Genomic DNA, 115343 nt, shown 5'->3' with positions numbered 1-115343 from the left:
AGGACCGCAGCCGGCTCGCCGAGGCCACCCTGCTCGTGCACGAGATCAACCTCGGGGCCACCGCGATCGGCACCGGCCTCAACGCCCCCGCAGGCTACGCCGAGGCCGCCCGCCGCCACCTCGCCGCCATCACCGGTCTGCCGCTGGTGACCGCCGCCAACCTCGTCGAGGCCACCCAGGACTGCGGTGCGTTCGTCCACCTTTCGGGCGTCCTCAAGCGCATCGCCGTCAAGCTCTCCAAGAGCTGCAACGACCTGCGGCTGCTCTCCTCCGGCCCGCGCGCCGGGCTCGCGGAGATCAACCTGCCGCCGGTCCAGGCGGGTTCCAGCATCATGCCCGGCAAGGTCAATCCGGTGATCCCCGAGGTCGTCAACCAGGTCGCCTTCGAGGTCATCGGCAACGACGTCACCATCACCATGGCCGCCGAGGCGGGCCAGCTCCAGCTCAACGCCTTCGAACCGGTCATCCTGCATTCCCTCTCGGAGAGCATCACCCACCTGGGCGCCGCCTGCCGCACCCTGGCCGAGCGGTGCGTGTCCGGCATCACCGCCAACACCGAGACGCTGCGCGCAAGCGTGGAGAACTCCATCGGCCTCGTCACCGCGCTCAACCCGCACATCGGCTACACGGCCGCCACCGACATCGCCAAGGAAGCGCTCGCCACCGGCCGCGGGGTCGCCGAACTCGTCCTGGAAAAGGGGCTGCTCGAGGCCGACCGGCTCACCGCCCTGCTCCGCCCGGCCGAGGTCGCCAGGACCACTGCCTGACAGCGGTGACGGACCGGGCCTCCGCGCAGCGGACGACCTCACAACTCAGCTGACCCGCCAAGGTGGTGACCCCCCAAGGTGGTGACCCCACCCACGGTGGTGACCCCCAAGGTGGTGATCCACCAAGGTGCCGCGAGCGGCAAGCTCTGCGATCACGAGCGAAGAGACAGAATCCGGCGGCGGGCTGGTCACTTGCCGTACCGGAAACTCGTCTCTTTCCGTATTGGAAACCAGCCGCTACTCTTTCCGTCATGGAAACCAACGGGGTACAGCTGACGCCGGAGCAGGCCCGTTCTGCCCTGGCCGACACCGAGCACGTCCGGGCCTCCGCCGCTGCGCTGTCGGCCACGCCGTGGCCGAACTGGTTCTTCATCACGCTGACGCTCTACCTTGCCGCGCTCCCGATCACCTACGGAGGCGTCATGGCCGACTCGGAATGGCTGCTGCCGCACCCGGCCTGGATGGGCATCATGCTGGCGATCACCGCGGTGTTCATGGCGCTCTTCGCCGTCGCGGCCAAGACGTGGCGTCACAAGACCGGGGTGGCACTGCGGCTGGACGTGCTGCCGAAGCGGGCGACTGTGCCGCTCCAGGTCGGCCTGCCCGTGCTGCTGGTGGGTGCAGCGTTCGCCTTCCGCGTCACGGGATGGCCGGTGTGGCTGATCGCGGCCTCGCTGATCAGCGCCGCCGTGTCCGTCGGCTTCCACCTTGCCTTCGTCCGCCTGCACCGGAAGACCGCGTGAGCGCCGAGAACCACGACCTGATGGAGGGCTTCGACGCCACCGTCCACGCCCCGAACCGGCTGCGCATCTGCGCCCTGCTGGACACCGCGGGCGAGGCGGAGTTCGGCTTGGTCCAAAAGCAACTCGACCTCTCCGCCTCCGTGCTGAGCAAGCACGTCACCGTGCTGATGGACGCCGGTTACGTCGAGCAGCGCAAGGCCGTCCGCGACACCCGGCAGCGCGTATGGCTCCGCCTGACCCGCCGAGGCCGGGATGCCTATCAGCGGCACCTTGCGGCACTGCGGACGATAGTGGGGCCCTCACATCCGGCTCTCTGAGCACGATCGGAGCCGGACGGAGAGCGCCGCGCGGGGTGCCTGGGGGCCTGGGTACCACCGCCGACATTCGCTGAACCGCCCGCTCTTCGCGTGCGGATTCCGTCCACACGACCGATGAGTTCCGCCTCCCCACGTCGTCAGCATGTTGGGAACGTCCCGCTTCCGCGCCTGCGGGAGGCCCGGGATGAGATGACAAGGAGCGTGCACACGTGGACCAGGAGAACTTGACCGCCACCCTGACGGTCGCCGTGCCCGCCGCGAAGGTGTTCGCGGTGCTGGCGGACCCGACGACCCATTCTGCGATCGATGGCACCGGCTGGGTTCAGCAAGCTGTCGAGCGGGCTCCGCTGACCGAAGTGGGGCAGATTTTCCGGATGGACATGTATCACGCCGCCCATCCCAACGGTGACTACCAGGTGGCCAACAAGGTCCAGGTGCTCGACCCGCCGCGCGCCATCGGCTGGCTGACAGGGCAGGAGAAGGAGGACGGTCACCTGGAGTTCGGCGGCTGGAGCTGGCGTTACGACCTTGCGCCGCTCGGTCCGTCCAAGACCGAGGTCACGCTCACCTACGACTGGTCACCAGTCCCGCAGTCCATCCGGGAGTACATCGAGTTCCCGCCGTTCGGCCCCGAGCATCTCACCAACTCGCTGCAGCACCTGGCCGAACTTGTCTCCGGTGGGTGATGTGATGCCGGCGACCAAGATGACCATCAGCGCCGGGGACCCCGGATGCGGGACGAAAGCTATGACTACACCCTGCTGTAACCGCACTACGGCTTCATGTTCGACCTGGCCACGATTCCCCGTCCGCCCGATGGCTGCGAGGCGTACGACCACGGAGTGACCCTGATCGGCGCAGACACCCGTACGGGCCTGGAGTTCATTCTGTCGTGGGCCTGCAACGGTGGCGCGAGGACCCGGTTTCGGAGCCCCCGGCGTGGCGCGATGCAGATGTGTGGCTCCCCCAAAACCAGTGGCGCATCGACGCGCGTACGAAAGACCGGCGACTTTTTGACCGCATGGCCGCCGAACTCCGCATACCCCCGGACCTGGATCGGACCTTTCCCGGTTCGTGGTGGGAAGGCACCACCGTCATACAGGACACCGAATACGGCATCGTGTTTGACATACCGGAAGGGTGGCGGCACGAAACCGGCGCGGACGGCATCGGCGTCCTCGCCCCGGCTGACGCGTACGCCGATCGAAAGCCGGTGGTCGCGAACCGCCCACTGCTCGAACCAGAGCTGATCGCCGCCGCATGCTGGCTCGATTCCGGATACCCGGCGACCGCGTCGCTCGCGTTCAAAGACACTTCCGTCAACGGACCGAGCTGCGACTTCGCCGACCTCAAACCATTGTGGGCTCACCGCCTCGGCCTGAGGTTGGAAGAGGCTCACGGTCCACCTCGATGCCATCTATGACTCGGCCAGGTCCCGCACCCTGCTCGCCGATCGGGGGTTGCGCGGCCGGATCGCATACAAGGGGACCAATGCACCGGCCCAGGCCACCCACAAGCTGTCGGTCAGCGCTTTCCATAGTTCTCCGGTCCGCAGGAGCGGACCGCTCGGGTTGTCGCGGCATAGACATACGGAAAGAGCCAGGTTTCCGAGAGGAGATCGGTGCGCAGAGTTCGGACGGTGATCACATAGCGCCCGGAGTTGCGGATGTAGGCACGTTCGAAGTATCCGTCGTCGTAGTCGCCGCGGCGGGGGCTGCCGTCGCTGCGGGTCTGCGCTGACCAGAACGTCAGCTTCTTCCAGTACAAGTCGTCCTTGAGGAGAAAGTTGTAGGTCATGTCGGCCGTCGTGCTGTCCGGCATCGGAAAGATGGTGACGGAGACAAGAATGGGCGGGTTCGGGCTGCGCTGCTCCAGGTAGACCCCGGCCATCACCTGCGGGCAGTCGCAGGAGGTGAGCACGGAGACCACGTTCCTGGGCCCGACCTCCTCAGTCGGCCGGGGACCCGCCGCCACCCGGAGGTACTCGGTGTCGAGGTCGTTGACGAACTTCTCGGGCAGCAGGGCGTCCACGGTGAACGGGATCGGATCGGTCGCCCTGCTGTTCCATGATGCCTCGTCGATCTTGTCGCCTCCCTCTGCTCCGGTGGTGGTCGCGTCGTCCGCGGGCCCGAGAACCCGGTCGACCTCGGCGCGCTGGTCCCGTATGAGGTCCCTGACGCGCGGGGTCCAGGGCCGCGCGGATGTGGTGACATGGCCGATGAGATCTCGCAGCGTGCTCAGGCCGGGCCGCTCGGCCGGGTCCTTGGCCAGGCACGCTTCGGCGACCCGGCGTATGCGGTCCGGCAGCGCTGACAGGTCGGGCTCGGAGTGCAGAACGTTGTGGAGCACCTGCTGCAACGACGTTCCCGCAAACGGACTCTCTCCGGTACAGGCCATGACCACCACGGAACCGAGCGAGAAGATGTCGCTCGCCGGTGTGATCGCGGCTCCTTCGACCTGTTCGGGAGACATGTAGGGCGGCGAGCCGACCACCCACCCGGTCCGCGTCAGCCTGGTGCTGCCCGGGGCGTCGTCGGTGGCCAGCGCGATACCGAAATCGACCACCCGGACGCCCTCGTCGTTGACCAGCACGCCGCCCCCGTCGGTGGGCGGGACGCCCGTCGTGGTGGGTTCGTCGGTGAGGAGGATGTTGTCCGGCTTGAGGTCCCGGTGCACCAGTCCGGCCCCGTGGATCTCGTCGAGCGCGGCGGTCAGACCGGCGGCCAGCCGCAGCGCGGCCTCCTCCGGAAGCGTCTCAGCGGCGACATCGACGGTGGCGGCATTGGCGGTGATGCCGTCAACGGCTTTACCGGTCACACCGGCATTGATCACCTGCTGCAACGACGGGCCGGAGATGAAGGCCGAGGCCAGCCATGGTGTGGGCGCGTCGAGGTCCGCGTCGAGCACGGGTGCGGTGTGGACGCCGCGCACCCTGCGCGCCGCGGCCACCTCCCGTCTGAACCGCCCTTGGTGGCGCCCGTCGTCGGCGAGAGCTGCGCGGATCAGTTTGACGGCCACGAGTCGGCCGTCCGACGCAGCCCCCAGAAAGACCCGGCCCATACCGCCATGGCCCAGTACGGCCAGTAATCGATACGGCCCGATCTCCCGTGGGTCGGCCTCCGCCAAGGACTGCAACACCACCACCTCCCAGCACAGATGATGCCGCCCGACAGCGGGGAACGGTAGGCCGGTCCGGTGGCATCCCGCGCTCCCGCGAAAGGGAGGGATTCGGCTCCTGGTGCTCCTGGCAGGAGAGTTGGCGTGTCCCGGTCTGCCACTGCGGCCGAGATCCGCTCGGGGCGTGCAACTGCTGGGGGGCGACTGCTCCCTGAACAAGAGGCAGGCCATCGCACAAGTCTCCCGGGGCTGCACAGCAAAATGTGCTGGTTGAAGCGCGCCTCAACCAGCACATTCCTGGCACCCGTGGGGTACCAGTCGGTGTCCGAGGGTGGTTTTGGGAGAGGGGTGCCCCAGAGGTTGGTGCGGTGTTGCCTGCCACCTTGCCGGCTGTGTCCTTCCGGCAGTGCGCAGTAGTTTCACAGCCGCCGTTCGCCGACCGTTTCCTGGTGGTGCGCAGAGCACGACGATGCCGCCTTCGCCGAGACGCCCGGGTCGCTCTCCTCCCCGTGCAGAGCACCGTCCTCGACCAGGGCTGGGGCTCGCGCAGCTGTTGTCGGGGGTTTCTGACCAAGCCGCCGCTGCGTCCCGCCCCTGCCTGGCCGTGCTGATGACCGCCAGCAGGCCGGACCTGCCCCGCACGCGCTGGGACCACACCATGCTCCTCGCCATCTCGGTGACGTGGCGGGGAGCAACCCGCACACGCTGGGACCACCGGATGGCTTCGTGGACTTCTGGGAACGGCGTTTCTCGACGGTTCCGGAGGCAGCCTGTGAACAACCGGCTCGCGAATGTCGAAGAGGAATGACGACACTGTCGCGGCTGCGACGGCGGGACGGTCAGCCGCCTGTCAGGGCGGCTGACCGTCGAGTAGGTAGCCGTCACACGTCAGCCGACTGACCTCAGGTGCTCTGGTCCCGTGAGTCGCCTGGTCAGGCGGATTGCGCCAGTCAACGCGATGGGGGGTCACAGCAGCGTCGGTGCGTGGAATTCGCCGAGACCGGAGGCCAGGTCCCGGTCCAGCCAGTAGCGGCGTGGTTCAGTGAGCATGACGTCGACGCTGACGGCGAGGATGCCAGGGATCTTGGCCAGTTCGTTGTCGATGAAGAGCGCCAGGGCGGAGCGGTCGGCGACCAGGCCGGTGGCGAGGACGGACATGTCGCTGGCGACGTGGGCCGCGAGGCGGGTGTAGGGGAGTTGGTCGATGCGACGCATCACGTCGGGGGTTTCGCCTGGGGCCACTCGCAGGCGGGGCATGAAGGGGGTCTGGAAGCCGAGCCATTCCGACACGATCTCCAGGCGCGGTTTGACCCATCCCTCGTCGAGTACCCGGCGGACGAGACGGTGCGCGGTGGAGGTGGCCAGGCCCGCGGCCCGGGCGATGTTTGCGGTGGATGCCCGGCTGTCCCGGATGAGCTGGGCGACGACGGTGCGTTCGGCCTCGCTGAGTGGTTTGGCGGGGGGGGAGTCGCGGTCGCGGTCGCGGTGGCTTCGGGGAGGGCGCCGGCGAGCTTCAGCAGGTCGTCCGGTGGCCTCTCCTCTTCCGGCGTCTTGATCCTGTAGGCGCCGGGAGGCCCGGACCAACACTGCGATGTGCGGTCCGTGGCGATACTGCCGGGTTGACGGAGGCACCGTAGTACTCAGACAGGGCAGCTGTAAGTCTTGATCGCTGATGCGTAGTGACTGAGCGCCACGGTTGGCCATTCAGTGCTCAGTGGCAACGGTGCGCTGTGACGGGCCAGCACCGCGTCGGCTGGATGTCGGCCGTTCGGCGGGGCTGTCGGTGATCCGTAGGCGATGTGTCGGGGGCCGCTGGAACCGTGCGCGTCGAGCTGCCCAGCAGGGCAGCCGCAGCCGCCTTCAACGGCAAGGGAGCCACGCCGCCATGTCGTCCACGTCCTCCATCCTGCCCTGGGATGTTCAACGGCTGCCGCGTGCCGATGGCAGCGTCTTCCTGGTCACCGGCGGCAACGCCGGCATCGGGTACTTCGTCGCGGAGCAGTTGTCCGCAACCGGAGCCACTGTCGTACTGGGCAGCCGGAGTCCCGCGAAGGCCGAAGTCGCCACGGCCTCGATCCGCTCGCGTGTCCCTGGGGCGCGGGTGCGGGCCGTACGGCTGGACCTCGCCGACCTCTCGTCGCTCAGAACAGCGGTGGAATCACTGGATGTGGAATGCCTCGACGCGGTGGTCCACAACGCCGGCGTTGCGCTCGACGACCCGCCGCGTCGGGAGACCGGGGACGGTCACGAGTTCATGTTCGGCACGAACCACCTCGGGCACTTCGCGCTGACCCACTGGCTGTTGCCGCTGTTGTCGGCCGCACCGGCGGCCCGCATCGTGACCATGGGCAGTTTCGCGGCGAAGTCCGAGCGGCTCGATCTCGACGACCTGCAGTCCCGGAAGGACTACCGGCCCAAGCGCACCTACGGACGCTCCAAGCTGGCGCAGATGTACTTCGGTCTCGAACTCGACCGCCACCTGCGCGCCGTCGACAGCACGGTGGCAAGCGTGGTGGTCCATCCCGGCGGCGCGCTGGACTCCCTGACCCCGTCACGCCCGCCGGTCCATGTGCGGACCGCTGGTGCGCGGCTCTGCGGGGCACCAGCCGCCCTCTTCGTCCAGGGCAAGCACGCCGGCGCATGGCCCGCGGTCCGAGCGGTGCTCGACCCGACCGTGCGCGGAGGGCAGCTGTGGGGACCGCGCGTCTTCAGCCTGCGCGGCAAGCCCCAGCGTGAACCGGCGTGGAACCACCTCGCCGACACCTCCGTAGCGGCGCGGCTGTGGGACGCCAGCAGTGACCTGACCGGCGTCGACCTCGGCACCATCCCCGGATAACCCCCAGGCGCGCGCCGGCCGACAAGCGTCCTCAGGTTGGCCAACTGGGGGCGCTCGGTCATATGCGTTCGTGCGGGTCGGCGGGGCCGGTACGGCAACGGCCACCATGATCATGAACGTTTGTGAGGACGATCAAGGACCAGGTGGCCGTGGAGGCCACGGTAGCCGAGCAGGTGTGGGCGGCAGTTGTTCGGGGCGGTGATGGCCGAGGTGGCCTGCTGTTTCCCGCGTCGTGACTGGCGGCTGCCGGCACGGCAGATGACGCAGGCGATGCTGATGGAGCTGGAACGGCGCAACTGCTGGACGCTCGCCGAGGCGCCTGGACGTCCGGGCCCACACCGGCTTCAGCACTTCCTCTCCCGTGGATCGTGGGATCACGAAGCGGCCCGCGACCGACTGGCTCGCTGGGCTGCCAGTGAACTCGCCGAGGAACGGGCGGTGTTGGCCATCGACGAGACGGGAGACGAGAAGTCCTCCACCGACTGTGTGGGCGCAGCCCGCCAGTACTCCGGGGCCCTGGGCGGGGCTGTGCCAGGTCGCTGTCCACCTCACCTACGCATCGGCGCGCGGCCACGCGCTGATCGACCGGGAGTTGTACCTGCCCGCCGCCTGGGCCGGGCCGAGGACGAGGAACGCCGCCTGCTCACACACGTGCCGGACGAGATCATCTTTGCCACCAAGCCGTAGCTCGCCGCTGCCATGCTGCACCGTGCCCACGAACAAGGCATACGCGCCCGCTGGTTCACCGGCGACGAGGTCTACAGCGGCCTCGGAACTGCGACCCACCGCCCGTGCTCTGGGCTTCGACTACGCCCGGGCCGTCAAGGCCGACCACACCGCCACCACCTCCGTCGGCCGTTTCACCGCTACCCGGCTTGCCGCCAGGGTTCCGGCAAAGTCCTGGATGCGCATGCGCACCGGGCACGGGCTGAAGGGTGACCGGCACTACGTCTGGGCCCTGATCGAGGTCCGCCCCGACGACACCCCCACCGGCAGCGACAACAGGGACAGCCTTCCTGGTTGTGCGCCGCCACCGCTACACCCGCGAACTCCCCTTCTACCGCTGCTACTCCACCACCCTCAGAAACAGGACGGCGACGGACCTCCACCCGGCCGACCACGCCCACACGGTGACGCCCCTTAGCGATCCGCCACCCATAACCTGAGGAATCCCCCATGCTCAACGCCCTGTGGAACCCGATCGTCGCCGGGAAGATCTCCCTGCCGCACCGGCTTGCGATGGCCCCCATGACACGGGACCGGTCCACCCCGGAAGGCATACCCACCGAGCTGAACGCCGAGTACTACGCCCAACGCGCCTCGCACGCCCTCATCATCACCGAGGGCACCCAGCCCAACGCCGACGGACAGGACTACCTGCTCACCCCCGGCATCTACACCGAGGAGCACATCGCCGGGTGGCGCAAGGTCACCGACGCCGTGCACGGCGTCGACGGACGCATCGTCATCCAGCTCATGCACGCCGGACGGATGTCCCACCCCGACAACACCCCCCACCACCGGCAGCCGGTCGCCCCCTCCCCGATCCAGCCGGCGGGCACCATGTTCACCCCGTCCGGCCCTCAGGAGATGCCGGTACCCCGCGAGCTGGCCACCGAGGAGCCGGACCCTGGAGGCCATCGCGTGGAAGTACCGCACCTGCTCGCCCTGGCGGGATCTGCCAGAGGAACTCGGGCCCTTTCAGACCGCGCACAAACGCTTGACCAGGTGGGCCATGGACGGAACTTGGGAACGGATCCTCGCGACTGTCCTCGCAGTGGCGGATGCCGACGACGACGTTGGCTGGACAGTCTCGGTGGACTCCACCGTCTGCCGGGCCCACCAGCATTCGGCCGGAGCCGGGAAAAGGGGGCGCCCAGCCGGGCCGAGCCAGAGGATCACGCGCTCGGACGCTCCCGCGGTGGGTTGAGCACGAAGGTCCACTTGGCCGGCGACAACCGGGCACGGCCGCTATCCATCCACGTCACTGCGGGCCAGGCCGGTGACGCACCGGCCTTCGAGGCAGTCATGGCCGGAATCCGGACCCCGCGAAGCGGACTCGGCAGGCCAAGAACCCGCCCTGCGGTCGTCCTAGCGGATCGCGCATACTCTTCCCGCTCGATCCGTGGCCACCTTCGCCGGCGCGGTATCCGTGCCGTTATCCCGCAGCCCGCCGATCCGATCGGCCACCGTCTACGGCGAGGCCGCACCGGGGGCCGCCCGCCCGGCTTCGACGCCGAGACATACAAACAGCGCAATGCCGTCGAGCGGTGCATCGCGCGGCTCAAGCAAGGGCGCGGCCTCGCCATGCGGACGGAGAAACTTGCTGTCGCCTACCAGGCCGCCCTGCACCTGGCCGCCATCCTCATCTGGACCCGCAGATGACAGGACACCGACGGGAGCCGGTCTACTGGAGGTCTGTGCTCGGTTGGCGACGCCAGTCCCAGCCGGGGTAATGGTCCACCAGGGTGAGGAACTCGCTCGCCTGCAGGATCTCGTGGTGGTTGGTGTCGACAAGACCGTCCACACCAGGCAGGACGTAGCGGAGGAAGGCCCGGGCCGCGTCCATGGACTGGCACGACACATAGACCGCGTACGGTTCGCCGATCCGGGTCCTCACATCCTCGCGCTCCTCCGGCTCGTAGTCCGCCAGGATCCCGCCCGAGAGGTCGATGTAGTACGAGTACCCGTGCTGGTGCAGCCTTTCGTCGCCCGTCACGGGATCCGGTACGAGCCCAAGGGAACGGATTCGCCCTTCAAGCGACGGGCGACGTTCCTCGGGGACAAGGATGATCACAGATGGCCACGACACGCGTCTACCTCCTCGCGCGACCGTAGTCGAGCGGTCCCCTCGGGTCGCCAGATTTTCCACTCGGCGGGGAGGGTTCTTCGTCAAGGAGACAGGCCCTAGCCGATCCGAACCCGAGGGCCACGCACTCGGTCGCTCCCGTGGTGGTCTGAGCACGAAGGTCCATCTTGCCAGTGACAGCCGGGCACGGCCGCTATCCATCCATGTCACTGCGGGCCAGGCCGGTGACGCACCGGCCTTCGAGGCGGTCATGGCCGGTATCCGGATCCCGAGAACCCGACTCGGAAGACCAAGAACCCGCCCCGGCGTTGTCCTTGCCGATCGCGCCTGCTCTTCCCGTGCGATCCGTGGGCACCTCCGTCGACGTGGCATCCGTGCGGTCATCCCGCCGCCCGCCGACCAGATCGGCCATCGCCTGCGGCGAGGCCGCACCGGGAGCCGCCCGCCCCGCTTCGACGCCGAGACATACAAGGAGCGCAATGCCATCGAGCGGTGCATCGCGCGGCTCAAGCAAGGCGCGGCCTCGCCATGCGGACGGGCAAGCTCGCAATCGCCTACCAGGCCGACTCCACCTTGCAGCCATCCTCATCTGGAGCCGGCGCTGGTCAAGAGCCCAAGAGGCTCGTCAGGCAGGCCCATGGACGATGAGGAGATTCGCACTCTCCGTCAAAGACGCCGGCCAGGACGTTGCCCTGGTGTCGGTGCCCGCCAAAAGGACGGCGACCGCGCAGGTCGCCGTCCCTGGTTACTCAAGAGCCGACTGTTCGCCGGAGATCCGCGATCGAGACGAGCGAAGGCCCAGTTGCTGCTCAGCCGGCGTCGCGTTTGCGGTAGCGGACATGGGTGGCCAGCGGTGAGTGGAGCACCTCGACGGGCTCGAAATCGAAGCTCTCGACGCCCTCGAATAGGCGCTCGCCGCTGCCGAGTAGGACGGGGGCGATGTCGAGGGTGAGTTCATCGATCACGCCGGCGTTGAGTGCCTGTCGAACTGTCGAAGCGCCACCGGCGATGTCCACACCCTTGCCGTCGGCGGCTTCGAGCGCCTGCGCGTAAGCGGCGTCGAAGCCTTCGGTGACGAAGTGGAAGGTGGTCCCTGCCTCCATCTTGATCGGTTCGTGGGCGTAGCGAGTGAGCACGAAGACCGGGGCATGGTAGGGGGGCTCGGAGCCCCACCATCCGTCCCATGGCTCGTTCCACTCACCGCGGATCGGCCCGAACATGTTGCGGCCCATGATGTAGGCGCCACGCGGGCGCATCAGCCAGCTGTTGGCCGTCTTGTCGGCTTCGGTCGCGCGCGGGTCGCCGATATGCCAGCTGTGCAGCTCTTTGCCGCGCTTGCCCAGCGGATTGTCTCGGCTCTGGTCGGGTCCGGCGACGAAGCCGTCGAGCGAGATCGACATGTGGCAGGTGGTGTCGGACATCAGCTTCTCTCCGGAAGTAGCAGTTGCGGGTTGTCGTGAGGTCATCGGACCGCCCGACACACCTACAGACTGACCGAGGCGACCGAACTCATCGCGACATCGCGAAAACGTTGAAGGTTTGGCTGCCACGCGAGCAGACGGACACTCGCCGTACCCCCTGCATGAGCCTGAACCGCCCGGCAAGGACCGCAAACACCGGCCAGAGTGGTGGAGGGCCGCCCCCAACGCCTTCGAGACCACCTTCGAGGGCCGACTCTCCGCCGCACCGCCCGGCTCAGCCACCTCGAGTCGAGGCCGGCCGCTCCTGGAGCCGACGGCTACTTTGCACCGTGGGTCAGAGACAGGAGACCGGGGCCGTCATCGCAGCAGGCTGGCCAGCCCCACCATGAGTCAGGGACCGGTCAGAGAGACAGGCCCCAGGTCGAGGGCTCACGACCGGAGGCGGGCGCCTGTTCCCAGCCTGGCGGTGACATCACGGGGTGTGAGGGGAGAGTGCTCCGCGGAGCACTCGACGACGACGCGGACCGGGGCGTCGCACTCGGTGTGGCGGACATCCAGTGCAGGACCCTCGGAGCCGAGGGTGTATGCCTCGCCCCACTGGCTCAGCGCCATCAGAACGGGCCATAGGTCCCAGCCCTTGCGGGTCAGGCGGTATTCGTTGCGGGAGCGGCTGCCCGGCTCCCGGTAGGGGACGGTCTTCAGGATGCCGGCCGAAGTCAGCTTGCGGAGGCGGTCGCTGAGGACGGCTTCCGACAGGCCGATGTGGCGGTGGAAGTCGTCGAAGCGGCGGACCCCGTTGACGGCGTCACGCAGGATCAGCATCGTCCATTTCTCCCCGATCACGTCGAGCGTGCGCTGGACAGGGCAGTTCTCCGTACTCGCCTCAAGCCACTCCATTCCGCCATCGTACGGAGCTGCCTTCGCCATTGACAGTCAGGTGAGCGAAAGCCTAGCTTCACTCGAAAAAGTCAGCTGACAGTCAGAGGGAAGGGCGCTGGACCGTGGGGCGAACGCGTACGTATCACTGGGACGATCCCGCGATCTCGGCGGAGGCCGCCGGGCGCATGGCCGGCATCGACTTCCTGCGCGAGGTGCAGGCGGGGCGGCTGCCGAGGGCGCCGATCAGCTACACCGTCGACTTCGCCCTGGACGAGGTGGAGCCCGGCAGGGCGACCTTCTCGCTGACACCGGGCGAGGAGCACTACAACCCGATCGGCAGCGTCCACGGCGGCATCTTCGCCACTCTGCTCGACTCGGCGGCGGGCTGCGCCGTCCAGTCCACTCTCCCGCGGGGCATGGCGTACACCTCGCTCGACCTGACCGTGAAGTTCCTGCGGCGGGTCACTGTGGATACGGGCCCGGTACGCGCCATCGGCACGGTCGTCAGCAAGGGGCACCAAACCGCTCTCGCCCAAGCGCAGTTGGTCGACGCGACGGACCGACTGCTCGCCCACGCCACCAGCAGTTGCATGCTCTTCCCGGTGCCCGCCCCGCAGGCGTGATTCCGCGGGCAGGGCCCTCGGTCCATGGGTGGCAGCCGGGACAACGAGGGGTGCATCGATATTCCGCTCGGCGGTGGCCCGCTGCCCCTTGGTGGCTCGTCAATTGTGAGTCTGGTGTGTGTCGCAGCCATGCCTGGGTGCCCGGGGGAGACGTTTCCCCCGGGCACCGGGTGCTCTGCTCAGGCGATGTGGGTGGGGTAGTCGGTGCAGTCGGCCTCGCCGCCGTGGAAGGTGGCGGGGTCGGGGGTGTTCAGGGGTGCCGCCCCCGCCGCGGACTGTTCCCATCTGCGTCGAACCTGTCCGGAGTCGCTTCGAACACTGGACTCATTCAATATTTGTTCACATTCAGGCCAGCGGCACCAGCCGGGTCCGGGCCTCCACCGCCACTACGGCGCGCAAATGCGCAGGTCAGCGCCATGTGTGCGACCAGCCATGTTTTCCGGCTCCTGCCGGACCAGCCGTGTTTTGCGGCTCCTGCCGAGGGCACGAACCTGCGGTCACACGACAGTGACGGGGAACTGCGGCATCCGCCAGTTACCCGTTAGGCACCCTCTCAAGGGCCGTGCTCTCCACCTGGAGAGGAGGTCCTGCACAAACGCCCCGTCCAACCTCACCTGGTCCTCCATCCAGCACCGATCCAGCACGGGAACGGCGACGGGGTCGGCCCGTAAGCGGGCCGACCCCGGCTGACCTGAATATTTGCCAGATCCGCGATCAACTGCCACGACAGGCACTACACATTGAAGCGGAACGTCGACGAAACCGCAGTCGCCTGCGAAAATACCGCCGCTGCGGAACAGTAACCAGCGCACAACCAGCAACCGTCGACGGTACCGCCCGAAGCCCGGCGGGCCGCCGATCACTTCAACTCGGTTACCTCGCAGGTTTCCTCCAGGGGCAGCGTGGTCTGCATGGTGTCGCGGCAGCGGTCCCAGGAGGCGGGGATGAGGTGGCCGTAGGCATCGACGGTGATTCTGATGGATGTGCGGCCGAGCCAGTGGGAGACCACGTGGAGGGAGATGCCGGCGGCCAGGGTGGTGGAGGCGAAGAAGTGGCGGAGGCTGTGCGGGGGAACTCGGCCGGTCGTGACATAACCGTCCCGTTCCGGTCGAACTTGTCAGCTGGTCAAGCTGGGCATGCCGGCCGGGCCCCACGGTGGCGGCCACAGAACGACAGGGTCGCTCAGTGGACCGAGCCAAAGCCGCCCCCGCCCGGGCTGAAGTAACTGCCGGAAGGCCCGTACCTGCGCTGGGAGATTCTGTCCCGGTCTTCTGGGCTCCGCGGTTGTTCCTCAATCGGCTCCCCCGTGAGTTCCTGCCAGGCGAGCGACGGGCTGCCTCGCCAGTGCTCCAGCCCGAAGCGGGTGAGGTACCCCCACGTGAGCCGGATGCACGGATCCCTGTCGCGCTCCTTGACGAACGCGGCGTGGACCTGACGCGGAGTGAGACCGCCTCGTACGTACGGCTTGTCGCCAAGCTCAGGGCTGAGCGACTGGAGCCGGACCTCAAAATACCGATGCTCCAGACCGGCCTCATGGATCAGGTAATCCCATACGGACCGGCCAAGGACGCCGGCCATGGCCACGGAGGACCGATCCCGGCATGGCCCGTGCTTCTTGCGCCCCTGAATTTCACGCCTGCGGCGTTCCCGCTCAGCCTTGATGTACCCAGTGAGATCGCCGGCCTGGTCACGGTAGCGGCGGCAGGCGGACCGCGGCCCGCACCGCACAACTGGCGGACCTCCAGGCAGCGCCCCCGGAACGCTCCGGCAGCGGATCGCCCGCGACATGTCACACGAGACCACCCCGACCCGGCCACTCAACGACCCTTCGCCGGTCTCGGCCTCGGTCACGTTCTCACTGGTCATCGGTTCATCCTCCGAAATCGGGAGTCACACCGGACGATTCACAGTTCCGAGGGGTCAGCGGGCGGTGGCGAAGTCCTGGGTCCAGTAGTGGCCGGGCTGGGCGTGGCCGACGCCGATCTCCTTGAAGTCGCAGTTCAGGATGTTGGCCCTGTGGCCGGAGCTGTTCATCCAGCCCTCCATGACGCTCTCGGGCGAGCTGTAGCCGTAGGCCACATTCTCGCCGTAGGTGCTCCAGGAGTACCCGGCCCGCTCGATGCGGTCGTCAGGGGAGGATCCGTCGGACCCGGTGTGCGACATGTTGCTGTGCTCCGCCATGTCCTCGCTGTGGGCCTGAGCGGCCTTGGTCAGCTTGGCGTCGGCCGTCACCGGCTTGCAGCCGGCCTTTTGGCGCTCCTCGTTGACCAACCCGACGATCTGGTCCTGGAGACCGGAGGACCCGGACGCCGTGCTGGCGGTGGTCGACGTGGGGGCAGCGGAGGACGGCGAGCTCGACTTGGTGGTTGCCTTGGCCGGAGCGGTACGAGTGGGGGCCGCCGAGGAGGCGGCGGCGGACTTGGTGGTACGCGGCGGGGCGGAGGCCCGTGCGGTGGGCTCAGACCGGTCGCCGCGGTGCTTCCCCCGCTGGTCGCCCTGGTCCGCGTCGGTGTGCCGACCGTAGTCGGTGGCCGTGGTCCGCTCGCCGTCACGCGCCTCGGAGCCCTTGCTGTCCTGCCCGTCCAGACAGGCCATGGCAACGGAAGGCACACTCACGGCAGCGACGGCCATGGCCGCGACGGCTATCTTCCCGTGGTGCGTCTTCTTGCTGCGGTGCTTGCTCATACACGACCTCGCTCGGTGATCGCAGGCACACCCTCCTGCCGGGACGCCTTGCGGGCCGTCATCCTCAGGGCCGCCGGAGGCTTGGGGCAACAGGGGTTCGAGCGCAGGGAGTTTCGCACTGACACACGTGGCTTGCGCTTCCCGGCACAGCGTGCTGGATTTGCCGTCACGCGTTCACCAGGGCACTGCCGCGCCGTCAGAACACCTGGCCGCGACGCGTGTGGACACCACGCCGCTCCGGACCGGACGGCACCGCAGGCCGGAGCACACATATCCACCAAAGTGCGAAAACTCTCTTGTGACGCCTGGGAGATATCGACCATCGCGCACCTTTTGAGCCATGGATCGATGTGACGGATCTCATGGCATGGCAGGGTGCCTCCGCCGTGGCACGCTCCCGGACGGATGGTGGACCGGATCGGCCCGCGCCGCGCACTCGTGGCGCCGTTGCTCATCTCCGGCGCAGCGCCCGCCCTGATCGGTGCAGCATCCGGGCCCGCCTTTCTGCTTTCGGCGATGGCGCTCGGCGGTGTGCCGCAGGCGTCGGCCGATCCGGCGGTCAACAGGGCGCTCACGTGGGCGGTGCCTCCGGCCCGCCGCTGGGCGCCGGAACGAAGCAGTCGGGCGTTCAGCACGGTGCGTTCGCCGCCGGTTTGCCGCTGTCCGCGTCGGCGGACGGGCTCGGGTGGCGCGCAGCAGCCCACCTTTCGTCACTGCGCCTGCCCGTGCCACCTCCGCCGCCCTGGGATTGAACAAGTCAATTTCCCGTCCGTCGTCTTGGTGACGGGGGGTTGAGAATGGCCGCGCAGGCGCTGTGGAGAGCAGCTTGACCACGGATCTGACCAGCGGGTAGGGCTGCTCCTGTAGAAAAAAGGGGGTGCTCTGCGGGATCAAGTACGAGCCAACGAGGATATGTTGAGTTCAGGCCATACCCTCAACAGGCTCTTGTGCACGCAGGAAGTGGGTGCTAGTCGATGCGCTCTTGGTCTGTGGAGTCCGTGCGTGGCTGGCTCATTTCCCGGGTCTCCGAGCTGGCCGGTCTCGACCCGGTGGTGGTTGACGGACACGAACGGTTCACCCGCTACGGGCTCGATTCACGGACCCTCACCGCTCTCGCCGATGAGCTGAGCCAAGTGGTGGGCCGCCCGGTCCCACCGCCCCTGGTCTGGCGCTACCCGAGCCCGTTCGCGCTGGCCGACCACCTCGCAGGTGGGGCAGTGGAGGCACCCAAGGCGCGGACTCCGATGCAGGGCACGGACGATGCCATCGCCATCGTCGGACTGGCCTGCCGCTTTCCGAAGGCCCCCGGGGCCGAGGAGTTCTGGCGGTTGCTGACGGGTGAGACGAACGACGCGGTCACCGACCTCCCGGCCGGCCGCTGGTCGGGCCGGGTGCGTGGTGGATTCCTCGACCGGGTGGACCTGTTCGACCCGGCGTTTTTCGGCATCTCCCCGCGTGAGGCAGTGCACGTGGACCCGCAGCAGCGGCTGACGTTGGAGCTGGCCTGGGAGGCTCTGGAGGACGCTGGGATCCCAGCGGACGGACTGGGCGGCAGCCGCACCGGCGTGTTCGTCGGCGGAATGTGGAACGAGTACGGCGCCGGCATCCGCGCCGATCCGGAACTGATCACCCAGCACACACTGTCCGGCGGCGACCCCAGCATGATCCCCGCCCGGGTGTCCTACACCTTCGGGCTGCGCGGACCGAGCCTTCAGGTGAACACCGCCTGCTCATCCTCGCTGGTCGCGGTGCACCTTGCCGCGCGCAGCCTGCAAGACGGCGAATGCGACCTGGCGCTGGCCTGCGGGGTGAGCCTGATGCTCGCCGCGGACACGATGAACGCGCTGACCCGGTTCGGTGCGCTCGCCTCCGATGGCAGGTCGAAGGCGTTCGACGCACGGGCGGATGGCTACGGGCGGGGCGAGGGCGCCGGCGTTGTCGTACTGAAGCCACTCGCCCGCGCGCTGGCCGACGGGGACCAGGTCTACTGCGTGATCAAGGGCAGTGCCGTGAACAACGACGGGTTCAGCAACGGGCTCACCGCGCCGAACGCACAGGCGCAGGAGGAAGTGCTGCACGACGCCTATGCCCGCGCGGGCGTGGCACCCGCCGACGTCCAGTACGTCGAGGCGCACGGCACCGGGACCCTGCTCGGGGACCCGATCGAAGCAGGTGCGCTCAGTGCGGTGCTGTGCGCGAGGCGCCCCGGGGAACGCCCGTTGGCCATCGGTTCGGTCAAGAGCACCATCGGGCACCTGGAGCCCGCGGCCGGGATCGCGGGACTGATCAAGACGGTTTTGGCGATGCGCCATCGGGTGCTGCCGCCGAGCGCGCAGTTCGAGGAACCGAACCCTCATATTCCGTTCCAGGACTGGCGCCTGCGCGTGCCCCGGGAACCAGAGGAGTGGACCGGTGCCGAGGACGGCCGCCTCCTCGCCGGGGTGAGCGCCTTCGGGTTCGGCGGAACCAACTGCCATGTAGTCCTCGAAGGTGAGGCCCAGTCGCCGATGCACCTGTTGCGGCTGTCGGCGGACACCGAGGACGACCTGCGCGACAAGGCACACAGCCTTGTCACTGCAGAGAAGTTGCCGTCTGTCGATCGGTTGTACACCGCTGAGCCGGCAACGCAGGGCCCGCACCGGCTCGCCCTCTCCTTCCGCGACCGCGACGACCTGACCACGGGTGCGGAGAGTTTCCTCAAGGGCCACGCCGTTCCCGGTGTGGCCTCCGGCCGGAGCGACGGCGAACAGCCGAAGGTCGCATTCCTGTTCGGTGGCCAAGGCTCCCAGTGGGGTGGCATGGCGATGCGGCTCTTGCAGGAGGAACCAACGTTCCGCGCGGCAATCGTCGACTGCGAGGTTGCGATGAGCCCGCACGTGGACTGGTCGCTGAGCCGTCTGCTGACCTCCGCGGACACCGACTGGATCGAGTCCACCGAGCACGCCCAGCCCGCGATCTTCGCCATGCAGGTCGCCCTCGTCGAGATGTGGCGCCACTGGGGCGTCGAGCCGGACGCCGTCGCAGGGATGAGCATGGGGGAAGTCGCAGCCGCGTACGTGGCCGGTGCCCTCCGTCTCGACGAAGCCGCGTTGATCATGTGCAGGCGCAGCCGGATTGCACACCGGCTGACGGGGCGCGGCGGAATGGCCGTCGTCGAGTTGTCGGCGGAGGACGCCTGCGAGCTGATCCGGGAACACGAGGGGATGGTGTGGCCGGCCGGCAGCGCGGGTCCCCGGTCCACCGTGCTCTCGGGCGACCGGGACACCCTGCGCATGATTCTCGACGCACTGGCGGCGCGGTCGGTGCGGTGCGGGCTGATCAGAGTCGGCTACGCCTCGCACTGCCCTTATGTGGACGAGTTGCTGCCCGACCTTCGTGAGGCGCTGGCCGGCCTGAGCCCCGGACCGGGCCGGATTCCGTTCTACTCCTCGGTCACCGGGAAGCGGGTGGACGGCGCAGAGCTGGACGCCGAGCACTGGTTGCGCACCGAACGCGAGCCATGGCAGCTCACCGGTGTGATACGCAGCCTGCTCGCCGACGGATACCGCGTCCTCGTCGATGCGGACCCGCACCCGGTCCTCGGTGAATCCATCGAGCAGCACGGCGCGGTGGCCTTGCCGTCACTGCGCAGGGGCGACCGTGGCCGGACCGCACTGATCGACTCGCTAGGGATCATGCACGCGCTCGGCGTACCCGTGCGGCCGCCTCAGGAGCGCGCCGGACTGCTGGTCCTCTCGGGGCGGACACGCGACGCGTTGCACGACGCAGCCTCGGCGATGGCGGACCACTTGTCGGCCGAGCGGGATGACGCGTTGCACGACATCTGCTACACCGCCGGGGCACGGCGCCCGCACCACGAACACCGGCTCGCGGTGGTCGCTTCCACACGGAAGGAGATGGCCGAGTCGCTGCGTGCCGCCGCGTCCGGCGCCGCCGCGTCGGCCGAGGTGCATCGGAAGGAGACGCCTCAAGCAGTGTTCCTGTTCCCGGGGCAGGGTTCGCAGTGGGCGGGCATGGGACGCACGCTTCTCAGGGACGAACCGGTGTTCCGCGGCGTCATCGAGGAGTGCGAGGAACTGCTACGTCCGCTGACCGGCTGGTCGCTGTCGGCCGAGCTGTGCGCTCCGCGGGCAACGAGCCGACTCGATCGGACCGAAATCGCTCAACCGGCGTTGTTCGCTGTCGAGACCGCGTTGGCCCGGCTGTGGCAGTCATGGGGGATCACACCGGCTGCCGTGATCGGCCACAGCGTCGGCGAGATCGCGGCGGCGCATATTGCGGGAGCGTTGCCCCTCACCGAGGCGTTGCGCCTGGTCCATCACCGGGGTCTGCTGATGGGGCGCGCCCCCGGCACAGGGGGAATGGCCGCGGTCGAGGCGCCGGCCGGCCGGGTGGAACCGATGCTGACCCGTTACGGCGGTCGGCTCGCGATCGCAGCGATCAACGACCCTGGTTCTGTGGTGCTCTCCGGGGACACCGGCGCGCTGGCCGAAATCCTGGAGCGGCTGCGGCATGACGGCGTCCACTGTCGTGAGCTGCGGGTCGACTACGCATTCCACAGCCGGCAGATGTTCCCCGCCGGTGACGAGTTGGAACGCACGCTCGGTGCCGTACGGACTGTCCGGGGCGAACTGCCGATCTACAGCACCGTCACCGGCGAACCGGTCGGCGGCGCGGTGCTGGACGCCGCGTACTGGGCGAGGAACACCAGGCAGTCCGTGCGCTTCGCCGATGCCGTCGATGGCGCGATATCGGCCGGCCATCAGATGTTCCTCGAGGTGGGGGCGCATCCGGTCCTCCTGGAGAATACGCGCCTGTGCCTGTCGGAGCGTGACGTGCGGGGCGACGTCATCGGGTCCTTGCGACGAGGTGAGGACGAACACGCCGCGCTGCGCCGGGCGGCCGGTGCGCTGCATGTGCGCGGTTGTCCGGTGGACTTCGAGCGGCTGCTCGGTCCGGGCCGGGTCGCGGCGCTCCCTCCCTACCCGTGGCAGCGGCAGCGCTACTGGCTGGCCGGGATGTCCACGTCGGCCGGGCACCCGCTGCTCGGGGCGGGCCTGTCCTCCTCCGTCGATCCGGACACCCACCTCTGGCAGCGCGAGCTGAACTCTGCGCGGCTGCCCTATCTGGCGGGTCTGCGGGTGCGGGGGAAGACGGTGCTGTCGGCCGCCGTGTTTGTCGAGATGGCCCTGGCGGCGGCAGCCCAGGCGTTCCCCGCACCGGACATCGAGCTGGCCGATCTCACCTTCGAGCAGCTGCTCGACGTGGACGAAGCCGACGCACCGACCGCACAGACGGTGCTCGCCGACCGACGGCTCCAGGTCTCCAGCCGCCGGGGTGACCGCTGGGTGCGGCACATGGTGGCCACGGTCCGGCCCGGCGCCGGGCCGGTGCGCTTGCTTGAGTCTCCGGCGCTGATCAGGCAACGCACGCCGACAGGCCGGGACGGTGCGGAGCACTGTCGCCGACTGGCCGCGGCCGGGCTAGAGGCCGGTGAAAGCCTCCGCGGGGTGCGGGAGATCTGGCTCGGCCAGGACGAGGTGCTGGCGCGCGTCGCACCGGTTGCGCAAGAGCAGCACCACGCAGCCGACTACCACCTGCATCCCGCGTTGCTCGACGCGTGTCTCCAGGCAGTGGTCGCGCTGTGCAACGAGACCGCGGGGCCCCACCTGGTGACCGGGCTCGGCCGGGTGCGCGTCCTGCGTTCCCCGCTCGGCGAGGTCTGGGCTCACGGCCGCCTGCGGGACGACGGCGGCGACCTGCATCTGCTCGACGACCAGGGCCGCGTCCAGGTCGAGATCGAAGACATACGGCTGCGGCCGTTGCCGGCCGGCCCCGACCAGGACCGACTGACCGCGGGCCTGTACACCGTGGCTTGGCAGCGGCAGGACCTCCATTCCCCGTCATCGCAGCCGCCCGGCTCCTGGGTGGTGCTGGCCGAGGACGGCGCCGGTGATGTGCTGGCCGGGAAGCTGCGCGGGCTGGGGAGCCAGTGCGTCGTCGTGACACCCCACCAGGCAGATCCCACGGACCCTCAGTCCTTGCGCACCGTCCTCGAAGGGACGGCCGCCACCGGCGTGGTGCACATGTGGGACCAGGGCACTGCGAGTCTGTCGGCGCTGGCGGACGCGCTCAGGAGTCTGGGCCGCCGGGACATACCCAGGCTCTGTCTGGTGACCCGTACCGCGCAGGCGGCCGGCAAGGAGCGGCACCCGGTCTCCGTCGAGCAGGCGCCGCTGTGGGGGCTCGGCCGTGCGATCGCGCTCGAGCATGCCGAACTCAGCTGCTGCAGGGTCGATCTCGGTCCCGAAGCCGACGAGGACGAGGACGAGGCAGCGGCGCTGGCGGCCGAATTGCGGCACGGCGACCGGGAGACCGATGTCGCGCTCCGCTCCGAAGGCAGATATGTGGCCCGCTTGGTGAACGCGGGTCTCATGGCCGACCGCGAGACCTCCCTGCGCGGGGATGGCACCTACCTCGTCGTCGCCGCAGACAACGCGCTGGCGGAGTCGCTGACCGAATGGCTGACCGAGCACGGCGCAGGCACGGTCCTGGTCTCCGACGGATCGGACGAGGACGTGGCAGCACTGTTCTCCGGTGCCCGGGGCAGCACGGCATCGCTACGCGGAATCATCTGCGCGGAACACCGTGCTGCGTGGGAGCTTCATCAGCGGACGCTCGGGCTTCCGCTCGAGATGTTCGTGCTGTACTCGTCGGCCGCATCCCTGCTCGGCTGCTCCGGCGAGGCCGCGAACAGCGCGTTCCTGGACGCCCTCGCGCAACATCGCCGCGCGCTGGGGCTGGCGGGGCTGAGCGTGAACTGGGCACCCACCGAGCTGACCGGCATGGGCGTCGAGGGGGTGACCGCCGAGGAGGGCCGACGAGCGTTGAGCCGTGGCCTGGGCTCGGGTCTCGGTCAACTGGCGGTCATGAGGCTGAACCTCCGGCAATGGTTCGAGTCATGGCCGAGCGCCACCGGCACACCGCTGCTGGACGGCCTGGAACAGACCGCAGAGGAATACGGCTCATTCCATGAGCGGTTGGCGGCGGCCGACCCGACGCAGCGGCGCGAACTCGTGGAAGAGCATCTGATCGAACAGTTGTCCCTGACACTGCGGCAGGAGCCCGCCGCCCTCGATCGGGAGACGGCCTTCCAGAGCATGGGGCTGGAATCACTGATGGCGGTGGAGCTGCGCAACCGTCTGGAGTCGACGCTCGGCATGCGGCTGTCCGTCGCCTTGCTGTTCACCTACTCCACCATCGCCGCGTTGGCGTCCCACGTCCAGGAAGCACTCGGCCTGACCGGGCCCGCGCCGGATTCCGGACGGGAGGACGAGTCGCCGGACCTGGACGACTGGACCGAACTGGAACAGGACATCGCCTGCATGTCCGATGCTGAGGCGGAATCGCTCCTCAAGGAGAGCATCCGGCTCGTGGATGAGGAGCCGAACAATGAGTGAGCAGTCGTCGTCAGCCGTCAAACAGGCCCTCCTCACCATCAGAAAGTTGCAGGCCAGGCTCGATGCCGAGCAGCGGGCGAGGAACGAGCCGATCGCCATCGTCGGAATGGGCTGCCGTCTTCCCGGTGGCGCCGCGGGCCCCGACGACTTCTGGCACGTCCTCGACGAAGGGGTGGATGCGGTCACCGAGGTCCCCCGGGACCGCTGGCAGGGCGGCACCGTCCCCTGGGGTGGATTCCTCTCCGGGGTGGACACGTTCGACGCCGCGTTCTTCGGAATCGCGCCGCGCGAGGCCAAGGCGATGGACCCGCAGCAGCGGTTGTTGCTCGAAGTCGCCTGGGAAGCGCTCGAACGCGCCGGACAGCCGCCGGACCAGCTCGTCGGCACCTCCACCGGCGTCTTCCTCGGAGTCGTGGTGAACGACTACGACAAGGTCAGCACCGGTGAGCGCGACATCTACACGGTGACAGGGAACGGCCACTCCTTCCCGGCCGGACGGCTGTCCTATGTGCTGGGCCTGGAGGGACCGAGCATGGTGGTGGACACCGCCTGTTCCTCCTCGCTGGTCGCCATCCACCTGGCGTGCCAGAGTCTCCGGGCCCGGGAGAGCGCGATGGCGCTGGCCGGCGGGGTGAGCCTGATGCTGGACCCTGACATGACCGACATGATGGCCCGGGCGCGAGCCCTTTCCCCGGACGGCCGCTGCAAGACCTTCGACGCACGGGCCAACGGATATGTGCGGGGCGAGGGCTGCGGGGTGCTGGTGCTCAAGCGGCTGTCCGACGCGCTGGCCGACCGTGATCAGGTGCTCGCGGTGATACGCGGTGGCGCGGTGAACTCCGACGGCCGCTCCTCAGGTCTGACAGCACCGAACGTCTCCGCTCAGAAGGCCCTGCTGCGGCAGGCTCTGCGAAACGCCGAAGCCGACGGCGCGGACATCGGGTACGTGGAGACTCACGGCACCGGTACGCCGCTCGGTGATCCGATCGAGGTCGACGCGCTGGCGGAGGTGTACGGCGCGCCGAGGTCGGACGGCTCCCGCTGTGTGCTCGGCGCGGTGAAGACCAACATCGGGCATCTCGAGGCCGCGGCCGGGGTTACCGCGGTCATCAAGACGGTGCTCGCCATGCAGCACGAGCGGATTCCGGGGAACCTGCATCTGCGCACGCTGAATCCGCGTATCGACCTGACGGCGACCGCCCTGACCCTGCCGGACGCGCCCGTCCCGTGGCCGCGGCAGGAGGACCGGCCGCGCATGGCGGGTGTCAGCTCGTTCGGTATCAGCGGCACCAACGCACATCTGGTCCTGGCCCAGGCGCCCCCGACCGCACCCGGTGACTCGGCCGTGGTCCCGGGCGGTCCCGCGCTCGTGCCCGTCTCGGCGCGTGACCCGGCAGCTCTGGACGAACTGGTCGACGCCTACCGGGTACTCCTGGACGAACGCCGGAAGGACCTGGACGACCTCGCCTACACCGCAGCCGTACGGCGCCCCCACCACGCCCATCGTGCGGCGTTCGTCGTGGACGGACAGGCCGCACCCCGTCTGATCACGGGGACCGCGGCGGCCCGGCCCAAGGTGGTGTTCGTCTTCCCGGGGCAGGGTTCGCAATGGCTCGGCATGGGACGGGAGCTGTACGAGCACGAGCCCGTCTTCCGCCAGACGGTCGATGCCTGCGACGAGGCGGTCCGAGCGGAGGCAGGCTGGTCGCTGACCGGCGAGCTGCATGCCGACCCGGCCACGACCCGGCTGGACCGCATCGATGTCGTGCAGCCCCTGCTGTTCGCGATACAGAGAGGGCTCGCCGCCCTGTGGCGGTCGAAAGGCGTGGAGCCGGACGCGGTGGTGGGCCACAGCATGGGTGAGGTGGCCGCAGCTCAGGTGTCCGGCGCTCTCACGCCGGCCGACGCGGCACGGATCATCTGCCGGCGCAGTCGGTTGCTGCGCCGGTTGAGCGGGCGAGGCGCGATGATGCTCGTGGAGCTGCCGCTGGAGCAGGCGCGGCGCGTGGTGTCCCCGTTCGCCGAGCGGGTCTCGGTCGCGGCTGCCAACAGCGCCCGGTCGACCGTCCTGTCCGGCGACCCCGAGACGCTGGAGAAGCTGCTGACGGAGCTGTCCGAGGCGGGTGTCTTCTGCCGCCGCATCAAGGTCGAGGTGGCCTCGCACAGCCCCCAGGTGGACGTGCTCACCGATGAGCTGCTGCGCGAACTCGACGGGCTCGCGCCGAGCGCCACCACCGTGCGGATGCACTCCACAGTGCTGGGCAGGTCCTGCGACGGTGCGGAGCTGGATTCCACGTACTGGGTGCGGAACCTCCGCGCGCCAGTGCTGTTCTCCCAGGCCGTCCGCGAACTCATGACGACCGGAAACACCTTGTTCGTCGAGATGAGCCCCCACCCGGTCCTCCTGCCGTCGATCGAGGAGGACGAGGGGACGGCATTTCCATCGTCGCGGCGGGAGCACGGCGAGCGATCGGTCTTCCTGCAATCACTGGCCGGACTGTACGTCCGCGGCTGCCCTGTGACATGGACGGCGCTGCATCCGGAAGGGGGCCGGTGTACGGAGTTGCCCGCCTATCCATGGCAGCGCGAGCGGTACTGGGTGGACGCCGCACCGGAAACACGGTCCACAGGCGGGCATCCTTTGCTGGGCGAGCCCGTCAGCCCCGCGTCGTCGCCGGGTACCCGGATCCGGGAACGCAAGCTGAACCTGCCCTTCCTGGCCGACCACAAGGTCGACGGTTCGGTGATTCTCCCGGCGACGGCCTATGTGGAGATGGCTCTGGGCTCATCGGACTCGCCTTCGGTGCTGGAAGACGTTTCGTTCAGCCATATGGCAGTGCTGGAACAGGACGGTTCGGGATGTGTACAGCTCGTCGAGGAAGCGGACCGCTTCGAGGTGTTCGCGCGTCCCGCCTCCGACCAGCCGTGGACGCGCTGCGCCCATGGTTCCGTACGTCTCCCGGCCCCCCCGACCGCGGCGCCCGCCGGCGAGCCGCCGCAGAAGATCCGGCAACGGTGCCCCACCCCGGTGACAGCAGCGGAACACTACGAGCGGTACGCGCGGCACAGCATGGACTACGGACCCGCCTTCCGTGGCGTGGCGGAGATGTGGACCGGGGACGGCGAGGGCCTCGGACGCGTCTCGCTTCCGGTATCCGCCGGCCCCTATGTGTGCCATCCCGCGCTGCTGGACGCGTGCTTCCAGGTGCTGGGCAGCCTGATGGGCACGCAGGGGCCACAAGTTCCGGTGGTGCCCGTGAGCATGCGCCGGCTGCGGATACATCACCGGCCGGGGGAACAGGTGTGGGTGCACGCACGCCTCGATTCCTCCGGGAGCGCAGACGCGGGATCCCTGCTGGTCCTCGATGATGAAGGAGAAGTCCTCATCGAGGTCGACGGGCTCACGGTACGGCGGCTGACCCCTGCGCCGCGCTATGCGGACTGGCTCTACGAACTGGAATGGCGCGCACTGGAACGGCCCGCGGTGACCGCTGCCGGCCGTACCTCCCCCGGCCCGTGGCTCGTGCTCGCCGACCGGTCGGGGGTGGGAGCCGCGCTCGCCGCCGAACTCGGACAACGCGGTGAGGAGTGCGTCGTCGTCGGGGCACAGGAAATCGACCATGCCGACGACGAAGCGTGGAGCCACCTGCTCGACCGGGCCCTCGGCGATGCGTCGACGTGTGCGGGAGTGGTGCACCTGTGGAGTCTGGACACCACCGCGGCCCAGCACACCACGGCGGAAACGCTGCTGGAGGACCAACAGCTCGCCGGTTTCAGCCCTCTGGCACTCGTGCGTGCCCTCGCACGCCGCCGATGGCGGGACCATCCCCGCCTGTGGCTGGTCACCGCAGGCGCACAGGAGGTCGACGGCGGACCGGTCGAGGTCTCCCAGGCACCCCTGTGGGGGCTGGCCAGAACCCTCGCCATGGAGCACCCCGAACTGAACTGCACCCGGGTGGACCTCGACCCTGAGTGGGAACGGGGGGAGGCGGCACGAGGACTTCTGCCCGAACTGACCGCCCCGGACGGCGAGGACGAGATCGCCCTGCGTTCCGGCGGGCGGCACGCGGCCCGACTCGTCCGCACCTCCATCGGCGCAGCACCGCCACAGGCCACTATGGGCGAGGGCACCTACCTGATCACCGGCGGCCTCGGTGGCCTGGGACTCGGCCTGGCCGAATGGCTGACAGAACGAGGCGCCCGGCATGTGGTGCTGATGGGCCGGCACGCCCCCGGGCCGGAAGCCGAGCGGGGCATCGACCGGATCAGGGCAACCGGCGCCGAAGTCGTCGTCGCCACCGCGGATGTGACCAGCCGCGACGAACTGGCAGGCGTGCTCGCCGACATCGACGCACGGATGCCGCCCCTGCGCGGCGTTGTGCACGCGGCGATGGTGCTCGACGACCGGAGCGTGCTCCAGATGAGCGCGGAGAAGTACGCCAGGGTCCTGGCGCCGAAGGTGCAGGGCGCCTGGAACCTGCACGCCCTCACCGAGGACCGTGATCTCGACTTCTTCCTACTGTACTCATCGGCGGCCGTGCTCCTGGGCTCGCCGGGCCAGGCCAACTACACCGCGGCCAACGCCTTCCTCGGCGCGCTCGCCCGGCACCGCCGGGCCCTCGGCGCCCCCGCGCTGTGTGTGGACTGGGGGCTGTTTTCCCGGGCGGGCGTCATGGCCACGAGGGACGCCGACAATCGGCGCCTGGGGCATCGGGGCGTAGGCATGCTCACCCCGGATGAGGGCACCGAGGTTCTCGGCCGGCTGCTGCCGGGCACGACCGGCCAGCTGGCAGCGGTGAAACTGAACCTGCGGCAGTGGTTGGAGTTCTATCCGGCAGCCGCGGGGGCATCGATCTTCGCCGAGCTGCGCGACGAGGAGTGTGTCACCTCACCGGAGAACTCCGCAGGCCCGGACTTCACCGACCGGCTGCGTGCTGCCAATCCGCAGCAGCGGCGTCGGCTGATCGAGGAGATGATCACCGCACAGCTCGGCCACATCCTGCACCTCGACTCCGGGCGGATCGATCCCTCCGCCCCGTTCACCGGCATGGGTGTGGACTCGTTGATGGCTCTCGAGTTGCGCAACCGTCTGGAGTCGGCACTCGGTGCGCGGCTGTCCGTCACGGTGCTGTTCGCCGCGCCGACCGTGGCCGCGCTGAGCGAGCAGCTGCTGGACAAGCTCGGCATGAGAGAGGCCGCCGCCCCAGGCGGAGGCGACGGCCTCGACGGGCTGGGCACCGACGAGCTGCTCGCGCTGATCGACGGCGCGATCGACCGTATCGAAGGAGGCGAGCGGCAGTGAGCGGCGGCGAGGACATCGAGACCAGGTACCGCTCGCGGCTGGTCAAGGCGGCAACCGCGTTGCGCGAGCTGGAGGAGCGGACCGAGCGGCTCCAGCGGGAGAGGACGGAGCCCATCGCGGTGATCGGCATGGGCTGCCGCTTCCCCGGAGGCGCGGACGATCCGGAAGCTCTGTGGCACCTGCTGTCCGAGGGGACGGACACGGTTTCCGAACGCCCCACCCAGTCCGCGGTGGACGCGGTGAGGTGGGGTGCGTTCCTCTCCGGTACGGACGCTTTCGACGCCGCGTTCTTCGGCATCTCACCACGGGAGGCAGAGCGGCTCGACCCTCAGCAACGGCTGCTCCTCGAGGTCGCATGGGACGCGCTGGAAGATGCCGGAGTGGTGCCGCGGCGGCTCTCGGGAACCGACACCGGCGTCTTCGTCGGCATGAGCACCAACGACTATTTGCTGCTCAGCGCGGAGGCGGGCGCACGGGACGGCCACACGGGTACCGGCACAACGCATTGCTTCGGTCCCGGTCGGCTGTCGTACACGCTGGGGCTGCGCGGACCGAGCATGGCAGTCGACACCGCGTGCTCCTCGTCGCTGGTGGCGGTTCATCTGGCGGTGCAGAGCCTGCGCAGTGGCGAAAGTTCACTGGCGCTGGCCGGCGGAGTGAACCTCATCCTCACCGACTCGACCACCAAGATGGTGGCCGATCTCCAGGCGCTGTCGCCCGATGGCCGGTGCCGCACCTTCGACGCGCGGGCCGATGGGTTCGTCCGCGGCGAAGGCTGCGGTGTCGTCGTGCTGAAGCGTTTGTCCGACGCCGTCGCCGACAACGACCGCGTGCTGGCGACCCTGCGCGGCAGCGCGGTGAACTCCGACGGCCGTTCGGCGGGACTGATCGCACCGAACCCCGCCGCACAACGGGCGGTGCTGCACAAGGCGCTGACCAACGCGGGGGTCCGCGCCGCGGACATCGGCTATGTGGAAACCCACGGCACCGGCACGGCGCTCGGGGATCCGATCGAGATCGAGGCCCTGACGGAGGTGCTCGCCGCACCCCGGCCGGACGGTTCCCGCTGTGTGCTCGGCGCGGTGAAGACCAACATCGGGCACCTTGAGGCCGCGGCCGGCATTGCCGGGCTGATCAAGGTTGTACTCGCGCTGCGGCACCAGGAGATTCCGGGCAACCTCCACTTCAGCACCCTCAACCCGCGGATCTCTTTGTCGGGCACCCCGTTCGAGATCCCCCGCGGCACGGTGCCCTGGACGGCCGGGGACACACCGCGTCTGGCCGGGGTCAGCTCGTTCGGGATGAGCGGCACCAACGCGCACGTCGTTGTCGCCGAGCCACCGCAGCCCGAACCTGCCGAATCCGCCGACGGTCCGGTGCTGCTGCCGCTGTCGGCACGGACGCCGAAGGCGCTGACCGAACTGGCCCGGGCGTATGCGGACTACCTGGAGCAAGCCGACGATCTGCGGGATGTCGCCTACACCTGCGGGGTCAGGCGCGAGCACCACGAACAACGGCTCGCCGTCGTCGGCGAATCCGCGCCGGAACTGGCGGAGGCGCTGCGCGCCGTCACCGTGGGGCCGAAGGCCACCGACCGTCCCACGGTGACCTACGTCTTCTCCGGACAAGGGGCCGGGTGGGCCGGGATGGCAACAGAGCTGTTGGCCACCGAACCCGTCTTCGCCGCCGCGCTCGAGGAGTGCGACGCGCTCATTGCCCGGCACGCGTCGTTCTCACTGCTCGAGGAGCTGACAGAGCATGCCGGGGCACGGCTGACCGAGATCGCCCAGCCCGTGCTGTTCGGCGTGCAGGTGGCGCTGGCGGCGTTGCTGTCCTCGTGGGGTGTGGAACCGGACGCCGTGATCGGACACAGCGTGGGCGAGGTCGCGGCGGCACATACCGCCGGCGCGCTGAGCCTTCCCGAGGCCGCCCGGCTGGTGGCCCTGCGCGGCCGGGCGATGGCGGGCGTCGGCGGAGCGGGGGCGATGACAGCGGTCGCGCTCGGCCCGGCGGAGGTATCGGCAGCGTTGTCCGGCATGGATACCGACGTTGTCGTCGCTGCCGTCAACGATGCCCGTTCCGTTGTGCTGTCGGGCGCTGTGGAGGAGTTGGTCCACGTGGTGCAACGTCTTCGCGCACAGGGGGCGCGCTGCCGTGAACTGGACGTCGACTACGCATTCCACTCACCGATGATGACGTCACCGGCCGAACGGCTCGCACAGGACCTGGGCACCGTCGAGGCGAGCACGACAAAGTGCCCCCTGTACAGCACGGTGCGCGGTGAACAGATTGCGGGCGGCGAACTGACCGGGCGGTACTGGGCGGCGAATGTGCGGCAGCCGGTCCGGTTCGCGGACGCGGTGCAGGCCGCGCACGCCGACGGGCACGGGGTTTTTCTCGAAGTGGCACCTCATCCGGTGCTCTCGGGTCATATCCGGGACGCCCTCGGCGCGGCAACGGTGATACCCACCCTGCGACGGGATCAGCCGGAGACCCGGGGGCTCCTCGGGGCATTGGGTGCCCTCTATACGAGCGGACATCCGGTCGACTTCGCCCGGCTGTACCCGGAGCGCCGCCGCGTGGTCTCCCTGCCTGCCTACCGGTGGCAGCGCGAACGCCACTGGCTGGATGTTCCACCAGCACAGCGAGGCGCCACGGTGCGTGACCGGCCGGACCCGCTGCTCGGCACCCGGCTGGATGTCGCGGGCACGCTGGCGGTGTTCGACGCCGAGTGGACCGCCGCCGCGGATGAAGGGAGCGTGAGCAGCGCGGTGCGGGCAGCCGCGGAAGCCGCACTGGACGTGGGCACGGTACGGGTCAGCGACCTCACCGTGCGGGGGAAGCTGTCAACACCATGCCACGTGCAACTGGTCGTGACCGCGTCGGACGATGCCGCAGCACTGGTCACCGTGTACGCCAGGGCCGACGAAGGGGACTGGAGGCCGCATGCCAGCGGACGGGTCGCGGCCGAGAGTCCTGGCTCATGGCCGGAGGAGCTGCTGGCCCTGCCCGAAGCCGGTCGAGAAGCCGTCGTCGTGGCAGCCGTGTGTACAGATGTGGCCACGGTGCTGGGACTTTCCTCGCCGCTGGAGGCCCGAGCCGACCAGCCGCTGATGGAAATCGGCCTGGACTCCCTGATGACCGTGCAACTGCGGCATGAGTTGTCGGCACGGACCGGCTGGGCACTGCCCGCGACCCTGGCGTTCGATCACCCGACTCCCCGGGCCATCGCCCGGTACCTGCTGGGACTGCTCGTAGCGGAGGAAACGGAGGACGGCACACCGTGAAGGTCTACGGAACGACGACCAGCGCCTGCACGCACAAGGTGCTGATGGTGCTGGCGGAGAAGGGCCATGAGGCGGAGTTGGCCGAGGTAAGCGTCCTCAAGGGTGAGGACAAATCACCGGAACACCGGGTCCGCCAGCCCTTCGGAGAGATCCCCGTGCTGGAGGACGACGGCTTCCTGCTGTACGAGTCCAGGGCCATCATCCGCTATCTCGACAAGCGGCTGCCGGGCCCGCGGCTGACCCCTCTCGACATCCGTCGGCATGGCCTGATGGAACAGTGGATCAGCATCGAGCAGTCCTACGTCAGCGGCCCCGTATGGACGCTGGTCAGAGGCGGCCCGGTCTATGACATCATCCGGCGCAGCCCGGGTGCCGAACTGATGCCGCCTCCGCCGGACGCCGCCGGGGTCAGCGCCGCCCGCGCCGAACTGGCCGCGGCCTTCGACGTCGTGGAGCACACGCTCGCCGGACAGGAGTACCTCGCGGGTCCCGAGTTCTCCCTCGCGGAGGTCACCTGGCTGCCCTACCTCCAGTATCTCTTCGCCTCCGGCGGGGGCGACCTGGTGACCGAGCGGCCGAACATGTCCAGCTGGTGGCAGCAGATCAGTAAGCGCCCGACGTGGGTGAAGGTGGGCAAGGTCCTGGAAGGGCCGGAATGAACAGGTTCGACATATGGGGCGAGCACATGAGCGTCGACCCGCTGCCGACGCTCGCGGCGATGCGGGCCGAGGCACCCGTGGTACGCCTGCTCAACCCTCATCAGGGCGCACCGGAATGGGTGGTGACCCGCTACGCCGATGTGGCGGAGCTGCTGCGCGACCCCCGCTTCAGCAAGGCCAAGGACAAGCTCTCCGACCACGCACGCTCCCGGTACTTCAAGGTGATCGAGCTGGAGCGGCTCGACAAGCACATGCTCTACGCGGACCCGCCCGATCACACCAGGCTGCGGTCTCTGATGACGAAGGCCTTCACACCGCGCCGCATCACGGAACTGCGCGCGTACATCGCCGACGCCGTCGGAAAGCTGCTGGCCGAGGCACAGCAGCAGGACTCGGTGGACCTGCTCGACGTCCTGGCCTTCCGGCTGCCACTCGCCGTACTCACCGAACTGATCGGGGTTCCGGCACAGGACCAGGAGCGCTTCCGGGAGTGGACGGGCATCTTGGTGGCCCCGGGCGGATTCGACGCGTTGCGACGCATGGCCACCGAGTTCGAGGAGTATCTGGAACAATTCCTCGCGCTGCGCCGCCGCAACCCGCGGGAGGACCTCACCAGCGCGCTGATCGCGGCCGAGGAGAGCGGCGATCGGCTCTCGTCGACCGAGCTGATGAGCATGGTCTTCGTGTTGATCGCGGCAGGCTTCGAGACCACCGGGAATCTGATCGGCAACGGCGTATGGGCACTTCTGCGCCACCCGGACCAGCTGAGGCGCTTGCGTGCCGACCCCGTGCTGATCGACTCCGCGGTCGAAGAAGTCCTGCGCTACTGCCCGCCGGTGAAGAACACCACCGGGGCGTTCCCGCTGACCGATGTCGAGTTCCGTGGCGTGATGATCCCGGCGGAGGAGATGGTCATCGGTTCGCTGCTCTCCGCGCATCACGATCCCGAGCAGTTCGTCGACGCACAGCGGTTCGACATCACCAGGACACCGAACCGGCATCTCGGATTCGGCCTCGGCACCCATTTCTGCCTCGGCGCCGCGCTGGCACGCCTGGAGGCCACGGTGGCAATCGATGCACTGCTGCGGAGTGCCCCCGAGCTGACGTTCGCTGTGGAGCCGGACGCTTTGCGCTGGAAGGACGGCGTGTTCGTCCACGGCCTGGAGACACTGCCGGTCACATGGGCGCCCTGAGCCGTCCGCCGCCGAAGAGCCCTATCGCGTTGGGCACCGGTGAAGAGTCGTCAAGAGAACACGAGCAGCAGACGAGGCAACGCGTGCGAGTACGTCAGGCAACACCGGACGACATAGACGAGATCATGGCCGTGGAACAGGACTGGGAGGAGTCCCAGCGAGCCGGCGTCGACCAGATGCTGAACCGGCTGCAGGCCTTCCCCGAGGGATTCTGGCTTTTCGAGCAGGACGGCGAGGTGGTGGGCACGCTGATGGGCTTCCCGATCTGGTACTCCCCCACCGAGGTGGCTGAACTGAGCAGCTGGGACACGGTGACCAACCGGGGCTGGTATCCGGAGATCGACCTCAGTTCGGCCAACGCGCTTTATCTGGCCTCCGGTTCCCTCAAGCGCATCGCGAGGGGCAGCACGGCCTACGCGACGATGATGGAGGTACCCGTCGATTTCGCACACGGTCTCGGCCTGCACTACGTCCTGGCCGGTGCCAAAATGCCCGGCTACGACGCCTACTGCCGCCGGTTCGGCGAAATCGAGGCACGTGACTACGCTTTCCTCGAACTCAACGGCTGCCTTGTCGACCCCTTCCTCGAGATGTACCGCGGCCACGACTACGTCGTGCCCGACCGCTCGCACATCGTCCCCGGCTACTACCCGGACGCGATGAGCAGGGACTACGGCGCGATCGTGGTGCGGCACGTGGCCTGACAGCCCCTCCGGGGTCCGGCGGTCCTCCCGGACCAGTCGCCTCCGGGATCGTTGTCCATCCCGCTGTCCTCCCGGCCGCGCACGCCGCCGGGACGGGCGGGCGCGCCCCACCGCGGAACACGGCCCTGAGGCCGACAACGGCCCCAGAACGCCATTTCGGGCGGGGCCCTGAACCCGCGGTCGGTGGGCGCCCATGACGGCGGATTCCGAGGACGGCTGTCCGCCCATACCTGACACCCGGTCAAGATCAGCCAGTGCCCCTCCAGCGACCGTCGACGGTACTGCCCGAAACCCAGCAGACCGCTCAACACTTGAGTTCATCTGGGCCTTCGAAGACGAAGGGCCGACCCCGCGAGGTGAGCACAGAAGACAGTCAGACCGGCCGCTCCACACGCAGTACGACGCGGGACCAGCGCTCGGTCTCCGGTTCTGCACTGCTCGGGGCAAGGAGTTCCGCCACGACCGCGACGCCGACGAAACCCGGAAACCACTGAGGTTTTCGTTGGTTCTGCGGGTGTGGTGGGCTCGCTGGTGGAAGGCTGTAGCGAGCTGAACCGGATTGTGTAGCGGCCCTGAAGCCAGGCATGATCGCCTCGGCAGATGGGAGAACACAGGTCCGATGCCTGCACCACGGAAGTATCCTGACAAGCTGCGCGAGCGAGCCGTCCGCGAAGTCCAGACCTCCGGCCGTCCGGTCGCCCACGTGCTCGGGACCTCGGCATCCACAAGGAGGCCCTGCGGGGCTGGGTCCGTCAGGCCGAGGCCGACCAGGGCGGTCGGCCCGGCCTGCTGACCACCGCCGAGCGAACCGAACTGACCCAACTTCGCATAGCCGAGTTGCGGCGGGCGAACGAGATCCTGAAAGCCGCCTCGGTGTTTTTCGCGAAGGAGCTCGACCAGCCCCCCACGAGGCCGACGCTGTGATCAACCACCTCCGCGACGACTTCGGGGTCGAGCCCGTATGCCGGGAACTGAACCTGTCGGTCTCGGCATACAACGCCCGCCGCAAGCGCCCGAAATCCGCCCGCCGACGGCGCGACGAACAACTCATCGAGCACATCCACCGCATCCATGCCGCCTCCGGCGAGACCTACGGAGCCCGGCGCATCCACCGCCAGCTGCGGCGGAAGGCATCGTTACGGCCCGCTGCACCATTGAGCGGCTGATGCGCGAGGACGGCGTATAAGGCGTCATCCGCGGCCAACGGCGCCGCACCACTGTCCCCGAGCCGTCCGCCCCCAGGCCGCCGGATCTGGTCAACCGGCACTTCACCGCCCACCGCCCAACCAGCTGTGGGTCGCCGACCTCACCTACATCCGCACCTGGTCGGGCTGGGTCTACGTGGCATTCGTCCTGGACGTCTACTCGCGGATGATCGTCGGATGGCAACTCGCCACCCATATGCGTACCGATTTCCCGCTGGACGCCCTGGAGATGGCGCTCTGGCGACAAGGGCTCAAGAAGGGCTCGAGCTTGATCCATCACATTGACCGCGGCTCGCCATACGTGTCCATCCGCTACGGCGAACGACTGCTGGAGGCCGGCGCCTTCGCCCGCGTTCAGAGCCAGCTGCACATCAGGGCTTCCACAGGCACGTGGCACGTAAAGCGCCGAACCCGGATTCCCTACCTCTTCCGGGGACGGATCCTCTGCGGCGTATGCAAGCGCCGCATGCAAGGGCAGTGGTCCCACGGAAGCGCCTACTACCGCTGCCGCTTACCGCATCCAGCACCCCCGCAACGTCTACCTGCGCGAATCCTGGCTGATCGGACCGCTCGACGAATGGATCGTGAAACTCTTCTCCCCTCACCACATCGAGGAGACCATCGACCTCATCGCCGCAGCAGCGGCCGGAAGAACTCCCCCTGCACATTGTCAGTTCATGACGGCGTATCACCCGACCGTGATCCATCACCGGGATCATTTGACGACAGAATCTAGAGTGGACGGGTCGACCAGGGAGGAACGTGTCCAATTTCCCGCCCCATCCCCTGTCTCTACCCGAGGAGTTCGTCCTGCTGTCCCACCTCCCTTCGGGCAAGGTGCACGGCTCCACCCGGGCGGCCATCGGCTGCGCGGCAGCCGAACTCGGCGAACTCACGCTGCGGCGCAAGATCCGCGTCCGGCCCTGGAAAACCACCGTGCTCGGCGTCAAAGCCGACGTGACGCACCGTGCCGGGATCGAACTGCTCGACACCACCGCCGTCGGCCTGCCGTGGGCGGATGAGGTACTGGCTGAGCTGAGCCGCTTCCCCGTTTCCAGGGAGGGGCGCATCAGCATCCAGCGATGGTTCCGGGGGCGCCATCAAGCGTTTCCGCTGCACACGGCGGCGCTCACGGAGCGCGGCGTACTCCGCCAACGGCCCCGTTTTCTCGCGGGGAAACGTAGCTCTCCCGACCATGCAGTGCGCGATGCACTGATCACGGAGCTCCGGGCGATCGGGTCCGGCCACCGCCATGTCGACGCGCACGGGCTGTTCCTGTGCGATCTGATCTGCGCCGTCGGGCTGCGCAAAACCCTGCGCATCCCTATGGGCCTGCGCTCGAAGCCGTACCGCAGTCGCGGCGCCGGATCGGCGGAATCCGTCCCCGAGGACCTGCGCCACGCCAGTACGGCACTCACCGCCCTGATTCCGACCAGCGACAGTCTGCTGGGCAAGCCACGCGTATGAGCGGCAGCCCGTGGTTCGGCAGGCCATGTCGAGGGCGGAGCGGTACCGCACGTCGTCCGGGGCCGCGCCGGAAGGCGGCGGTGTCTCCGTAGCCGCGTCGGCCACGGCGAGGGGGACATCGACGCCCCCAGGGCCGCCCCCGTCTCGTCGAGAATGCCAGGGCCAGTGGCCACTTCCCGGCATGGCCCACGTCCGGCGGGATGTCGCACTGCCCCGCGACGGACCGCCTTGGCGGGTCGGCCTGCGGCGAGGCCGGATCCCAGCTCCTGGGAAGGAACAAGCGCCGGCCGAACTGATCCATGCGCAGCCCGGTGAACGTCTCCACCCATACCCGCCCGGCCCTCAACACCCCGGCCATACAACGGAGATGCTTGGATCCTGTCCCAACATTGTCAGTTGGCAGTTGTGCTGAGCATGGGGAGTGGACTGTGGGGATGGATCGTTCCGGACGGCTTGTGGGAGTTGGCGAGGCCGTTGCTGCCGCCTGCGCGGGTGCGACCGCAGGGCGGCGGGGTCGCGAACATCGATGATGAGGCGGTGTTCGCCGCGATCATCTACGTTCTGGTCAGCGGCTGCGCCTGGCGGACACTGCCGCCATGCTTCGGCGCGTCGAAGTCGGCTGTTCATCGTCGGTTCCTGATCTGGTCCAGAGCCGGGGTATGGGGTCGGACACCTCCCGGCCGAAGGCTGGGGGAGCCGCTCGCTGCTTCACTGCGGATCAGGGGATGGCCCTTAGCGGGCTGACCGCACACTTTCACCGGCTTTGGGACACCGACGTACGCCCGCGAGGAGGCGCCGTCGGCGTGCCGGTGGACACGGACCGGTCACCTTGGCTGCCGTTGTCACGTGTGGACCGTGCCGGTGTTCACCGGCCGCTTGTCCTGTTTGCGTTGCACGGCCCGGAAGTCGTCGGCCAGGCCGTAGCTCTCGGCGGGCTTCGACGACTTCCCTTCCGGCCGTGCGGTGCGGCTCGCGTACGTGGAGGTGAGCAGCCAGGGCTTCTTCTTCGGCCCGAAGTCCTTCACGCTGGGCGCTCCCTGGACGACCTGGTAGGTGGCCACGGCGAGCCGGCCGGTGTCGCGGAATTGCTTGAGTTGGTTCCTCAGGTAGTGCCGATGGCTCGCGTACCAGGAGCTCATGGCGAGGAAGTCATGCCACTGGCGCTGCGGCCACGGATGCTCGATCGCCTGCCGGATCGCCTGCCACACCCTGGTGTCCGGGGCCATCTTGTAGCGCTCGGCGAATTCGCGGGGAATCGGGTCGCTCAGGTGCCGGCTCCACAGCTGCACCAGGGAGAACTCGGTGACGAGGAACTTCTGGCCGCCCCCGAGCCGGGGCAGCACGAAGTCGAGGTAATCCTTGGCGTCTTTCAAGCCCGCCACGTGGGGGTGGATGTCCACGCCCTCGATGCCGTCCGTCTTCCGGGTGAACTCCATCCATCGCTCCGCCCCGCGGCTGCGCCACTCAGGCTTCTCAAGGTGGTTGAGCGCGCCCATGTAAATGCGAGTGCGGCTGGTCTTACCGCTGTGCTTGGCACGGTAGGCGAGGACGTGTTCGGCGACCTTCTCGTAGAAGTCGCCCAGCGGGCCGTTCCAGTCCTGCTTGCGGCTCTCGATGAACGGCTCATTGCCGACGACGAGGATGTTCACCTTGCCCATGGCGGTGTCCAGCACCTTATCGACGTGGGCCAGTAGGTCGTTCATCTCGGAACTGTCAGGGGGAGGGAAAGGCTTGTCGTTGTGCGGCAGTTTGAGGCTCAAGATGGTGCCGTAGCCGCGCCGGGAGGCGTTCATCAGGGCGTCGATGGCACGATGCTCCTGTGAGCCGAGGTCCTTCTGGGCGTGGACGGCGACGAATCCGCGCAACCAACTGGCTTCCACACCTTCGAGTTCGGTAAAGCCGATACCGTTCGGCTCCTCGTTGAAGTTGCCACCGAGCGCCCCGTCTGGAGCCGACCCGCCCCCGGAACCGCCCGAGCCTCCCCCGGAGCCGCCTGAATTGCCCGAACCGCTCACACCGTCGCCGCCGTCCGCGCTGCTGCCTTTCTCCTTGCACCCGGCTGCCAAGAAGACCGCCCCCGAGGCCCCGATCAGCCACCGCCGCGACACTCCGAAACCGTCCTGATTCACGTGCTTTTCCTTCCCGTCGTGGTGTACGTACGGCATCCAGCGAGCAAAAACCGCGCGGGGAGCCGGAGCCGGTGGAGTCCATGCCAAGTGCCACGACCTGGCCGCCCGCGGCGGGCGAGCAGGCAGCGTCATGCCTCGCGGCCATCTGGACGACGAAGGCCTCGTCATCGGTGCTGAGCAGGCGGGGACGGCTCCCGCCTGCCTGAGCCACTTACTGGCCGTTCCCGGCCTGGCCGCCGCTCTGTGCTGCGACGAGAAACGTGTGCGCTGCACCATGCAGTCACGGTCTTACTGCTTGCCGGTTCCGACGGGGTCGACCGTGATCTGCTGGTCGGAGCCCTTGACCGGGAGGGTGATGCTGGCCCGCAGCTTCTTGGAGTGGGTCTCATTGGGCGGGGTGACGACGATGCTGCTGACGCGCACGCCGGTGCCGCCGGTGTTGTTCGGCGGGTAGTGGAGGGTGAAGCGGGTCGCCTCGCCGGACTTGAGGGTGACAGCCCGTGCGGGAAGATTGCTGCGCTGGGCGCTGAGGGGCTTGGAGGAGTACTTGGTCCTGAGGTCGACGCCGGGGAAGCCCTTGAGTGAGCAGGCGTCGCCACCGGTGTTCGTGAGGCTGACGATGAGGGTGCCGTCGGCCATGCCGTTGGAGGTGCCGAAGCCGAGGTCCGCCGTCTTGCAAGGGCCGGTGTTGATCTGCCCGTTGCCAGTGCCCGGGGCGGTCTCGGGAGCCTTCGAGTCATCGCCGGTGTTCGTGGCGTTCTTGTCGGATGCGCTGCCGCCGCCGGAGGTCCCGCCCGAGGACGAGGAGGAGGACCCGGAGGTGTTCGTGCTCGCGTTGGAGTCCTCGTTGCCCTGGCAGGCGGTGAGTGAGAGCCCCGCGGCGAGGGCCAGGGCGGCGAGGGTGAGCTTGTGAGCGCGCATTGTTTTTCCTTTGCGGTCGGTGCCGTCTGCCCGGCACGAGTGAGCGTTGCCGATCACTCCGATCCGCCCGGCCCATGAAATGTTCACGCCCGCCCGCCCGCCTTACATAGCTGTTACAAGCGCCCAAGGGGACACCGGCGTTGTCACCGCCGGGCGCGCACCGCCCGAACCCACCGGCGCACCCCCGCCCCCGCGCCGCCGTTCGACCCGGAGAATGGGGCCCGAGAGCCATGTGGAGCGCCGTGTCGGTGCGCGCTGCCGCCCGCCGGACCGCCGGCTTCCGCGACCCTCACCGTGGATCTCCACGGCCGCCGACCGCTGAAACAGATGCGTAACCGACCGGGCATTGAACACCGGCGTTCGGTGTGCTCGTCCCCGGCCGAACCCCGATCTTCCGAGGCAGCGCACACCGCTGTGGGCACGACGAGCGCACGCAGATAGGCGAAGGCCTTGAGGTCTCCTGCGTGTTTCAGGCCGCCGAGTCCGCGTATTCGGCCGGGTGTCGCGCCCAGCGAGCAGTGCCGCATGGGGGTGCGGCCGGGAGCCCCACCGTGCTGCACCCGGTGGCGACGGAGATCCTGACCGCCTTCGTGGACCGGACCACGCCCGGGGATGCCGCCAAGATCCTCGGCCACCTCATGCAGGACACCGTTCACGAAGCCGTTGAGGCTCTCACCTCAGGCCGGCGCCCTGGTGACTGAGGCCCCCCGGGGCGGCACGCGACGAGGAGATCAGCCAGCGCCGGCGTTCGTGGGCACCGGAACCTCCTTCTTTCGCGACACCACCCAGGGTGTCTACGACGAGCCAGTGGCGGCATTTCCATCACGGAGCAGAACGCGGCTGCCTACCGGGCCTTGCTGGATCCAAGGCGCGGACCACGGTGGTGCTGGAACAGCGGCGCCAGGTGGCAGCAGTGTCAGCTTCGTCCGCCAATACGCGGCGACCAGCAGCACTCCTTCCTCCAGCGGCAGGCTCCACGGTCGGCCCTCGCGCCCCGGATCTGCCCCCTCGCGCCGCAACCCGCGACGCCGACAAGTCGGAACGGCACCGGTAGTTGCGGTAGAGGGCTGTGGACGGCCGAGGATCACAACCTCACGATGAACCCTGCACCCAAGGCCGTGCAATGTGGCGGTCGCCCTCTGGGGCGGCCGAGGATCGCGGCTCCTGGTGCGTCCTGACGGCGCAGACGGATACGGTCCCCGGCGGCGGTCGCCCGTCGTAGCCGCAGGTTCGAGTCCTCGGGAGGAGCTTCCACCCCACCGTTCCAGCTCAGGCGCCGACCTGAGCCCCACTCCTGCGACGGCTTCACGACTGCCCGCGCCGGATTACCTTCCCCTCGGCGTCATGGACCTGTTCGCACGTCTCCCAGACGATCTGGTCAGCGCTCGCAGCATCGCGGAAGACGACCGGGGATGGCTCCTTGGCCTCCTTGCTGACCTCCGTGCCGAGTGGGCGCAGCTGCCTTCCGAGCTGCCGACGAGCGCCCTGGGATTCACGAGCAAGCGATGTACCGCCTCCCGTGTCTTCGCGGCCGGGGAAGGCCACGACCTTGGGGGCAGCCGCTGGGATGACCGCGTCGGACTTTCACCGTGAGCATCTCTCGCCTGGAGAGCCCAACTCGCGTGGACCGCGGCGAGGACACACCCCCCCAGGGCTGTCAGGGTCGGCGTGTGCCGAGCGCGAACCGCCGGGCACCGTGCTCAGCCGATGCGCACAGCGCCCGACGGGCAAGTGTCCGCTGCCTCCTCGACGGCCTCGTGCCGGGCCTCGCCGGGGTACTCCTGCAGCACCACGACGAGGCCTTCCTCCTCGTCCTGGTCGAATACATCGGGAGCGGCGAGGACGCACTGTCCCGCTCCGACACAGACTTCTCGGTCTCCGGTCACGTGCATGGAAGTCTCCGTTCTCACCAGGTGACCATCAGTTCGTCCACGCCCTGAATGGTGTCGCCGCGGCGGGGCCGCAGTTCTGTTGTCGGGGTACCGAGCCGCAGCGTGGGGAAGCGTTCGAAGAGCAGTGGGAGCGCGATCTGCAGCTCGAGCCGCGCGAGGTTCTGCCCGAGGCACTGGTGCACGCCGTAGCCGAACGTGTTGTGCTTGCGCGAGTCCCGGTGAATGTCGAACTCTTCCGGCTCGGGGAACATCGCGGGATCGAAGTTCGCCGGCCCGTTCGGGATCAGCACCCCTTCGCCCGCACGGATGTGCCGGCCGGCGATGTCGATGTCCGCCGTGGCCACCCTGACCCCTGTGGTGTCCGCGACGGAGGTGTAGCGCAGCAGTTCCTCGACGACGCCGGGCACGACACTGGGGTCGGCGCGGAACGCGGCGAGTTGATCGGGGTGTTCCAGCAGCATCAGGGTGCCCAGGGTGATCACGTTCGCGGTGGTCTCATGGCCCGCGACCAGAAGCAATATGGCGATACCCGTGAGGTGGTCCCGGGGCAGCTCGCCGCGGGCGAGTTCACCGTTGGCCAGCCTGCTGATCAGCCCGGGCCGCGGGTTCTTGATCGCGGCATCGACCAGCGAGTCCAGGTATTCCACCAGCTCTGTACGAGCGGCGACGACTTCCTCCTCGGCGGCACTGCGTATCATCCGCCTGCTGGCATCTTCGAAGAACTCGTGATCGGAGTACGGCACGCCGAGCACTTCGCAGATCACCAGGGACGGGATCGGCACCGCGTAGTTGGCGACCAGGTCTGCGGGCGGGCCGGCCGCGCGCAGCTGCTCGGCGGCACGTTCCGCGATCTCTTCGATTCTCGGGCGCAATTCATTCATCCGCTTGACGGTGAACTCGGGAATGGTCATGCGCCGGTAGTAGCCATGTTCCGGCGGGTCCATACCGATGAACGCGGGCGGCTGGCTGCGAACGGCCGCCCCGCGTGACGAGATCAGCGGGAAGTTCGGGTTGGTTCGCTTGGCCGAGAGCCGCGGGTCGCTGAGCAGCGCGCGGGCCTCTTCGTACCGCGTGACCACCCAGCCGAGCTTGCCGTCGTAGAGCTCGACGCGGTGCAGCGGCCCCTGCGCGGTCAGTTCGGTGTAGCCGTGCGGCGGGCGGTACGGGCAGGTACGGACCTGCGGGTAGGTAATCGTCTCTTCCATGTGACACCTCAAGCGTCGTGGACTATATAGAGAACGCACCGTTCTCTAACGAGAATAGACTTCTGGAACCGCCGAGCGCAACGTAATACCGTGAACAGCATGATGAGCAGCGCGACCGATCACCGCCGGGGGCCGCGCAGGCGTGGCGCCGAGTTGGAGGAGGCGATCCTTCGCGCGGCGCGTGAGGGCCTGATCGAACGTGGCTACGCGGCGCTGACCATGGACTGGATCGCCAGCAGGGCGCGCACCAGCAAGGCCGCGCTGTACCGCAGGTGGAGCAACCGTGCCGAGCTCGTGGTGTACGCACAAGGGCAGCTGGTCCGCTCGCTGGTGTCCACGCCGGACACCGGGTCCTTCGCCTCGGACACGCACGCACTGCTGCGTTCGCTCGCCGACCTGATGGATTCCGAGTACGGCGAGCTGCTTCGCGGAGTGCTCGCGGAGGTGACGAAGAACCCGGAACTTGCCGCCGAGACACGAAGACAGCTCCTCGAGACGGGGCCATACCTGGTCGACGAGATCTACCGGCGCGGGATCGAACGTGGTGAGGTGCGCCCCGAACTGCGGGGCACGCGTGTCATGACCGTCGCACAAGATCTACTGCGCAACGAGTTCGTGATCCGCGGGACGCCGATCACGGACACCGTGATCAAGGAGATCCTCGACACCATCTACCTGCCGCTGGTGCGGGTCCAGTAGTGCGGGGCTTGTCGCCCATACCACGTAGCACCGAGCCGGAGCGGATCAAAGCCATGCCGAGCGGCTCGTCCAACAGGATCAGCCCACCGTGGTCGCGACGGTGCTCGGCCGAGGCTGATCACCTGATTGCGACCTGACCGGGCATGGCAGACGAGTAGACCCTCACGAAATGCGCTCCGGGGCAACTGGCACTTCCCGTCCGGTCTGCGCGGTACGGGGTTTCCCCAGGACCGGACAGCAGCGATCGCCAGGACCCGACGGCAGTAACCGTCGCGGACACTGTGGTCACCGTGCGGGGGCCGCGCCGACCGGAGTGGTACTTGAGGAGGATGCCCACAGGTCCGCATCTGTGGGGACGGCAAACGGCTGGTGGCGGCCTACCGTGGGCGGTATGAGCGACCCGATGAAGACCGCGAGGGCGGCTGCGCCCACGGAGACCGCGCTTGGCTTCAGTGTTCTGTCGACTGTGCGTCAGGATCTGTTCGCAGGTGCCTTCGCACCACGCCCGCTGCCGCCACGCGCCGAGCCGCGTGCGGACGGACCGCTGCGCCGGCTGCCGGCCGGGATCCGCCGCCGGGTCCGGTGGGCGCCGCACACGGTCGTCGGCGTGGCTGCGGTGTTCGCTTTTCTCGTCGGGCTGGCCAAGGGCGTGCAGTTCCATTCGCTCTACGCGCTCGTGACGTTCACGCTGTGCTGTGTGACCACCGTGCCCATCGCGCTGATCCTCATCCGGCCCGTCGGCGCCTACTGGATTTCCTACGCCAGTGTGCTGCTGTCACTGGTGTATGACGACCAGTGGGCAGCGCTGGCCCTGTTGTGCCATCTGATGGTGATGGTGCTGGTGGTGCTGCGCACCCGGCCGCGTCTGGCCGTGGAAATGTGGGCGGTGACCTTCATAAGCGGTGCCCTGCTGCTGGCGCTGGCACCGGGCACGACGGGGAACGAGCTCCCGCAGTTCGCGGCGGGCTCGGCCGTGGTGCTGGTCGCCGCGGGAGCCGTGCGGGCCTGGCGGGAGGAACGGCGGACCGTCGTGGCGACACAGACGGTCAAGGAACAGGAGCGAGCCCAGCGCACCGTACTGGAGGAACGCGCCGTCATCGCCCGGGAGCTGCATGACGTGGTCGCGCACCACATGTCCGTCATCGCCATCCAGGCCGAGGCGGCACCGTACCGGGTCCGGAGCACGCCGCCCGAACTCGCCACCTCCTTCACCACGATCCGCGAGAACGCCGTGGCAGCTCTGGCCGAACTGCGCCGCATCCTCGGCGTAGTACGCTCCGGCGACTCCGACCCGTTCGCGGACGCCGCCCCCGAAGCACCCCAGCCGACCCTGGCCGACCTCGACACGCTGATCGAGAGCATGGGTGCGACCGGGCTGAAGGCACAGGCCGTCGTCACCGGCGCTGTCCGGCCCCTGCCGCAGGGCGTCGAACTGTCCGCCTACCGCCTCGTGCAGGAAGCACTCAGCAACGTGCTGCGGCACGCACCCGGCGCCTGCGCACGCGTCGAGATCGCCTACGTTCTCGGCGGGCTGGGGCTGCGTATTGTCAACGGCAGCCCCGACCGCCCCGCCACCCCCTCGCCCGGCGCCGGGCACGGCGTGCTCGGCATGCGCGAACGGGTCCAGGTGCTCGGAGGCGAGATGACGGCCGGACCGGACGGCGACGGCGGCTACGAAGTCGCCGCTTTCCTGCCCGTGGACATGCCCGCTTCGGCTGCCCCGGCCGTCGGTGGCGGCCCGGCGGACAAAGACGGCAAGGAGGCCACCGCGTGATCCGGGTACTGATCGTCGACGACCAGGCCATGGTCCGCGAGGGCTTTTCCGTCCTGCTCGGTGCCATGCCCGGAATCGAGGTGGTCGGCGAGGCCGAGGACGGGCACGAGGCGGTCGCGAAGGTCACCGAGCTGCGCCCCGACGTCGTCCTGATGGACGTACGCATGCCCCGGATGAACGGGCTGGAGGCCACCAGGGAGATCGTGGCCGCCGACTGCGGTGCGAAAGTGCTGATCCTGACCACCTACGACCTGGACGAGTACGTCTACCAGGCACTGCATGCAGGGGCCGGCGGCTTCCTGCTCAAGGACGCCCCGGCCGAGCGCCTGGCGGAGGGCGTCCGCGTCGTGGCCAGCGGCGAGGCCCTCCTGGCCCCCACTGTGACCAAGCGGCTGCTGGCCGAGTTCTCCAAGCTCGGCCGCGCGCACCCGCATCAGCACGAACGCGTTGCAGACCTCACCGAACGGGAGACCGAAGTCCTCGTGCTCGTCGCCCAGGGCCTGTCCAACAGCGAGATCGCCTCCCGTCTGGCGGTCGCCGAATCGACCACCAAGACCCATGTCGGACGAGTACTGGTCAAGCTCGGGCTACGAGACCGCACTCAAGCGGTGGTGTTCGCCTACGAAGAAGGACTGGTGACACCGGGCGGCTGAACCCCGCCCGCGACCGGCGCGGACGGCGGTCTCACAGACCGCATCCTCCCAATGATTCACATATGGCCGGCGTTCATGACCGGCTACTCCAGTCAGGAATCGTTGCCAGGCTGCGGCGGGCCGGCTCACCGCTGACGACTGGGCTGATCGCCCTCGAAAGCGCCCTCGAAAACCCGCCTGTCCGTGGCGAGCACCCGCCTCACCACCTCCGAGTGCCGCGCCGAGATGGCCGACCGCTTCGCCCTTTGGAACCAGCTCACTGGCCTGACCCGCGGCACGGGCAGACAGCCCCTCAGCACGCCTCACCTCACCGTCCTCGCCGACCTCGATGGGATACGGCTTCATCGAAGGCCAGTCGGCTTCTGGGAAATCGGAGTTCTCCGTCGTAGAGCGCCGGACGGATCTCGTCCAGGTGCTCCAGGCCGGCAGTCTGGAGACGCATTCACCCCCGGCGTGAACGCCGGGGCTTTCTGCAAGAGTCCCGGTAAGGCGTCGTTCCCCCAGCGTCAGACCCACCACCATGCCTCCCCGACCAGGATGCCTCCCCGACCAGGCGAGATCAGCAGAGCCGACGAGGCACTACCAGCTACGGGCTTCGTACCGCCCGTCGCTCAGCGAGTTCCGAAGTCCTTTCGGGAGTCCCAAAGTCTCTTCGGGTTGCTGTGAACTTTTCCGCCGGAGTGGTCATCGAACGCAGTGCCGGGCCAATTAGGAGCCGAATGAGAGCACTTGCCCGGATGCCCGCTGCGACTTGGCCGACGGGCAACCATCGCAGTCGTTCGCCCATGTGCGCCGCAATACAGGAGGATCTCAGTGCGTCAGAAAGCAAACACCGGCCGGGGGAGATCAGCCACCGCAGCGCTCACGGTCAACCGGATCGTGGGAACGACCGTGGTGGTGGCGGGTGTCGCCCTTGCCGGTGCGCTGTACGCGGGCGCCTCACCCGCCGACCACGACGCGGCCCCGGCCAAGGCCGCCGCGCCGACGGCGGACTTCGACGCCGATGGCCGGGCCGACGTGGTCGCGACGGCGCCCGAGGGGAGTGTCGGTAACAAGTCCGCGGCCGGCTACATCACCGTCGTCCACGGCTCCGACTCCGGCGCGGACACCGGGCACCGGCAGGTCATCAACCGGGACAGCGCGAACATTCCGGGCGACGCCACCGCGTCACAGCGGTGGGGAGACCGCACCGCGGCCCGGGACTTGGACGGGGACGGAGCGAGCGACCTCGTGGTGGGCTCCCCGGACAGCACCACCGGCCTGACCGTCGTGTGGGGGGCCAAGGGCAAGGGACTTACCGAGGGTGTGACGCTGCCCAAGGACAAGGCCGACTCGCACGCCTTCGGCGCGGGTGACTTCAACGGGGACGGCAACGCCGACCTGGTGACCGGCGCCGGGGGCGACGAGATGCGGATGCTGTACGGCCCGTTCACCCGCGAGGGCACTCCGGCCTCGACGGACGAGTTCACCTCGGGTGAGGACTTCGGCCCTGACCGCATCATCACCGGCGATGTCACCGGCGACGGCGTCGACGACGTCGTCACCACGCACTCCATGGAGGAGAGTTCCCACTCCTCCCGCTTCTGGAAGGGCACCAAGGACGGGCTGAGCACCAAGCCCGTCGAGATCGACGACGCGGTGGACGGCACCGTCGGCGATGTCGACAACGACGGTCACGGCGACCTGGTCATCCGTACCGTCCCCGACGGAAGCGTCGAGAACCTGCCCAACGACCACGGCACCGTCAAGGTCCTCTACGGCACCGAGAGCGGCCCCAGTACCAGCCGCACCACCACCCTGTCCCAGGACAGCGCCGATGTGCCCGGCACCAACGAGGACGGCGATGAACTCGGCGCCTCCCTCAGCGCGGGCGACGTCAACGGTGACGGCTACGCCGACATCGCCGCGGGCGTACCCGGTGAGGACGTCGGCACCGACGCGGCGGGCAAGGACACCGGTGCCATCATCCAGTTCTACGGAGCCGAGGGCGGCTTGGGCGGCACCGGTGCCAAGAACTACGACCAGAGCACCGCGGGAATCCCCGGGGCCACCGAGGGCGAAGACCGGTTCGGCAGCGCCGTCTCCCTCCAGGACGCCGACGGCGACGGGCACGACGACCTCGCCATCGGCGCACCCGGCGAGGACGGTACCGAAGAGGAGCCGGAAGCCGGCGCCGTATGGGCCCTGCCCGGCACGGGCGACGGCCTGTCCACCGAAGGCGTCGTCTCCTACGGCCCCACCACGCTCGGCGCACCCGCCTCGAACGCGGGTCTGGGGACGAGCTTCCCCCACTGAGTTCCGCGCCGCCACAGCGGCGCGGTCCGGGTCGCCCCGTCGCTCCCCCCGCAACGGGGCGACCCACCCTTCGAAACGCTGAAAGAGAGCGGCTGTCGCACAGTCATCACCTCGCACACGCACCACCCCGAAGGAGAAGCACATGCGCAGAAGGCTCACCAAGGCTGTTGTCATGCTGGTCGGCATCGCGGCCTTCGCCGGTCTCGGAGCGACCACGGCCCAGGCCGCCGACGACAGGCCCACAAAGATCAAGATGCACGACCGCGCGCACTGCGAAGCGTGGGGCAAGCTCTTCGTGAACGCAGGAAAGATCAAGGGCTACCGCTGCGTCGAGCAGATGAGCAACAACCAGATGTATCTGATCCCGATCTACTGACCTGACCGGCGCCGGTCTACTGACTTCACGGCGCCCGTCAACAGATCTGACGGCGGTTTGCCCCCGGTCTCACCCCCGCCTCGGGTCCTCGGATCCCGCGAAGCCCCGCGGACGCGTGGTGGATGGGTCCACGCGCCCGCGGGGCGGGCAGTTGCCGGCGGTGCTGGGCAGGCCGTCACATGGCCAGGAGGGCCGGATCAGCCCACGAGCTTCCACGCGTGGTCGTCGGCACGGTTGCAATCTGCGGTCCCCAGGTGTGCGTCGCCGTCGCGGGTGCCGACCTTCGAGCTCCTGATCTCCAGGCACTGCTTGTTACTGGCGTGGTTGCGGATCCAGTACTTCCCACCGCCCCGGGGCTCCAGCCACCACAGCTGGTTGTCCTTGGAGGTTCCGTTGCAGCCGGCCTCCCTGATCCGGGTCGCGGCGTGGGCGCCGCTGCCGGGCAGGTCCATGCACAGGCCGTCCTTGACGTTCCGTATCAAAAAGAGGTCGGTGTTGTGAGGACCCGCCTTCTCGCGTTTCACGTTGAAGCCCCAGACCTGGTTGTCCGCTTTGCCGCCGTGGCAGGAAGATTGCCCCACCGAGCCGCCGACCTTGCCCTTGCCCTTGCCGGGCAGGTCGGCGCACAGGCCGGTCATGGCGTTCTTGAGCGTCTTCTTTCCGCGCGAGGCGCCGGGGGCGGCTACCAGCTTCTTGTAGAGCTTGGTGAGGCGCTGCGGACTCGGCTTTCTGGCGCCGGACTTGTCGGATTCGGAATCGCCCTCTTTATCCTCCTCTGCGGAGTCTGCGTTCGCGTCCGGACCGCTCGCGGTTCCGCCCGTGCCCTTTTCTCCTTCTGACTCTTCTCCCTTCTTGTCCCCTGATTCCTTCTTATCCGTTGATTCCTTCTTGTCCCCAGCAGACCTATGGCCCCGATAGGAGCCTTCCTTGTCGTCGCCGTTCGGGATCGTCATACCCGCAGCCTCGGACTTGTCCTTCGGCTTCTCGTCGTCGTTCGCCCCGAAGGCCGCCAGCGGAAGGGCGATCAGGAGCACGCCCCCAATGGCCGCGGCAGCGAGCAGCGACTTGGTGGGGCGGCCCGACGGCGGATCTTCCTCTCCCGTGTCCGCGTCGGCTGACGCCCCCGGAGGGGCGCCGGCCGTTGCTGCCAGAAGACCGGCCCTCTCGCCCGCCTGCGCTCGCTGACCGGCCGTCGCACTCGGTTCGGAGGACGCGGAGGACAGCGATGTCGTCGCGCCGGAGGGCGATGGGGTTTCAGAGGTCCCTGGGGCCGCGGCGGGAGGAGGCCCGGATGTGCCGGCAGTTGCGGCGGAGCGGGCGGCTGCGCCCTCCGACGCCGTGACCGGACCACTCGATTCGTTCGGCTCCGACGGGCCCGGTTCCCCTGCTGGGCGGCGGCTCGAGTGGGGCAGCAGGGACTCGCCCGGCCGGCTCGGGGTCCCGGGCAGCGGGACGGCGCGGCGAATCGCCAGCCCTTGAGAGCTTGATGGTTCCTCGTTGGGCATGTGTCTCCCTTTCGCTTCTCGGAGCCTGGTCAGTCGGTCGGTCGGTCATCGGACGGCACCAGGAGCCGGGCCCGCGGCGTAACCGTCCTGCCCCAGCGGCCCCTTGCACAGGTCCGGCCAGGAAGAGGGCTCCGCCGTCGGTGGTCCTGGTGCGACCGGGTGAGCGCGCAGCGCCTCATCCAGCCGGTCGAGTGCGGCGCGGTCATGGTCGTTGAGCTCCGTATCCCGGGGTTCCGCCGCCGCGGGCGCTGAGCGTTCGTTGGCGGGTACTTCACGAAGGAGCACCAAGGGGGCGTCGCTGTCGCTCTTACGCACATCGAGTACGCGCAGCAGCGTGCTCGGAGCGAAGACGATCTCGTTGCGGCCCGCGGCAGCGGCGGACCCGCTCGCCAACTGCCGTACCCGACGGCCGGTGAACGACCAGATGACGTACTGCGCCCCATCCGGCCGCGGTACGCCGGTGGCTGGCGGCAGCGCGCCCACGGGGGCCGCATCCCGCAGGAGGGTACCGGGCGTCAGACCGTCATCCTCGTCGGTCCCCCGGAACGCGACGCCGCGGTACGAGGGCATCCGGCGCAGCGCGGAGCTCACGCACGCCGCGTAGGCCAGCAGCCCTCCGTCGCCCGCGCGTAGGCCGCGTGCGAGTTCGCTGTGGCTCAGCGGGCCCTCTGCGGTGTGCAGATACACGTGCAGTGCGATCAGGTCGACGCGCGCCGCCTCCTGCTCCGCGCCCCGCAGCGCAGGCATCCGGGTGAGGGCACGGGTGACGGCCGCACTGTGCCGCTCCCACACCGCGTCAGCCAGCGCCCGGAACGCTGTCTGCTGCGCTTCGGTACTGACGTGACCGGGCAGGAACGGGGCCGCTGGAAGCGGACCGGAAGAAGCCCGGGGCCGGGGCTGCGGCCTTGACGTGGCGGGTGCGGAGGTCGCGGATGCCGCGGGGGACACGGGGGCGGGGGACGCGGATGCCGCGGGGGCGGGGGACGCGGGAAACGGCGATGTGGGTTGCTGAGGCCGTGTCCTGGCCTCCGGCGTACGTGGCTCGTGCGGCGACGGGGTCTCTGCGGATGCCCTTGGAGGCGGAGCGGTTGACGAAGTCTGTTCGCGTTCCGCTCGGGGGGTGGGCGCTCGCAGCGGCCCAGGAGCGGGTGTGCGCTCCTCCTCTCCCCCGTCTCCGTCAGCGCCCCCGTATCCGTCTCTGCCGTCGTCTCCGACGGCGTCGAGTCGACCGGCCTCATCGTCCCGTCGTGTACTCGCCGCCGATCGCTCCTGGCGCCCGGAGGCCCCTGGACCCTCGTGGCCCTCTGTGCGTGCGGGCCGAGGGGGAGGTGGTACCGGGTCCGTCTCGGCGGTGCCGCCGTTCCCGGGCGCCCGTCCCCGGGCCTGTTCCGCGGCTCCGGCAGAGGGCGTCTCGGTAGCGGCGAGCGCTTCGGACGCTGTGGGTGTCGCGGTGGTGGGCCCGGTTGGTGCTACTGATGGGAGGTCTGTCTTGTGGGGCGTCAACTCCGAGGCTGCGTCCGATCTTGTCGGGCGTATCGGCGGGGACAGGAGCGGATCCGGTTCCCCGTCAGTGGCACGCGGTGGAGGGGCCGTGGAGGCAGGCGTCGCCGTTCCCGTGCCCTGCGGGGCGGGCCCCTTGCCGGCGCCGAAGCGGACGGCGCGCAGGCCGTGTTCGGCCGCCGTGCGGCGCAGCCCTCGTCCGCCGTCCGCGCAAGTACCGTGGACGAGGAGCCGGGACCTGGCCCGTACGCCGGGGTCGAGTTGTGCCAGCAGCCGGCCGAGTTCGGGGAACAGCGAGGCGTCGAGGGGCCGGCCGGGGTGGCCCAGTTCGATCGCCGGGCCTTCCGGGTCCACGGCGCGCGCCGCCGCAGACGGAAACCCGTCGTCGGTATCGGTGATCCACAGGCCCGCTCTGGTGACCGTGACCCGCCACTGATCGGAGAGCGCTACGGAACCGTTCTCCGCGCTGCCGCGGCCCGTGACCGGCAGGCTCCAACGCAGCAGCCGAGGGCTCGGCGCCGACGCGTCCTCCTCCGCCGGGACGCACGCCACGGCCTCCACGAACGGCCACCACCGGGGGGCGCCGTCGGCACCGACGACCACGGACCGCACTGTGCCGGTCCCGGCCCCGTCGTACGACAGCAGCGGCATCCCGGTGTGGACCGCCACCTCGGCATCGAGCGTGTCGGCAACCGACTGGCCGGTGCGCAGGATGTCGTGGGAGCCGGCCGGGACGAGCCGGACGTGGGCCCGCACCGCCTCGGGCAGGGCTTCGAGTACCTCGACGACATCTGCCGCGGTGACGCCCCCGCCCTCCGCACCACCAAGCAGCAGCGCGGGGTCCCGGGGGTCGGCCGGTACGGCGTAGCAGAGGTCGTCGACGCGGACCGGAGCCGCATCACGGGACCGGGCCAGCAGGCCCGCCGGGATCTGGTCGATGACGCAGCCCCCGGTGGTGTCGGACACCCGCTCGACAGCGGTCTGCCAGTCGGGAGCGGGCTGGCGGGAGCCGATCCGCACCGGCTCCGCTCCCGGAGTGAAGCGCCACCAGCCCCCGCGCCCCGTACCGGAGTCGGAGCGCCACTCGGGGACGAAGAGTCCGCCACCGGGTACCACGAGCGCGAGGCCGTCGGGAGCGATCACCTCGATCTCCCAGGCATCGGCGATCCGGCGGGCCGGCGCAGGGTCGTGCGGCCGGTCGTCCCCCGCGGCCGACATGACGAGGCGAACCGCGCCGACACCGTCCGCGCGCAGCGAGTCGAGCAATGCGCCGAGCCGCGGCCACAGGTCGCCGGCCGAGCTCGCCTCGGCTCCGGTGATCACGGTGACGGTCTGCTCGGCGGCGGCGGTGAGGACCTGGGCCAGGTCGTTGACGTCGGACATGTTCAACGTGTCGTCCGATGCTGAACGGAGCAGCACGACTCCGTCGTACTCCTCGACCATCAGCGCGTCTGCCGGCTCGGTGCCGGTGTGGCCACGGGTGGTGTCGTTGCCGGACCGGGTCCCGTCCCTCCCAGGCGCAGCGGCGGACCATGGCAGTACGGAACGGAGCCGGGCTCCGCGCCTGCCGAACCACCGCGATCGGTTGCTGTCGTCGGAAGGGCTCACGCCTCTCCTCCTCGCTCAGCGACCGACTGGCGAACTCTCGTCCCTTCCGGCCACTGCTCGGCTGAACTTGTGTGCCAACTCCTGGGGTTGCTCATGCGGTCGTCGCCCTATGGTGCAGAAGAATGCGGTGATGTCGGGGTATTACCGAATTACGATGCTGGCTCCGGATTTTCGCTGTCGTGAAGGAACCTTTTGCACATGTTCATGAGGCTGTTCATGAGGGTTCCCCGGATTTCGGTTTCCGGCGGGACGTGGCGGTCGCGGCTTTCTTGGCCTTGCTCCCGGGCTTGGGCTTGTGCTCGGTCTCGTCCTTGTTCTCGGCCTCGGACTCGTCCTTGTTCTCGGCCTCGGGCTCAGCCTTGTTCTCGGGCTCGGGCTCGGGCTCGGGCTCGGCCTCGGACTCGTCCTCGCCGCTCACCGTCCGGGGTCGAGGCGTCGCCCCCTCCTCGTCCTCTCCGGACGGTGACTCCCCCTCCGCCGAGGCTTCTTCGGCCGCTTCCATGACTTCTGCCAGACCCTCGGTGTTCATCACCATGCTGACCGGGGCCGAGCTGTTGATGCACAGGCTGTGCCCTTCGGGAACGCGTGCGATGAAGTCGCGGGCCTGCACCCGCTCGAATCCCAGGCGTCCGGCGAGGTGCAGGTAGCGCGGTGAGGTGAAGACCGGGATCACGGGGGTGCCGTCGGGTGCCGACGCGCGTACCGGGTCGCCGTCCGCCGTGACGAGTACGGCCAGTTCGGCCTTGGCAAGAGCGGTGGTGACGTCATCCGCGGGGCCGTAGCCGGTAGTTGCAAGCTGGATGGCGGCGTCCACGTCGTCGTCGGGTTCCGGCCAGCCCATCGCATCCGGCGAGGGACGGTAATCCTCGTTGTCCTGCCATTCGACGATCTCGCCGTCGTCATCGGAGCGCCACTGGCCCACCACAGCCCAGCTCGGCGGCGGCCCTTCACCCTGCCAGGCGGGGTCCGTCAGGTACAGCCAGTGGTTCGGCGCGAGGCGCGCCGCTTTGACGAAATCCTCGGGCGGGGCGAAGTCCAACGTGACCGAATCCTCGGCACCCGAGTCCACCGTTGCCGAATCCTCGGTGGCCGAATCTTCGGTGGCCGTGGTGCTCGTAGCCGTGGCGTCGGCGGCCTCGGCATCTGCGACGGGGGCTGCGTCGCTCGACTCACTCATCTTTTCCTCGCTCACTGAAACTTGCTGGGATGTACGGGGGTGGTGCTGGGACAGTCACTGACGTCCTGAACTGGTACCGACACACGGCTCCTGAAGTGAGATGCAGAGAACAGCCGAAAGGTTCGCGACTCGTCCGAACCGCCACTCTTTAACGTCGGCCCGGAGCCCTGTCCGTCATGACGCCGCCCCCTTCGCCATTCGGGCCATTCGGGCCGGCACTGTCGGCTTCCGCCGTGGCATGCCGTCGATAGTGAGGTACCGGTGTCTGGTGCTGGTGTCCGCCCCGCGGGACGAACGACTCGGAGCCGGACGTGCCTTCAAGTGCCGTCCGCGCACCGGCCCGGGCCCTCCCTGCGCCGGCACGACTGCGGGCACATCCGGCGTCTCGACGCTCACCGGGACGGGCGGCGGGTACCCGGCCCGCGAGAGCCCTCACGAGTCCGGGTCCGGATTCGGCGGTGGGGCGGCACCTGGGGCCGGCTCCGGGTCGGCACCCGGGCCGGGGACGCCGGGGACGGGATCAGCACCTGGGCCCGGGACGGGGTTCTCAGCCTCGGCGCTGCCGAGCTGGGCCGGTTCCGAAGCGGCGGCCGTCCCCTGCGCCGCTGTCTCACCCGGGATCGGGGCCGACCCGGGGCCCGGGACCGGACCAGGGCCAGGCCCTGGGCCTTCATCCGAGTCGGGGCCCGCATCCGGGTCGGAGCCTTCATCCGGGTCGGGGCCTTCATTCGGGTCCGAGTCCGAGTCGGAGCCCGAATCCGAATCCGAGTCCGAGTCGGAGTCCGAGTCCGGGTCCGGGTCCCGGTCGGAATCCGGTTCCGGGTCGGAGCCCGAATCCGAATCCGAGTCGGAGTCCGGGTCCGAGTCCGGGTCCCGGTCGGAATCCGGTTCCGGGTCGGAGCCCGAATCAGGGTCCGGGTCGGAGTCCGGGTCCGGGTCGGAGTCCGGGTCCGGGTCGGAACCCGGGCCGGAGTCCGGGCCCACCTCCGGATCCTCCGCCTCGTCGCCATCCGTGGCGTCGGTCCCGGGGGCGTGGGGGGCGGCGTCGGCGGTATCGGCGGCATCAGTGGCATCACCGGAGCCGAAGACCTCGGCGGGGGACGGTGCGTGGCTCGCGTCCGTAACGGGCACGACGGGCAGGGGTTGCGAAGCCGACCTCGGGAACGGGCGCGCACCGTAGGTGGGGGCGGACTCCTGGGCTGCGGCCGGGGCCGGATCCTTGGGTTTCGTCCGCCGCCATGTCGCGGGCCTGCTCCCGGGAGCCGGGGAATGCGTGAAGACGGGTCGCCCCCCGTCCCCGATCCCGGACAGATGCGGAAGGCTGACGGTCCACCATACGTGGCGGCCGAGCCGCTGGGCGATCGCGCGCGCCGCGCGCTCCATGACACGCTTCGCTTCGGCCTCTTCCAGGTGGTCCAGCCCTACGAGGTCCAGCACGACCGGGGTCCTCAACTTCTGGTCCAGCAACTCGCGGTCGTAGGCCGCCAGTTCGGCGAGCTCACCGAACGGCGCCCGCCACTTCACTCCGTTGATGGTCAGGTAGACGTAGTCCGGGTTCTGGGGATCCAGTTCGGGTCGCACCAGATACGCCGGCAGGCGGTCCTGCTCGTCTCGATTTCTGTAGTCCCATAGCGCTGGCCTGAGACCACGGGAGGTCCGGACCTGCGACAGGTCCACCAGGGGCACCTTGGGCCCGCTCGTGAAGTCGCGCCCGTCCGCCTGCTGAGACTTCTGGCCTATGGCGGTGCTCGACGACAGGGCTCCGACGGTCTCCAGGTGGTAGGCCGCCGCCGCGTCCGGGCCGGACATCTCGCGCCCCAGCGCGTAGGCCCGCGTGACCAGCGTCAGCATGTCGTCCCGCGCGGCGTCGTCCACCTCGGCCGACGGGTCCAGGTGCAGCACCCGCGCGGTGAGGGCGTCCGTCCCCAGCTCGGAACCGGCCACGAACTCGTGGGCTTTGACCCGTGCCCAGAACATCTGCGATATCTCAGCCTGCGTTACCTGCCCGGGGCCGGACAGCTTCAGGACGTCAACGGCTTCGCCTGTCACGTCCGCGCTCATCAGCCAACCGGCGGCCTCGTCAAGAGCCGTCGGCAGAGGGGCGAAGTCGCGCAGGGACGTTTCCGGGTCGGCGTCCGCCGCCGCCTTCAGCACCGCGCGGTATACCTCCTTGCCCGGCTCCTGGCCTGCATTGTGGGCTTCCGGCCGGGCCGCTACCACGCGCCGCAGCAGATCGAGCGTGAAGGAACCCGCCTCATCGAACTCGGAGTCGGCCAGCCACATGTCATCCAGCGCCGCGACGCCCTGCAGCAGTGTCAGGTGGTCGGGATCGTCCTCCACGTCGTACCCGAACGTTATCCGCAGTGCTCGCACCGCACGCAGCATCCGCAGCCGCTTGGCCCGCCGGGACAGGCCGTCGTCCACAGGCCAGCCCACCGACTCCGCCAGCCGGTCAAGTTCCGCGTCCAACGGCTCCGGACGGTATATCTGCCACGGCAGCCGCCGCCCTTGCGGATCTGTAAGGAGAACCCGCTGGTACCTGCCCTCGTACTTGCGCACGGACTGTTCGCGGTAAGAAATCCGGACGCTTCGCCGTGTCTCGTTCGCCAGGTGCTGCCCCATGCTGATCTTTGCGAGCAGGTCCGGGACAAAGGGCGGCGGGGCGGCATCCGTGTATCTCCTGAGGTCCGTCGCGCCCTTGCCCCGGGGGTACCCGAGCCAGCAGATCATCAGGTCGATCCAGTGCCGCTTCGGACGCCGGGCCAAGCTCGGCCGCCGCCTGAACCAGCGCGTGGCCGTTGGCTGGTCCATCTTCTTTTTGCTGAGGTCCTCCATCCACAGGTGGATACGGTCGGGCTCACCGTGGAAGTCGCCGTGGTACGCCTCGTCCTCCGGCCCCGGACCCGGCAGGTCGTACTCCTCGGAGTAGGTGCCCGTGGCCGGGTTGTAGTAGACGAACGTGGTGATCTGGTCGAGGTGCTGCTGGCCGTCCGCCTCGGCCTTTTGGGTTTCGCTGGGCAGCTGCGAGCCGCGTCCGATCCCTTCCCGGGTCTTCTCACTGACGATAGGTGAGGTCCGCACCCGCCGGTACCACTCCGGATCGTCCTCGTCGGAGTCCAGCACCAGACCGGGCGGGCTCGGAAGCCACGCCCCCCGCGGCTCGCTCTCACTGCGGATCGAGTCGATAGTGACCGGGCTCACTCCGTTGCTGCGGCCCCAGGCCACCCTCCCGCTGGGGGCCCAGACGGTCATACCGGTGCGTTCGGCGAGCAGCCGTGGCAGTTCGAGATAGCGGTCACCGGCGAAGGGGATCGCGAGCACGATCGGCATGTCCGGCGGGAGACCCAGCGACTTCACATGCCGCACCACCAGTTCGACGAACTCCTCGATGTCCAACTCCACTTCCGAGCCGTCCGGAAGCAGCGCCGTCACCACATCGTGGTTCCCGCGGGCCAGCACGACGTACGGCGAGGCATTCACCCCCCAGGGGGCCGCCACCGGCTTCTTGAACTTGTAGCCGCCGCCGCGCCTCTCCCGGCCGAGACGAATCCTGCTGGTGTCCAGCTCGGTGACCTTCTCCAGGCCCCAGTTCAGGCCGGGGACGGGCCTGCCACCCGCCGTCAGGAAGCGCTCCCGACCCCGCGCGATCAATCCCAGCCGCTCCATGTGCGCCGCCACCAGCGACGCCACGCTGGTCAACCGGCCTGCCCTGTCTTCCATCTCGGCCAGGTCGTACAACCCGTCGAGCATAGTGGCGTCCACAGGCTCGTCCGGTCCCAGCCGCAGCACCCTCCGAGCCAGCGCGTTCACGTCCAAGGGGCCGCCCCGCAGCCGCCGGTCCCGCTGGCGCAGCTCGTCGAGTGTCGTCACTGTCGCCGTGTCCCACGGTGCCCAGATCTCGACCACCGCGTGCCGCCGGAACTCGGACTCCGACATCCCGCTGGGCAGATCCCCCGGACGGACGGCGCTGCCGAGGCTGTCCTTGCTGACCCTGAAGTCCGCCTTCTGCAGCTGCTCGTTCGGCGGTACGCCACGTTGCAGCCTGGCGAGCGCGTCGGCCAGGGCGTCGTTGAACAGGTCGGCCACGGCGTCGGCGCGCTCCTCCCCTATCTCCCCCGCCATCCGCGCCCTGTCGCGCCGCCCCAGTCCGGATGGCCCGTTGCTGTACCCGGTGACCTTGATCCTCGGCAGCCGCAGCCCGGCCTGATGGTTGCGCAGCCCCGCTGCGGCAGCCCTGCGGGCCAGGATCACGATCCCGCGCCGCTCGTCCCGGGACAGCTCCGCGCCGCGCCCGAATCGGAAGTGGGAGGTCTCCGGCAACGGGCCGATCGTGCCCGGCAGCTCGGCTCCGGGTGCGACGGGCGATACGTGCACGGGCCGCGGGCCCGACGAACCGAGGCCCGGCATCGTCTGCCCCGCCCCCGAGCGCGTCGCCGGGATGCGGGAGCGCCTGGGCCTGCGCTTGGGCCTGTGCGTGGTGCTGTGCGCTGTACTGGGAGCAGTGCTGGCGGTGTCCGAGGCGTCCGACTCGGAGAAGACGGCCGACTCGGAGCTGTCCGACTCGGATTCCGTAGCGGAGAAGACGGCCGACACGGAACTGTCCGACTCGGATTCCGTAGCGGAGAAGACGGCCGACTCGGAGAGGTCCGGCCCGGCACCCGCGTCCGCACCCGCATCCGCGTCTGAGGGCACGCTCCCCTGTGCATCGACGGCCCGCTCACCGCTCCCCGTGGTACCCGACAAGTGGCCGGAAGAGGCAGGGGCGCTGATCGCGGCATCCAGTTCGGGTTCCGTCACCCTGCTCGTCGCAATCGCGGTTGGTGCCGGATCCGGACCGTCAGTGCCGTCGCTGAGACCGGTCGCCGACGTGGGCGAAAGGGACGTTACAAAGGGGGCCCCCGAGGCGGTCGGGGCGGGCCCGGGGTGCGGGTGCAGGGCCGGTACCGGCGCGGGGGCGGTTCCCTGCCCGGTCGTCGTGCTCGGGAGTGGGGCCTTGGGGGGGACGGGGGCCGGGACGGGTGAGGGGGCGTACTGCACCGAGACTGGGTCGCGGGGCTCGCTCTTCTGCCAGATCTTGGTCATGGGTGACATCGGGCCGGCGGAGGACGCCTTCAACATCAGCACGGAGCTACCGGGCCTGCCTCCGGTCTCCGACAGTCTGGTCGGCAGCCCGGTCGACCAGACCAAGCGGCCGAGCCGCTGGGCAATGTGGTCCGCCAGCTTGGGCAGATGACGGTCCAGTTCCGGAATGTCCAGGACCACGGAGGTGCCCAGGCCTTTGTCACGCAGGGCACGGTCGGCGGCCAGCAACTCCACGAACTCGTCCGCTGTCACCAGCTCGGTCCGCCCGTTGATCACGATCTGCAGACGCTGCTTGTCCGGAGCCAGCTTGGCGCGCACCAGGTAGGGCGACGGCCTGGGCTTGCGCCCGAAGACCGTGCCCACCCACGGCGCGTCCAGCGGCAGACCGTCAAGGGTTCCTGCTTTCGCCAGGTCCACGGTCGGCGGCGTCTCACCCGTGAAATCGCGGCCCTCACCGGTCTGCTCGCCGACGTACCGCGTCTTGATGGTGTTCCCGTCGGACAGGGCGCCACGGCGTTCGAGGGAGTAGGCGGCTGCCACCTCGTCATTGGTCGCGTCGCGCCCCTCGGCGAACGCCTGGGTGAGCACCCACCGCATCCGCTTGCGGTCCTCTTCGCCCAGGCGGATCGTCGCCCTCCGGTGCAGCACCTTCCTGGTGAGCGCGTCCACATCGGTGCCGGGCCGGCGCAGCCGGTCATACACCTTGACCCGCGCCCAGAACATCCGCGACTTCTGCTCGTCGTCAGCCACGCTGATCCCCAGCACTTCACGGGTCCGCTGGGCCACGTCCGTGCCGGCCAGCCATCCGACGGTCTCCCGCACCGCCGGCAGCGTCACGAACTCACCAAGCCGCGGCGGCTCACCCCGCGCGGCGCTCTTCTTCGCCCGCTCCGCCGCAGCCAGCACCGCACGATAGCCCGCCTGATCCACCCCCGACCGGCCCTCCGGATGCGCCTCGACCACCCGCCGGAACAACTCCAAAGTGAAGGGACCCACACCCGTGACATCAGGATCGGACCGCCACATCCCCTCCAGCGCCACCACCCCACGCAGCAGCTCCCTATAGTCCGCGACATCCTCCACATCCCGCCCGAACGTCAACCGCAGCGCACGCGTCAGCCGCCGCATCCGCTCCCGCACCTCCCGCGGCGAACCAGCGGCATACAACCCAGCCTCAACCGCCAGCCGCTCCAGATCCTTTTCGAGCCACTCCGGACGGCACAACTCCACCCGCCCACGCCGCCCCTGCTCATCCGTGAAAGAGACGTGAGACGTCGCGTTTACCTGTGCTGCATGATCGTGGTGCCAGACGCGCACCATCCATCGCGTCGCATTCGCGATGTGCTGTCCCGTCGAGACGTGCGCCAGCGGATCGACGACCCCGCCTCCACTCCCCTCCGGAGCGCCACCCTGACAGGACACGAGGTTGATCCAGCGGAATTGGAGGTACCCGAACACGCGCTGCAGCCACCGAACCCACCGTGTCGCCTCCGGTGGATCAAGAGCGCGGGTTGTGCCGTCCCGCATCCTGAGGTGCAGTTTGCCCGCAGAGCCGTGGAAATAGAGGTGGAGCGCCTCATCCTCCTCGAACTCGGGCGGGCGCGGCAGATCCTCAGCAGTCGAGAGACTGCCCGTCACTTCGTTGCAGTGCTCGAGCGTTCGTAGTTGGTCGAGGGTGCGGCCAAACGCCTCTCTGCCCGCCAACTCCTCCGGCGTGAACGACGACAGGCCGATCACCTTGCCCGTCTTCGAGCTGACAAGCGCCGCATCCTGCACTGCCGACGCCCAGTCCGGCTCCGGCTCATCCAGATCGTCCGGCACCACCACCCCCGGCGGGCTGGCAATCCAGTCGCCCTCCGGCCCGTCGTGAACCACCCCGATCTTATGGGAGCCGTTGGCATCGAAGACGACCTCGCCACTGTGCGCCAGCACGGTGTGCCCCGTACGCGCCGCAAGCCGCAACGGCAGCTTCAGAACATGGCCCCCCGCATAGGGGATGGCCAGGACGATCGGCACATCCTTCGCCAAGCCCTCCCGCTCCACATCCCGGGCGACCACCTCAACGAACTCATCGATGCCGAACTCCCGAGTGGAGCGGTCGTTCAGCCGCACCGTCACCCCGTCGTGATTCCCCTTCCCCGCCACGACGTACGGCAGCGGGCCACCCGCCGGCACCCCCGGAAATGACCCGGAGCCCACCTTCCGCAGACCACCGTCCACCCGCGAAAGAATGTCGAACCCGTCCCTGTTCAGCTCGGCGGTCTCCTCCTCCCCCCAGTTCAGACCCGGGATCCGGCGGCCCGAACTGGTGAAGTGACGAGCCCGGGCCGGATCAATCACACCCAGCCCTTCCAGCACACCCGGCCGGCGCAGATGGAACGCGGCCAAAGCCCCCACGCTCGCCGCCTGACCCGCCGGCGCCTGCCACACCAACGCGCACAACTCATCACGCACCGACCCGTCCACCACCGCGGACGGAGCCAGATGCAGAATGCGCCGCGCCATCTCCTCCAACCCCCGCGACTTCCCCCCGTACCGGCGCGCCTCCCGCCTATTCAGCTTCGACAGCCGCCTTTCTCCGTTCGTGACCCACGAAACGTCCACATGGACAGCCGTCTGCCGCCGGCGGTTCCACCCCGTCACTGTCGCCGGAGCCGGAACCCGATCACTGCCGCCACTCACCACACGGACGACGAAATCCGCCACGCTCAGCCGTTCCCCAACCGGCACATCCGCCTGCAGCCCGGCCAACGCCTCACCCAGCGCCTCGCTGAACACACCGCCCACCGCCTGCGCGCGCAGCCCGCCGAGCACTGCAGCCGGATGCTCTATACCTGGAAGCCCGTTGCTGTGCCCACTGATCTCAACGACCGGCATCGGCAGCCGCGCCCGCCGACTCCGCAGGCCGGCAGCCGCCACACGGCGGGCCAATGCCACGGTCGACTCCCTGTCCTTCACCGACAACTCCGCCGACCCCCGCGAGAACATCATGTGCGACACCGGCGGCAGCAGCGACGCGGAGCCGTCAACCGCCCCGTCCGGCATGCTCGCCGCGTTCGCCGTGTCCCCGCCCGGAGAAGCCGGCGCACCGAGCACCGGGCCCGTAGTCGGCGCATCGAGCCCGATCTCCGCCATCGCATCCGGCGCGGAGACCGGCGAAACGAACACCGAACCCGCACTCGGCGCCATATCGGGCTTGATTCCCGCGGTGTCCGGTTCGGTGCCCAGGACACCCGCCGTGGGAAGCGGCGCCTCCGCCGGAGCGGCTGACTGCTGCGTCAGCGAACCGTCAACTGCCGCTACTCGCCCCTCTGCCACCGGATCAACGGCCGATTCCGAGATCGAAGACTTGGCAGGTTCGGGAATCCGGGATCCGCCGGCCTCCGGAGTCTCCGGCCGGTCGTCGACGGACGTCATGGACGTGGCGTCCGACCACGTATCCGACGCTGTCTCGGACCCCGCGTCGGACGCTGTCTCCCCGTCCCACTGGTCCGGGTCGTCCGGTCCGTCAGGGCCGTCAGACCCGTCGTCAAGCCCGTCAGACCCGTCGTCAGGGCCGTCAGACCCGTCGTCAGGCCCGTCAGACCCGTCGTCAGGCCCGTCCGCGCCGGGGAACGGCGCGGCCTCCACGCTCCACCGCTCCCGCAACCCCAGACCCACCCGGAGCCTATCCGCCAGCCTTGCCGCCGACTCCGGGAGCAGCTCTCGGGCGGGCGCCACCCCTTGGGCCAGCAGATGGTCGGCGACCTGCCGCACCGCATCCCGGAATTCCGCACCGGCATACCGGGAATCGGCGAGCACATCGTGCAGCTCCACCGGCAGCACCAAAAAGACGGCGGCAGCCCACGCCCGGGCGACGTCCGTCTCCATGGCACCGTCGGGCGCCGCACCAACAAACTCCTCACGCGCCGAACCCCACAACCGCCGCGCAACACTGGCCGCCACCGCGTCCAACGCCTCCGGCCAGGCACCCGGCCGCAACATCTTCAGGCGGACCTGGTCCTTGCGCGACAGCGCGCCCAGCGACAACCGGCCATCGCCACGCGCCTTCAGTTCCAACAGCTGACCACCCGACAGCGTCAGACCCGCGGCACGCACCTCATCCCGCCCGACGCTCTCCCTCCCCGTCGGCTCCGGCAACCCGGCAGGCAGATCCGCTTCTGTCACCTCTCCCGCGACCCACCGGCGTTCGGCCGCATCACGGGGAACGACCGGGTCGGCCCCCGCATCACCGGGCGCACGCAACGCCACCAGGTCCTCAACCGCAAAGCCCAGCCCTCGCAACCGCGCTTCGGCCTCCTCCAGCCGGGCCCGCGCCTGCCCCACCCCCGCCCAAGCCTCCGCCACCACCCCCTCATCACCACTGACCCGCTCCATCACCTCCGCCCCCGCAGCAGCCTCCCGCAGCGCAGCCAACGCACGTGCATGCGCGTCCCATACGGGAGCCGGATCGGAAGCGCGACCGGCGGCGGACACCGAATCGGAAGCAGGTTCAACGGCGGGTGCCGAGTCGAGAGCGACGGCAGGCACCGAATCGGGGACCGGCATGTCGGCCGACTCGGGAACCTGCGGCTCAGCGGCTTCCGACGGCCCCGTCACCTCGGACCCCGCGCCCGATCCGGTGCCTGCTCCCGTGCTGCCCGTATCGAGGCTCGCCGTGCCGTCACTGAGGGCGGTCGCGGACGTGGGAGCGGCGGCGCGTTCCGTCTCGGAGGGGGCCTCCGAGAGAACAGGGGCGGGACCGGTGTGCGGGTGCAGGGCCAGTGGGGGCGCGGGGGCCGGTGCCTGCCCGGTCGTCGTACCCGGGAGCGGGGCCGACTCGGGGACCGGGTCCGGGACGGGCGGGGGAGCGTACTGCGGCGTGTACTTGATCTCAGGCTTGCTCAACCGCCAGCCAGAGGTCAGCGGTGACGACGGGGTGACGGAGGACGCCTCCAGTGTCAGCACGGAGCTGCCGGACCTGCCTCCGGTCTCCGACATCCCGGTCAGCAGGCTGGTCGACCAGACGTGGCGGCCGAGCCGCTGGGCAATGTGATCCGCCAGTCCTGGCAGATAGCGGTCCAGTTCCGGAATGTCCAGGACCACCGAGGTGCCCAGGCCTTTGACACGCAGGGCACGGTCGGCGGCCAGCAACTCCACGAACTCGCCCGCCGTCACCAGATGGGTCCGCCCGTCGGCCACGATCTGAAGGCGCTGCTTGTCCGGAGCCAGCTTGGCGCGTATCAGATAGGGCGAAGGCCTGAGCTCGCGGTGGAAATACGTGCGGAGCCACGGCGCTACCGTCGGCGGTCCGCCGGGCGTCCCCGCCGACACCAGGTCCACGGTCGGCGGCTTCTCACCCGTGAAGTCGCAGCCCTCACCGGTCTGTTGGCCGATGTACCGCGTCTTGATGGTGTTCCCGCCGGACAGGGCACCGAGGCGTTCGAGGTAGTAGGCCGCTGCCACCTCGTCGTCGGCCACATCGCGCCCCACGGCGAACGCCTCGGTGAGCGTCAGCCGCACCTCCTCACGGTGCTCTTCGTCCACCGGATCCGACGTGCCCAGGTGCAGCACCTTCCTGGTGAGCGCGTCCACATCGGTGCCCGGCCGACGCAGCCGGTCATACATCTTGACCCGCGCCCAGAACATCCGCGACTTCTGCTCGTCGTCAGCCACGCTGACGCCCAGCACCACCCGGGTGTACAGGGCCATGTCCTTGCCGGCCAGCCACCCGACGGTGTCCCGCACCGCCGGCAGCGTCACGAACTCACCAAGCCGCGGCGCCCGTCCTTGCGGAGCGTTCGTTCTCGCCCGCACCGCCGCGGCCAGCACCGCACGGTACCCCGCCTGATCCACCCCCGACCGGCCCTCCGGATGCGCCTCGACCACCCGCCGGAACAACTCCAAAGTGAAGGGACCCACACCCGTGACATCAGGATCGGACCGCCACATCCCTTCCAGCGCCACCACCCCACGCAGCAGCTCCTTGTAGTCCGCGACATCCTCCACATCCCGCCCGAACGTCAACCGCAGCGCACGCGTCAGCCGCCGCATCCGCTCCCGCACCTCCCGCGGCGAACCAGCGGCATACAACCCAGCCTCAATCGCCAGCCGCTCCAGATCCTTTTCGAGCAGCTCCGGACGGCACAACTCCCACCGCCCAAGCCTTCCTCGGGGATCCGCAGGCAGGCTGTGGGCACTCGTCATCGAATCGTGGAGGCGGTGCGCGACGCGCACCATGAGCCGCGTCGCGTTCGCGATGTGCTGCCCCATCGAGACGTGCCCCAGCGGATCGGCAACGAACGGACCAGGACCGGAAATCCCGAGTTGCGCGGGGTCGTCGTCGACCCCCTCCGGAGAGCCGCCCCAACAGGCCACGAGGTTGATCCAGCGGATTCCGAGATGCTTGAGCAGGCTCATGAACCGCAAAATCCAGTGTGTTGTCTCCTGCGGATCAGCGGAGCGGGTTGTGCCGTCCCGCATCCTGAAGCCCGCTTTGCCGGGACGGCTGTGGAAATAGAAGTGGAATCCCTCCTCCTCCTTCATTCCGGGCGGCAGCGGCAGCGGCTCCTCCTCCGTGAAGGTGTTCCACGCTTGATGTACATGCCTAAAGTTTCTCAACTGGTCAAGTTTACGCGCGAGTTTCTCCCTGGTCCCCGCGAACTCCTGCGGCTGGAATGACGACAGGCCGGTCATTTTGCCCGTCTTCGAGCTGACGAACGCCGTCGTCCGCACTTGCGAATACCAGTCCGGCTCCTCCTCGTCCTCCGGCACCACCGCCCCCGGCGGGCAGGGAATCCAGTCGCCCTCCGGCCTGCCCTCTTCATGAACCACCCCGATCGCATGGGAGCCGTTGGCATCGAAGACGACCTCGCTGGTGTGCGCCAGCACGGTGTGCCCCGTACGCGCCGCAAGCCGGAACGGCAGCTTCAGCTCGTGGTCCCCCGCATAGGGGATGGCCAGGACGATCGGCACATTCTTCGCCAGCCCCTCCTGCTCCACATCCCGGGCCACCACCTCGATGAACTCATCAATGCTCAGCTCCCGGGTGGAGCCGTCGGGCAGCCGCATCGTCACCCCGTCGTAATTCCCCTCGCCCGTCACGACATACGGCTTCGGGCCGTCGGCCGGCACCCCCGGAAGAGGCGTGGAATCCATCCACTGCAGACCTCCGTTCACCCGCGAAAGATTCTCGAACCCGGACCTGTTCAGCTCGGCGGTCTCCTCCTCCCCCCAGTTCAGACCCGGGATCCGGCGGCCCGAACTGGTGAAGTGACGAGCCCGGGCCGGATCAATCACACCCAGCCCTTCCAGCACACCCGGCCGACGCAGATGGAACGCGGCCAAAGCCCCCACGCTCCCCGCCTGACCCGCCCGCCGCGCCTGCCACACCAACGCGAACAACTCGTCCCGCACCGCTTCGTCCACCACCGCGGACGGAGCCAGATGCAGAATGTGCCGCGCCTGCTCCTCCAGTGGCCGCTGCTTCCCCCGGTACCGGCGCGCCTCCCGCTCACGCAGCTTCGACAGCCACTCCCGCCCCTCCGCCTCAACCGACGGCCCGGACACACGGACAATCGCCTGCCGCCGACGCTTCCGCCCCGTCACCGTCGCCGGAGCCGAAACCCACTCACTGCCGCCACTCACCACATGGACGGCGAAATCCGCCACGCTCAGCCGTTCCTCAACCGGCACATCCGCCTGCAGCCTGGCCAACGCCTCACCCAGCGCCTCGCTGAACGCGTCACTCACCGCCTGCGCACGCTGCCGCCCCAGCTCTTCAGCCCGCGCTGCTACGCCCGGAAGCCCGTTGCTGTGCCCACTGATCTCCACGGCCGGCCTCACACCCCGACCCGCCCGCCGACTCCGCAGACCAACAACAGTCGCCGCCACCTCCCAGGCCATCGCCGCGGTCGACTCCCGGGCCTCCCCCCGCAACTGCGCCGACCCCCGCGAGAACCACACATGCAGCGGCAACAGCGACGCGGAACCCTCCCCCGCCGCGTCCGGCACACTCGCCACGTTCGCCGGGCTCGACGTGTCCCCGCCCGGCACAGAGGCCGGCCCAGCGAGCACCGATTCCGTAGTCAGCGGCGCATCGAGCTCGATCTCCGTCATCGCACCGGGCGCGGAGACCGGCGAAACGAACACCGAGCCCGCACTCGGCTCCATATCGGGCTCAGCGCCCTCCACCTCGCCGACCACAGTCTCCGGTCCGGTGTCCGGTCCGGGATCCGGCTCGGTACCCGGCACCGTGTCCGGCCCAGTACCCGGCGCCGCGTCCGGCTCAGTACCCGGCACGGCCGACAACGTCACGGACTCCTGCATCCCGGGCTCGGGCGCCGGATCGGCCGCGGCGTCGGCGTGCCCCGCCTCCTCCGTCTCGTCCGCCTCCCCCTCGATCCGTATCCGGTTCTCGCCCTCCCACAGCGCCTCCTCGAACGCGGCCAGCGCCGCTTCGAGTTCGGGGAACACCGCGAGCACATCGCGGGACTCCGTCCACGCGTCATACAGCTTTCGCAGGCTGTTGGACACCTCATGCAGGGAAGGCAGGGTGTCGGGCAGCTTCGCGGTGGCACCGACCGCAAGGAAGGCGTCGATCTCAGCCCGGAGGCCGTCAAGCCTGCGCCCGATCAACCGCTGCTTCAGGGGTGTGGGCTCCGCGGCGGCCCGCTTGGCCATGCCCGTCACCCAAGTGAGCGACTTCCACCACGCCCCGAGCCTGCCGGCTTCCTTGACCGCCTCCGGCCACGGGGCAGCGGCGGTGGGATCCTGCGACAGGGCCGGGTTGTAGCGCATCGCCTGCGCGAACTCCGTCGCCAGAAGACGGATGGCGACGCCGTTCAGCGGCACGGACTCGGGCCGGTAGGGCGCGCCGCGCGCTTCGAAGAGTACGAGCTGGTTCTCCTCGTCGACGCCCATGGCGCCCATGCCGAAGTCCACGTCCAGGTTCCCGGTGTGCAGCGGGAAGCCCGGCGGAGGTGAGAGGAGGTCCTTCTTGAACTCGCCCCCGTCCCTTCCGTACACGATCGAGCGCAGCCAGTCGACCTTGGTGGGGCCCTCGTTGAGGTCGTTGTCCTTGTCCTCGTAGAGCTCCCGGAACACCCGCTCCGACGGGGCATACTCCAGGGCTCGCATGAGGTCCGGAATCTCCTGGTCCGGCCTGCCGAGCAGCAGGAGGGCGACGTCCTCGCGCTCTTCGTCGGTGAGCAGCACGTCGTGCACGGAGCAGAAGTCGCTCCGACTCATCAGCCGGAAGGCCGCGACCACATGGAGCCGTATTGCCCGCCGCATCAATTCTCCCTGTTCCGCCCCCGCTCGCTCCAGGTAAAAGACGATCAGCCGAACGAACTCACGAGCACCAGGTGTCAGGGGACGACCGTGCTCTCCGGCGAAGAATTCATCGATCCGGGACACTTTCCGCTGGAGTTTTTCCGTTTCCTGAGCCGGGAGGAGATCGGCGAAGGCGGAAGCCAGTTTCGAGAGGCCGATACCGAACGTGGCCTGCAGCGTTGCCCGGAACCTCAGGTCCTCGACCGTGACGGTCGCATCCCTCACCAGGATGACGCCGTCCCTGCCCGAGGCTCCGTCGGCCAAGTCGGACAGCTGGAATCGGTGGTCCTGAGCGGCGAGGGCCATGGCCCGCATCCGTGCGACGAGGCCGATGATCTCGCGGAGGGCGTTCTCGGCCTGCTTCAAGTCCGACACAGGCTCCAGCACGAACTCGAGGTTGGAGCGCGTGTACGGGGGGTCGTCCGGCGTGTCGGTCTCCAGCCTCCATCCGCTGCGGCGGAGGAGCACCACGCCCCGGGCGTAGAAGGGAACCGTGGCGCCGCCGAGTTCCAGCTCGATGCCGAACTTCGCCCGCAGGAGCGGCGAAAGAGGCCGGAGCACCTGCGAGGTGCTCCCGCCGGTGGCTTCCGCACCGCTTGCCGCCGTACCGGACGGGTGCCCGTCAGCCGGCGTGGTCACGGTCTGCTGATCCACTTGCTCGGGACCAGACTCCGGCCCAGGCGCGGGGCCATGCTCAGGCGCAGGACCGGGTGGGGGCGCGGACGGCGGGGTGGATGTCTGGGTGGAGGGCGGAAGGGCCGCAAAGGTCGCGGAACTCGGGCCATCGGGTTTCGCCACAGTGGCTACCCCGAAGACACCGACTCCGCGGGCGTTCCCGAGCGCATCCGGTGCCACCGCGACGGTCCAGGTGTTGGTGTGGGGGTCGTACCAGGGCAACGTCTCGCCCCAAGCGGCCCGCGCTGTCCGGCCGGTAGACCGGCTGCCCGCCCCCATGACGCTGTTTGCAATGGGAGCCCCCGGTCGCGGCCGGAGGTTCGAACCCACGAACAGCATGTCGACGTCGGGAGGAAGGACGCCCAGCTCCCTGTCCCGCGCGAGCAGCTTCCCGGACTCTTCAGCGGACGCCCGTTGGGGCACCCACAGTTGGTACGGGTCGCCGTTGGCGAAGACCACGTAGGGAGCCCGTCCGCCAAAGCGCCAGGGCGACGGCGCAGTGCCCGCGAACACGAGCGACTCGCCCTCCCGGCGGAGCAGCGTGATCACACGGAAGTTGAACGTACTGCCGACAGGGGGCAGCGGGCCACCCCAGTGCCGTCCCACCACCGCCTGATCGGGCCCCTTGACCAAGCGGTCCGGAGAGAGCGCACCCACGAGTTCCAGGTGGAACGCGGACAATTCATGGAAGTCGTTGATGTCACGGCCGGCGGCCAGCGCCTTCTTCACCACCCGCGCTGCCTCTTCGTGCCGCCTGGGGTCGGCTGCAGCCGTGTGCAGGATTCCGGAGGCGAACGCGTCCATGTCCTGGACTTGGCCCAGCCGTTGGGCGGCCTTGGCCTCCACCCACAACAGCCGAGACCGATCCGCCTCATCGACGAACTGTTGCGAACCGAGCCCCAGGATGTCTCTGGCTCTGCTGTTCACATCCCAGATGGGCAGTAGACGCCGCTGCGACAGGACATCGGTCAGATACCGCAGCCCGGTGAATTCGGTGAGCACGCTCACCCGATGCCGCGCCCGTTTGTAGACAGCCGTACGGAGAGCGTCCTTGGCCCCATCAGTAAGGGGCTGGCGCTGCCCGCAAAACTCCTGCACAACGCTGAAGAAGAGTTCCAGGCTCAGCCGGTCGACGCCGTCCAGCTTCGGGTCAGCTTCCCGCAGAAGGTCGATCGCGCCGATCCCCTGCAGCAGGCGGGGGTACTCCGGGCTGTCGACGATGCTGGGGCCGAAAGCCAGGCTCAGCACCTGCATCAGCCGCTGTGTCCGGTCCCTGACCTCCTGCGACGCCGGGCCACGCCCACTGTGCAGCCCGGCAGTCCGAGCGTGGCGGTCAAGCTTCGCTCCCTCCGGGACCAGCCGGAGTTCCTCCAGGCCGTCGAGGACAGGGCCAAGGTCGTCCTCGAACGGGACGTTGCCGTGGGTCCAGTCGACCGTCTGCGGCTGGCCCGACGGAGCGATGAGTCGGAAGCCCGGGTCGAACACCCCCCGCCGCGTCAGGTGATAAGCCCGCAGCCCTGCCAGAGTGTCCGCGTTCGCGGTCTTCGGCGCCATTGCCACCTGCATGAGCTGATGGCGCTCCGCCCAGGTCACAGGCTTCCCGGACGGCAGGGCCAGCACATAGCGGGCCGGTGCGTCCAAGTCCAGCGGACCACTGCCCAGCCCGGCCACGATGGAGCGCATGTCGTCGAGCCGGGAGAGGACCACCTTCGCCTCGTCGTAGAAGGGACGTCTGCCTGTGACTGTCGGACCGTAGAGCTGCTGGAGGACGGTGCCGAAGTGCGCAAACGAGTCTTCGAACACAGCCCGCGCGGCCTGCGGGGCGGGTGCGGGGGGAGGCGCGGGAGCGGGAAGGTCGGGCTTGAGGTCGATAGGACGCAGGGGCAGCATGTCCTCCTCGACCGGCTGACCGTTCGGGCCGGGCAACACCCCGACAGTGAAGGTATCGGCAGCACGGAGGGAGCGTTGTGGCCTCGTCCCGTGCCCGACACTGAACACGGTTCTGCCCGTGTTCTCGATGACCGAGACCGGAAAGCCCCCTTGCCCGAGACGGGGATCCAAGCTCACCACGAGGATGTCCCTCTCCAGTGGCTGATCGAGCAGAACCTTGTCGCGGAAGAGCAGCTCACCGAAGTGTTCATCCGGCACGGACCCGACATCCCCAACGAACAGCACGAAGGGGCGCGGACCGCCCGGCTTGTGGTAGGTGGCCGGGACGGTGCTGGCGGGCACGAGCGATCCATCCGCCGCACGGCGCAGCAGAGTCATCTCGCTGAAGTCGAACTTGCTTCCGTCAAGGGCTTTCGGGTGGCCGCCCAGGCACCGCCCGATCACCGCCCCGTCAAGATCCTTCACCAAAGTGGCGTCGTCGAGCGCCCCTTGGAGTTCAAGATGGAACGCCCCCAGCTCAGTGAGGGAGTTGCCACGGCCCACGGCCAGCGCCTTCCTCACCACCTGCCACGCCTCCGGGCGCTTCAACGCATCGGGCCTGTTCAGATGCAGCACACCGGCGGTGAAACGCTCCATGTCCGGGACGGTGCCGAGCAGTTCGATGAGCTGGACCTCGGCCCAGATCAGCCTCGACCACTCCGCGTCATCCACCGCAGCCCCAGGATCGAGCCTCAGCACATCCCTGGCCATGCGCTCCGCGGCGGCGGTCCCGCGCTCAGGCAGCTCGGACAGGGCTTGGACCACCCGCGGCAGCGGGGCGAAGCTGGTGAGAGCGAGCCGCGACCGACCCGCCCGCTCCCATGCCTGGGCCGCCGACAGCAGAACATGTTCGGCGTCCTGCTGAGTGATATCCCGGCCAGGCCCGTCGTTGGCGGACGATTGACCGGGACGCGCTGCGAGAATGACCCGGTCGAGCAGTTCCATCGTGAGGTAAGGAATACCCCGAAGGCGCCAATCCGCCTGGAGCATGAGGTCGATCGCACCGATGCCGCGCTCCAGTTGGCGGTAGTTCGGCCTCTCCACCACACGCCTTCCGAAAACGTCACGCAGCGCCCGCACCAGAACCACCGCCCGCTCCCGGACCGGCTCCGGCAGCGGACCGGAGCCGCCGATCCACAGTATGCGCCGGGCACATGCGTCGAGTTCCTCCCCCTGCGGCTCCGGCTGACCCACCATCAACACATAAGTGCGGCCTCGGATGTCGGCCCAAAGCTTGATGGCGGATTCGGTCGCCGATATTGCCGAGGCACCACCGACCGGCAACACATGGGCGTACACGGTCCCGCGCTCCGCAGTGGCCACATGCTCGGTGGCGGAGCGATCCCTGAGACGATCCGCCACGAACGGCAGCGGGCCGTGGACGGCTGTTGGGAAGGGGACATCCCCGATACCAGGTTTCGCGGCCCCATAGCAGATCAGCTGCAAGGTGGGATGTTCCGTCGAAAGCGCGGCCCGGCTCCGGCGGCGTCCAAGGGTACGGGTGTAGGGCAGGCTCTCCTGCGTTCGCGGACCGGACCGCGTATGCCACGTGATCGCGTTCGGCAAGCCGTGTTGTGCGGTGACATACCAGAAGGGGCCGCCGTGAAAGGGTGCCTTTTCGGCCGGGCCGTACAAGTCAGTGGCGGGGTAGTAGGAGCGGGTCGAGCGCGCTGTCAGCGCAGCGCTCGCGCAGCGCGCCCGCGACCAGCCACCATCGGAGTCCTGGGTGAAGTCGACCGAGAGGAAGCCCCTCGACCGGTGATTGGAACCCACGAGGGGGAAGGCGAATATGTCCCGCTCCCAGTCCTCCGCTCCCTCGGTGGAGGGTCGCGGCAGGCCCGGATCGCTGGCGATCCAGTCACCCCGGGGCCGCTTGCCCACGTCCTCCACCAGCTCGATCGCGAACCACCCCGAGCCGTCCGGGGAGAGATCCTCTTGCCCCGTCAGCATGCGGCCGCTGCAGGACCACCACAGTCGGTCCAAGTTGTCGGCGAGGTCACGGGCACACGTGAGGCCCGAGAAGGACAGCTCATCAATCAGCGACAGGACCGGCACCGTCTTCGGCAGACTGGTCAGCTCCGGATCAAGGGGCATCAGCTCGGCGAAGACCTCGTGCGGGACGTGGCACTTGAACCCGTCACGGCCGCGCACCAGGACGACATCCCGTTCGGAATCCGCCATCACGAGGTAGGGCTCCGGGTCGTCCGGCCGGGGCTGCCACGGCGCGCGTTCGAAGACCCGAGTGACGGTGCCGTCCACATGCACGGTCTTCACCACGCTGGTCCTCAGATCCAGCTCATTCTTGATGCCTTTTCCGGTCCAGTCGATGCCCCGCACACGGCCGTCGGGTGCGGTGAGATGGAACTCCGGATCGAACGCGCCCATCCATGTCACGTGGTACGCCGACACTGAGGCCAGATTCCTCACGCCCGCCGTCTCCGGCGACATCGCCACCCGCATCAGCCATTCGCGGTGTTCCTTGGTCACCCGCCGCCCGGGGGGCAGCATCAGCACATGATGGGTCAGCGCGTCGAAGTCCAGCAGCCCGCCGCGCAACTTCCGCACGTCCGCTCGCAGGTGATCGAGCCGGGCGAGGGCAGTACGCGCCTGAGACCGGACGAGGGTCTTTCGCGTATACCGACCGCCAAGGCGCTGAAGGATGTCCTCGTACCGCCGCTCGACGTCCTGCTGCAAGACGGGCGCCGGCTGCGTGCCGGGAGCCGGCGCCAGATGCGGACCGGGAGCGGGCATCTGCGGGGCAGGAGCGGGCGCCGGGTAGGCCGGCGTGCCCCCCAGGGGCTGCGGGTTGAATGCCGATGCGTTCCCGGAATAGGTGACGGGCTCGCCGTACACCGGACGCGGGGCATCTACAACTGGGGGGCCCATCCGCGGCCGGGGGCGCCTCGGCGCGCCCGGCCCGGCATCAGAGAGGGACTCTCCCCCAGCGGAAGTCCCGCCGCCGCGGGGCGACGGGGCGTGCTGTTCTGCCTCCTGCACGGCTTGCTGCGGGCGGAGGCCCGTGTTCCCGTTCGGGTCTGCCGTGGGCTGGAACCCCGCATCATCGTCACGGTCGTCCGGGCCCTCCTGGAACGTGGCCGGGCCGGGCGGTGGGTCGGCCGGGGCGGGCAGGGCGTGGGTTCCGGCGAGGTCGCCGTCGTAGTGGTCCGCGTTGTCGGAGTAGTGGAACACCACCCCGGTTCGGGCCGTGGGCGGACCGTAGGAGATCGGGTCGACCCCGTCGCTTCCCTGCCGCTTGATGTAGAGACGTACGTCGAAGGCCTCGGCCAGCAGGTACGGGAACAGTTCTCCGACATCCGTGCTCCACCGGTTGCCCCAGTCGGCGACCGCCGCGTGCAGGGCGGCGAACTGCCCTGCGGTCCACCGGTGGTCCTGCTGCCGGACGTGGGACAGCAGCGAGTCGAGAATGTCAGGGTCGGCGTCTGCGAGGACCACCGCCAGATCCTTGCCCTTGCCGAGCGGCAGCTCCGCCGCCGCGATCTCTCGTGCCAGCTGCCACTCCTCGGTGGACGCCTCGGCCGAGGGGCCCGGCAGGTGCTGCTTGGCGCGCTGCTCGATCCACCCGGCCCGGACGTCGGGCAGCTTCTCAACGGTGACCCGCTCGCTCAGTTCCCCGAGCAGATCCGCGCGGCTCACGCCGGCCAACTCTCCGCCGCTGGCCAGGAGATGGCCGACACGCTGCATGAACTCCGACGGCAGCGCTGCCGGGCTGTCCCCGAGAAAGCGCCGGACGTGCTGGTGTGCGAGGCGCACCGCCTCGTCGAACGTGGCACGTTCGGCACGCGGCAGCCTGCCGAGGCGTATCAGCCTGGCGGTCTCGCGCAGTCTGCCGGGGTCACCCAGCAGCCGGGCCACGGGGTCACCGGCCGGCAGGTTCAACTGCTGGCGGACGTGGTCGGGCGCGGTGGTCAAGAGTGCGGAGATCTGGCACCAGCCGTCCATCGGCACGGGGACCGGCTTACCCGGAACGGGCACCGGGGGCACGTGGTGATCAGGTGTGCTGCTCTCCCCCGGCCCTGCGGCCGTCCGCGATGCGGACCCACCGGAAACGGATGCGGCCGACTCGGGCCGCTGTCGCGACTCCGGCTGCTGTCGCGGCTCCTGCTGCCGCTGCGGGTCGGCAGCCGGATCCGGACCCGGCTGCGGACCCGGTTGCGCCCCCTCCGGCGCGGGCCGACCTGCCGGAGTCTCCGGCCCCGGCCCCGGCGGAGGCGTCACCTCCGGGGAACCCGGCTCCGCCTGCGGGGCGGCGGGGGGTGGGGCGTAGGGGAGGAAGGACAGAGCGCGGGTGGTGCGCAGGGCCAGTTCGACGGTGTGGGCCCAGTGGGTCGCGGCGTACGACGCTGCGGTCAGTAGGCCCTGGACGGTGGCGGGGAGAGTCGCCGTCCGGGCGGCCGGGGGCTGCTTTCCGGACCTCAGCCGTTCAGCGATCTCCTCCAGCGTCCGCACGTGAACTTCGGAAAGCTCGCCGAGGTCCAGCCACACCTGCGCGCGATCGTCGTTGTCGTTCAGCCCGTCCACGAGCCGCCGACCCAGTTCCTCGGGCGGCAGCGAGCGCCAGTCCGCGATGTCCTGCTTCTTCAGGAGCGACGGGAGGTCGTAGACGCCGGGCACCGTCGGGGCGGTAACGACGATCACGTCAGGGGCTGGATTCTCAAGGAGCGCCGCGAGGCGACGGGGGGACGTGTCGGCGCTGACGATGCCCAGGCCGAGGACGTCCTCCACCCGCGCGCGCAGCGTCATGTTGCCGGTCACCCAGCGGGTCCCCCGCGGCCCGCTGACCTTCACCAGAACCTGCGCGGTCAGGGTATGGCCGAGGACCCCCTTGTCGTCCCAGACGGCCGGCAGACCGTGCTTGAGGACCTCGCGGTGGAAGCTGCTGCCCGAGGAGTCCTGGCCGGCGCCGATGCTCTCGCCGAGAAGCGGGGCCGAGGGAGCCAGTGTGTCGGTGTCGTCCTTCGTCAGTCCGAACGTCCCCGAGAGGGACACAGTGGGCGTGAGGGTCTGACTGCTCGCGGTGGTGGCAGTGCGGGTGGTCTGCCGGATCCCCATGGTGACGACGTCCATGCTCTCGGTCTCGAACTGCGGCCCGAACAGCATGAGTTCGATCGCTGGCTTGCCCTTCGCCGGTTCCTGCCCGGTGAACCTCGCCGCCTGAACCGGAGTGAGCTCGGTCTCCTCGTGCGGACGGAGCAGGTTGCTGATGCGGACCATGTTGGCCTCGCCGGAGAGCGTTTCCGAGGGCACGTCCTCGTTACGCAGCCCCGGGTCCACCTCGCGCAGCGCCTTGCCGATGCCGTCGATCGCGTCGAAGTCGTAGACGACAACCGGCTGGGTCGGCTGCCAGCGCTTGTCATCGGTGAGCTGCTTCTCGTACTCGCTGGGACCGGTATCGACGGTGCCGGTGTCCGGGGCGCCCGGGGGCCTCGCCTGTGTCAGGGACCGACGGGGGTCCCGCTGGTGGAGTGCGGGGGTGATCAGCAGCGGCTGGGGCAGGATCTCGCCTTCGCTCTGCGCCTCGTTGACGGGGAACCGCAAGGTGGCAAGGAGTGGGGTGGACACCGGTCGGCGGCCGGCCGGGTCGGCGGACTCGTCGGTGGGCCTGCCGAGGAGCACCATTCCTCCGTCCGGCTGCCCCGCCTCCTGCGGCTCCGGGCCCCTCTTCGGGTCCGCGGGCTGGTTCATCCAGGCGGTCACCCCCGCGACGCTCGCCGCCAGCACGCTGTCCGTCAGGCCCCACAAGGTCTTCGGTGCCCTCGCCAAGAAGTTCAGCAGCGATCGCTCCACCGGCTTGTCGCGGATCTCCACCTCGGCGATGTACGGCACCTCGGCCTCGACCGACGGCCAGAAGTTCCGCAGCCAGGTCAACTGCGCCGGGGTGACGGTGCGGCTCTGGCCTATCGCACGCGCCCGGGTGATACCGAAGCTCGGGCCGCCCTGGTAGGTGGCCTCTCCGGACCGGCCCCCGGCCACGGAGAGTCCGAGCTGCGCCGAAGAGGTCGTCGTGGACGTCACTGTGCGCGAGGCAGGTGCGGAGGCGCGGATGTTCTCCACGCCCGTGCGGTTGAGAAGTTCTCCGCGTACGTCCGCCAGCCCGGCTTGCGGGCGGGCGCGGACGGCGACCTCCACGACACGGGGGCCCTTATAGCCACGGTAGATGAAGTGGAGACGAATCCAGTGTTCAGCGCCGTTCGCCACCAGCCCGCGCAGGCCGGTCACGCTGCCGAGGCGCGCGATGCGCGGCTTCAGCGTGGTGATGTACGTGTCCTTGCCCGGGGTGAAGACGCCCGGCGCTCTCTTCTCCACCTCCTTCTCGATCAGGGTGGTGACGGCGTCGAGGGCGCCTTCGGGAACAACGTGGGGGACGCTGGCGAACCCCAGGTATCGCCCTCCCGACCGGACGAAGTACCGGGGCAACCGCCAGTTGAGGACGGGCTCCGGCTGAATCCAGTCGGCTGCGGCGCACAGGACCGGGTCGTTTTTGATCTGATTCTCCGTGGCCCATAGGACCCCGGCGCCGGGAACGTCGATGGCGTTCGCCACCGGACGCCACGAGCCGAATCCGATCAGGTTCTCCGCAGCGTTGCGGTGGCCGCTGCGCTCGATGAGCACAAACGTCGCGGTGGCCCGGAACTCGTAATAGGCGTTGTGCCAGGCGGCGGCGAGCCGCGTGACGGAGGCGCTGTCGGTGTCCGTGATGTTCCGCGCATGGGTCAGGCTCCGGCCGCCGCTTCCGGTGATGCCGACGACAGTGCCGTCAGTTGCACGGGCGTACCCACCGGACAGGGAGCCGGCGGTGGCGTGCGTGAGGCTGAAGCCGCGGTCGTCCTGGCCGACGTCGGAGTTGGTCGAGTCCGACTCGGTGTAAGTGTCGTCCCCTTCCTTGATCCGGCCCTTGAACTCGAGCGGGTACTGCTGGTCGGCACGGAAGTAGGCGAGGAGTCCCACCTGGGTGTCGGTGGCGACCAGGGAACCGCCGTCCGTACTCAAGGGGAAGAAGTAGCCGCCGCCGAAGACCTCGTGGGCGTGCCCCTCCAGCATGGTGGACGACAGGGCGGTCTCCGCCACTTGCCGACCCAGGCTCACGGCGGCCGACTGCGGGTTGCCGACGGTCACATCCCGCAGCCACCGCGCGGTGGCGGTGAGGCCGACGGGAAGCTTGTCCGCGACGCGGCCCGTCTGCTCCGAAGCCCACCGGGTGACCGGCCAGCGCTGCGGCTGCCCCGGTGCGGTACCGGCCAGCATCTGCCCGAGCACGGCGATCAGCACGTCACTGCCCATCAGCGAGTCCACGTGGAGGTTCCCCGGCAGCCGCAGCACTCCCTCAGGGTGTGCACCATTCGTGTCCGGGCGCAGCAGCGCCTTGGTGAAGTCCGCGTCGGTGGCCTGCCGGATCGTCGGTGCGCTCAGTTTGCGGGGTGGCGCGGTGAGTGTCCGCACCTTCGCGATCGACAGGGACAGCATCCCCTCCTGAGCGTCGAACGCCGGCGGCGGCCCGTCCCCGGTGTCCCCGGTCACCTCCAAGCCCCAAGTGACCGGCATCTCGAACAGAGCCAGTCCCACCGGGGCGTACTGGATCTCGTCGTGACCCACACCGGCGCCTGACCCGCGGTTGCGCTCCCACCTTGGCGTCACGGTGTAATCGGGCAGCCCACCCGTCAGGCTTCCCTCGTCCCCCACGGGGCCGCCCGCCGTGCCAGTCGTTCCGAGGCTGAGTGCCAAGGCCGACCCGTGGCTTTCGCTGCCCGGTGCGAACATGCCGCTGGCGTTGAGGCCCGACCAGTTCGGCAGGTCCTTCGTGTGCCGGGCGTTCCCGCGCGGTGAGACGGTGAGTTTCACCTTGACCCGGGAGGAAAGCCCATCTGCCCGCGGCTTCTCGAACCACAGGGGGTGACCGGCGCCCGCCGTCCGCTTCATGCTGCCGCGCACCCCGGTCTGGGCGCGCGCGATCGTGAGGTTGCTGTGGTTCTTCAGCCATGCCCGTCGCGTGGTCTCATCAACGGGCAGGTGGCTCTCGGTCTCGGGCGCCAGGTAACCCTCCTTCCGCAGCCACGTCTCAACCTCCGCGAACAGCTGGTCCGTGCCCTCGGTCCGCACAGGCGTCGTCGACTTCCCGAGCGCCTTCAACTCAGCGACTTCCGGCGGAAGGTAACGCTCCGAACCGGATGGGACCGGCACTCCGGCCAGGCTTGCCCGGCTCGGCACCCGCAAGTCCAGGCGATGAGGGGGCAGATCGACGTACGGGTCGGGCTCCCCGGGCTTCTCACGGACGAGCGTCACTCGGTAGTGCACCGTCACGCCGGCCAAGAGGTGCGGGTCCTCGGTGACCAGACTCATCCAGTTGTACGCCGTACCACCCGAGTTGAGCGTGCGAGAGTCCTCCACCTTGCCGCCGGCCTCGAAATCGAGCGACCCCTCCCGCTGTGAGGGGTCGGCGAAATTCACGGCCGCCTTGCCCTTCACCCCGAAGGCGTTGGTGGTGGAGAACGAGTTCCGGACCCCGACGGTGTGCAGCAGGCTGCTCTCCAGATTCACCGTCGCGCGCCGAAGTTCCGGGACGTCGTCCAGGTCGGAGAGCACGGCGTCGACCCTCGGATAGCCGATGACATTCCCGCTCGTGTCCAGAAGCAACGGAGCGGCGTATCCCCCGGCCTCCATGAGCGGCAGGCCGGCCCGCTGGCCGACGTCGCCGATGAACTTGCGCAGGGCTTCCGCCGACTCCTCGTTCATACGGCTGAGATGCGGAGCGAGCTGTTCGGACTTCAGTGTCTCTTCGTACAGCCTCCGCGGCTCGTGCACCCGGCTGACCCGGTAGATGGGCAGCTCGTCCGTGAAGGTCTTCAGGTCCGGAAGCATGTCGAAGGGCGAAAGCGGCCCCTCGACCCGGGCGCGCTCGCTGGAGGTGCCGCACCCGAGTATGTGCGATTGGTCGATGGCATAGCGCGGGAACCACAGTTCGAGCCGCCCCGGCCCGGTGGTCTCCTCCCCCCAGCCGTCATCCGCCTGCCCGCGTTCCCTCAGCTCCAGTTCCTGGCCGGCGGGGTTTCCCGAAGGCCCTGGCAGCACGGGGGCCAACGAGGGCGCTGCAAGTGCCGGTGCCTGGCCGGTGCCGTCGGCGGGCGTCACCTTGATCTGCCACTGCATCCGGTAGTCGAAGGGGCGCGAGGGTTCGAGGGAGAAGATCAGCGCCGTCATCGCGGTGTAGCTCTCCAGGACCGACACCGAGCCGGCGGTCTGGTTGTGCGTCATCTCCAGCATCCACTGCATGGTGACGGAGTCCACCGCGGGCGCATCCGGATTGCCGACGGGAAAGACGTGGGCCCAAGGCAGCGAGCCGGAGCGGTAGTTGCCGGAGGAGCCTTTGTCGTCGTGCCCGACCGTGACCTTGTTCCGGCCCTCCGTCTGGTTCGAGTGGCCATCCGACGAGTCGGCTTCCATCGCGGGGGCAGGCCGGACGTCCGACAGCGTGAGGCGCACCGATACCTCATACGGCTTGCCCCGGTACGTCACCGTACGGGTCATGCCCTGGAAACTGAACAGGTACGGCTTCGCGTCGTCGGCGTTCAGCTGGTCCTGGGCGAAGAGCGTGCTGATCGCGTTGTCGAGGTGTGCCCCGGCCTTCTCTTCTTGCAGTGCGCCGAGCAGGTCAGGCGTCCCCGCCTCACGGCGTACGGCCGCACCCAGCCGCCAGTGCAGCCACTTCACCGTCTCCTTCGGGAAGGACGTGACGTGGGCGGTGTCGTACAGGCCATTTCGGTCGCTGCCGAACTCCTTGACGTGGCGCGTGAGCTGCGGGAGGGGCGTGGGATCTTCGTCTTCGTCCTCGGAGTCGTCCTCACCCTCAGAGGTGTCGTCGTCCTCACCCTCGGAGGCTGAGTAGTAGTCGTCCTCACCCTCGGAGACCGAGTAGAAGTCGTCATCCTCCTCGCCCTCGGAGGCGGAGTAATAGTCATCCTCACCCTCGGAGGCTGAGTAGTACTCCGAGGACTCGGCCTCGCCCCCGTCACCGGTCTCCGAGGACGCCAAGGGCCGAGCCGACAGCCCCAGGCCGTGCCGTAGCCCGTCGGCCAGCTCCGTCCCCGACGGGGCGTCCAGCCCGTGTTCCACCAGATCAGCGGCGATCTGCCGTACGGCCTCCCGATAGGCGTCCTCGGCATACCGGGAGTCCGCAAGCACCTGATAGTGCGACTCCGTCGGCAGCACCAGCTCGACGGCCCGCTCCCACGCGTCGGCCGCGTCCGCACGGGTGCCCTCGGCTGCCACGCCCCGCGCGAACTCGTCGTAGGCCGTCTGCCATATCCGCCGCGTGGCGCGTGCCGCCACCACCTCCAGCGCCTCAGGCCACTCCGCGGTCCGCACCATCAGCACGCGCGCCTGATCCGCCGGAGCCAACTCGGCGTCCCGCACGGGCAGCCGTCCGTTGAGCTCCATCTGCATGTTCGACGCCGGGTTCAGGCCCACGCCCGCGGCCCGCAGGTCCTCCTTCTCCACCCGGTCGTCGGGGTCCAGCGCCGGCAGGTTCACGTCCTCGGGCAGGTCGTCCGCGATCACCTGCCGCGCGATCCACTCGCGCTGGGCGGCGCCACGGACCACCACGGGAACCTGGGCCTGCCCGGCAGCCGTGTCGTCCGGGTCAGGCAGCCGCGCCGCGTCCGGAGGCTGCGCGGCGGGCGCAATGTCCGTGGCCGAGCCGCCTGCCGGGTCCACCGGCGCGGGGACGGTCGACTGTGTGGAAGGCTCGGAAGCCTCGGGGGACTCGGAAGGCTCGGGGGACTCGGGAGGCAGGAGCGTACGCCGCCGCTTGGCGGCGGGCGGGACTATCTCGCCGGACTCTCCCGCCGGCCGCTTGCTGCCAAGGGTCGGAGGGGTGGTGACCCAGTGGGCGGCTGTGCGTCGCCGCCCCTTCTGGTCCGGCGACATGGCGATGGTGGTCCGGCCGGTTCGGGCGTCGGTGTAGAAGTCCGCCGAGAGGTACGCCGTGTGCGGCCTCCGGCCCGTCACCTCGTGGGTGGTCCTCAGCAGCCGCTTGACGGCGTCTCGCACCTTCTTGCTGGGGGTTGTGGACGGGAGCAGCAGAATGACCTCGGCATCCTTCGGGAGACCGCGCAGCGCCGGGTCGGTGGAGAGCAGATGACCGAAGTCCTCCACCGGCACCCGCCCGGACAGCAGACCCTCGCCGAGAGGGCCCCGCAGCCTGACCACCCAGGGCGCCGGGCCGTTCGGCTTGTGCCAGGCCGCCGGCTCCGTGATGTCGAAGGTGAACGTCCCGTCCGGTTCGGCCCCGATCAGGGTGACCTCGCTCAGATCGACATCCAGGGCATCGAGCGACCGATCGAAGTCCCGGCCCACCTGCGTTCCGTCTGGGCGCCGGATGGTCCTCTCGTCGGCCAGCGCCCCCTGAGCCGCCAGGCGGAACGCACCCAACTCCCACACGCTGCCCAGGTCAACAGTCCCCGCGTCCACCGCCCCCTCCAGCAGCCGGACGAGCTCGCCGCGGCGCGCCGGATCGGGGGCGGGAAGGTGCAGGACCCGTTGAACGAACGCGTCCACGTCCCAGCCGAAGCCGTCCAGGGCAGTCACTCCCAGCCGCTGCGCCAGCCCGAACCCGGCCAGCACCTCCAGGCCGGACGCCTCGGCCATCTCCGGCGCCCTCGCCAACCGCAGCAACTCGCCACGGTGCGCGCTGGTCACTGGCACGCCGGGGTCCAGGATCAACACGTGGCGGGCGAGCGCGTCCACATCCAGCGGTCCCGCGGCCAACTCCGGTACCCGCGCCCGCAGCTCGTCCAGCCTGCGCAAGACATCCGGCCTGGCACGGCGGGCATTCGGCCCACCGCGCGAGAGCTTGGGCGTCCCCTTGCCGCCCGCCGGGCCGGTCGCCGGGAGACTCACCGCCGACAGACCAGCGGCCGCCGGGCGAGCGGGCGGCGGCTGGTGGGGGGACGATTGCACCGGGCCAGAGGCCACCTGGACAGTGCCGAAAGCAGGTGCCGATGGCCCCGCAGGCCCGGAAGGTGTCGGTGCCGACTGCGACTGCGTGGCCGCCGCCTGGGGCGGCGGGGCGGGGCGGTCGATTTGGCCCGGCGTGATCTTCTCGAAAGTTCCGGCGACCGCCGGCTGCCCCTCCGGGCCGGGCAGCACCGCCACGGTCCAAATCCGCGTCTGCGGGTCCTTGTACAAGGTCGTCGCAGCACTGCTGGCCCACCAGTTCTTGGACGTGTTCCGGACGCCCTCACCGACGGTGCTGCCGTGGATGGGGCGGTCGCCGGTCAGAAGGCCGTACGGGGAGACCGCGATGACCGCGACATCACTGTCGCGGTCGAGCAACTGGGGGTCCCGGTAAGCCAGTTCGCCGAACTCCTTCGGGGGGACCCGCCCGGGCATCCGCACCTTGGTCGCCGTGCCGTTGAAGGCGTAGACGAAGGGCCTCTGCGGCTTCTTCTCAGTGAACCAGCGCGCTTTCTCGGTATCGACAGATATGACGGAGCCATGTGGCCCACGGCCCAGCAGGGTGATGACCGCCGGGTCGAATTCACCTTGCACGGGTTGCTGCGCCTTCAGGTCACGGGCCCAGGCGTGGCCGTCCGAGCTGATCAGGAGATTGGACGGGCGGAGGGCTCCGGTCATCTCCAGCTGAAATGCCGCCACCTCCGGGAAGTAACGCAAGTTCCGGCCGACGGCCAGCGCCTTGCGTGCCACCTCCAGGGCTTCCTCGTAACGCGTCAGGTCGGGGACGTCCAGATGCAGCATTTCGGTGGTGAATTGGGCACGGCTGCTGCCTGGATGCTCCATCAGCTCGATGAGCCCTGCGGTCTTGACCTCCACCCACAACAGTCGGGACCACTCCTCCTCCCGTACCGGGGCAGTGGCATCCAGCCCCAGGATCTTCCTGGCCAACTGCTCCGGGTCGGGGTGCGCGGCTATCCGGTCCAGCGCCTGGGTCACGCGAGGCAGTTCGATCCAGTGGGTCAAGGGCCTCGGCTTCGGCTTCGTCGACAGGTTCGCCGCCTCTGTCAGCAGGCGCACATAACTGTCGCGGCTGAAGTCGGCCTGGCCCTGCGGGAACTGGCGTAGATGGCGCGCGTATGCGATTTCGTAGAACAGTCCGAGGTGGAATCGGCGATTGCCGTCCCGATTCAGATTCGGGTCTGCCTCGCGCATCTGGTCGAGCACGCCGATGCCCTTCAGCAGCGTGTTGTAGCTCGTCCACTGCCCGACTTCGAGATCCACGGCCTCGCGCAACGCACGTATCAACCGCCAAGTCCGTGCCCGTACCTCATCCGAAGCAGGTCCGGAGCCTTCGTGCAGCCCGGCGACCCGGGCCGGGGCGTGCAGCGCGGGGCCCTCCGGCAACGGCAGCAACTTCTGCCAATGGACGATCCGCCCATTGACATCGGTGTCTAGATTGATGAACCCCGAGTCGAGGATGACGGAGCCCCCGGGACCGGGCCGATTCATGCCTTGCGGATTGAGCTCGTTGGGGGCGGCGAACTGCTCCCGGCCCTGATCGGTGGCATTGCGCTGGGCGGGGCTCTGAGCGGAAGGATCAAGCGGATCAGGCACGAACGGCTTTGGGCCCCTATTGAGTCCCCGGGGCGTGGTGGTCGGTAGCCCGATGCCGGGAACCTTCGCCGCAGCGCATACACCCAGCACATTGGGGTCTTCCAGCGGGCGTCCGTCCAGACTCGGGCGCTGCCTCAGAGGATCGGGCAGGCGATCGGACAATATCGGCCCAGCCTCGGTCTGCGACTGGAAAATACCCAGGAAACCGTGCTGGAAGCTGAAGTAGGGATTATTACTCCAGGGCACCTCATAAGAGCGGTAGACCGGATTCTCTTCGTCAGAGGGGTAAGGACGCTTCACGTGGTACCTACGGGGCGGAGACTTCACGATCGAGCTGAAAAGGCGCTCCGACAGCCAGCCACCCTCCCCAGCGAGATCCTGCGAAAGGTAGCCGCCCGGCCTGTGGTCAGGGCCGGGAAGGGGGAAGTAGCTGGCCTCCGGTCCCACCCCGCTGTCGCCGCCCGGCGAGGGCTGGCCTGGGTCATAACGCAGCCAGTCACCGCGAGGGCCGTTTCCCACCCACTCATGGAGCATGAGTATCGGCCGGCTGCCCTGCTTCCACGGCCGAGGAACCGGGCGGCCGGAGGTGGCCCAGACGGTCCGGTTGAACCGGGCACCGAGCGCACGAGGTCGCTTATCGTTCGAGGCAACGCCCCGCGGAATGTTCAGCAAGAAGGGCGCGTTGGGCGGAATCCGGGGCCGCTCGGGGTCGAGGGCCATCATTTCGGGGAACACGTCGTGAGGCACAAAGTACGTGTGACCCTGCTCGCCCCGTACCGGAACCCTGGACGAGTCGTCGTGATCCGTCCCCAGGAGGTAGGGCTTTTCATTGTGGCTCTTGCTCCACGGGGACGGCCCGAGTTCCACGCAGGTATCCGGGTTCTGCCCACCGTGGTGCTGCAGCACGGCGGTCTTGCTCAGGTCCAGGGTGGCGGAGACCGGGTCGGAGGCCCAGTCCCAGCCCCAGGGACGGCCCTGCGCATCAAGCAGACGGTACTTGGGGGCGAATACGCCCTTCCCGACCAGGAACAACGCCGACAGCGCCTGAAGACTCCCGGCGTTGGCCGCCTCCGGTGTCATCATCAACGCCGCCAGATCCCGCAGGTCGGCCGGGGTCACCTCCTCCTCCGCACCCCGCATCAGCACCTTCAGGACCAGCGCGTCCAGGTCGAGCAGACCACCGCGCAGTTCCGGGTCAGCCGCACGCAGTCGCTCCAGCCGGTCCAGTGCCGCACGGGCCTCCGGCCACCAGGAGGCACCGGACTGATCCCCAGCCCCGAACAGCGCCACCAGCACCGACTCACGGTGCCGTTCCACAGCCTCCGGGGTGGGGGCGTCCGGGGCTGCTGAGGGCGTGTTCAGGGCAACGGGGAGACTCATGGGCGCCGGCGAGGCGTTCGGGCTGTTGTCGCTCGCGTACTGGGAAGCGAGCTCGAGGGTGTGGGGCCAGAGGATTCCGCCGGGAGCGGCGGGATCCGCCGCGAGGTTCGGCGCAGGCGCCCCGCTCTCCCCCTGCACCGGGCTGGTGTGTATAGCACGTGGGGCGGCGGGGGCGGCCTCCTGCTCACCGGGCGGGAGGAGTCCACTGCGTACCGCCTCGGTGGCGGCAGGCGGGAGGGTGTCGGAGAGCCGGTCGGCCCGGGAGCCGGCCGGCTCCGGGCCCTGTGCGCGGAACCAGCCGTCGACCAGGCGCTCCAGCAGGTCAGGCATCGAGGGGTCCTCGGCGGAGTCCGGTGCGACCTCGGGCCCCAGCGCTGCCAGGTAGTCCAGGACGTCGCCCAGGATGTCGCGATGGGCCGCGAGCCAATCCGCCACCCCCGGATCCGCCGGCTCACCGTGGGCGGCGTCGGATGACGCGGCACCGGTCGGCCAGTCGGCGGCAGCAAGGGCGTGCTCGTCGGGGAACTTCCCGTCCCTCGCCACATGTTCGCGCAGCTCGGCCTCGGTCAGCGGGGCGATGTGCCAGTAGCGGCCCCAGTTGTCGAGGTAGTCGAGCTCGGACGGCTCAGGGGTGCCGCGCTCCCGCAGCTCGTCGAAGACCAGCTGGCAGCCCCGCATGACCTCGTGCAGGGAGTGGTGTCCTGCCGACAACATCTCGGCCAGCAGCGCGACCCGCACCAAACTCAGGTCGATGTCCAGACCCCAGACCTCGCGCATCGCCACGGCCTGTTTCATCAGCCGGTACGCGGAACCGGACGTACCGGCCAGGACCAAGCCGCTGGTCAACTCGGTGCTGGACTGGAAACGGCTGCCCATGGCGTAGTCCCAGCGGGCTTTCCCCGGAATCCATCCGAGGGCCGCGTCCGGCATCAGCGCACGCTCGGCCTCACTCAGCGGCGGGCGCACGTCCTCGGGGCGCACCGCGGCCCGCAGCGCACGCTCGGCCTCGGCGAGCTGGCGTGCCTGCTCCTCGGGCGGCAGGCCGGACGTCCGTGCGCGCACCTCGCGGTAGGCGGTCATCGCGCTCGACGGCAGCCGGTCGGCGTTCTCGTCGATGATCGACTGCGGGACCGGGACGGGGCTTCCGAGCAGGTCGGAGATCAGCCCGCCGACCGGTTGGGGGGCACCGATCCACAAAAGAGCCATCCGCTCCCGCAGATTGCCCGAGTCCACCACAGCCTGGATCCGGTCCCGTTCGGTGCCCACGGCACCGTCGGTGGCGGCGTCGTCCGAGCCCAGCTCCGCCCAGCGGCCCGCCGCCACGGCCCGGTCCCACACCGCACTGACCATCCTGCCCAGCTGGGCATTCGCGGCCTCATGGTCGCCGAGACAGCGGCCCAGCCGCTCCTCGAAGCGCTCGGCCTCCTCCCGGTAGCGGACGCGCGCCCAGGCCCAGTCCAGAGCTGGCCGCGTCGCCAGCCAACGTCGCACGGAGGCCGGCGCGGAAGACACCGCGTCCACCACCCGGCGCAGCCGCTCCTCGCTCTCACCTCTGGTGTCGCCCGGCCCGTCCGGAAGCCCGGCGAGACAGCGGTCGGTGTCGCGGACGAGAACCGCGGGAGGCGTGGACGGGGCGGCACCAGCGTCGTCGATGCTGCCCTCATGGAAGGCCACCTCCCCGTCCGGGCCCACCACGGCCACGTCCACACCGAGGTCACGGGCGACCACCAACGCGAGCACATCCCCCAGCGGGTCGCCGCCCTCACCCCTGTAGGAGGCGTCCCGCAGCAGCAGCCGGAACCGCTGAACCGTACTCAAGCCGACCGCCGAAGCCGGAAGGGCGTCGCCGAGGAGAGCAGCCTGGGCGCGCTGTGAGGGGTCCACCTGCACGCCGATCGCTTCCAGCAGCTCCACGGGGATCTTCCTGTCGCCATCCAGCGGCGGCAGCACGCCGTCGGTCAGGTCTCCCTCGGTGACATGCCGCCCCAGCCAGTCGCGGAAGGCGTCGGACGTGTCGATCCCGGCCTCTGCCAGCGCGTCGGGCGCCGCGTACCGGAGAGCGAACAGGAGGGTGTCGGCCAACCGGTCGCCCTCCCCCGGTGACTCGTGCAGCGCGAAGACCGTGCCGTCGAGCTCGGCGGCGTACGGCCCGGTGCGCCGGTAGTCACCGCGCGGCGCGGACCCTGCGGAACCGCCGGCCGTCTGCTCCCCGTTCGCGGGCATCCCGTCCGTGAGCTCGGCCTCCGGGTAGGCAGGGGCCGAGGTTTTCCCGCGTGCCGGCATGGAGGCGAGCGCCCGGGTGGTGGAGGCGGTTTCCGCGAGCGGGTCGATGCGCTCCAAGTCCCTTAGGGTCGGATCCGCCGTGCTCGGCGTGACGTTGACCTGCAGGGGGTTCGGGTACGTGGCGGTGGTGTCGGAAGTGCCGGTGTCCGCGTCCGAGGCTGCTGCCGCAGGAACCGGCCAACCGTCCGGATACTCCGTCACCCACACCGTGGGCCGCCCCTCGGCATCCTCCAGCAGATGGGGCAGCCCATCGGACACCGCGGCACGGCCCACCGGGACATTGGCGGGCAGCCCGGACCCCTCAGCGATCCGCTTGGCCCGCGCCCTGGCCTCCGTCTCGCTGAGCGGTACATCCCCAGGACCACACGCCAGCACCGTCACACTACGGAAGCCACGGCCCCGCACCGACCCCAGCAACCGCCCCACATACGAGCCGTCATCCCGCCGGACGCCACCTCCCTCCTCGGCCAGCCCCAGCCCCTCGGGCCCACCATGCGAACCGAAGAGGAACGTCTTCCCGCCATTTGGCAACGCCTTACGCGTCGCCACCGGGCGGCCCGCAGCGTCACGCTGCCACGACACAAACTCCTTCGCGCCGTCCAACCGCGGGTAGTCCTCCCGCCGCGCCGGCCCATCCGCGTTATCGAACCAATCCGCGTCATCGAACGAAGCCACACCAATAAGCCGACCGTCCTTCGCACGAATCTCCCGCAGCACAGGCACGGGCGGATCCACCGGCTCAGCAGTCCCGGTCTCAGGACCAACACCGAACAGGTCATCCAGATCACCAAGTACCCGGAGCGACGGATCAAAGCTGTCGAAGGCGTCGTCCGCCTGCGGCGCGGCCTCCTCGACGGTCGTGGACTCGTAGCGCGCCCCCGACTCGGTGTGCTCGACGATGCGCCGGTCGGTGATGTGGAAGAGGGCGCCCGGCGGATACACAGTCTCCGCCTCGTCCGCCAGCAGGAGGGCCGAGAACGGGTCGATCTCGTGGGACGTCGATTTCAGCACGTGCACCAGGCCAGGGTGCGAGCCTGCTGGCACCGGCTTGTGCCTGAACGTGAAAACACGGGCCGTGTCACGGTCCAGTGAGGTGCTGCGGAAGAACGGCATCATGATCGTCTTCGTGCCGTAGAGCGGTCCGTCCACCGGCGGCTCGTCCAGCGAGCCCGGCATGCCGCGGTCACCCCACCACACGTCCTCGTCCACCGGCGGCAATATCTCCAGCGCCTCGATCGCCATGTCAATGTGGAGGGGCATCTCGGCGTACACCCGGTCGGCGAGGGCGTCGGACCGCTGCCGCATCCGGGACAGCTCTTCACTCGGGTTCTCAAGGTCCAGCTCGTCGTCCATATCGTCGAACAGGTCGTCAAAGCCAGGTTGGCTCCGAAGCATCATCGGGAGGTGTTCGGCGGCGTCCGTCTCCGCCGCGTCTCGAGTCCTCCACCAGACGTGGAGGCGCATCAGGCGGCGGCCCATCGCCGAGCCGAGTTGCTCACCGTTGAGGAATGCCTTCATCAACCGGTAATCGTGGCCGCTGTACAGGTGCAGGGCCGTCATATGGGCGGGGGCCAGTCGCTTCAGCGCGTCCACGCCCCGGTCGCCGTAGCGGTGAAGCCAGTCCAGGAGCGCGCGGTACCTGCGATTTGTGGGTGGAAGGGCACCGACGCGGGCCTGGTCGACCATCTCCACCAGTTGACGCGGGACGTCGAGTTCGCTCGGGGTGATCTCCGAGCCATACTGCATCCGCTCCCCGTACAGGGCACGGTGAGGCGGCATCAGCCGATATCCGGCGAGCCTGGCGTACTCCTCCACCCAGATGTGGAGCCCGGCGCCGTCGCGCATGGTGGCGGCCCGCTCGTCCGGATCACCCATACCGATCAGGTGGGAGGCGCGCAGGATCTCGTGCAGCGACTGCAGATCGGCCGGAATCATCCAGGCCATGAGCGCGCCGCGGAACGCGAGCAACTGCGCGCGCGACGCACCGAGCGTGGCGTAGGCCCGCAGCAGCCGCAGTGCGGGGCCGCTCTCGCCCCCCACCCGGCGGAAGCCACGGCTGTCGTGCACGGCACGGTAGGCGCTCCACGGCGCGTACCGCCGCCCACGTGCGTCACTGGGCCGGGACAGCGCGTCCTCGACCTCCGAGGGCAGCCCCGGAACCGCGTACGCAGCGTGGATGAACGCGGTCATCAGTTCATCCAGCGTCAGCGGCCCCGGCGGCAAGGTACGCAGTCGCTCCATCGCGGCCACGGGGTCGGCCGGGACGGTGTCACGGGGGAAGAACGCACGCGCCGCCGCTACCGCGCCATGGCGGGCGGCGAGTTCCTCGTACAGGCGGAACGTGGCGTCTCCGACGGCTGCGATGGTCGCCTCGTCCCTGCCCATCAGTCCGGCGAGCCCGAATTCCATATACACGCTGCGCCGACGCCACTCACGGTCCCCGTACAGGCTCGCGAACCGCACCATGCCCGGTGATCCAGCCGGGCGCCAGGACGACACCGACCAGCCCGGACCGTCGTCTGGGGTGGTCCCCGCACCGGCACCAGGCGCGTTCTCCTGGTCGGCCGCGGTCGCGGAGGTGGCGTTGATCTGAGCGGGGGTCGGGTAAGCGATGCCGGATCGCTCGTCCCGTTCCCGTTCCCCGGAATCGTCGGACCTGTCACCTGCCGTGCCGGGCGCGAAGTGGAACGTTCCGATGGCACCGCGCCGGGCCTGCGGGTGCCTCCCGGCACCGGAGTGGGGAGCGTTCTCCCGGTCGGACGCGGTCACCGGGGTGGTGTGGATCCGGGTGGGGGCCGGGTGGGCGATGCCGGATCGCCCATCGCCGGTCTCCGCGGGCGCAGGCTCGGTCACGGTCACGGACGTCGGCGCGGGCGTCTCCACGGGCGCGGGCGCGGGGGTCGGGCGGAGGAGGTCGCCCAGCGTGGGGTCGTCCTCCAGGCCGCCGTCCAGCTTGCCGGTGTTCTTGTCCACCGGCAGCATGCCGTAGAACCCCTCCGGCACCTTGATCCGCACGGTGCCGTGGGGCCCGTTGACGACCGCGGTCACACCGAAGCGGTAGAGGCGGTAAGGCCGTTTGCCTTCCGTGTTGCGTTCGTCGGTGTCGCCCAGCGCCGCGCTTCGGCTCTCACTGTCCTCCCAGTTCATGACGTCGACCGGCTGGCGCCCGAGCATCTTCTCGTCGTCCACCGGGCCACCGGCTTCGGGACCGACCGCGAGCCGCCAGCCGCTGCTCTTCTCCACCTCGTGCGTGGGTTCCTCGTCGGTTTGGTGGTACCTGCGCTGTTTGACCAGCGTGCCCTCCGGAGGGCCGAGGATGTCCGCACTGTCCAGTTCCAGGCCCACGAGGGCGGACTGGTCGCCGAGGGGAACCTCGTACGTGTGCTTCAGCAGCTCCCTGATACGGGGGCGCAGCATGTTGTGGCTGGTGTGGTGGTTGTAGCGCATTCCCTCCGCAGTGGTGACGTCCAGTCCGGGGACCTTCGGAGGGTGGCCCACCTCGGGTGTGGGCTCGGTGCGGTGACGCACGCCGGTCAGCTGGGCCCAGCGTCCGACCGAGGCGGCGGCGGGCACGGTCCAGGGATGGAGACTGTCGAGGAATACGTCGGGCAGCGCGGGGGCCGGTGAGGTCCGGCCGGGCTCCTTCCCCTTCTCCGAAGGGGGTGCCTGCCAGGTGACCTCGGTCTCGCGTGGGGCGGTGAGGTCGAGGGGCCACTGCTGCGGCTGGTCGGTCTCGATGGTGAGGTGGCGCGGTACCAGCAGCCGTACGCTGCCCGCCACCTGCTGGTCCTCCCCGTCTCCGGAGTCGTGCCAGGTGAAGACGCGCGGACTGCGCACGGGGTGACCGGTCCCGAACATCAGACCCGAGATCTTGTTCGCACCGCGCCAGGGCATGTTGAGCACTTCCGGCAGTTCGGTGGTCATCGCCATCTCGACGCGGAACGTGACGCCGTGTTCGAACTCCTCGGAAGGATCCTGGGTGTTGGCCCGGTAGATGCCGACCTTCTTCTCGGCGTCCTCGTCCGTCGTACCCCGGGACGCGGAGTACTCGGCCTCGGCCTCGATTCCGCCGTGCCCCTTCTCGTTTCCGGCACGGGCGCGGACTTCGACACCGCCGCTGAAGTCCCAGCCGGAATTCCTGCTCTCGGATTCCTCCTCCACCGACTCGCCACGCAGGGTGAGTTTCATCTCGTCCCGCGGCTGCTGCCCATGGGGGCGGCTCAGCTCGGTCGCCTTGACATTCACCCACAGGTAACGGGTGGTACCCCATGGGCCGGGCACCGGGAACCAGCGGGAAAGGCCCTGGTTGGCAACGGCATACCACTCGGTCTGCAACGTGTCGGAGGAGTAGGACGCCTTCAGGGAGCGCTGGAGAAGGTTGGGCCGGGGTGGCGAGTTCTCGCCGCTCTCGGTACGGATGACTCCCCGGGCACGCAGCCGGTCGTTGATCGTCTTCAGGACGTCGTCGGCGCGCATAATCTCCGGGTGCGCGATCCCGGGTATCAGGCCGGCGTCGAGATAGGTCCGGGCCACCTCCCCCGCCGGAGCCTGATCCTCGGTCGAAATCTGCTCCTGGTCAGGGTCCTGGGCGGGCCCCGGGTCCTGGGCCGGCGCCAGGTTCTGGTCGGTGGCCGGGGCCTGGACCGGCGCCAGGTTCTGGTCGGTGGCCGGGGCCTGGGCGCTGGCCGTGGTACGGGCCTCGGGCAGCGGGTTCGATTCCCGCTCCGGGTCCGGGTGGTCCGGGTCGGTGGCGGTATCGGTGGCAGGGGGGAGGAGGTCGGACAGCCGGCGCTTGGGCACGAGCAGGTCGAGGGCCTCGTCTGCGCGCAGATACCGGGTCTCCTCGGTGAGTTTGTCGTTGCGCCAGTGAACGTGGGTCAGTTCGAAGACGGGGGCGGTGCGCAGGGTGTGCATAGCCCCGCCGTAGGTGGCCCGCGTGATGTCGATCCGCCCGGCGCTCCCGGCCGTTGCTCCGCCCCAGTTCTTGACCGCCGAAGCATGGCCGAGCACGGTCAGCCGGCCTCCGGGACCGGAGGGGTGATCACTGCTCGCATCGGAGCCGAACCGCAGCTGGGGGCCGAAGGTGCCGGTCACGCCGGTAGCCTTTTCGCTCTCCTGCTCGGATTCGTGGATCGCGTTGGACTTGAGGTAGTGCTCGACCTCGGTATCCGAGCTGGACCCGAGGTCGCGCGGGTCGTACGCGTGGATCCGCAGGCGCAGTGCCTGCTTGTAATCGCCGTCCTTCGGCAGTTCCATCTCGTAAGCGTCCGGGCGGACGCTCTCGCCGAAGTGGGAGCTGAGGACCGTGGGATGAGCCAGGTCGCGGATCTCCTCCGGCCAGCCCGCGGGATCGTCGAGCCAGGCGTCGATCAGGCGCTGCCGCTTGGTCGCGTTCCGTTCCTTGGCGTACATCCGCTCGGCGTGCATCCGGGCGCCGAGCTGGGCCAGCTCGGGCATGAAGTGGAAGGCGGGGTAGATCCCGTGGGCGCCACCGGAGAAATCGAGTCGCCGACCGGCGTCCGGCGGTTGAGTCCCCGCCTCCGTCCGGTGCGCTGCCTGCGCCTCCTCCAGCGTGACGGGCTGTTCGGGGGCATGCTCGTGCGGGACGACGACACGCGCCACGAAGGGGTTGCGCCCGCTGAGGAACCGGGGCTTCCCGGTCTCGGGGGTCACCGTCCATCGCACGGACATCAGATAGCGATGCTCGTCGACCCGCTTCGCGGTCTCGGTCCGGCGGTAGCCTCCGGCTGCGCCGCTGAGCTTGGTGCTCTTTCCCTTGGACCAGCTGAAGAGTCCCCGGACGGTACCGAGCTGGAGTCGTATGGGCGGGGTGGTGAAGTGGAGTTTGCCGAACGAGATCTCGTGCTCGGAGATGGCCAGGCGGGCGCCGCCGCCGAGAGCGAAGCCTGCCTTCCATCCCGTACCGCGTTCGCCGGAGGCGTTCGCCCCGGCCACGGCTCGGGTGTTGACCTTCATGGAGAAGTCGCCCGGGTTGTCGCCCTCACCGGCGGAGTCGGCCATCGGGCTGGGCCGGTTGATCCGGTCGCCCCATTTTGCTTTCGCGGAGACCTTGTAGCGGCGTCCGCCCACCTCGATGGTCCGGTGGATACCGAGGAGCGCCTTGTCCGGGTCCGCTTCGAGGGCGGGGCGGCCGTAGAAGAGGGCCAGGTCCCGGTCGGCGTTGGCCCAGTCGCTCTTCCTTGCCCTCTTGGCACCGACATCGTTGATGTGAAGCTGCTCGATGGCATCGCGCAGGTCCGGCTGGAGGGTCTCGCTGCCCGGCAGAGCGATCGGCACGCCGAAGCCGAGGCCCCGTCGTGAGGCCAGTGCCAGAGGCTCCCGCGGGTGAGGGGTCACCAGCCTTCTGCCATGGTCCACCGCCATACCGAAACGGAACGGCGGCTTGGAGATCGGCAGCCTCCGCACCGTCCTCGGCTGGCCGAACGCGAACACTCGATGACGCGGGGCATCGCGACCACCCGACACCGGGCGCAGGTCAGAGGTCCATTCCGAGCCGACGGTGCGTTTCACGAAGTGCTCGGCTTCCCGCTGCGGGACGCTGAGCTCACCCTCCGTGGTGACATGCACCGGAGCGATCGTGTGGGTGCTGGATTCCATGGTCACTTCGAGGCGCAGCCCGGCGCGGTAGCGGGACTGCTCAGCGAAGTCGTTGAGCACCGTGTGACTCATACCCGAGGTGTCCAGGGAATGACCGGCGCTGCGGTTCAGATCGATGTTCACACCGAACGCCGGGACCATGGCCGTCCCTTCGACGGACGTCGTGTCGGAGTGGGATGCCGAGGCGCCCTCATCCACGTCGGCCGCCGGATTGCCGCCGCCGACTCCGCGGCTGTTGTACCCGGCGCCCAACGTGACGCCCGGAGCCCCCTGACTGTCTGCGGTGGTGGTGTCGCCCGCACCGATGTCGTCGCGGGTGGCGACCTTGGTGTCCCCGAGGTACTGAAGGCTGTCGATCTCCCTGCGGATACGCAGATGGCCCCGGAACGTCCCGAACGCGGTGGACACATCGATGCGGTTGGACGAGTCTCCGCTGGACCACCACAGGTAGCGGCTGCGGGCGGTCGGCTCGGTCAGGAAGCCGTGGGCCCGGTCCATCTTGGCCTGCACCAGGATCTTCTTCACGGTCGGGGCGGGCAGCCCTGCGGCGAGCAGGTTCCGGTGCAGCCCGGCGATCACGGGAGTGAGGTTGACCGCCTGGAGCAGTTCGCGGGCCTGGGAGGGCCGGGAGGTGCGGGTTCGGAAGGGACGGGCGGCGTCGGGGGCGTTGATGTCGGGCCGGTGCCCGTCCTCGCGGGAGTAGGCGGGGGGAATGCCGATCTGGATCCGGTCGGGCACGGTGACCTGGTGGGCGGCGGTCGGTGTGGCGTCCTCCCCGTCGACGAACACGCTCATCCGGAGACCGGCACTGAAGCGGCTGAGGTCATTGATGAACGGCTTACGCCCGGACAGGACCCTACGGAGCCAGCCGGTGTCCTTGGACCTGGTGGAGTCCACCGCGACTTGGAGGGTTGGTAGCCCGAGCGACGTCATGGCGCCGTTCCACGCTTGGCTGATGATGCCGATCAGCGTCGCTTCCGCGCCCTGGGTAACCTCGTGTCCCTTCCGGCCGCCGGTCTCGGTGGAAGCGAAGCCGACGGGGTACTCGTTGACTGCCCCCTTGGTCTGCGGCACGGGCGTCAGATCGCGCATCATCGGGCGCAGCCACACCAGTCGGCCGTCCACGACCAGCGTGCGGCCGGCCGCGAGGATGTCGTCCCACGCCTTCGGCTCGGTGGTGAGCAACAGATCGCGCAGAGCGGTCCGGATCCCCGAGCGCAGAGTGGTGTGCGGGCCGGGCCCGTGCAGGTCCAGACGTGAACTGATCTGTTCCGCCCAGAAGTCCGCCCTGTCCTCCGGGAAGTCCACGTTCTCGACCGACTTGGGGACGATGGCCTGACCCATCGCGCCATGCGCGAAATACCACGGGGAGGGATCGCGCGGCCCGGCAGGCGGTGTCGAGGCGTTGCCCCGGGCGGAGTCCGGATCGGTATCGCCGTCCGGCGCGGAGACCTCTCCCTCCGGGGAGGTCACCACAATCGTCGGCACTCCGTCCGGCCCGAGCGCCGGACCACCGGAACCCGGGAGCGGGTCGTCAAGCCCAGAAACCGGACCACCGGAATCCGGAATCGGGCGGTCGAATCCCCGGACCGGGTCGTCAAGCGCCGGGACCGCGAGCTCGCGGGCGTCGCCTCCGGATGACGGTGGCTCGGGCAACGCCTCCGACAACATCCCCCCGAGACTGGCGAACCCGCTGGTGGTAGAGGGCTCGAAGCTGCCCCGCGGCGGTTGGGGCGTGGGCGCGGAACTGCTGCGCGGAGCGGGCGCCGGATGGTGCGGAAGCAGCCGGTACGTGTGCTCCGCCTGGTCCCACAGAGCGCGGAAGCCCTCATAGACCTCGTTCTCCGCGGGGTTCGACTGCCAGGGGTGAATGCTCCTCGGCCGAGTGCCGTACAGCCGTTGCAGCAGCGGCAGCAGCGTCTTCTCATGCTGCCGCACCCACTTCGCCTTGTTGTTGCGGCGCTCACCGGTGTAGGGGTCCACCCCCTCGTTCGTCCCGACATAGACGTTGCTGAGCTGCGCGAAGTACTCGTACTCGCCCTGGGACGAATAGTTGGTGTACTGGCCGGAGGCGTCGTGCAGCGGCCCGTCCGGCCACTGGGCGGCATCCCCCTGGGCCAGCTTGGCTTGGTACGCGTCCTTGATGAGCTGCCGATCGGCGTCGCTCAGCGCGAGTTGGTGGATGGCGCCCGCGATTCCGAGCGTCGTCGGGGAATAGCCGTACGCGTACGTCACGGCTCCCCGCACGCTGGTGGGCTCGCCCAGAAGATTCTCTTCCGGGACCGCGGTCTGCCCCCGGCCGTGGATCCCACGCACGGTCGAGTACACACGGCCGTCCACGCTCTTGTCCTCCGCTCCGAGGGAACGGAACGGCTCTTCCAGGGACGTCACCGCCACGTCCTTGGGCACGACGACCACCCGGGAGCCCTTGGTCAGCAGCTGGGCCGCCACCTCGGGGTCCTGCAGCATCCGCGCCACCTGTGCTCGTGCCTCAAGACGCGACGAGACCGGCAGATTCACGCCCGCGGCCAACCGCACGAGCAACTGCGCGGCCATACGGGCGAACTCCGCCGGGGGCAGCGCCCGGCGCAAGGCGTCCACCAGCGCCGGATCCAAGGCCAGGGCCTCACGATCGGCCGCCGACAACAACTCCAGCCTCACCGACCGCTCGGCCGCCGACATCTTCGGCAGACGCGACGCGAGATCCGCCACCGCGGCCCGGGCGGGGGCCGAAGCCGAGGCCATGTCCGAGGCCGGGGCCGCAGCCGGACCCGCAGCCGGCGCCGATGCCGAAGCCGGAGCCGGGGCCGCAGCCGGGGCCGCAGCCGGACGCGAGGCCGGGTCCGGAGCCGCAGCCGGAGCCGGGGCCGCAGCCGAGGCCGGAGCCGAAGCCGGGGCCGCATCCGAAGCCGGGACGGGGGCCGTGTCCGAAGCCGGGGCGGGGGCCGTGTCCGAAGCCGAAGCCGAGGTCGGCGACGGCGTGGTGGCTGCCGGCCCCGCCGAGCCCGTGGTCGCCGGCTGCGTTCCGGTGCCCGGCAGCGACGCCGGGAGACGCCGCCCCCCGGACGGGCGCGACCGGGCCGAACGGGCGGGGGCCGAGGAAAGGGAGTCGAGCAGGGACGGACCCTCGCCGGTGCCCTCCGCGCGGCGGCCGGCGGCCAGCGTCCCGACGAGGCCGGGCAGTCGGCCCCACGCGTCTGCGTGAAGGGCCGCGTAACTCTGCAGCGTCCGCCGTACGGCGTTCAGTTCCTGCTCGATGTCGCGGACCTGTTCCTGCGCCGCGGCGCGGGCCCCGGTCGTGCGAGTCAACTCCCTGTCCGCCTCCAGCAGCGCCTGCCCGGCCAAGGCCACGGCGCCCTCGGCGCGTTCGAGATCCCGGCTGAGGGTGGCCTCCCGGTCGCGTGCCTGGCCGAGGTTGTTACGGATCTCGTTGGCTGTCTCATGTGCGGCATTCATCGCTTCTTGGTGCTGCAGACGCTGCCGCGGACCATCGGTCACCCTGGCGTGGGCGGCGTCGGCACGCTCCTGGGCCTGCGCCAGTGTCCGTTCCCGCGCGGCAACCTCGGCGGTGTCGGTCGCAGGTGAGGCGGCGATGAGCCGCCTGACGCGCTCCGTCTCGTCCTGCGCCTCCTGCCACGTCTCGCGCGACTGCCGCTCCACCTCGTAAGCGGCGTTGTACAAAACCTGCGCCTCCCGCTCGGCTGCCTCCTGCCGCGCGAGCCGCTCCTTCATTTCCGCTATGCCGGTCTGGACCTCGCTGAGCGCCGTCCGGATGTCCTCGGCGGTCCGGAGGGCATCACTGTCGGCCTCATCGGCCTCCCTGAACGCGGTGGCGGCGGCCTCTACGGCACGGCCGGTGGCTTCCAGGGCCCGCAGCGCTCCGGGCTGCCGCTCCACCAACCGCGCCTCAAACCAACTCGCGGTCGCCTCACGGTCGACCGCGCTGCGGTACGTGTTGATCGCGTCCCGCACCTGCCCCCAGGCATCCGCGGTGGCCTCGGTGGCATCGGCGAGGCTGCCGTCGGCGGCGAACGGCCAATTGCGCAGCCCTTCGTCGGTCCGCGTCACCAGCTCGACCGGCTTTCCGGACTCGGCGGCCGTCCGGGAGGCGACGAACAGGGCGCGGGCCAGCCGCGACCCGTCCGGGTCCTCGCCCAGCGCCAGCCAGAGCTGCGCTGCCTGGTCCTGCTCGGCGATCTGGCCGGCCAGCACACCTGGCAGGTCGGTGACCGGATGCCGCGTCCAGTCCCGCAGGTCGTCCGCGTCCTGGTCGGCGAGCATCGCGGGCAGGTCGTACACCCCGGCGTCGAGCCGCGCCGGGGTGACCCCGAAGCCGAGCACGTCGCGTCCCCACAGCCTCACGGTCGCCGCGCCGGTGACGTACCGGGTGCCCTCGGGTCCCTCCACCCTGATGACCGTGTCGACGACCGTCTCGTAACTGCGGGTGCCGCGGCCATCCTCGGGCTGGGAGCTCTGGCCGATGCGCATGCGGTTCATCCCGGCGCCGCTCGCGGCGGCGCCGGAGCCGGTGGTGTGCGGCTGCTGGGCCGCCAGCGGGAAGGTCAGGGCCAGCAGCTGCCAGTTGTCGCTCTGCTGCAGGCTGTACGTGCCCTGCTGGCCCAGCGCGAAGGAGCTGCCCGCCGTGGAGGACGTCGACGACGTACGGGTCCGTTTGCGCACCCGGTCCACGGCGATGTCACCGCTGTCCGTGACGGGCCGGGGGTTGTACAGGGACACCGTGAGAGTGGGTTCGGCGTCGGTGGTGTTTTCGGGCCAGCCGCCGGGCATCCGCGGCGTGAGATCCGCCGCCGCGTTCACTCGGATCGTACCGGCCTGGATCAGCTCGCCGAGACGGATGGCAGCCGCCTCCGAGGACGAGGGCGCCCCCGCGGGCAGGCCCCAAGCGAAGGCCATGTCCGGGGCGACATCGTGCAGGGCGCGGGTCAACTCCGGGAAGGCGTTGAAGTCGTGCACCGGCGTGGTGCCGGTCGGCAGCAGCCTCCGGCCACCCGGGAACGGCCGTACGCCCTGGTCCTGCGCCTGCTGCGCCGACATCGCCAGCGGGTCCTGGGTGAGCAGCGCCGGCGGGTAGGGCACGCCGGCGTCGCGCGGCGTTACGGCCTCGGAACCGGCGAACCGCAGCCCCATCGCGACCGGCACCTCGATGGTGTTCTCCGGTCGGCCGTGCAGCACACGGCGTATCCAGGCGGTCGCCCGGTCCCGTACGTCGCCGTCCAGCCCCTTGAGGGACAGCAACCCGGCCTGGAGGAGCCCGCCGGGGATGTTCGCGGGCCACCTCCCCACCAACCCGGAGCGGATCGACGCGACGACCTTGAAGTCGATATCAAAGTCGGCCCCGGCATCCGCGCGCTCCCAGAAACGGTCTTCGTCCCTTCCCGTGGACTGCCCAGTGCGGGACCGGGCGTTGGTCAGCGCGATCGAGGGGCCCTCGCGGTCCGTACGGCCGGTGAAACCAGGTCGCGGATAGCGGGAGATGGGATTACCGGCGATCTGGTGCGTCCGGGTGGTGGTGGACGTGTCCGTCTCCAGCGTGGTGAGCTCGTTGATCCGCTCCAGGCCTCCGCCCTCGGCCGGGCGCCCGCGTACGGTGCGCAGGCCCGGAGTCTGCATCACGGGCTCGGCCCGCAAGGTCACTTCGACCAGCCGGTAGGAGTTGAACGCGTAGTGCAGGAAGAAAAGTCGACGGCCGCCCGAGCCGAGTCCGGGCAGCGTGCGCAGCGCCGCCGGCTCCGTGGCGTGGGCGATCGTGGAGGCCACTCCCAGCCAGTAGGAGGAGTTTCCGGACTGGGTGATGCCCGGCGCCTCGGCCTCGATCATCCGGGTCAGTTCCCGGCCCAGCCGGTCGCGCTGCTCCCTGCGGTGCACGGTGTTGTCGAGCTGGGTGACCCGGAGGACGCTCGCGAAGCCGAGCTCGCGGGTCCGGGCGAACCGGTCGGGCAGCGGAATGCTCGGCGCCGGGAGCACCGTGCTCGGCAGGCCCGCCATTCCCCGGAACCACTGCGCGAACCGGGCGAGCGTGTGGCTGGGCGCCAGGAACGTCATCCCGCCGGGCAGGTCGATCGCAACCGTCACCGGAGCGTGGCTGCCCAGCCCGACGATGTTCCCGACCACGTTGCGCGTGCCCCACCGGACCGTCACCAGCAGCGTGACATCGCTGCCGATCCAGCTCTTGACGCCGTCCTCGACGGTGACCCGGGTGACCTTCGTACCGGAGCTCAGCGCACGGCCTTTGTCGGTGCGGCGGGAGTAGGTGTAGCGGCCGCTCGGGTTGAACTGGTGGATCGGCGGGGCCGGTGGGTCCGGAGGTGTCTGGAGGCCGATGAGCCCGAAGTTGCCCTGGTGGGCACGGCCGATGTTCCAGGACTGGCCCGACAGTTCTATCGAGTCCACTTCGTCTTCGATGAGCATCTCCTCCGAGCCCAGGAGCCGGGGATTGGAGAGATGGCCCTCGATCTGCACCACCGCGACCTGGTCCGCCGCCATGCCCGGCAGCGTCGTCTCGAAGACGTAGCGGCCCCCGAGGATCTGCTGCGCCCGGGACAGAAGCTGGGCCGGCTGGACCGACGCGTGCTGTGCCTCGGCGGCCAGGGTGCCCGGGTCGTTCCTCGCCGCCCCCGCGACGGCCACCGACATCCACTTGTAGTTGGCCGCGGCACCGTTGACGACTGCCTTGCTCGCTCGTGTCACGGGCGTCGCGGCCCAGTTGACGGCCGAACCGGTCTGGTTGACGGCCCCGGTCACGCGCGCGGGGAGCGCCTTCTTCATCGCCGCCAAGCCGCCCTTGGCAGTGTGCACAGCCGTGCCCGTCAGCGCCCCGGCACGCCGTACGGCGCGTCCCAGCCGTCCGGGTTCAGGATGCCCCGGATAGGTTCCGTTGGCGATCTGGCGGAGAGCCTCCCGCACCGCGGCGGCTCCCCGGAAGGTGTCGACGACCGCACCCGCCGGAAGCCGCGTGAGGCCCGGCAGCGGGTTTCCGTTCACGTCGACCAGGCCGAGACGTACGAAGTCGTCGTTCTCTCCTCCGTCGGTGACCGGACGGCGGATCACATGCCCCGGCCGGCGCCCGGCGGAGGCGGGGGCCCCGCTCGGTTCGCGGGTGCGGTAGTGCGGCACCAGCAGCGAGAGGGTGCCCGGCACGGTGTGCGGTGGGGTCCGGTGCGCCGGCTCGATGACGTTCGCGGAACCGGTCTCATCGGCGTCCGTCGGGGCCGCGTTGTCGTCGGCGTCCGTCGGGGCCGCGTGGCCATCGGCGTCCGTCGGGGCCGCGTCGCCGTCGGCGAACCGTACGAGCGGCTCGTCCTCGCTCCCCTCGTACAGATCCAGACCGAGCCTGAGCGGGACCTCGAAGACTTCGCTGCCGTTCTTGGCCGTAATGGCTGCCTGGACGAAGCCGGTCGCCGTTCCGGGAATCGTGGCGCTCTCGTTCTGGCCCGTGCCGGTGTAATCGGGGCCGATGTTCAGGGCCCCGTCGCCCTCCCTCACCGGGATGTTGAAACCGCCGCCGCCTCCGAGAACACCGCCCAGCGCCCCACTGCGCTGCTGCCCGCCACCCGACTCGTTCGCACTGAACCCGATTGTGTGGATATCGGGCACCACACTGGTGTGCTCAGTGGGCCGCGCCGTGTCGCGGGGCCCGGAGAACCGCAACTGCACCCGACGGGTCCCGGTGACGCCGGGCTTCTCGAACCAGTCGGAACGCCCGCCGTCCACCGCCTCCGGCATCGAGAGGGCAAGAGCGAGCCGCGTACGCATCTGTCCCAGCCGCGTCAGGTTCGCCAACTGGGCCAGACGTAGCGACTCGCCCAACCGGAGGCGTAGCGACTCGCCCAACCGGGCCGGGAAAGACGACTCCTGGTGCTCCGTGGGCGGCAGGAAACCCTCCCGCCGCAGCCACCTCTCCGCGCGCTCGAAGAGCTGATCGGCCCCCTCGACCTTGAACGGGATCTCGGAGTAGCCGATGCTCTCCAGGTTCTCCAGGTGCTCCGGCAGCTCCCGGACCTCTCCGGGGCCCGGCCGGTGTCCTTGCACGGTCTTCCGCTGGGGCAGCAGCAGCCGCAGACCGTCGTCCCATGGCCCGAACGACCCAGTGACCTTGCCACCCCGCGCACGGTGCAGCGTCACCTCATATGTGACCCGGCCAGGAGTGAGCAGAGTGCTCTTCGTGGTGTAGACGCCATGCGTCATCATCGCGGTGTTCCCACCGGTCAGCGCCTCGTTCACCTGCCAGTTGACGCCCGCCTTGCCGAACAGGTTTCCGCCGAACGATGCCCAGCCGCGGGGATGTTCCGGCGCGTGGTCGGTGGTGAACGTGGGTCCGCCGGTGCCCTGGATTCCGATCCCGCTGGTGAGCTTCACCAAGTGGTCCACATTCGCGCCGTGCCAAAGCCACGTCTCAAGGGAGAACTTGTCGTCAGGGCTCTTCACCATCGGCTGCCCCGGCTCGATCCGCGCCTTGAGCTCCAGCACACCGATCGCGATACCGCTCGCGTCCAGCAGGGTGGACGAGAACACACCACCGCTGTTCTGGAGTCGCGAGGTACCGCTGTTCTGGAGTGGCATGGTGGCGTCCAGCGCCCGCTCGGAGAGGAAGTCCTCCAGCGCCTGCACCGAATTCTCGCCCATCCCGGCCAACTCGCCGAATGCCTCGTCCGCGAGCATCTCGGTGAGCAGTCTGCGCGGCTCGCCCACGCTCTCCACGCCGCGCAACGGGATGTCGTCGTCCATGCCCGCCGGCTCGGGCAGATCCGCAGGATCGGTCCCGTCATCGAAGGCACGGTGCTCCGGGATCCACGCGGTGAGCGTGCCGTGCGACTGCTCCGGCTGCCATGTGTCCTCGGTGTCGTCCTCGCGGCGCGCGTCGAGGCGGATCTGCCACTGCCCGTCGAAGTCCACCGGGTGAGCGGGGTCCTTGGCATACGCCTTGCCGGTGACCCTGAGTATCTCGCCGACCTGGACGGACTCGGCGAGCTGGTTGTGCGTCATGGACGGGGAGATGGTGACGTCGCTCCAACGCAGCGCGCCCTTGCCGTAAAACAGATTGATCAGGGTCCAGGGCACGGCACTGTTGCGTACGTTCCCGGAGCCTTCCACGGAGGAGGACGACTGGCTCCCCTCGGATCGGTGCTCCACCTGGACACCGGGCAGCGCCACGGCGTTCTTGCCGTACTTCGACGACTTGCGTCCGTTGGCGTAGACCAGCCGCACGTCGAGCTCACGGTTTCGTCCGCCGTGCTGGACGGTGACCCGGTGGCCCTGGCGGCTGCGCAGGTACGGCCGGTTCGTTTCGATCTCCTCAGCGCTCAGCACCTCGCTGAGCTGCGTGCGCAGGGCGCGGCCGTCGTCGCTGTCCGGGGTGACACCGAGCTCCCCCATGATCTGCCGGTACAGCCCGTCGAGGACCCTGTCCGGGGTCGGCTCGTGCAGAACGAGGCCGACATGCCCGTCGCGCCGGGAGCCGTAGCTGCGCGCGTACTGCGACAGCTCGCCGGACGGGGTACGCGGTGCCTCCCCCGGCGCCTGGGATGCCCCCTGCGTCCCGCTCGGCCCCGCCTCCGCGGTCGCCCCGGACCGGCTCGGTCCCGGCTCCGCGTTCGCCCCGGACTCACCCTGCTCCGTCTCGGGGGCGCGGGAGGCGGAGTCGAACAGCACCAGACCGGAAGCGCCGGCAGGCCCCTGCTCGGGGACCGGGACGGGCACGGTGTGCATGGGGCTCGCCGATGCGTTGGGCGCGCCGGGCTCGATACCGCTGGTGTGGGTCGGCCGCGCGACCGGGGCGGCCCAAACGGTTGCAGAGCCGGAATCCTGTGCCGATGTCACCGCCGGCCCGGGAGGTGTCGGTGCCGGCTGGGACTGCGTGGCCCCCTGACGCTGCTGGGCGCGGCGGTCGATTTCGCCCGGCGTGATCTTCGTGAAGGTTCCAGCGACCGCCCGCTGCCCCGCCTTCTTCTCGGCGGGCAGCACCGCCACGGTGTACTTCCCCGTCCGCGGGTGGACGTACAAGGTCGTCCCAGCGCTGCTGGCCCACCAGTTCTTGGAGGTGTTCCGGACGCCCTCACCGACGGTGCTGCGGTCGATGGGGCGGCGGCCGGTCAGAAGGCCGTACTGAGAGACGGCGATGACCGCGGCGTTCCTGTCCCGTTCGAGCAATTCGGGGTCCCGGTAGGCCAGTTCGCCGAACTCGCTCGGGGGGACCGGCCCGGGCATCCGCACCCCGTCCGCATTGCCACTGAAGAAGTAGACGAACGGCATCTGAGGCTTCATCTCAGTGAACCAGCGCGCCGTCTCGACGTCGACAGGTATGAGTGTGAGGCCGCCGGGCCCCTGCGCATAGCCCAGCAGGAGGATGACAGTCGGGTCGAAATCGCCGGGCCGCAGTGGGGGCTTTACTCCTCCCAGGAAGCGGCCCCAGGAGTTACCCAGAGGGCTGGTCAGGAGGTTGGACGGAGTCATGGCTCCGGCCAGCTCCAGCTGAAATGCCGCAATCTCCGAGAAATTCCTCCAGGACCGGCCGGCGGCCAATGCCTTGCGCCCTACATCCAGGGCTTCCCCGTAGCGCGACTGATCGGGGCCCTTCAGATGCAGCATCTTGCGGGCGAAGTGGGCAGGGTCGCCCGAAGCCTCCATCATTATCCGGGCCTTGACCTCCGCCCACAGCAGTCTGGACCACTCCGCCTCCCCTACCTGGGCGGCGGGATCCAGCCCCAGGACATCCCTGACCAATTTCTCCGGGTCAGGGTGTGCGGCTATCCGGTCAAGGGCCTCGGTCACGCGAGGCATCGCGATCCAGTCGGTCAAAGGGCTCGCCGTCGGATTCGTCTCCTTGCTCGCCGCCTCCGTCGGCTCGGTCAGCTTGTCCGCCGCCTCTTTCAGCAGGAGCACGTAACTGTCACGGCTGAAGTTCGGGGCCTGGCCCTGCGGGAACCGTCCCAGATGGTGCATGTGTGCGAGCTGAACCAACAGGTCCACGGTGAACCGGCGAGCGCCGTTCCGCTTCAGCTTTGGATCTGCCTCGCGCATCCGGTCGAGCACGCCGATGCCTTTCAGCAGCGTGTCGTAGTCGTCCCGCCCCTCGACATCGGGACCCAGGACCCCTCGCTCGCGCAACGCACCTACCAACCGCAGAGTCCGTGCCCGTATCTCGTCCGAAGCAGGTCCGGAGCCTTCGTGCAGCCCGGCGACCCGGGCCGGCGCGTCCAGCCCGGTGCCCTTCGGCAACGGCGGGAACTTTTGAAACCGGACCGGCCGCCCGCTGACGTCGGTATGGAGAACGATGGCCTTGTCGGTGAGAAGGACCTGGTTGGGGGCGGCGTAATGCGTTCGCTCCCGATCGGTGGCAGTGCGCTGGGCGGGGCTCTGGGCGGCAGGATCGAGCGGATCAGGCACGAACGGCAGCGGGCCGGGAGCGCGATGGGACCGCTGTGCGCCACCGATGCCGGGAACCTTCGCCGCATGGCAGGCAATCAGCACATGGGGGTCTTCCGGCGGGCGCCCGTCCAGGCTCGGGCGGTCCCCAAGGGAGTCGGGCAGGCTCTCAGTGCCCTCCTGCTGCCAGTCGGCGTTGACCCACATGAACGCACCCAACTCGGCGTGCTGCGCGCTGAGGTAGGGCTTATCGCCCCAAGGTGCCTCAACGGGATAGAGGGCCGGATTTTTTTCATCCGAGGGGTAGGGACGGGCTACGTAGTACTTGCGAGGCGGGGACTTCACGAGCGTGGCCAGCCGACGCTCAGTCCACCAGGCATCCTCCCCCAAGTAGTCGAGGCGGATGTCCGAAATGTAGGCACCGGGCCTGTGGTCAGGGCCGGGGATGGGGAACGACCTGGCCTTCGGTCCCGCTCCACTGTCGTCGGGGGGGGAGGGCAGGTCTGGGTCATAGCGCAGCCAGTCGCCGCGCGGGCTCTGCTTCACCCACTCCTGGAGCGCGAGCATCTGCGGACCGTCCTTCGACGGACGCACGATCTTCGGGGAGCCAGTGGTGGCCCAGACGGTGAAGCCGAGCCGGACGGCGAGCGTACTAGGTCCCGTCTCGTTCGAGGCGACGCCCTCGGGCATGGGCAGCAGGAAGGGGGTGCCGGGCGGAATCCGGGGCCGCTCGGGGTCGAGGGCCATCAATTCGGCGAACACTCCGGGAGGCGCGAAGTGTATGTAGCCCAGATCGTCCTGTACCGGGATCCCGGACGAAGTGCCCCTTTCCGTCCGCAGCAAATAGGGCTTGGCAGCGTGGCTCTTACTCCACGGAGACGGCTCCACCTCCGTGAAATTGTCCTTCCCATTCTTGTGGTGCTGCAGCACAGTGGTCTTGCTCAGGTCCAGATCGTCGGGGACATCGTCGCTGATGCTCCAGTCCCAGCCCCAGGGACGGCCCTGCGCATCAAGCAGGCGGTACATAGGGTCGAATACGCCCTTCCCGACCAGGAAGCGCGCCGACAGCACCTTCAGGCTCCCTGCGTTGGCCGCCTCCGGTGTCATCATCAACACCGCCAGATCCCGCCGGTGGGCCGGGGTCACCTCCTCCTCCGGATCCAGCATCAGCACCTTCTTGACCAGCGCGTCCAGGTCGAGCAGACCACCGCGCAGTTCCGGGTCAGCCGCACGCAGGTCGTCCAGCCGGCCCAGCGCCGCACGGGCCTCCGGCCACCAGGAGGCGCGGGACTGATCCCCCTCCCCGAACAGCGCCACCAGCACCGACTCGCGGTGCCGTTCCACAGCCTCCTCGGTGAGGGCATCCGGGGCTGCGGAGGGCGCATTCAGAGAAGCGGGCGGACCCGGAAGGGCAGGCGATGCATTCGCAGTGTTGTCGTTCGCATACTCGGAGGCGACGGCGTCGGTGTGGGCCCAGACGATTCCGCCGGCATCGGCGGGATCCGCCGCGAGGTTCCGCGCAGGCGCCCCGCTCTCCCCCTGCACCGGGCTGGTGTGTATGGCGCGTGGGGCGGCGGGTTCCGAGACCGGCTCATCGGGCGGGAGGAGTGGAATGCGTACCGCCTTGGTGGGGGTGTCCTGTCCGGCAGCGGTGAAATACAGGCCCTCGGCGTTAGCGGTGAGCGTGTACGGCTCGGTCCGGAAATACTCCAGCAGCGCTTCCGCGTTCTGCGCCCGGCCGATCCAGCCACTGTCCCCATACATCAGGAACCCGGTCGGCTCATGCAGGAAATCATCCCCCAGCCGCCTCCACCCCTCAGCCTCCAGCACCTCAAGACGCGGCTCTCCACCCGGCACATCCGACGGCACCTCGATCTCGATGCGCCCGCTACTGCTCACCTCATACCGCCACCGCAACGGCTCAGAACCCGAACCCGCACCCCGCCCAGCAACACGCTCGAAGACGAACCACTCCTCCTCCTCAGCGCCCTTGCCCTTCCCCTGCACCGCCCCCTGCACCGGCACCGCCGCGTCTTCGAGACGCACCTCACGCGGCTTGGCCACCACCACCTCACGCCCCAGCAACCACCCCTCCTCCAACGGATCCGCCCCAAGATCCCGCGAACCCCAATTCACAGGCTGCGGGCCCCTGACACCCAGCCCCACAACCGCCTGCCCCCAGACACGCGGACTCACGTACTGCGGGGAGAAGGAGAGGGGAGCGAAGCCGGACAATTCCAGATCCTCCCCCGCTGAACCGGCGGCCGAGAGCAAAAGGAACGACAGCGCCTGCGGCAACGGCGGCTCGGCCCGCCCGCTCTCCACGAACGGCTTCCTGATCAGCTCCCGCAGACGGCCAAAGGTCAGCGGCAACTGGTCCCCCGGGGTCACCTGGGGCCGCATCCGGTCCAGGGCCCAGAACCCGCGCAGCAGCGCAAAGAACAAGTCTGCGTTGTCCTCCACCATCGGCCCGTAGACCAGCCGGATCGCCCGAACCCAGCCCCGCACCTGCTGCCAACGGCCCGGATCCCCCGTCACCCGCTGTGCCATCACGCGCAGCTGCGGCACGGTGGGTTCAGGGCGGAACCCGACCCACCCGTCCGCCTCCTTGACCCACACCCACCTGTCCCACTTGTTGGCCAAAACCTGACCGGCGACCGGGTGCGTCAACGGATCCTCCGCCGGCGGCCCCGCCAGATCGGCGCCCACCACCACCACCGCCTCCCGCGGCAACATGCTCAACCGAGGAGCGGCGTAGTGGATCAAAGCGGCAGCCTCCGCATAGCCGAAGCGGCGGCCCTCCCCGGTCACCTGGCCGAGCTCCGCGCCCACAGCGTCGCCGTCAATTCCCACCAGGAACACCTCGCCGAACGGCAACGCCGCCGCGGCCGACTCCCTCACAGCCAAAAGAGAGTGGGTCTCCTGCCTCCCCTCCCCCACCCCGCCAGGACGGGAGGAGACGCCCACCACCTTCCCCTCCCCGTCGCGGTGCGTGAACGTGTCCACCTCCTCCAGGGGCACCATTCGGCCGTCCAGCGCAATGATTTCCTCGCGCCTCTTCAAATGCACCTGCGTCGTGGTGCCCGCGAACGTCGATACAATCCGCGCCATAACAGCGGCGCTGCCCGCCACCTTCAAGCGGGCCGCATCCAACTCTTTCCGCACGGGGTGCCCGGCCCGGAGGGGGGCGCCGCCCAGTGCGCGACCGGCAACCGCCTCCGCGATGGCCTGCCCAGAAGAGACAGACAGCAGCTTCCGGGCCGGACCGCCGGTCTGCGGCACCCCACCGACAGCCAGCTCCAGGAACGGAGCGACATGCGATGTCACTGGGTCTTGGTCGATGACTGCAACGCGGTGCGCCAATCCTGCATCGGACATCGGGGCCCGGGACTCCTGCGCCCGCTGATAGGCCTCCCCTCCGAACTTCGTCAGCTCGGCGACGGCCTGCCGGATCTGCTGAGGCGCCATCAACGACGCGTTATACCCGAAGTGCCGCAGTCTCACGGGGATCAGAACTTCCGGGCCGCCCACGCTGGTGCCCGGTTCCGGACCATCCTGAATGCCGATGGCCTGACGCTGACTCACCGTCTGCCCCCGGGACGTACGGCCTGTCAGCCCGAAGGTCCAGTGTTCACGAGGGCTCAGCCCGTCGACCGGCACATCCATGAAACCGTCGGGGAGCGGACGCGACCCGAACCGCCGGTGATAATGGTCAAGGACGTCGCGCAACGCACCAGTGAACGTCTGGGTGAGCCACTCGAAACGATCGTTGAAGAACTCGCGGACCCTGGGATACAGGAGCCGCCGAATCTCATCGAGGGCACGCTCGGAGGCCACCGGCAGCAAGCTCTCGGCTCGACCGTCGTAACCGCCAACCCCCCCGGGCCAGATACTGCGCAAATACGACGCGGCGATCTCGATGAACACCTGCCGCGAATAGCCCCGGAGCTCATCGAACTCCGGGATAACGGAAAGGAATGGCACCGCGGCCTCCCCCCGGTCGGCCGCGCTGTTCGGGGCGAACTCCAGAGCGAACTTCCCTGCCACCTGCTGCTCGAAGCGGCGTGCGACATCGGCCAGATACTCGTATTCCTCCCGCACCAGCCAGTCCATGACCAAATCGTGAAGTTTCCGCAGACTGACAGGAGGCACCTGGATGGAGATCCACATATGGGCACGCCCGTCGTAACCTTCGTGCGGGGGTTGGACCAACGACTTCTCGCCGAGAGCGGTGACGCTCCAGCCCTCCAGACCCCCCAGGAGACCCTGAAGGGCCCTCTCGGTGTCGGCGAGCGCCAGCGCCATCCGGGCAACTCGCCATTGCGCCAAGGCCCCTTCCACAGACTGACCCTGCTGCGCCCCCTCACCCGCAGCCAAGCCATCGAGGACGAACCGCCCAACAAAGCCGGTCCCCCCCACCGGCTGGACACCCGCAAGCGCCTGCGGCGCATCCAACAGACGCCCGGTGACAGGATCAACAACGCCCGCCGGCACATCGACGACGAACTTCACACCGGGTCCTTCGGCGAGGACATTCTCCCCCCGCCAGACCCCCTCCACATCGGACTCGAACTCAAGTGGATGGCCGTCCCCGGCCACCAGCGCCAACGCACCGTACTTATGCTCGGTCGCCGCATCCACCATCTCGTGATCGTCGGACGAAGTGGCGGGGCGCTGCCCCGACGGGTCAAGCCGTGCCTGACTTGCCTCATCGGGCCTGACAACCTGCCCCGACGGGTCGATCAACACCACTTGTGCACCCAGGGGCGCCTCCTCCGGCAGACCGGGCAAGACCCGATGCCCCCTGGGAGCGGCGGACACGTTCACCCACACCACACCGCCCTCCACGTGGTACGCGGCCCACGCGAGCTCCAGCCCCTCCCCCTGCCGCTGCGCCCTCACCAACGCCCTCGCACCCAGCCCGGCCCCAGCCACCGCATCGGACACCGCTGCCCACGACCCCACCTGCCGCCAATCAGCCCTCCGCGGCGCCTCCCCCACCGCCCGCTCCAACTCCCCACGACTCAACGGACCGGCGTACCCCTGGAAGACTCCGGTGAGGTACCTGGCCGCATTCCGGACCGCCGCGATGTCCTCAGCCGTCGGGCGATGAAGCCGCTGGGCGAACGGAGCCAGAGAATTCACCTTGGCGATGAGAGTTTCATGATGCCTTCGCATCACCCCAGCGGTGGCAGCCCGTTGGCCGTAATAACGCACTTCCACCACGGCCTTGGCAAAACGGCCCTCCGTGTCGAACCCGTCCAGCACAGTCATGGTCGTGATGTCGTCCATCGCAGTTCGCCGGGGATAATCGACCAGAAGACCGGTGAGAAGGAAATCCCCGACAGTCCGATCACCCTTCGGCGCCAGCCCCAGAGGCAGTACAGCACCCATGCCCGGAATCCTGGAACGGATCTGATTCTCGAAAATACCCAGAAAACCATGCGCATCGGCTCTCAGATATTTCCGCACACCGTCCGGAAGGAAATTGAGCAATTCGTACGGCTCATGCCGCTGCAGGACCGCGGCATAAGCCTTTTGATGATGGTTCCGGCCCTCGTCCGCGTCGTAACTGACCACGCCGTCGACCACCATCGCAGCGACGACGTAGAGCAGGGCAGCATGCGCCCGCAACTCCTGCACCGCCCGGTCCGGAATGGTGAGCAGCGGGTACACAGGCGCAAGATCATCAGGGATACGGTTGAGAGTGCGAGCAGCAAAGTATCGGGCCGCGATGACATCACCGAAGCGCAAGGCATCGGCCAAGTGATCACGGGTCCGATAGCCATGACTCTCATCGAGCCAGGTGTGCTCCCACACATGTTGCAGAAGAGGATGGGTCACACAATAAGCCGCACCAATATTGTGCTGCCCCTGCCCACCAGCAGCACCGACGACCTGCGGACCGATCCTCCAGCCCTCGCCCTCCTCAGTGAGCGTCCACCCGAGATCTTCCCTCAGGACGTCTTCGATCGAAAGGTAAGGGCGACCCCCCGGCACACCGGAAATCCCGCCGAACGCGTGGTCGGTCTTCTCATAGATGGCGAACGCACTATCAAGGTCAGGCCGGTCCTCACCCGGTTCGTTCGCCATTACCGCTGGGATGACCTCGGGAATCGCCATATCCACCGCGGCACCCGTTCCACCCGCAGCCACCGCAGCCTGATATTCCTTGTAAAACGCACCCCCCGGCCCCATGTAGAACTTCTTCACCTCGATGACGACCAAGGCACCGTCCTGCGCCTTCGCGATCGCCAGGCCATTGAAGTCTTGGGGGTCGAGACCCTCGTCATGCGCCATCGGGTAGAGGTATTCCACCTCCAGACTCGAACCCCCACCGCGCAGCCCGGGGATCGGCAAACCAGCGACCAAGTGGGCGATCCCCCACCCCTTCCGGGTCGGGCGCGACCCATGGAAGGACTCAGGCAGTCGTTCGAACTCCCGCGCCACCTCCTCCGCGCTCACCGGCTCGCGACCCAACTCCTTCTGCAACGTACGTTTCACCGCGTCATGAAGGGCGGGATCCCACCCCGGACCACTCCGGTCCTCAAACCGCTCCAGCACCGAGAACTCATCCACAGCGGTAATGGCGTCGGGATCCTCCACCGACGAGACAGACCCCATACCATCGCCGACAGCCCCGCGCTCGGCGCGCTCAGGCTCACCGGACGACGACTCCACCGACGGCAACGGCACATCCACCACCGGCCGCCGCACCCCCGACTCGGTGAGGAACGTACGGTCCGACCGACCCGGAACGGGGATCGCTTCGTCCGGGGCCACCGCGTTCCCACCGGCCCCCCACCGTGCAGGCAGCCCCAGGTCGAGCCGGAGCGTGTCCGCCAGCTCGGCAGCCGACGCAAACGCAGACACCGACACCGCCGTGTCCGACACCGCGCCCTGAGCCAGCAGACGACCGGCGACCTTCCGCACCGCCTCCCGGAAGTCCGCACCGGCATACCGGGAATCAGCAAGCACATCGTGCAGCTCCACCGGCAGCACCAAAGAAACGGCGGCAGCCCACGCCCGGGCGACGTCCGTCTCCATGGCACCGTCGGGCGCCGCACCAACAAACGCCTCACGCGCCGAACCCCACAACCGCCGCGCAACACCGGCCGCCACAGCATGCAGCTCGTCCGGCCAGGCCCCGGACCGCAACATCTTCACTCGCACCTGCTCCAACGGCCCGAGCACACCCATCGGCAGCCGGTCCTCATAGCCCAGCAGCTCACCCTCGGCCCGCTGCCCCTGAGACGGCGTAAAGCCCGCGGCTCGCATCTCCGCAAGGCTTACCGTCTCCTCCGCCGCCGGCTCCGGCAGCACGGCGGGCACATCCTGGACCGTCGCCTCTCCCGCGACCCAACGGCGTTCACCCGCACCCCGAGGAACAACCGGGGCCGACTCCGCACCACCCGGCACCCGGGCCGCAACCAGCTCCCCGACGGTGGCACCCAGACCCCACAGCCGAGCTTCAACCTCCTCCAGCCCAGCCCGCGCCCGACCAACCCCAGCCCAGGCATCCGCCACCACCGGACCCTCACCGCTGTCCCGCTCCACCGACTCAGCCTCGGCGACGGCCTCCCTGAGCGCGGCCAGCGCCCGCACGTGCGCTTCCCACACAGAAGCGAGATCGGGGGCGTCGGGGGACGACGGGTCGAGGACATGCGAGGGCGCCGGTTCTGAGCCGGTCTCGTCCGCTACGGGCACATCCTCGGTGGGAGCGGCGCCGTTCGGTGCGTCCGTACGTGTGCCGGGCGGGAGGAGTGGAAGGTGTACCGCCTTGGCAGAGGTGTCCTGTCCGGCAGGTGCGAAATACAGGCCCTTGTCGTTCGCGGTCAGGGTGTACGCCTCGGGGCCGAAGACTTCCAGCAGCGCTTCCGCGTTCTGCGCCCG

At 69.2% G+C, this 115343-nt stretch carries 36 protein-coding genes and 9 pseudogenes (2 of these 45 cut by a window edge); 28 read left to right on the top strand and 17 right to left on the bottom strand.

All coding sequences use genetic code 11. The features are described 5' to 3' along the window. The 5 genes from aspA to ACTWP9_RS03580 all read left to right on the top strand — a co-directional run. A protein-coding gene (gene aspA / locus ACTWP9_RS03600; RefSeq protein ID WP_443244466.1) for an aspartate ammonia-lyase crosses the window boundary here: on the top strand, positions 1–767 show its 3' portion. Its footprint begins 634 nt before the window's first position; 767 of the gene's 1401 nt are visible here — the last part of the coding sequence; its start codon lies off the left edge, out of view; its stop codon occupies positions 765–767. A 251-nt stretch (positions 768–1018) separates the two neighbouring features. Continuing rightward, positions 1019–1510, top strand: a complete 492-nt coding sequence (locus ACTWP9_RS03595) for a hypothetical protein (protein ID WP_443244465.1) — start codon at positions 1019–1021, stop codon at positions 1508–1510. Next, entirely contained in the window at positions 1507–1827 is a 321-nt protein-coding gene (locus ACTWP9_RS03590; RefSeq protein WP_443244464.1) for a transcriptional regulator, read from the top strand. Before ACTWP9_RS03595 ends, ACTWP9_RS03590 begins: the two co-directional genes overlap by 4 nt. Before the next feature lie 209 nt (positions 1828–2036). Further along, a complete protein-coding gene (locus ACTWP9_RS03585) occupies positions 2037–2513 on the top strand; it encodes a polyketide cyclase (RefSeq protein ID WP_443244463.1) in 477 nt (158 codons plus the stop codon). A 335-nt stretch (positions 2514–2848) separates the two neighbouring features. Next, complete coding sequence (locus ACTWP9_RS03580) at positions 2849–3250, top strand: hypothetical protein (protein ID WP_443244462.1); 402 nt, start codon at positions 2849–2851, stop codon at positions 3248–3250. Positions 3251–3351: 101 nt separating this feature from the next. Here the strand turns inward: ACTWP9_RS03580 and ACTWP9_RS03575 are convergent, their stop codons facing one another. Together ACTWP9_RS03575 and ACTWP9_RS03570 are read right to left on the bottom strand one after the other, a co-directional pair. Then, positions 3352–4965, bottom strand: a complete 1614-nt coding sequence (locus tag ACTWP9_RS03575) for a serine/threonine-protein kinase (protein WP_443244461.1) — start codon at positions 4963–4965, stop codon at positions 3352–3354. A 945-nt stretch (positions 4966–5910) separates the two neighbouring features. After that, positions 5911–6470 (bottom strand): annotated as a pseudogene (locus ACTWP9_RS03570) (Lrp/AsnC family transcriptional regulator); the annotation flags it as partial. Positions 6471–6829: 359 nt separating this feature from the next. Between ACTWP9_RS03570 and ACTWP9_RS03565 the strand changes: the two are divergent. The 4 genes and pseudogenes from ACTWP9_RS03565 to ACTWP9_RS03550 all read left to right on the top strand — a co-directional run. Continuing rightward, on the top strand, positions 6830–7780 hold the full coding sequence (locus tag ACTWP9_RS03565; RefSeq protein WP_443244460.1) for an SDR family NAD(P)-dependent oxidoreductase: 951 nt from the start codon (positions 6830–6832) through the stop codon (positions 7778–7780). 201 nt (positions 7781–7981) lie between these two features. Next, entirely contained in the window at positions 7982–8467 is a 486-nt protein-coding gene (locus tag ACTWP9_RS03560; RefSeq protein ID WP_443244459.1) for a transposase, read from the top strand. Between the two features lie 489 nt (positions 8468–8956). Continuing rightward, positions 8957–9316: pseudogene (locus ACTWP9_RS03555) on the top strand (oxidoreductase); the annotation flags it as partial. Positions 9317–9332: 16 nt separating this feature from the next. Then, positions 9333–10165: pseudogene (locus ACTWP9_RS03550) on the top strand (IS5 family transposase); the annotation flags it as partial. A 22-nt stretch (positions 10166–10187) separates the two neighbouring features. Here the strand turns inward: ACTWP9_RS03550 and ACTWP9_RS03545 are convergent. Beyond that, positions 10188–10499 (bottom strand): hypothetical protein, encoded by a 312-nt coding sequence (locus tag ACTWP9_RS03545; RefSeq protein ID WP_443244458.1) that lies wholly within the window; start codon positions 10497–10499, stop codon positions 10188–10190. Between the two features lie 199 nt (positions 10500–10698). Between ACTWP9_RS03545 and ACTWP9_RS03540 the strand changes: the two are divergent. Further along, positions 10699–11188: pseudogene (locus ACTWP9_RS03540) on the top strand (IS5 family transposase); the annotation flags it as partial. 210 nt (positions 11189–11398) lie between these two features. Here the strand turns inward: ACTWP9_RS03540 and ACTWP9_RS03535 are convergent. Together ACTWP9_RS03535 and ACTWP9_RS03530 are read right to left on the bottom strand one after the other, a co-directional pair. Continuing rightward, positions 11399–12010 (bottom strand): dihydrofolate reductase family protein, encoded by a 612-nt coding sequence (locus ACTWP9_RS03535; protein WP_443244457.1) that lies wholly within the window; start codon positions 12008–12010, stop codon positions 11399–11401. Between the two features lie 429 nt (positions 12011–12439). Continuing rightward, a complete protein-coding gene (locus ACTWP9_RS03530; RefSeq protein ID WP_443244456.1) occupies positions 12440–12907 on the bottom strand; it encodes a winged helix-turn-helix transcriptional regulator in 468 nt (155 codons plus the stop codon). 104 nt (positions 12908–13011) lie between these two features. Here ACTWP9_RS03530 and ACTWP9_RS03525 point away from each other — a divergent pair, with 104 nt between their 5' ends. After that, the gene (locus ACTWP9_RS03525) at positions 13012–13512 is read left to right on the top strand and encodes a PaaI family thioesterase (RefSeq protein WP_443244455.1); all 501 of its coding nucleotides are present in this window, start codon (positions 13012–13014) and stop codon (positions 13510–13512) included. Positions 13513–14371: 859 nt separating this feature from the next. Here the strand turns inward: ACTWP9_RS03525 and ACTWP9_RS03520 are convergent. Then, entirely contained in the window at positions 14372–14521 is a 150-nt protein-coding gene (locus ACTWP9_RS03520; RefSeq protein ID WP_443244454.1) for a hypothetical protein, read from the bottom strand. A 911-nt stretch (positions 14522–15432) separates the two neighbouring features. After that, a complete protein-coding gene (locus ACTWP9_RS03515; protein ID WP_443244453.1) occupies positions 15433–16197 on the bottom strand; it encodes a CAP domain-containing protein in 765 nt (254 codons plus the stop codon). Between the two features lie 974 nt (positions 16198–17171). On the opposite strand from ACTWP9_RS03515, the gene ACTWP9_RS03510 reads away from it, so the two are divergent. From ACTWP9_RS03510 to ACTWP9_RS03465, 10 genes and pseudogenes are all read left to right on the top strand, one after another. Next, positions 17172–23657 carry an acyltransferase domain-containing protein gene (locus ACTWP9_RS03510; protein ID WP_443244452.1) on the top strand — a complete coding sequence of 2162 codons (6486 nt, stop codon included), beginning with the start codon at positions 17172–17174 and terminating at the stop codon, positions 23655–23657. Further along, a complete protein-coding gene (locus ACTWP9_RS03505; RefSeq protein WP_443244451.1) occupies positions 23650–28959 on the top strand; it encodes a type I polyketide synthase in 5310 nt (1769 codons plus the stop codon). Before ACTWP9_RS03510 ends, ACTWP9_RS03505 begins: the two co-directional genes overlap by 8 nt. Beyond that, complete coding sequence (locus tag ACTWP9_RS03500) at positions 28956–32246, top strand: type I polyketide synthase (protein WP_443244450.1); 3291 nt, start codon at positions 28956–28958, stop codon at positions 32244–32246. Before ACTWP9_RS03505 ends, ACTWP9_RS03500 begins: the two co-directional genes overlap by 4 nt. Further along, positions 32243–32905 carry a glutathione S-transferase family protein gene (locus ACTWP9_RS03495; RefSeq protein ID WP_443244449.1) on the top strand — a complete coding sequence of 221 codons (663 nt, stop codon included), beginning with the start codon at positions 32243–32245 and terminating at the stop codon, positions 32903–32905. The genes ACTWP9_RS03500 and ACTWP9_RS03495 overlap by 4 nt, the downstream gene beginning before the upstream one ends. After that, positions 32902–34098, top strand: a complete 1197-nt coding sequence (locus ACTWP9_RS03490; RefSeq protein WP_443244448.1) for a cytochrome P450 family protein — start codon at positions 32902–32904, stop codon at positions 34096–34098. Before ACTWP9_RS03495 ends, ACTWP9_RS03490 begins: the two co-directional genes overlap by 4 nt. Continuing rightward, positions 34086–34802 (top strand): hypothetical protein, encoded by a 717-nt coding sequence (locus ACTWP9_RS03485; protein ID WP_443244447.1) that lies wholly within the window; start codon positions 34086–34088, stop codon positions 34800–34802. Before ACTWP9_RS03490 ends, ACTWP9_RS03485 begins: the two co-directional genes overlap by 13 nt. Positions 34803–35519: 717 nt before the next feature. Beyond that, positions 35520–35726: pseudogene (locus ACTWP9_RS03480) on the top strand (IS3 family transposase); the annotation flags it as partial. Then, positions 35723–35968: an IS3 family transposase gene (locus ACTWP9_RS03475; RefSeq protein ID WP_443244446.1), complete on the top strand. Its 246-nt coding sequence runs from the start codon at positions 35723–35725 to the stop codon at positions 35966–35968. The pseudogene ACTWP9_RS03480 and the gene ACTWP9_RS03475, both read left to right, overlap by 4 nt. Before the next feature lie 16 nt (positions 35969–35984). Further along, on the top strand, positions 35985–36743 hold the full coding sequence (locus ACTWP9_RS03470; protein WP_443244828.1) for a DDE-type integrase/transposase/recombinase: 759 nt from the start codon (positions 35985–35987) through the stop codon (positions 36741–36743). Between the two features lie 26 nt (positions 36744–36769). After that, on the top strand, positions 36770–37474 hold the full coding sequence (locus tag ACTWP9_RS03465) for a GPP34 family phosphoprotein (protein ID WP_443244445.1): 705 nt from the start codon (positions 36770–36772) through the stop codon (positions 37472–37474). A gap of 276 nt (positions 37475–37750) precedes the next feature. On the opposite strand, the pseudogene ACTWP9_RS03460 reads toward ACTWP9_RS03465, so the two are convergent. Then, positions 37751–37832: pseudogene (locus ACTWP9_RS03460) on the bottom strand (IS5/IS1182 family transposase); the annotation flags it as partial. A gap of 56 nt (positions 37833–37888) precedes the next feature. On the opposite strand from ACTWP9_RS03460, the pseudogene ACTWP9_RS03455 reads away from it, so the two are divergent. After that, positions 37889–38143 (top strand): annotated as a pseudogene (locus tag ACTWP9_RS03455) (transposase); the annotation flags it as partial. Between the two features lie 173 nt (positions 38144–38316). Here the strand turns inward: ACTWP9_RS03455 and ACTWP9_RS03450 are convergent. Both ACTWP9_RS03450 and ACTWP9_RS03445 read right to left on the bottom strand, forming a co-directional pair. After that, on the bottom strand, positions 38317–39603 hold the full coding sequence (locus ACTWP9_RS03450) for a hypothetical protein (protein WP_443244444.1): 1287 nt from the start codon (positions 39601–39603) through the stop codon (positions 38317–38319). A gap of 288 nt (positions 39604–39891) precedes the next feature. Next, the gene (locus ACTWP9_RS03445; RefSeq protein WP_443244443.1) at positions 39892–40524 is read right to left on the bottom strand and encodes a DUF4232 domain-containing protein; all 633 of its coding nucleotides are present in this window, start codon (positions 40522–40524) and stop codon (positions 39892–39894) included. A 551-nt stretch (positions 40525–41075) separates the two neighbouring features. On the opposite strand from ACTWP9_RS03445, the gene ACTWP9_RS03440 reads away from it, so the two are divergent. Further along, positions 41076–41225: a hypothetical protein gene (locus ACTWP9_RS03440; RefSeq protein ID WP_443244442.1), complete on the top strand. Its 150-nt coding sequence runs from the start codon at positions 41076–41078 to the stop codon at positions 41223–41225. A 210-nt stretch (positions 41226–41435) separates the two neighbouring features. On the opposite strand, the pseudogene ACTWP9_RS03435 reads toward ACTWP9_RS03440, so the two are convergent. The 3 genes and pseudogenes from ACTWP9_RS03435 to ACTWP9_RS03425 form a co-directional block, all read right to left on the bottom strand. Continuing rightward, a pseudogene (locus tag ACTWP9_RS03435) lies at positions 41436–41546 on the bottom strand (IS5/IS1182 family transposase); the annotation flags it as partial. Positions 41547–42224: 678 nt separating this feature from the next. Next, positions 42225–42416 carry a ferredoxin gene (locus ACTWP9_RS03430; protein WP_443244441.1) on the bottom strand — a complete coding sequence of 64 codons (192 nt, stop codon included), beginning with the start codon at positions 42414–42416 and terminating at the stop codon, positions 42225–42227. A 14-nt stretch (positions 42417–42430) separates the two neighbouring features. Then, positions 42431–43621: a cytochrome P450 gene (locus ACTWP9_RS03425; RefSeq protein ID WP_443244440.1), complete on the bottom strand. Its 1191-nt coding sequence runs from the start codon at positions 43619–43621 to the stop codon at positions 42431–42433. 99 nt (positions 43622–43720) lie between these two features. Here ACTWP9_RS03425 and ACTWP9_RS03420 point away from each other — a divergent pair, with 99 nt between their 5' ends. The 5 genes from ACTWP9_RS03420 (at position 43721) to ACTWP9_RS03400 (ending at position 49418) form a co-directional block, all read left to right on the top strand. After that, positions 43721–44320: a TetR/AcrR family transcriptional regulator gene (locus ACTWP9_RS03420; protein ID WP_443244439.1), complete on the top strand. Its 600-nt coding sequence runs from the start codon at positions 43721–43723 to the stop codon at positions 44318–44320. Between the two features lie 391 nt (positions 44321–44711). Next, entirely contained in the window at positions 44712–46094 is a 1383-nt protein-coding gene (locus ACTWP9_RS03415) for a sensor histidine kinase (RefSeq protein WP_443244438.1), read from the top strand. 29 nt (positions 46095–46123) lie between these two features. Beyond that, complete coding sequence (locus ACTWP9_RS03410) at positions 46124–46747, top strand: response regulator (RefSeq protein WP_443244827.1); 624 nt, start codon at positions 46124–46126, stop codon at positions 46745–46747. 813 nt (positions 46748–47560) lie between these two features. After that, positions 47561–49042 (top strand): FG-GAP-like repeat-containing protein, encoded by a 1482-nt coding sequence (locus tag ACTWP9_RS03405; protein WP_443244437.1) that lies wholly within the window; start codon positions 47561–47563, stop codon positions 49040–49042. Positions 49043–49184: 142 nt separating this feature from the next. Further along, positions 49185–49418, top strand: coding sequence for a hypothetical protein (locus tag ACTWP9_RS03400; RefSeq protein WP_443244436.1), 234 nt, complete (start codon positions 49185–49187; stop codon positions 49416–49418). 197 nt (positions 49419–49615) lie between these two features. Here the strand turns inward: ACTWP9_RS03400 and ACTWP9_RS03395 are convergent, their stop codons facing one another. The 4 genes and pseudogenes from ACTWP9_RS03395 to ACTWP9_RS03380 all read right to left on the bottom strand — a co-directional run. Then, positions 49616–50452, bottom strand: coding sequence for an RICIN domain-containing protein (locus ACTWP9_RS03395; RefSeq protein WP_443244435.1), 837 nt, complete (start codon positions 50450–50452; stop codon positions 49616–49618). A 516-nt stretch (positions 50453–50968) separates the two neighbouring features. Next, positions 50969–54031, bottom strand: coding sequence for a hypothetical protein (locus tag ACTWP9_RS03390; RefSeq protein ID WP_443244434.1), 3063 nt, complete (start codon positions 54029–54031; stop codon positions 50969–50971). Between the two features lie 490 nt (positions 54032–54521). Beyond that, positions 54522–55100 (bottom strand): annotated as a pseudogene (locus ACTWP9_RS03385) (type VII secretion system-associated protein); the annotation flags it as partial. 540 nt (positions 55101–55640) lie between these two features. Then, a protein-coding gene (locus ACTWP9_RS03380; protein WP_443244433.1) for a lonely Cys domain-containing protein crosses the window boundary here: on the bottom strand, positions 55641–115343 show its 3' portion. Its footprint extends 15465 nt past the window's final position; 59703 of the gene's 75168 nt are visible here — the last part of the coding sequence; its start codon lies beyond the right edge, outside the window — the gene reads right to left on this strand; its stop codon occupies positions 55641–55643.

Origin of the sequence: Streptomyces sp. 3N207, assembly GCF_052246355.1 — a bacterium.
GTDB lineage: Bacteria > Actinomycetota > Actinomycetes > Streptomycetales > Streptomycetaceae > Streptomyces.
The sequence above is the reverse complement of the archived record's forward strand: the minus strand, read 5'-3'. Positions and strand labels throughout refer to the sequence as shown.

Coding starts and splice junctions, on each gene's coding strand:
- ACTWP9_RS03595 (WP_443244465.1), top strand. CDS start 1,019: ATGGAAACCAACGGGGTACAGCTGACGCCGGAGCAGGCCCGTTCTGCC.
- ACTWP9_RS03580 (WP_443244462.1), top strand. CDS start 2,849: ATGGCCGCCGAACTCCGCATACCCCCGGACCTGGATCGGACCTTTCCC.
- ACTWP9_RS03565 (WP_443244460.1), top strand. CDS start 6,830: ATGTCGTCCACGTCCTCCATCCTGCCCTGGGATGTTCAACGGCTGCCG.
- ACTWP9_RS03560 (WP_443244459.1), top strand. CDS start 7,982: ATGGCCGAGGTGGCCTGCTGTTTCCCGCGTCGTGACTGGCGGCTGCCG.
- ACTWP9_RS03535 (WP_443244457.1), bottom strand. CDS start 12,010: ATGTCCGACACCACCTGCCACATGTCGATCTCGCTCGACGGCTTCGTC.
- ACTWP9_RS03530 (WP_443244456.1), bottom strand. CDS start 12,907: ATGGAGTGGCTTGAGGCGAGTACGGAGAACTGCCCTGTCCAGCGCACG.
- ACTWP9_RS03515 (WP_443244453.1), bottom strand. CDS start 16,197: ATGAGCAAGCACCGCAGCAAGAAGACGCACCACGGGAAGATAGCCGTC.
- ACTWP9_RS03510 (WP_443244452.1), top strand. CDS start 17,172: ATGCGCTCTTGGTCTGTGGAGTCCGTGCGTGGCTGGCTCATTTCCCGG.
- ACTWP9_RS03505 (WP_443244451.1), top strand. CDS start 23,650: ATGAGTGAGCAGTCGTCGTCAGCCGTCAAACAGGCCCTCCTCACCATC.
- ACTWP9_RS03490 (WP_443244448.1), top strand. CDS start 32,902: ATGAACAGGTTCGACATATGGGGCGAGCACATGAGCGTCGACCCGCTG.
- ACTWP9_RS03485 (WP_443244447.1), top strand. CDS start 34,086: ATGGGCGCCCTGAGCCGTCCGCCGCCGAAGAGCCCTATCGCGTTGGGC.
- ACTWP9_RS03445 (WP_443244443.1), bottom strand. CDS start 40,524: ATGCGCGCTCACAAGCTCACCCTCGCCGCCCTGGCCCTCGCCGCGGGG.
- ACTWP9_RS03430 (WP_443244441.1), bottom strand. CDS start 42,416: ATGCACGTGACCGGAGACCGAGAAGTCTGTGTCGGAGCGGGACAGTGC.
- ACTWP9_RS03425 (WP_443244440.1), bottom strand. CDS start 43,621: ATGGAAGAGACGATTACCTACCCGCAGGTCCGTACCTGCCCGTACCGC.
- ACTWP9_RS03420 (WP_443244439.1), top strand. CDS start 43,721: ATGATGAGCAGCGCGACCGATCACCGCCGGGGGCCGCGCAGGCGTGGC.
- ACTWP9_RS03415 (WP_443244438.1), top strand. CDS start 44,712: ATGAGCGACCCGATGAAGACCGCGAGGGCGGCTGCGCCCACGGAGACC.
- ACTWP9_RS03410 (WP_443244827.1), top strand. CDS start 46,124: ATGGTCCGCGAGGGCTTTTCCGTCCTGCTCGGTGCCATGCCCGGAATC.
- ACTWP9_RS03400 (WP_443244436.1), top strand. CDS start 49,185: ATGCGCAGAAGGCTCACCAAGGCTGTTGTCATGCTGGTCGGCATCGCG.